Annotated in this window: 102 protein-coding genes and 2 tRNA genes (2 of these 104 only partly in view); 53 read left to right on the forward strand and 51 right to left on the reverse strand. The window is 68.2% G+C overall.

The features are described 5' to 3' along the window. Positions 1-276: the 3' end of an FtsW/RodA/SpoVE family cell cycle protein gene (locus BGP17_RS18750; RefSeq protein WP_286713134.1), read on the forward strand. 798 nt of this gene lie to the left of the window's left edge; 276 of the gene's 1,074 nt are visible here — the last part of the coding sequence; the start codon falls outside the window, past its left edge; its stop codon occupies positions 274-276. 96 nt (positions 277-372) lie between these two features. Here BGP17_RS18750 and BGP17_RS18755 read toward each other — a convergent pair whose 3' ends face one another. Further along, complete coding sequence (locus BGP17_RS18755) at positions 373-804, reverse strand: hypothetical protein (protein ID WP_167298775.1); 432 nt, start codon at positions 802-804, stop codon at positions 373-375. Between the two features lie 4 nt (positions 805-808). Next, positions 809-1,291: a hypothetical protein gene (locus BGP17_RS18760; protein WP_286713136.1), complete on the reverse strand. Its 483-nt coding sequence runs from the start codon at positions 1,289-1,291 to the stop codon at positions 809-811. Between the two features lie 310 nt (positions 1,292-1,601). Between BGP17_RS18760 and dnaE the strand changes: the two genes are divergently transcribed. Together dnaE and BGP17_RS18770 are read left to right on the forward strand one after the other, a co-directional pair. Further along, positions 1,602-5,075 (forward strand): DNA polymerase III subunit alpha, encoded by a 3,474-nt coding sequence (dnaE, locus tag BGP17_RS18765; protein ID WP_286713138.1) that lies wholly within the window; start codon positions 1,602-1,604, stop codon positions 5,073-5,075. A gap of 132 nt (positions 5,076-5,207) precedes the next feature. Beyond that, positions 5,208-6,800: a long-chain fatty acid--CoA ligase gene (locus BGP17_RS18770; protein WP_286713139.1), complete on the forward strand. Its 1,593-nt coding sequence runs from the start codon at positions 5,208-5,210 to the stop codon at positions 6,798-6,800. A gap of 43 nt (positions 6,801-6,843) precedes the next feature. Here BGP17_RS18770 and BGP17_RS18775 read toward each other — a convergent pair whose 3' ends face one another. Next, a complete protein-coding gene (locus BGP17_RS18775) occupies positions 6,844-9,453 on the reverse strand; it encodes a M1 family metallopeptidase (RefSeq protein WP_286713141.1) in 2,610 nt (869 codons plus the stop codon). Between the two features lie 342 nt (positions 9,454-9,795). On the opposite strand from BGP17_RS18775, the gene BGP17_RS23890 reads away from it, so the two are divergent. After that, positions 9,796-11,895: a GDSL-type esterase/lipase family protein gene (locus BGP17_RS23890; RefSeq protein WP_353681884.1), complete on the forward strand. Its 2,100-nt coding sequence runs from the start codon at positions 9,796-9,798 to the stop codon at positions 11,893-11,895. Positions 11,896-11,902: 7 nt separating this feature from the next. Here the strand turns inward: BGP17_RS23890 and BGP17_RS18790 are convergent, their stop codons facing one another. Next, entirely contained in the window at positions 11,903-12,973 is a 1,071-nt protein-coding gene (locus BGP17_RS18790) for a PA0069 family radical SAM protein (RefSeq protein WP_167298781.1), read from the reverse strand. Between the two features lie 52 nt (positions 12,974-13,025). On the opposite strand from BGP17_RS18790, the gene BGP17_RS18795 reads away from it, so the two are divergent. Then, positions 13,026-13,367: a VOC family protein gene (locus tag BGP17_RS18795; RefSeq protein WP_286713142.1), complete on the forward strand. Its 342-nt coding sequence runs from the start codon at positions 13,026-13,028 to the stop codon at positions 13,365-13,367. A gap of 102 nt (positions 13,368-13,469) precedes the next feature. Further along, a complete protein-coding gene (locus tag BGP17_RS18800; protein WP_167298783.1) occupies positions 13,470-13,982 on the forward strand; it encodes a YbjN domain-containing protein in 513 nt (170 codons plus the stop codon). A 126-nt stretch (positions 13,983-14,108) separates the two neighbouring features. On the opposite strand, the gene moaB is transcribed toward BGP17_RS18800, so the two are convergent. Genes moaB through BGP17_RS18815 form a run of 3 tightly spaced genes read right to left on the reverse strand, consistent with a single transcriptional unit; the run spans position 14,109 to position 17,141 of the window. Further along, the gene (moaB, locus tag BGP17_RS18805) at positions 14,109-14,636 is read right to left on the reverse strand and encodes a molybdenum cofactor biosynthesis protein B (RefSeq protein WP_167298784.1); all 528 of its coding nucleotides are present in this window, start codon (positions 14,634-14,636) and stop codon (positions 14,109-14,111) included. Next, a complete protein-coding gene (locus BGP17_RS18810; RefSeq protein ID WP_167298785.1) occupies positions 14,623-16,422 on the reverse strand; it encodes a lytic transglycosylase domain-containing protein in 1,800 nt (599 codons plus the stop codon). Before BGP17_RS18810 ends, moaB begins: the two co-directional genes overlap by 14 nt. Before the next feature lie 2 nt (positions 16,423-16,424). Beyond that, positions 16,425-17,141, reverse strand: coding sequence for a uracil-DNA glycosylase family protein (locus BGP17_RS18815; RefSeq protein WP_286713144.1), 717 nt, complete (start codon positions 17,139-17,141; stop codon positions 16,425-16,427). A gap of 127 nt (positions 17,142-17,268) precedes the next feature. Between BGP17_RS18815 and BGP17_RS18820 the strand changes: the two genes are divergently transcribed. The 9 genes from BGP17_RS18820 (at position 17,269) to BGP17_RS18860 (ending at position 27,771) form a co-directional block, all read left to right on the forward strand. Continuing rightward, complete coding sequence (locus BGP17_RS18820; RefSeq protein WP_286713145.1) at positions 17,269-18,921, forward strand: electron transfer flavoprotein-ubiquinone oxidoreductase; 1,653 nt, start codon at positions 17,269-17,271, stop codon at positions 18,919-18,921. Between the two features lie 112 nt (positions 18,922-19,033). After that, the gene (locus BGP17_RS18825) at positions 19,034-20,503 is read left to right on the forward strand and encodes a tetratricopeptide repeat protein (RefSeq protein ID WP_286713147.1); all 1,470 of its coding nucleotides are present in this window, start codon (positions 19,034-19,036) and stop codon (positions 20,501-20,503) included. Then, positions 20,500-21,300, forward strand: a complete 801-nt coding sequence (locus BGP17_RS18830; RefSeq protein WP_286713149.1) for a 4-(cytidine 5'-diphospho)-2-C-methyl-D-erythritol kinase — start codon at positions 20,500-20,502, stop codon at positions 21,298-21,300. The genes BGP17_RS18825 and BGP17_RS18830 overlap by 4 nt, the downstream gene beginning before the upstream one ends. 182 nt (positions 21,301-21,482) lie before the next feature. Further along, positions 21,483-22,205, forward strand: coding sequence for an enoyl-CoA hydratase/isomerase family protein (locus BGP17_RS18835; protein WP_286713150.1), 723 nt, complete (start codon positions 21,483-21,485; stop codon positions 22,203-22,205). Continuing rightward, the gene (locus BGP17_RS18840; protein ID WP_167298791.1) at positions 22,202-22,903 is read left to right on the forward strand and encodes an N-formylglutamate amidohydrolase; all 702 of its coding nucleotides are present in this window, start codon (positions 22,202-22,204) and stop codon (positions 22,901-22,903) included. The genes BGP17_RS18835 and BGP17_RS18840 overlap by 4 nt, the downstream gene beginning before the upstream one ends. Before the next feature lie 132 nt (positions 22,904-23,035). Further along, entirely contained in the window at positions 23,036-24,757 is a 1,722-nt protein-coding gene (gene ilvD / locus BGP17_RS18845) for a dihydroxy-acid dehydratase (RefSeq protein WP_167298792.1), read from the forward strand. Next, positions 24,738-25,193: a hypothetical protein gene (locus BGP17_RS18850; protein ID WP_286713151.1), complete on the forward strand. Its 456-nt coding sequence runs from the start codon at positions 24,738-24,740 to the stop codon at positions 25,191-25,193. Before ilvD ends, BGP17_RS18850 begins: the two co-directional genes overlap by 20 nt. Continuing rightward, a complete protein-coding gene (locus BGP17_RS18855; protein ID WP_286713152.1) occupies positions 25,190-26,584 on the forward strand; it encodes an NAD(P)H-hydrate dehydratase in 1,395 nt (464 codons plus the stop codon). Before BGP17_RS18850 ends, BGP17_RS18855 begins: the two co-directional genes overlap by 4 nt. Continuing rightward, positions 26,575-27,771 carry a class I SAM-dependent RNA methyltransferase gene (locus BGP17_RS18860; protein WP_286713154.1) on the forward strand — a complete coding sequence of 399 codons (1,197 nt, stop codon included), beginning with the start codon at positions 26,575-26,577 and terminating at the stop codon, positions 27,769-27,771. The genes BGP17_RS18855 and BGP17_RS18860 overlap by 10 nt, the downstream gene beginning before the upstream one ends. Before the next feature lie 23 nt (positions 27,772-27,794). Here BGP17_RS18860 and truA read toward each other — a convergent pair whose 3' ends face one another. Continuing rightward, positions 27,795-28,535, reverse strand: a complete 741-nt coding sequence (gene truA, locus BGP17_RS18865) for a tRNA pseudouridine(38-40) synthase TruA (protein ID WP_167298795.1) — start codon at positions 28,533-28,535, stop codon at positions 27,795-27,797. After that, positions 28,532-29,470, reverse strand: coding sequence for a methionyl-tRNA formyltransferase (fmt, locus tag BGP17_RS18870; protein WP_286713156.1), 939 nt, complete (start codon positions 29,468-29,470; stop codon positions 28,532-28,534). Before fmt ends, truA begins: the two co-directional genes overlap by 4 nt. A gap of 122 nt (positions 29,471-29,592) precedes the next feature. Here fmt and recR point away from each other — a divergent pair, with 122 nt between their 5' ends. The 3 genes from recR to BGP17_RS18885 all read left to right on the forward strand — a co-directional run bounded on the left by recR (position 29,593) and on the right by BGP17_RS18885 (position 32,182). After that, positions 29,593-30,189: a recombination mediator RecR gene (gene recR, locus BGP17_RS18875; protein WP_086129561.1), complete on the forward strand. Its 597-nt coding sequence runs from the start codon at positions 29,593-29,595 to the stop codon at positions 30,187-30,189. 58 nt (positions 30,190-30,247) lie between these two features. After that, the gene (gene def / locus BGP17_RS18880; RefSeq protein WP_137864018.1) at positions 30,248-30,775 is read left to right on the forward strand and encodes a peptide deformylase; all 528 of its coding nucleotides are present in this window, start codon (positions 30,248-30,250) and stop codon (positions 30,773-30,775) included. Positions 30,776-30,916: 141 nt separating this feature from the next. Continuing rightward, on the forward strand, positions 30,917-32,182 hold the full coding sequence (locus tag BGP17_RS18885) for a DNA recombination protein RmuC (protein WP_341786414.1): 1,266 nt from the start codon (positions 30,917-30,919) through the stop codon (positions 32,180-32,182). Between the two features lie 13 nt (positions 32,183-32,195). Here the strand turns inward: BGP17_RS18885 and BGP17_RS18890 are convergent, their stop codons facing one another. The 8 genes from BGP17_RS18890 to BGP17_RS18925 form a co-directional block, all read right to left on the reverse strand. Then, positions 32,196-32,885: an META domain-containing protein gene (locus BGP17_RS18890; protein WP_286713158.1), complete on the reverse strand. Its 690-nt coding sequence runs from the start codon at positions 32,883-32,885 to the stop codon at positions 32,196-32,198. A 75-nt stretch (positions 32,886-32,960) separates the two neighbouring features. Beyond that, positions 32,961-33,761 (reverse strand): TrmH family RNA methyltransferase, encoded by an 801-nt coding sequence (locus BGP17_RS18895; RefSeq protein ID WP_286713160.1) that lies wholly within the window; start codon positions 33,759-33,761, stop codon positions 32,961-32,963. Positions 33,762-33,794: 33 nt separating this feature from the next. Continuing rightward, complete coding sequence (locus BGP17_RS18900) at positions 33,795-34,049, reverse strand: HPr family phosphocarrier protein (protein WP_373384898.1); 255 nt, start codon at positions 34,047-34,049, stop codon at positions 33,795-33,797. Positions 34,050-34,063: 14 nt separating this feature from the next. Continuing rightward, the gene (locus tag BGP17_RS18905) at positions 34,064-34,471 is read right to left on the reverse strand and encodes a PTS sugar transporter subunit IIA (protein ID WP_086129567.1); all 408 of its coding nucleotides are present in this window, start codon (positions 34,469-34,471) and stop codon (positions 34,064-34,066) included. Position 34,472: 1 nt separating this feature from the next. Next, positions 34,473-35,402, reverse strand: a complete 930-nt coding sequence (gene rapZ, locus BGP17_RS18910) for an RNase adapter RapZ (protein WP_167298800.1) — start codon at positions 35,400-35,402, stop codon at positions 34,473-34,475. After that, the gene (locus BGP17_RS18915) at positions 35,399-35,824 is read right to left on the reverse strand and encodes an HPr kinase/phosphorylase (RefSeq protein ID WP_167298801.1); all 426 of its coding nucleotides are present in this window, start codon (positions 35,822-35,824) and stop codon (positions 35,399-35,401) included. Before BGP17_RS18915 ends, rapZ begins: the two co-directional genes overlap by 4 nt. Beyond that, entirely contained in the window at positions 35,824-37,404 is a 1,581-nt protein-coding gene (locus tag BGP17_RS18920) for a sensor histidine kinase (protein WP_167298802.1), read from the reverse strand. Before BGP17_RS18920 ends, BGP17_RS18915 begins: the two co-directional genes overlap by 1 nt. Continuing rightward, entirely contained in the window at positions 37,373-38,080 is a 708-nt protein-coding gene (locus BGP17_RS18925) for a response regulator transcription factor (RefSeq protein ID WP_086129571.1), read from the reverse strand. The genes BGP17_RS18920 and BGP17_RS18925 overlap by 32 nt, the downstream gene beginning before the upstream one ends. Before the next feature lie 175 nt (positions 38,081-38,255). Here BGP17_RS18925 and BGP17_RS18930 point away from each other — a divergent pair, with 175 nt between their 5' ends. Further along, entirely contained in the window at positions 38,256-39,863 is a 1,608-nt protein-coding gene (locus BGP17_RS18930) for a phosphoenolpyruvate carboxykinase (RefSeq protein ID WP_286713162.1), read from the forward strand. A gap of 87 nt (positions 39,864-39,950) precedes the next feature. Continuing rightward, on the forward strand, positions 39,951-40,271 hold the full coding sequence (locus tag BGP17_RS18935; protein WP_167298804.1) for a hypothetical protein: 321 nt from the start codon (positions 39,951-39,953) through the stop codon (positions 40,269-40,271). A gap of 46 nt (positions 40,272-40,317) precedes the next feature. On the opposite strand, the gene BGP17_RS18940 is transcribed toward BGP17_RS18935, so the two are convergent. From BGP17_RS18940 to BGP17_RS18965, 6 genes are read right to left on the reverse strand one after another with little or no spacing between them, the layout of a single operon-like run. After that, a complete protein-coding gene (locus BGP17_RS18940; RefSeq protein ID WP_286713164.1) occupies positions 40,318-42,060 on the reverse strand; it encodes a serine hydrolase domain-containing protein in 1,743 nt (580 codons plus the stop codon). Positions 42,061-42,082: 22 nt separating this feature from the next. After that, positions 42,083-42,916 (reverse strand): helix-turn-helix transcriptional regulator, encoded by an 834-nt coding sequence (locus BGP17_RS18945; RefSeq protein WP_286713165.1) that lies wholly within the window; start codon positions 42,914-42,916, stop codon positions 42,083-42,085. A gap of 32 nt (positions 42,917-42,948) precedes the next feature. Beyond that, positions 42,949-43,317, reverse strand: a complete 369-nt coding sequence (locus BGP17_RS18950; protein ID WP_286713166.1) for a ribosomal maturation YjgA family protein — start codon at positions 43,315-43,317, stop codon at positions 42,949-42,951. 55 nt (positions 43,318-43,372) lie between these two features. Then, positions 43,373-45,193: a DUF885 domain-containing protein gene (locus BGP17_RS18955; RefSeq protein ID WP_286713167.1), complete on the reverse strand. Its 1,821-nt coding sequence runs from the start codon at positions 45,191-45,193 to the stop codon at positions 43,373-43,375. Between the two features lie 25 nt (positions 45,194-45,218). Then, positions 45,219-45,668, reverse strand: a complete 450-nt coding sequence (locus tag BGP17_RS18960) for an NfeD family protein (RefSeq protein ID WP_167298809.1) — start codon at positions 45,666-45,668, stop codon at positions 45,219-45,221. Between the two features lies 1 nt (position 45,669). Beyond that, positions 45,670-46,662 carry an SPFH domain-containing protein gene (locus tag BGP17_RS18965; RefSeq protein WP_167298810.1) on the reverse strand — a complete coding sequence of 331 codons (993 nt, stop codon included), beginning with the start codon at positions 46,660-46,662 and terminating at the stop codon, positions 45,670-45,672. Positions 46,663-46,755: 93 nt separating this feature from the next. Between BGP17_RS18965 and BGP17_RS18970 the strand changes: the two genes are divergently transcribed. The 4 genes from BGP17_RS18970 (at position 46,756) to BGP17_RS18985 (ending at position 50,659) form a co-directional block, all read left to right on the forward strand. After that, positions 46,756-47,595: an HpcH/HpaI aldolase/citrate lyase family protein gene (locus BGP17_RS18970; RefSeq protein ID WP_380926222.1), complete on the forward strand. Its 840-nt coding sequence runs from the start codon at positions 46,756-46,758 to the stop codon at positions 47,593-47,595. Positions 47,596-47,634: 39 nt separating this feature from the next. Beyond that, entirely contained in the window at positions 47,635-48,132 is a 498-nt protein-coding gene (locus BGP17_RS18975) for a hypothetical protein (RefSeq protein ID WP_286713168.1), read from the forward strand. Then, positions 48,101-49,558, forward strand: coding sequence for an IMP dehydrogenase (guaB, locus tag BGP17_RS18980; protein WP_167298812.1), 1,458 nt, complete (start codon positions 48,101-48,103; stop codon positions 49,556-49,558). Before BGP17_RS18975 ends, guaB begins: the two co-directional genes overlap by 32 nt. An 87-nt stretch (positions 49,559-49,645) precedes the next feature. Beyond that, positions 49,646-50,659 carry a phosphatase PAP2 family protein gene (locus tag BGP17_RS18985; RefSeq protein WP_286713170.1) on the forward strand — a complete coding sequence of 338 codons (1,014 nt, stop codon included), beginning with the start codon at positions 49,646-49,648 and terminating at the stop codon, positions 50,657-50,659. 12 nt (positions 50,660-50,671) lie between these two features. On the opposite strand, the gene BGP17_RS18990 is transcribed toward BGP17_RS18985, so the two are convergent. Next, a complete protein-coding gene (locus tag BGP17_RS18990) occupies positions 50,672-51,433 on the reverse strand; it encodes a class I SAM-dependent methyltransferase (protein ID WP_286713172.1) in 762 nt (253 codons plus the stop codon). 173 nt (positions 51,434-51,606) lie between these two features. Then, positions 51,607-52,776 (reverse strand): formate-dependent phosphoribosylglycinamide formyltransferase, encoded by a 1,170-nt coding sequence (gene purT, locus BGP17_RS18995; RefSeq protein WP_286713174.1) that lies wholly within the window; start codon positions 52,774-52,776, stop codon positions 51,607-51,609. A 167-nt stretch (positions 52,777-52,943) separates the two neighbouring features. Between purT and BGP17_RS19000 the strand changes: the two genes are divergently transcribed. Both BGP17_RS19000 and BGP17_RS19005 read left to right on the forward strand, forming a co-directional pair. Continuing rightward, a complete protein-coding gene (locus BGP17_RS19000; protein WP_286713175.1) occupies positions 52,944-54,128 on the forward strand; it encodes an RsmB/NOP family class I SAM-dependent RNA methyltransferase in 1,185 nt (394 codons plus the stop codon). A gap of 29 nt (positions 54,129-54,157) precedes the next feature. Then, positions 54,158-54,673, forward strand: coding sequence for a tetratricopeptide repeat protein (locus tag BGP17_RS19005; RefSeq protein ID WP_208413430.1), 516 nt, complete (start codon positions 54,158-54,160; stop codon positions 54,671-54,673). Positions 54,674-54,771: 98 nt separating this feature from the next. Here the strand turns inward: BGP17_RS19005 and rsmA are convergent, their stop codons facing one another. From rsmA to BGP17_RS19025, 4 genes are all read right to left on the reverse strand, one after another. Next, complete coding sequence (rsmA, locus tag BGP17_RS19010) at positions 54,772-55,587, reverse strand: 16S rRNA (adenine(1518)-N(6)/adenine(1519)-N(6))-dimethyltransferase RsmA (RefSeq protein WP_286713176.1); 816 nt, start codon at positions 55,585-55,587, stop codon at positions 54,772-54,774. Beyond that, positions 55,584-56,579, reverse strand: coding sequence for a 4-hydroxythreonine-4-phosphate dehydrogenase PdxA (gene pdxA, locus BGP17_RS19015; protein WP_286713177.1), 996 nt, complete (start codon positions 56,577-56,579; stop codon positions 55,584-55,586). The genes rsmA and pdxA overlap by 4 nt, the downstream gene beginning before the upstream one ends. A 1-nt stretch (position 56,580) precedes the next feature. After that, positions 56,581-57,975: a peptidylprolyl isomerase gene (locus BGP17_RS19020; RefSeq protein ID WP_286713178.1), complete on the reverse strand. Its 1,395-nt coding sequence runs from the start codon at positions 57,973-57,975 to the stop codon at positions 56,581-56,583. A gap of 96 nt (positions 57,976-58,071) precedes the next feature. Further along, complete coding sequence (locus BGP17_RS19025) at positions 58,072-60,360, reverse strand: LPS-assembly protein LptD (RefSeq protein WP_286713179.1); 2,289 nt, start codon at positions 60,358-60,360, stop codon at positions 58,072-58,074. A 120-nt stretch (positions 60,361-60,480) separates the two neighbouring features. Here BGP17_RS19025 and BGP17_RS19030 point away from each other — a divergent pair, with 120 nt between their 5' ends. Beyond that, a complete protein-coding gene (locus BGP17_RS19030) occupies positions 60,481-60,924 on the forward strand; it encodes a DNA polymerase III subunit chi (protein ID WP_286713180.1) in 444 nt (147 codons plus the stop codon). A gap of 199 nt (positions 60,925-61,123) precedes the next feature. Next, entirely contained in the window at positions 61,124-61,546 is a 423-nt protein-coding gene (gene ndk / locus BGP17_RS19035) for a nucleoside-diphosphate kinase (protein WP_086129591.1), read from the forward strand. Between the two features lie 110 nt (positions 61,547-61,656). On the opposite strand, the gene BGP17_RS19040 is transcribed toward ndk, so the two are convergent. After that, on the reverse strand, positions 61,657-62,103 hold the full coding sequence (locus BGP17_RS19040) for a hypothetical protein (protein ID WP_286713181.1): 447 nt from the start codon (positions 62,101-62,103) through the stop codon (positions 61,657-61,659). Positions 62,104-62,260: 157 nt separating this feature from the next. Here BGP17_RS19040 and BGP17_RS19045 point away from each other — a divergent pair, with 157 nt between their 5' ends. Next, entirely contained in the window at positions 62,261-63,361 is a 1,101-nt protein-coding gene (locus tag BGP17_RS19045; protein ID WP_286713182.1) for a purine-nucleoside phosphorylase, read from the forward strand. Between the two features lie 29 nt (positions 63,362-63,390). Here the strand turns inward: BGP17_RS19045 and BGP17_RS19050 are convergent, their stop codons facing one another. From BGP17_RS19050 to BGP17_RS19075, 6 genes are all read right to left on the reverse strand, one after another. Further along, positions 63,391-64,803, reverse strand: a complete 1,413-nt coding sequence (locus BGP17_RS19050; RefSeq protein ID WP_380926224.1) for a sensor histidine kinase — start codon at positions 64,801-64,803, stop codon at positions 63,391-63,393. Then, positions 64,800-65,519: a response regulator gene (locus BGP17_RS19055; protein ID WP_167299412.1), complete on the reverse strand. Its 720-nt coding sequence runs from the start codon at positions 65,517-65,519 to the stop codon at positions 64,800-64,802. Before BGP17_RS19055 ends, BGP17_RS19050 begins: the two co-directional genes overlap by 4 nt. Positions 65,520-65,608: 89 nt before the next feature. Next, positions 65,609-66,037 carry an EF-hand domain-containing protein gene (locus BGP17_RS19060; RefSeq protein WP_286713183.1) on the reverse strand — a complete coding sequence of 143 codons (429 nt, stop codon included), beginning with the start codon at positions 66,035-66,037 and terminating at the stop codon, positions 65,609-65,611. Positions 66,038-66,148: 111 nt separating this feature from the next. Then, positions 66,149-66,922 (reverse strand): thioesterase family protein, encoded by a 774-nt coding sequence (locus BGP17_RS19065; RefSeq protein WP_286713184.1) that lies wholly within the window; start codon positions 66,920-66,922, stop codon positions 66,149-66,151. Continuing rightward, positions 66,919-68,442, reverse strand: a complete 1,524-nt coding sequence (locus BGP17_RS19070) for a class I adenylate-forming enzyme family protein (protein WP_286713185.1) — start codon at positions 68,440-68,442, stop codon at positions 66,919-66,921. The genes BGP17_RS19065 and BGP17_RS19070 overlap by 4 nt, the downstream gene beginning before the upstream one ends. A gap of 73 nt (positions 68,443-68,515) precedes the next feature. Next, positions 68,516-69,742 (reverse strand): TCR/Tet family MFS transporter, encoded by a 1,227-nt coding sequence (locus BGP17_RS19075; protein ID WP_286713186.1) that lies wholly within the window; start codon positions 69,740-69,742, stop codon positions 68,516-68,518. A 214-nt stretch (positions 69,743-69,956) separates the two neighbouring features. Here BGP17_RS19075 and BGP17_RS19080 point away from each other — a divergent pair, with 214 nt between their 5' ends. The 8 genes from BGP17_RS19080 (at position 69,957) to BGP17_RS19115 (ending at position 81,407) form a co-directional block, all read left to right on the forward strand. After that, the gene (locus BGP17_RS19080) at positions 69,957-71,177 is read left to right on the forward strand and encodes an acyl-CoA dehydrogenase family protein (protein WP_167298826.1); all 1,221 of its coding nucleotides are present in this window, start codon (positions 69,957-69,959) and stop codon (positions 71,175-71,177) included. 105 nt (positions 71,178-71,282) lie between these two features. Further along, positions 71,283-72,353 carry an acyl-CoA dehydrogenase family protein gene (locus tag BGP17_RS19085; RefSeq protein ID WP_167298827.1) on the forward strand — a complete coding sequence of 357 codons (1,071 nt, stop codon included), beginning with the start codon at positions 71,283-71,285 and terminating at the stop codon, positions 72,351-72,353. A 357-nt stretch (positions 72,354-72,710) separates the two neighbouring features. Next, a complete protein-coding gene (locus BGP17_RS19090) occupies positions 72,711-75,482 on the forward strand; it encodes a TonB-dependent receptor (protein WP_353681885.1) in 2,772 nt (923 codons plus the stop codon). A 116-nt stretch (positions 75,483-75,598) separates the two neighbouring features. After that, on the forward strand, positions 75,599-75,973 hold the full coding sequence (locus tag BGP17_RS19095; protein ID WP_286713187.1) for a hypothetical protein: 375 nt from the start codon (positions 75,599-75,601) through the stop codon (positions 75,971-75,973). 55 nt (positions 75,974-76,028) lie between these two features. After that, positions 76,029-76,802, forward strand: a complete 774-nt coding sequence (locus tag BGP17_RS19100; protein WP_286713188.1) for a DeoR/GlpR family DNA-binding transcription regulator — start codon at positions 76,029-76,031, stop codon at positions 76,800-76,802. A 17-nt stretch (positions 76,803-76,819) separates the two neighbouring features. Next, positions 76,820-77,965: an MFS transporter gene (locus BGP17_RS19105; protein WP_286713190.1), complete on the forward strand. Its 1,146-nt coding sequence runs from the start codon at positions 76,820-76,822 to the stop codon at positions 77,963-77,965. 125 nt (positions 77,966-78,090) lie between these two features. Next, a complete protein-coding gene (locus BGP17_RS19110; RefSeq protein WP_286713191.1) occupies positions 78,091-80,322 on the forward strand; it encodes a TonB-dependent receptor in 2,232 nt (743 codons plus the stop codon). Between the two features lie 14 nt (positions 80,323-80,336). Continuing rightward, positions 80,337-81,407 (forward strand): PepSY-associated TM helix domain-containing protein, encoded by a 1,071-nt coding sequence (locus BGP17_RS19115; protein ID WP_286713312.1) that lies wholly within the window; start codon positions 80,337-80,339, stop codon positions 81,405-81,407. Here BGP17_RS19115 and BGP17_RS19120 read toward each other — a convergent pair. Beyond that, positions 81,404-82,120, reverse strand: coding sequence for a hypothetical protein (locus tag BGP17_RS19120; RefSeq protein WP_286713192.1), 717 nt, complete (start codon positions 82,118-82,120; stop codon positions 81,404-81,406). The genes BGP17_RS19115 and BGP17_RS19120 overlap by 4 nt on opposite strands. Before the next feature lie 59 nt (positions 82,121-82,179). Then, positions 82,180-83,418, reverse strand: coding sequence for a TetR/AcrR family transcriptional regulator (locus BGP17_RS19125; protein WP_167298833.1), 1,239 nt, complete (start codon positions 83,416-83,418; stop codon positions 82,180-82,182). Between the two features lie 143 nt (positions 83,419-83,561). Here BGP17_RS19125 and BGP17_RS19130 point away from each other — a divergent pair, with 143 nt between their 5' ends. From BGP17_RS19130 to BGP17_RS19155, 6 genes are all read left to right on the forward strand, one after another. Continuing rightward, positions 83,562-84,845 carry an acyl-CoA dehydrogenase family protein gene (locus BGP17_RS19130; protein ID WP_286713193.1) on the forward strand — a complete coding sequence of 428 codons (1,284 nt, stop codon included), beginning with the start codon at positions 83,562-83,564 and terminating at the stop codon, positions 84,843-84,845. A 103-nt stretch (positions 84,846-84,948) separates the two neighbouring features. Beyond that, the gene (locus BGP17_RS19135) at positions 84,949-86,034 is read left to right on the forward strand and encodes a Zn-dependent alcohol dehydrogenase (RefSeq protein ID WP_167298835.1); all 1,086 of its coding nucleotides are present in this window, start codon (positions 84,949-84,951) and stop codon (positions 86,032-86,034) included. Next, a complete protein-coding gene (locus BGP17_RS19140; RefSeq protein WP_286713195.1) occupies positions 86,031-87,047 on the forward strand; it encodes a phosphotransferase family protein in 1,017 nt (338 codons plus the stop codon). Before BGP17_RS19135 ends, BGP17_RS19140 begins: the two co-directional genes overlap by 4 nt. 62 nt (positions 87,048-87,109) lie before the next feature. Continuing rightward, the gene (locus tag BGP17_RS19145; RefSeq protein ID WP_502688451.1) at positions 87,110-87,883 is read left to right on the forward strand and encodes an SDR family oxidoreductase; all 774 of its coding nucleotides are present in this window, start codon (positions 87,110-87,112) and stop codon (positions 87,881-87,883) included. 32 nt (positions 87,884-87,915) lie between these two features. Further along, positions 87,916-88,701, forward strand: coding sequence for an SDR family NAD(P)-dependent oxidoreductase (locus BGP17_RS19150; RefSeq protein WP_286713198.1), 786 nt, complete (start codon positions 87,916-87,918; stop codon positions 88,699-88,701). A 54-nt stretch (positions 88,702-88,755) separates the two neighbouring features. Further along, positions 88,756-89,475 (forward strand): TonB-dependent receptor, encoded by a 720-nt coding sequence (locus BGP17_RS19155; protein WP_167298839.1) that lies wholly within the window; start codon positions 88,756-88,758, stop codon positions 89,473-89,475. Here BGP17_RS19155 and BGP17_RS19160 read toward each other — a convergent pair. After that, entirely contained in the window at positions 89,472-90,371 is a 900-nt protein-coding gene (locus BGP17_RS19160; protein WP_286713199.1) for a PhzF family phenazine biosynthesis protein, read from the reverse strand. The two genes, BGP17_RS19155 and BGP17_RS19160, sit on opposite strands and share 4 nt — an antisense overlap. A 25-nt stretch (positions 90,372-90,396) precedes the next feature. Continuing rightward, entirely contained in the window at positions 90,397-90,798 is a 402-nt protein-coding gene (locus BGP17_RS19165; protein WP_286713201.1) for a hypothetical protein, read from the reverse strand. A 131-nt stretch (positions 90,799-90,929) separates the two neighbouring features. Here BGP17_RS19165 and BGP17_RS19170 point away from each other — a divergent pair, with 131 nt between their 5' ends. Continuing rightward, complete coding sequence (locus tag BGP17_RS19170) at positions 90,930-91,664, forward strand: pentapeptide repeat-containing protein (RefSeq protein ID WP_286713203.1); 735 nt, start codon at positions 90,930-90,932, stop codon at positions 91,662-91,664. Between the two features lie 6 nt (positions 91,665-91,670). Here the strand turns inward: BGP17_RS19170 and BGP17_RS19175 are convergent, their stop codons facing one another. The 5 genes from BGP17_RS19175 to BGP17_RS19195 all read right to left on the reverse strand — a co-directional run bounded on the left by BGP17_RS19175 (position 91,671) and on the right by BGP17_RS19195 (position 98,585). Beyond that, complete coding sequence (locus BGP17_RS19175) at positions 91,671-92,564, reverse strand: acyl-CoA thioesterase (protein WP_167298842.1); 894 nt, start codon at positions 92,562-92,564, stop codon at positions 91,671-91,673. Positions 92,565-92,681: 117 nt separating this feature from the next. Continuing rightward, positions 92,682-93,800 carry an acyl-CoA dehydrogenase family protein gene (locus tag BGP17_RS19180; protein ID WP_286713205.1) on the reverse strand — a complete coding sequence of 373 codons (1,119 nt, stop codon included), beginning with the start codon at positions 93,798-93,800 and terminating at the stop codon, positions 92,682-92,684. Between the two features lie 108 nt (positions 93,801-93,908). Then, positions 93,909-95,066 (reverse strand): acyl-CoA dehydrogenase family protein, encoded by a 1,158-nt coding sequence (locus BGP17_RS19185; RefSeq protein WP_286713206.1) that lies wholly within the window; start codon positions 95,064-95,066, stop codon positions 93,909-93,911. 135 nt (positions 95,067-95,201) lie between these two features. After that, the gene (locus BGP17_RS19190) at positions 95,202-97,229 is read right to left on the reverse strand and encodes a 3-hydroxyacyl-CoA dehydrogenase NAD-binding domain-containing protein (protein WP_286713208.1); all 2,028 of its coding nucleotides are present in this window, start codon (positions 97,227-97,229) and stop codon (positions 95,202-95,204) included. A 132-nt stretch (positions 97,230-97,361) separates the two neighbouring features. After that, positions 97,362-98,585: a serine hydrolase domain-containing protein gene (locus BGP17_RS19195; RefSeq protein WP_286713209.1), complete on the reverse strand. Its 1,224-nt coding sequence runs from the start codon at positions 98,583-98,585 to the stop codon at positions 97,362-97,364. 217 nt (positions 98,586-98,802) lie between these two features. Here BGP17_RS19195 and BGP17_RS19200 point away from each other — a divergent pair, with 217 nt between their 5' ends. Both BGP17_RS19200 and BGP17_RS19205 read left to right on the forward strand, forming a co-directional pair. Next, on the forward strand, positions 98,803-100,506 hold the full coding sequence (locus tag BGP17_RS19200; protein WP_286713313.1) for a class I adenylate-forming enzyme family protein: 1,704 nt from the start codon (positions 98,803-98,805) through the stop codon (positions 100,504-100,506). A 64-nt stretch (positions 100,507-100,570) separates the two neighbouring features. Next, the gene (locus BGP17_RS19205) at positions 100,571-101,707 is read left to right on the forward strand and encodes a threonine aldolase family protein (protein ID WP_286713211.1); all 1,137 of its coding nucleotides are present in this window, start codon (positions 100,571-100,573) and stop codon (positions 101,705-101,707) included. A gap of 25 nt (positions 101,708-101,732) precedes the next feature. Here the strand turns inward: BGP17_RS19205 and BGP17_RS19210 are convergent, their stop codons facing one another. After that, positions 101,733-103,229 carry a glycerol kinase gene (locus tag BGP17_RS19210; protein WP_286713213.1) on the reverse strand — a complete coding sequence of 499 codons (1,497 nt, stop codon included), beginning with the start codon at positions 103,227-103,229 and terminating at the stop codon, positions 101,733-101,735. 72 nt (positions 103,230-103,301) lie between these two features. On the opposite strand from BGP17_RS19210, the gene BGP17_RS19215 reads away from it, so the two are divergent. The 3 genes from BGP17_RS19215 (at position 103,302) to BGP17_RS19225 (ending at position 104,829) form a co-directional block, all read left to right on the forward strand. After that, the gene (locus BGP17_RS19215) at positions 103,302-104,540 is read left to right on the forward strand and encodes an AI-2E family transporter (RefSeq protein WP_380926226.1); all 1,239 of its coding nucleotides are present in this window, start codon (positions 103,302-103,304) and stop codon (positions 104,538-104,540) included. Positions 104,541-104,586: 46 nt separating this feature from the next. Continuing rightward, positions 104,587-104,663 (forward strand) — tRNA-Asp (locus BGP17_RS19220). Positions 104,664-104,752: 89 nt separating this feature from the next. Beyond that, positions 104,753-104,829 (forward strand) — tRNA-Asp (locus BGP17_RS19225). A 7-nt stretch (positions 104,830-104,836) separates the two neighbouring features. Here the strand turns inward: BGP17_RS19225 and BGP17_RS19230 are convergent. The 4 genes from BGP17_RS19230 to BGP17_RS19245 all read right to left on the reverse strand — a co-directional run bounded on the left by BGP17_RS19230 (position 104,837) and on the right by BGP17_RS19245 (position 106,355). Beyond that, positions 104,837-105,064 carry a DUF2842 domain-containing protein gene (locus BGP17_RS19230; protein WP_167298849.1) on the reverse strand — a complete coding sequence of 76 codons (228 nt, stop codon included), beginning with the start codon at positions 105,062-105,064 and terminating at the stop codon, positions 104,837-104,839. Beyond that, positions 105,046-105,597, reverse strand: coding sequence for a 5-formyltetrahydrofolate cyclo-ligase (locus tag BGP17_RS19235; RefSeq protein WP_167298850.1), 552 nt, complete (start codon positions 105,595-105,597; stop codon positions 105,046-105,048). The genes BGP17_RS19230 and BGP17_RS19235 overlap by 19 nt, the downstream gene beginning before the upstream one ends. A gap of 270 nt (positions 105,598-105,867) precedes the next feature. After that, positions 105,868-106,170: a cell division protein ZapA gene (locus tag BGP17_RS19240; RefSeq protein WP_167298851.1), complete on the reverse strand. Its 303-nt coding sequence runs from the start codon at positions 106,168-106,170 to the stop codon at positions 105,868-105,870. Beyond that, positions 106,170-106,355 carry a hypothetical protein gene (locus tag BGP17_RS19245; protein WP_086129626.1) on the reverse strand — a complete coding sequence of 62 codons (186 nt, stop codon included), beginning with the start codon at positions 106,353-106,355 and terminating at the stop codon, positions 106,170-106,172. The genes BGP17_RS19240 and BGP17_RS19245 overlap by 1 nt, the downstream gene beginning before the upstream one ends. 186 nt (positions 106,356-106,541) lie before the next feature. Here BGP17_RS19245 and tkt point away from each other — a divergent pair, with 186 nt between their 5' ends. The 3 genes from tkt to BGP17_RS19260 all read left to right on the forward strand — a co-directional run bounded on the left by tkt (position 106,542) and on the right by BGP17_RS19260 (position 110,861). After that, positions 106,542-108,518 carry a transketolase gene (gene tkt / locus BGP17_RS19250; protein WP_286713215.1) on the forward strand — a complete coding sequence of 659 codons (1,977 nt, stop codon included), beginning with the start codon at positions 106,542-106,544 and terminating at the stop codon, positions 108,516-108,518. Then, positions 108,515-109,525, forward strand: a complete 1,011-nt coding sequence (gene gap, locus BGP17_RS19255) for a type I glyceraldehyde-3-phosphate dehydrogenase (RefSeq protein WP_167298853.1) — start codon at positions 108,515-108,517, stop codon at positions 109,523-109,525. Before tkt ends, gap begins: the two co-directional genes overlap by 4 nt. A 118-nt stretch (positions 109,526-109,643) precedes the next feature. Continuing rightward, positions 109,644-110,861 carry a phosphoglycerate kinase gene (locus BGP17_RS19260; RefSeq protein ID WP_286713217.1) on the forward strand — a complete coding sequence of 406 codons (1,218 nt, stop codon included), beginning with the start codon at positions 109,644-109,646 and terminating at the stop codon, positions 110,859-110,861. Positions 110,862-110,984: 123 nt separating this feature from the next. Here BGP17_RS19260 and BGP17_RS19265 read toward each other — a convergent pair whose 3' ends face one another. Further along, positions 110,985-111,506, reverse strand: coding sequence for a TlpA family protein disulfide reductase (locus BGP17_RS19265; RefSeq protein WP_286713219.1), 522 nt, complete (start codon positions 111,504-111,506; stop codon positions 110,985-110,987). Between the two features lie 180 nt (positions 111,507-111,686). On the opposite strand from BGP17_RS19265, the gene BGP17_RS19270 reads away from it, so the two are divergent. After that, a protein-coding gene (locus BGP17_RS19270) for a class I fructose-bisphosphate aldolase (RefSeq protein WP_167298856.1) crosses the window boundary here: on the forward strand, positions 111,687-112,562 show its 5' portion. Its footprint extends 39 nt past the window's final position; only the first 876 of its 915 coding nucleotides appear in the window; it begins with the start codon at positions 111,687-111,689; its stop codon lies beyond the right edge, outside the window.

The raw sequence follows: 112,562 nt of genomic DNA on the forward strand, positions 1-112,562 counted from the left end.
GTGGTGGCGGGATCGCTGCTGTCGCTGGTGCCGGCGCGTGCCAGGTGGCGTCGCGATCCGGGCTACGCAGTGTTCGGGGCGCTGTGGCTGGCGATCGTGCTGGCGGCGGCGCTGGGCAATTATCCGACGCCGCTGGTCGGCTATGGCGGGAGCGCGATCGTCGGCTATCTGCTGAGCATGCTAGGCCTGCCCAAGGCGATCGGCGCTACGGACGGGGTGGCGGACCTGCCGCGGCGGGAAGCGGAGCACGGGGTGCTGCGAACGAGCATCGCTTGAGAAGCTGGCCGGCGGCGGAACGGGAGGAGGGCGCTCCGCCGCCGGCACTTGGGGGATGGGGCTGTGCCGGCCCAGTCCCCTAAGGCATCGCTTGGCTCAGTGCTTCGTCGTGCCGGTGTGCGGCAGGCGGATCACATATTGGCCATCGGCCTCGATGCCGGTGCTGTCGTCTTCCACCTCGCTGGTCACCAGCTTGCCGAGGTTCGCGAGCGCGCCGAGCATGCCGAAGTCGGCGCTGAACGGGCGGCCGCGCGGATCGCGGCGCGGCGCGGGCCGCGCGTTCCGCGGGTCGCGGCGGCGCGGTGGCGGCGCCATCCGCGCCATTCGGTCGGCGACCGAGGCGGCGTCGCTCGCCCGGCCGAATTCGCGCCACACGACCTGGAATCCTACCGGCACTTCGCTCCACTCGCCGCCTTCGGGGCGGACCAGGTCGCGGCCGCAATGGTGGCAGACCGCGAAGTCGAGCCCCTGGTTGTGATGATGGATGGTGCCGGCGGCATGGCCCATCACGCTGCAACGGATACGCATCTCACTACACTCCCTTGGATCTGCTGCCGCGCATCCGCAGGCGAAATTCGGCCAGGGCGCGGAAATGCTCGTCGCCGCTTTCGAGGGCGAGCGCCGGGTTCCATATCTCGAAACTGTCGCCGGCGCCGACGAACAGGGCGAGGTCGCCGATGCGGCCCAGATGGCGCATCGCAGCCGGGATGCGCAGCCCCTTGGCGTCGCGTCGCATCCGTTCGGAAAGGCCGAAGGTGTCGCGCATCCGGCGATAATGGTCGCGGGCCTCCGCGCCCTGTTCCTCCTCGGCCAGGCGACGGCGCTCGGCACGCTCGGCGAGCGTGGCAAGGTGCGCGCGGTCATAGCCGACCAGGCAGCTGTCCGCCTGGTGCTTGGCGACGATGATCTCGGGGCTGGCTTCGGGAGGCAGCGCGGCTGCGAGAAAGGCCGGGACGGCGACGCTGCCGTCCGCATCGACCTCGCAGAGCTCGCTACCATGGTAAAGGGCATTCATGGGCATCGACTCGTCAGAAAGGGGTGATTCTGTTCTGGTAAGTCACTGAAACCACATATGGTTTCCTTGCTTGCCTTATGTTTGCCATAATAACGCCTAATTCTGATCCGCCGATGAACCGTTCCGTTTCGTCGGCGAAATGTTTATTGCCGTTAACCATGATGTGAACGATTGGTAATGAAGCCGCCATTCAGGAGAGCACCCGTCCGAGTCCGCGCGTAGGGAAGAATCCTGAGCCCAAGGACTTGAAAATTGTGGACAACGCTCTCCGCGGGTGGCGCTGCCGAGAGCGGCTCCCTACACTTGGGTCATGCATTCCGGCTTCGTTCCGCTTCGGGTCTTCTCGTCCTTCACCATGCTGGAGGGCGCGATCGAGCCGAAGGCGATCGCCAAGCGTGCGAAGGAACTGGGTTTTCCGGCGGTCGCGGTGGCGGATCGCAACGGTCTCTACGCCTCGATGAGCTTCGGCGATGCCTGCATCAAGTCGGGTATCCAGCCGATCATCGGCACGTTGCTGGCGGTCAAGCGGCCCGACATGCCGGACGGTGTCGCGGCGCCGATCGACTGGCTCGCGCTCTATGCGCAGGACGAAGCCGGCTATCTGAACCTGTGCGACCTCGTCTCGATGGCGCATCTCGATCGCCCGGTCGAGGAGGATGCGCACATACCCTTCGACGCGCTGGAAGGGCGGACCGAGGGGTTGCTCTGCCTCACTGCCGGTCGCGAGGGGGCGCTGGCGCGGCTCTATGCCGAACAGCAGGACATGGCGGCGGATTCCTATGCGCGCCGGCTCGAGGCGCTGTTCCCCGAGCGGCTCTATGTCGAGATCGTCCGCCGGCTCGACGAAGTGGAGGGCCGGGCCGAGCCCAAGCTGCTCAACCTCGCCTATGACCGGAACCTGCCGCTGGTCGCGACCAACCCGAGCTGCTTCGCCGAACCGACCTTCCATGAGGCGCATGACGCGATGCTGTGCATCGCCAACAGCTCCTATGTGGCTTCCGACGATCGCCCGCGCTCCTCGCCCGATGCGTGGATGAAGCCCGCGAACGAGATGAAGAGCCTGTTCGCGGACCTGCCCGAGGCCGTCGCCAACACGCTCGTCGTCGCCCAGCGCTGCGCCTATGCCGCGCCGAAGCGCAAGCCGATCCTGCCCAGCCTGGCCGGCGACCGCGAAGGCGAGGCGGCGATGCTGCGCGAGCGTTCGTGGCAGGGGCTGGCGAAGCGGCTGGAAAGGGCCGGCATCACCGATCCGGCCGAGCGCGAAGTCTATGACAAGCGGCTGCAGTTCGAGCTCGACGTCATCATCCAGATGGGCTTTCCGGGCTATTTCCTGATCGTCGCCGACTTCATCCAATGGGCAAAGGCGCACGACATCCCCGTGGGGCCGGGCCGCGGCTCGGGCGCGGGCTCGGCGGTCGCCTGGGCGCTGACCATCACCGATCTCGATCCGCTGAAGCTCGGCCTGCTCTTCGAGCGCTTCCTCAATCCGGAACGCGTCTCGATGCCCGACTTCGACATCGATTTCTGCGAAACCCGGCGTGGCGAGGTGATCCGCTACGTGCAGCAGAAATACGGCGCCGATCACGTCGCGCAGATCATCACCTTCGGTACGATGAAGGCGCGCGCGGTGGTCAAGAACGTCGGCCGCGTGCTGCAGATGAGCTATGGCCAGATCGACCGCCTGGCCAAGCAGATCCCGAACCACCCGACCGATCCCTGGACGCTGGAGCGCACGCTGAACGGCGTCGGCGAGTTCCTTGCCGAGTATAACGCGCACAAGGACATCAAATATCTGGTCGACCTCTCGATGCGGCTCGAGGGGCTGCCGAGCCACTCGTCGACGCACGCCGCCGGCGTGGTGATCGGCGACCGGCCGCTGTCGCAGCTCGTGCCGCTCTATCGCGACCCCCGCTCGGACATGCCGGTCACCCAGTTCGACATGAAATATGTCGAAGGCGCGGGTCTGGTGAAGTTCGACTTTCTCGGCCTCAAGACGCTGTCGGTGCTGAAAAAGGCAGTCGAGCTGCTCTCCGACCGCGGCATCGACGTCGATCTGGATGCGCTCGCCTGGGACGACACCGAAGTATACGACCTGCTCCAGCGCGGCGACACGGTGGGCGTGTTCCAGCTGGAATCGGAGGGCATGCGGCGCACGCTGACGGCGGTGCGCCCGACGAATTTCGGCGACATCATCGCGCTCGTCTCGCTCTATCGCCCCGGCCCGATGGACAACATCCCGAGCTTCGGCCACCGCAAGGGCGGGCGCGAGGAGATCGTCTATCCGCACGACCTGCTCGAGCCGATCCTGAACGAGACCTATGGGATCTTCGTCTATCAGGAGCAGGTGATGCAGGCCGCCCAGATCCTGGCTGGCTACAGCCTGGGCGGCGCGGACATGCTCCGCCGCGCGATGGGCAAGAAGATCAAGGCGGAGATGGATGCCCAGCGCGAGACCTTCGTGAAGGGCTGTGCCGAGCATAACGGGATCAAGCCGGCCAAGGCCAACGAGCTGTTCGACCTGATCGACAAGTTCGCCGGCTATGGCTTCAACAAGTCGCACGCCGCCGCCTATGCGCTGCTCGCCTATCAGACGGCCTGGCTCAAGGCGCACCATCCGCACGAATTCTTCGCCGCCTCGATGGCGTACGACATCCACCAGACCGACAAGCTGGCGATCTTCGCCGACGACATGAAGCGGCTGGGCGTCGCCTGCCTGGGGCCGGAGATCAATTGCAGCCAGGCGGACTTCTTCGTCGAGAAGACCGAGGACGGCCTCGCGGTGCGCTATGCGCTGGGCGCGCTGAAGGGCGTGGGCGAGCGCGCGATGGAGCTGCTGGTCGAGGAGCGCGAGGAGCGCGGCGCGTTCAAGTCGCTCGACGATTTCGCCAAGCGCGTCGACCCCCGGCTGCTCAACAAGCGCCAGGTCGAGACGCTGGCGGGGGCGGGGGCATTCGATGCGCTCGACGACAATCGCGCCGGGGTGTTCGCCGCGGCGGAGACGATCCTGGCAGTCGCGCAGCGCACCTGGTCGAACAAGACCAGTGGGCAGGGCGGCCTGTTCGGCGAATCCGAGCCGAGCGGCGGCGCGATCCAGCTACCGCAGAGCGCGCACTGGTCGCTGGCCGATCGGATCGGGGCCGAGCGCGACGCCTTCGGCTATTATTTCTCCGCGCACCCGCTCGACCGTTTCCAGCATCTCGCCAAGAGCTTCGGCGCGCGCGAGATCGCGACCCTGGGCGAATTGGACATCCCCGCCGGCGCGCGTGTCGGCGCGACGATCGCGGCGCTGGTCGAGGATTGCCGGCCGCGTACCTCCGCACGCGGCAACCGCTATCTGATGGCGACGATCTCGGACAAATCGGCGCAGACGCTGGCGACCTGCTTCGAAGACAGCGCCGCCAAGGACCTGGAGGATTGCGCCCGCGCCGGCGGTTGCGCGGTGCTGACCGTCGAGCTCGACAAGCGCCCGGGCGAGGATACGCCGCGCGTCTCGATCAAGCGCGTCCAGCCCTTCGAGGGGCTGGCCAACACGGCGCGGCTGGTGCTCGACGTCGCGATCGACGACGTCCGCGCCGTGCCGGTGCTCGCCGGCATCATCGGCGACCAGCGCGGCGGACGCGGCGAGGTGCTGGTGCGCGTGTGCATTCCGGGCGGCGAGGCCGAACTGGTGCTGGGCCGCGACTTCCGGCTGGACGGCGAGCTTGCCCAGAAGATCGAGAATGTGCCGGGCGTTCGCTGGGCGACGCTCAAGAGCGCGGCGGCGAAGCTGGCCGAGGCGGCTTAGTCCGCCCTGCTCCCCTCCCTTCCAGGGAGGGGAATGCGCATGCGGTGTCCGACATCCTTCCTTACATTCCCCGCTCTCGACACCCGCGCGCTTCGCGGGTTACGCTCTCGAAAAATCGGTATGGAGAGCCGGATGCTTGGAGGAATGCAGGATTTCGAGCTGCGCGTCACGACGCTGCTCGATCACGCCGCGCGCGAGCATTGGGGGCGCGAGATCGTCACCCGCTGGGCGGATGGCAGCGAGACGCGCACCACCTGGGCCGGCATCGCCCGCGATGCCCGCAAGCTGGCCCAGGCGCTGGAGCGGCTCGGCGTGCGGAAGGGCGACCGGGTCGCCACGCTGGCGATGAACCATGGCCGCCACCTCGTTACCTGGTACGGCGCCGCCGGCATGGGCGGGTTGGTCCACACGATCAATCCGCGCCTGTTCGAGGATCAGCTGGTCTTCATCGGCAACCATGCCGAGGACAAGGTGCTGTTCTACGATCGCGCCTTCGCGCCGCTGGTCGAGCGATTGAAGCCGCACTGGAAGACGATCGAGCATTATTATTGCTTCGACAGCGACGGGCCGGACGGGTTCGAGGCGCTGCTGGCCGCCGAGGACGGCAATTACAGCTGGGTGACGGGCAGCGAGCGCGAGCCCTGCATGATCTGCTACACCAGTGGCACCACCGGCAATCCCAAGGGCGTGACCTATACCCACCGATCGAGCGTGATCCACGCCCTTGCCGAAATGCAGCCCGACGTGTTCGACCTTTCGGCCCGGGCGGTGGCGATGCCGATCGTGCCGATGTTCCATGCGGTCGGCTGGGGCCTGCCCTGGGCGGGCGCCGCGGCGGGGATCAAGTTCGTCTTCTCGGCGGTCAACGATCCGCTGGTTCTGTGCGAACTGATGAACCGCGAGAAGGTGACGCATACCGCCGGCGTGCCCACCGTCTGGTTCGCGATGTTCCAGCACATGGACGCCACCGGCGAGGAGCCGGCGTTCCTCAAGATCGTCACCATCGGCGGGTCGGCAGCGCCGCGCGCGATGATCGAGCGGCTGATGAAGATGGGCATCCGCGTGAACCATGCCTGGGGCATGACCGAGACGAGCCCGATCGGCACGATGGGCGCGCCCTCGTGGAACTGGGACGAACTCAGCTTCGAGCAGCAGGTCGATCAGGTCTGCAAGCAGGGCAAGGTTCCCTATGGCGTCGAACTGCGCGTGGTGGACGACGAGGGCCGGGTGCAGCCGCGCGACGGCAAGAGCTCGGGCCGGCTGCAGGTGCGCGGGCCGTGGATCGTCGAACGCTATTTCAAGGCGGACGAGTCCGCAGTCGATGCCGACAACTGGTTCGACACGGGCGACGTGTCGGTCCTCTATCCGGACGGCACGATGCAGATCACCGATCGCGCCAAGGACGTGATCAAGTCGGGCGGCGAGTGGATCAGCTCGGTCGATCTGGAAAATGCCGCGGTCGGCTGCGCGGGCGTGGCCGAAGCGGCGGCGATCGGCGTGCATCACCCCAAATGGGAGGAGCGGCCGATCCTGCTCGTGGTCCGCAAGCCGGGCAGCGAAGTGACGGCGGAGGCGGTGCAGGCACATCTCGCGCAGCACGTCGCCAAATGGTGGCTGCCCGACGAGGTGCTCTTCGTCGAGAGCCTGCCGCACACCGCCACGGGCAAGCTGCTCAAGACCGCGATCCGGGAACAATATAAGGATTTCAAGCTGGCCGCGGCCTGAGAATGCCGCCCCTCCCCCCGGAAAGGGGAAGCGGCCTGTCTTCTCACATTCCGGCGAACGCTGCCGTGACTTCTCCGGCCTTGGCATCCTTGAAGCGGGCGCAGTTGCGGATACCCTCCACTGCGCGATCCAGTCCAAGCGTGCTGCCGCCTTCGGCCCGCAGCTTGGCGTCGACCGTGTCGGCCGCCGCGAGCGAGCATTGCGCCTTGAACATCTCCGCCGAACGGCCCGAGAAGATGCCGCCGCCGCCGGTCAGCTTCGAGAATTCGTCGAAATGGGCGAGCATATATTCGAGCGCCGCGTCGCGGGTGTCGGCGTCCTTCAGGAATAGCGACGCCCCGAACAGCCGCTGGCGCGGCTTGTAGCGGGGATCGTTGAACTCGGTGAAATACCATTTCGCGACATCGGCATTGCCCGAAGAGGCGATGGCGCGAAACGCTGCCTCGCGCAGGTCCGGTGCCTTGCCCGCCAGTGCCATTTCGGCGAGCGTCCTGGCGAAGGGCACGCCGCGATCCTGGACGGTAATGGCCAGCGCCAGCGGCAGGAAGGCATCGTCGAGCGCATGGGCGTCGCCGGCGAGCCGCGCGTCGGCGGCGGCGGCCAGCCTGGCGCGCAACACGGGGTCATGACCATTGTCCGCCACGAAGCCGACCAGCTGCTCGCGCAGCTCGACGGTGTCGGCGTTGTCGTTCGCATGCGCGCCGGGCTTCGGATCGAAGCCGATCTTCGCCAGCATCGGGCCATAGATGTCGACGAACAGCTTGCGATAGGCGGGCAGCGCCGCGGCGCCGATCAGCCCGCGATCGCGCAGGCCGGCGAGCCGGGTGCCGTTGTCGAGCTGCATCTTGGTCTTGGGATGGCGGGCCATCGCGCGGGCGAGCGCGACGAGCTGCGCGGTGTTCGCCTTGCCGGCATAGAAGCTCGCCCACAGGCTGTCGTCCACCGCCAGCGCCTCGCCGGTCGGCAGGGTGGGGGCAGCGGCAATCAGCGAATCCCAGTCGGCGGGATCGAGGTCGAAGCGATAATAGCCCCAGCCGCCCGCATTGGGGACGAGCGTGCCCGTGCCGTTGGCGACGACCGGCGCGCTCGGCTTGTCCAGCAGCGTGCAGTTCCTGGCATCGCCCTGGCGGATGCAGAGCGGGATGATCCACTGCTCGGCGGGCGCATTGGTGCCGAAATAGGCGAAGCGCTGCTGGCTGGCGGTGAGCACGCCATTGGCGCGGTGGAAGGTCACCACCGGCACGCCCTGCTGGTCGACGAAGCTCCGCAGCGATTCGAGCACGCGCGGATCGTGCGCGGCGTCGGCCAGCGAAGCAAAGAACTGGTCGGTGGTCGCGTTGCCATATTTGTGGCGCGACATGTGCAGGCGCACGCCGTCGCGGAACTTCTCGTCGCCCATATAGCCGGCGATCATGCCGACGACCTGGCCGCCCTTGCCATAGGTGATCTGATCGAACGCCGCGTCGATATCCGCATCGTTGCTGATCTTCTGGTGGATCGGGCGGCCGGCGACCAGGGCGTCGAGGTCCATCGCCTCGAAACCCTCGGAGATGGCGTCGACGCCGATGTCGAGGTCCGGGCGCCATTCGTTGCCGATGCGATAGCCCATCCAGTTGGCGAAGCTTTCGTTCAGCCAGATATCATCCCACCAGGCCGGCGTGACCAGATCGCCGAACCATTGGTGCGAAAGCTCGTGCGCCACGACCATGCCGAAGGTCTGCTTGCTCGACGTGGCATCGTCCTCGTCGACGAACAGGATGCCGTCGCCATAGATGTCGGCCCCTGCATTCTCCATCGCGCCCGGCATCACCGGCGAGCCGATCTGGTCGAGCTTGGGGAAGGGGAAGGCCTGACCGAAATATTTCTCGAGCAGCGCGACGATCGGGCCCGAATTGTCGAGCGCGAACTGCATCCGGCCCTTGTAGGGCTGGGTGCCGACGATGCGCAGCGGCAGCGGCGTCTTGCGCTCGGGCGTGGGCGCCACCTTGGCGCCGAGGGTCGAGAAGGGGCCGACGACGAAGGCGACCAGATAGGTCGGCAGCGGCTTGGTGGCGATGAAGCGGTGCCTGACCAGTTCGCCGACCTTGGCCGGCTTGCCCGTTTCCGGTGCGTTGCTCAGCGCGACGAAGCCCGGCTTGGTGGTCAGCGACACGGTGAAGGGAGTCTTGAAGCCCGGCTCGTCGAAGCCAGGAAAGGCCGCGCGCGCATCGATTGACTCGAACTGGGTCCAGCTGTACCAGCTGCCGGCCACCTCGATGCGATAGGGCCCCGAAGCGCCGGTGCCGAAGGCCGCGTCATAGTCGAACTTCAGCGTCAGCTTCCCCGGCTGCACCGTCTTGCCGAAGTCGATCTGGGCGAGGCCATGGGGGCTCTTCTGGGTGAAGCCGAGCGGGATCTCCTTGCCCGCGACCACCGCCACCGCCTTGGTGACGTTGAGGTTGCGGCCGTGCATCCATACCGTCTGGGCAGCCCGGTTGAGCTGCACGTCGATCTCGGCGTGGCCGCCGAAGCGCGGCTTTTCGGGAACGATCGTCAGGTCGAGCCGATAGGCGAGGGGAGTCACCGTGTCCGGCAGCTTGCCGGTAGGCTGGACGTCCTGGGCATTTGCGACGGCGGGAAGCGTGAGGGCGAAAGCGAAGGCAAGCGCGCGCATGAAGGGTCCTTATGATCTGGCACTTGGCCTAGGCCCGCTGCCTGGCAGGTGCAATCGGCCACATGTTTCTGTTCGACTACTGTATGTTTCCATATTGTGTCTGCATCGTGGACGGCTATGGTGCGCGCAGGTCTCAGACCACCGGGCGGCGTTTGGATCCCTCTTTCCGCTGCCCGGTCCTAACTTAGGGGCCACCTGCCTTCGCGCGGTGGCCACCATTTTCCTCGCCGGCAGGCTGCACTAGGCCATTGCGCAGCGGCGCGGCTCCGATATGGTAGCGCTATCATAGTGCATCGACATGGCGCATCGACATGGCGCCTGGACGCAAGAGGGAGAGGGGATATGGGCCTGATCGTGCGCCTGGCGGCGCTGGTCCTGTTGCTGGGCGCCGCGGCGGCGCCGGGCGAGCGCTGGGTGACGGCCTGGGCCACGTCGCAGATGATCCCGGGCAACAATGCGCTGCCGACGGAGGATCTGAAGGACGCCACGCTGCGCCAGGTGGTGCGCATCCAGATCGCCGGCACCCGGCTGCGCGTGCGCTTCACCAACGCCTATGGCACCCAGCCGCTGCGCCTCGGCGCGGCGACGATTGCGCGGGCGGCCGACCCCGCCTCGCCGCGGATCGATGCCGCGAGCCTGGTGGCGCTGCGCTTCGGCGGGGCGAGGAGCGTCACCATTCCGGCGGGTGCGGATTACTGGTCCGATCCGGTCGCGCTGCCGGTGCAGGCGGGCGCGGACCTGGCGATCACGCTCTATCTGCCCGATGCCCCGGCACAGCAGACCGGCCATCCGGGCTCGCGCGCGACCAGCTATTATCTCCATGGCGACCATGTGCGCGATCCGGACCTGCCGAGCGCCGGCAAGGTCGATCGCTGGGTGCAGATCGGCGCGATCGAGACGGTGTCGGCCAAGGCGTCGGCGGTGGTGATCCTCGGCGATTCGATCACCGATGGCTATGGCGTGCCTGCCAACAGCAACCAGCGCTGGACCGACGCGCTCCAGCTGCGCCTGCGCGCCACGCCGGCGCTTGCCGACATGGCAGTGCTCAACGCCGGCATCGGCGGCAACCGGCTGCTCAACGACGGGCTCGGCCCCAATGCGCTCGCCCGGTTCGACCGCGAGGTGCTGAGCTATCCGGGGGTCACCCATCTCGTGATCCTGGAGGGCGTCAACGATCTCGGCACGCTCACCCGCGACGCCCCGGCCACGCCCGATGCGCACGCTGCGCTCGTGGAGGGGATGATCGGTGCCTATCGCCAGATGGTCGCCCGCGCCCGCGCGCGCGGGATCAAGGCGATCGGCGCGACGATCCTGCCCTATGGCGGCTCGGCCTATTACCATCCGGATGCGCAGAACGAGGCCGATCGCGCCGCGGTGAACGCCTGGATTCGCGCGCCCGGCAATTTCGACGGCGTGATCGACCTCGACGCCGCGCTCCGCGATCCCGCCGCGCCGACCCGGCTGCGCAAGGAATATGACAATGATGGGCTCCATCCCTCGATGGACGGCTATCGCGCGATGGCCGATGCGGTGCCGCTGTCGCTGTTCTCCGACAAGGTGAAGGATGCGGGCAGGGTGGCCGCCGCGCCGGTGGGGCCCGCGCCGATGATCGCCTTCACCTTCGACGATCTCCCCGCTCACGCGCCCCTGCCCGAAGGACAGAGCCGGGCCGGCATTGCCGAGCAGGTCATCGCCGCGCTGAAGGCCGGCGGGGCGCCGGCGATGGGCTTCGTCAACGGCGTGCAGCTCGAGCGCGAACCGGCCTCGGCGCCGGTGCTCGGCAAATGGCGCGCGGCGGGACTGACGCTGGGCAACCATGGCTGGAGCCATGCCAATCTCGACCAGCTGAGCGATGCGCAATTCCTGGCGGAGCTGGAGAAGAACGAACCGATCCTCGCGGCCAGGATGGGTGCTGCCGACTGGCGCTGGTTCCGCTATCCCTTCCTCTCCGAGGCCGCGACCGACCCCGCACGCCGCGCGCGCATCCGCAAGCTGCTGGCGGAGCGGGGCTACAAGGTCGCCACGGTGACGATGGATTTCTCCGACTGGGCCTATAACGACGCCTATGCCCGCTGCGTGGCCAGGGGCGACGACGACGCGATCCTGAAGATGGAGCACGCCTGGCTGGGCACCGCCGCGGTCCAGGCCGATCGTGCCCGCGCGATGAGCCAGGCGCTCTACGGCCGCGACATCCCCTATGTACTGCTCCTGCACCTGGGCGCGTTCGACGCACGCATGATGCCGCAACTGATCGCCCTCTATCGCGAAAAGGGCTATCGGTTCGTCTCGATCGACGAGGCGGAGCGCGACCCCTATTATGCATCCGAGGTGAACCCGGAACTCGTACCACAGCCCCAGGGACTGAACGGCGCGGTGGCGGCCAGGGGGCTGAAGGAACCGCCGGCGCCGGCGCTGCTGCCGCTGGAGACGATGTGCCGCTAGGAAGGCGCTAGAACAGCTCCCCCTGCGCCCCCCTGGGCGGCCGGAACAGGTCCGTCCGCAGTCGCAGCACTTCCCGGTCCAGCCCATGGCGTTTCGCCGCCATCCGGAACCGCGTCCGCAGCAGTTCCGCCCAGGGCCCCTGGCCCCGGAAGCGCGTGTGGAAATCGGGGTCGTTGTCCCTGCCGCCGCGGATCGACTGGATCGTCGCCATCACCTTGCCGGCGCGATCGGGGAAATGCGCATCGAGCCAGGCGCGGAACAGCGGCGCGACTTCGTGCGGCAGCCGGACCGGCAGGAAGAAGGCGGTGCGCGCGCCGGCTTCGGCGGCGCGCTCCAGTATGCGCTCGATCTCGTGATCGGTCACCTGCGGGATCACCGGCGCCAGCGAGACGAACACCGGCACCCCCGCATCGGCCAGCTGCCGCATCGCGGCCAGCCGCTTCTCGGGATGCGGGGCGCGGGGCTCCACCGTCATCGCGATCCTCGGGTCGAGCGAAGTGACCGAGATCATCACCGCCGCCAAGCCCTTTCTGGCCATCGGCGCGAGCAGGTCGAGGTCGCGCGTTACCCGGTTGGACTTGGTGGTGATCGTCAGCGGATGATCCTGTTCGGCCAGCACTTCGATGCAGCCGCGCGTGATCCGCCACTCGGCCTCGATCGGCTGATAGGGATCGGTGTTGGTCCCGAAGGCGATCGGCCGGCAGACATAGCCGCGCTTGCCCAGTTCCGCGCGCAGCAGCGCGGGCGCATCGGGCTTGGCGAACAACCTGCTCTCGAAATCGAGCCCCGGCGACAGGTCGAGATAGGCATGGGTCGGCCGGGCGAAGCAATAGATGCAGCCATGCTCGCAGCCGCGATAGGGGTTGATCGAGCGATCGAAGGCAATGTCGGGCGATTGGTTGCGGGTGATGATCGTCCGTGCCCGCTCCACCGTCACGGTGGTCCGCAGCGGCGGCGGGGCGTCGTCCAGCGCCGCGCGCGCATCCAGCCAGTCGCCGTCCGCTTCGCGCGCGGGCAGGTTGAAGCGGCTGCTTTCCTGGTTGAGGGTGGCGCCGCGCACCGGACGATTCTTCGCCATTGCCAAAGCCTAGGCGCAGGATTAGAACAGATCAAGAACATTGGAGGCGAACATGGCACGAATCAGTTATCTCGAACTGCCCGCGAAGGATGTGGCCGGCACCCGCGATTTCTACGCCAGGGCGTTTGACTGGCAATTCACCGACTTTGCCCCGCATTACGCAGCGACCACCACCGGCGACACCGATCTGGGCATCAACGGCTCCGGCGACCAGCCGATCCCGCTGCTGCTGCCGATCGTGGAGGTGAAGGACCTCGAGGCGGCATTCGAGAGCGTGACGGGCGCGGGCGGCGAGATCACCGTGCCGATCTTCGCGTTTCCGGGCGGTCGTCGCTTCCATTTCCGCGATCCGGCGGGGAGTGAACTCGGCGTGTTCGTCAACGAGCCGGAATGATTGCCGCGCCGCGGCGCCGTGATAGGATAGGGGCCCTGGGGAAGTTCCTCCCGGCAGCGGCCGTGGATTTCCCGCCTGGGAACCGAAGGAAGAGGGGGAGTGATGGGCAAGGCTTTGATCGCGGTCGCATTGGCGGCCGGCCTGTGGGCGATGCCGGCGGCGGCGCAGAAGGGCGATCCGGCGCGGATGGTCGACATCGCGCATCCCGAGGAAGTGGTGAAGCTGCTCCAGAGCGAAGGCTACAAGGCCGAACTGAAGAAGCATGAGGACAGCGGCGAGCCCTATATCAGCAGTGCGGCCAACGGATCCCCTTTCACCATCGAATTCTATGATTGCGGCACCGCCAAGGGCTGCACGTCGATGCAGTTCTTCTCCTGGTACAAGAAGAAGCCCTGGTATGATGCCGGGCTGGCCAATCGCTGGAACGCCAAGAAGCGTTTCCTGCGCATCGTGATCGACAAGGACGGCGACCTTTCCACCTGGATGGACGCCACCACCATCGGCAAGGTGAGCTATGCGAATTTCGCCGACACGATCGACTGGTGGTCGTCGATGACCGGCGACCTGTTCACCTTCCTCGACGAGGAGGAGAAGGCGGCCGGGGGGAAGAAATAGGGTGCCGTTCCCTCCCATCCGGGAGGAGCGGGGTCGCATCGGGATGCAACGCTTCGGTTCCGCGGCGGCTACCCATCCAATTGTGCCGAGACTGGGGCCCGGCCTTCGTCGGGGAATGGCGTGTGCCTATCGCTCCCCCAGCCGCGGCAGCAGCTCGACGAAGTTGCAGGGCTTGTGGCGGATGTCGAGCTGGGTTGCCAGGATGCCGTCCCAGGCATCGGTGACTGCGCCGGTCGAGCCGGGCAGGGCGAAGACATAGGTGCCGCGCGCCACGCAAGCCGTGGCGCGCGACTGGATCGTGGACGTGCCGATCGACTGATAGCTGAGCCAGCGGAACAGCTCGCCGAAACCCGGTATCTCCTTGTCCTGGACGCGGGCGAGCGCCTCGGGCGTCACGTCGCGGCCGGTCACGCCGGTGCCGCCGGTGGTGAGGATCACCTCCACCTGCGGATCGTCGATCCAGGCGTGGAGCCGGGCGACGATCGCATCCGCATCGTCGGTCACGATCATGCGGTCCGCCAGCACATGCCCGGCGGCAGTCAGCCGCTCGACCAGCCGGTCGCCCGAGCGATCGTCGGCCATGGTCCGCGTGTCGGAGACCGTGAGCACCGCGATCCGCACCGGGCGGAACGCGATGGCTTCATCGATTGGCATTGCCGTCCTGATGGAAGGCGAGCTTGCGCATGTTGAGCTTGACTGCGGCCGGACCCTGCATGCCGGGGAATTTCGGCCACATGCCCTGCGCCAGCGCCTCGCGGCTGCTCGATTTCCGGCCTTCCTGGTTCTCGTACATCCAATAGTTGCGCAGCACGGTCATCACATAGCCGCGCGTCTCCCAATAGGGGATGCTCTCGATGTAGAGCAGCGGATCGCCGCCATCCTTGATCATCGCGTTCCAGTTGGCGACCGGAGTGGGGCCGGCATTGTAGGAGGCGATCACCTTGGGCAGCAGCCCGCCGGTAAAGGGCTGGTCGCGCAGCTGCTCGAGATAGGACTGGCCGATCTCCATGTTGACCGAAGGCTTGGTCAGGTCGCTGGCGGCATAGGTCCTGCCGTTGCGCCGGCCGATATCGATCGCCGCGCCGGTCTTCACCTGCATCAGGCCCATCGCGCCGGCCGCGCTGCGGATCTCCGAGTTGAAGCGCGATTCCTGGAGCGTGTGGGCGAACACCAGCGCCTTGTCGACGCGCCAGCCGCCGGCCGGGGTCCAGTTCGGCGCCGGATAGCGCGCGGCGGTGAGCGGCTGGGTGCCCTGCGGGCAATTGTGGGTGAGCCAGAGCTGGGTGGAGGGCAGGCTCAGCCGGCCGGCCAGGCGGGTGAGGGCGAGATGTTCGGAAGGGTTGCCGATCTTGGCCTGGTAGCGCAGCACCTCGTCGGCCAGGCCGTCCTCGTCGATCTCGACCAGCGCGGCGGCGACGCGCACGTTCGGGCGGCGCTCCAGCGCGCGCCAGTCCTCGGCGACGAACTTCTCGCCCTTGCCGGGCTTGTCCTCGATGCCGAGCGCCGATTTGGCGAGCAGGCCATAGAAGGTCTCGCCATATTGCGTGGCGGCGCGCAGCTTCGTCGCCACCCTGTCCGGGCGGCCGCATGCCATTTCGGCGCGCGAGCCCCAATAAAGGCCGGCGGAGCGCAGCTCGGTATCGGCGGCGCGGGTGGCGACGCGTTCGAAGGCGGCGGTGGCGCCGCTGCAGTCCTGCTCGCGCCAGGCGGCGAGCCCGGCGACCCAATCGGCCTGGGGCGCCCAGTCGCCCGCGCCGTCCTGTGCCTTGGCGGCGACGCGGCGGGCATTGCCGTCGTCTCCGGCGACGTAATAGATCCAGGCGACCTTCTGCTGCCACTCCGTCCTGGCCTCGGGCGTCAGGTCTGCCTCGAACCTGGCGACCACGCCTTCGGCCTCGGCGCCCTGATCGGCCTTCACATAGGGCTGGATGGCGAGCGCGATCTCGGTGGCGGCGGTGTCGCTCTTGATCGAGCGGGCGCGCTGGCGGACAGGCGCGCCGTCATACCAGATCAGCCGCGCCGCCGCCGGGATGGCGGGGGTGGCCGCGGCGCCGCGCGTCCTGGCCATGCGGCTGAGCTGGTCGGCCTGGGGCAGTTCGGGCGCATCGCCGATCAACTGGAGCAGCGGGGCGAGCTCGACCTTGGGCGAGTTCTTCGCAGTGTAGAGCTCGGCGCGCGCGATCGCATGGAGCGGGCCCGGCTTCATCGAATCGAGCTGGAGCTGCGCATCCTGCCAGCGCTGGGCGTGGATCGCGGCGAACACCTTGCGATATCCGGCCTTCTGGTCCGAATCGAGCTGATCGGGAATGCCGTCGCCTTCGCGCGGGGCGGGGGCAGCGACGCCGTCGTCGGCGGTGTTGGCACCGTCCGCGCCCGGAAGGTCGGCGGCATGGGCGAGCGCCGGCGACGCAAGCAACGCGGCGGCAAACAGGATACGCATGGTCACAGGCTCCCCCGGGTCAACAGCAACAGGTGCTTCCAGGCTTCGCTTTTGGCGGCGGGGCGCTCCAGCAGGAAACGCGGGTGCAGGCTCGCCACTGCCTGTGTTTTTCCGCCGAAATGGTTAACATCGACTAAACCATTGGCCGATGCGCCGTCGTTCGCCTCGGCCACGACACGGCTCGCCGCCTGGCCCAGGATCAGCAGCCTGGCGGGCTGGAGCAGCTTCAGATGATGCTTGGCGATCTCGATCAGCCGGCCCTCCTGGTCGGGCGGGATGCGCCCGGCCAGCGGACGGGCGACGGCGAGCGACAGGAAATAGACCGAATCGCGAGCGATTCCCGCGGCAGTCAGCATGCGCGAGAACAGCTTTCCGGCCGCGCCATCGGCCAGGAGCGCGTCCTGATCGTCGCCTTCGGGCATGTCGGTGAGCACCACCAGCGCGGCATCCGCGGGGCCGCCGGGGCCGATCCGCGGAGTCAGCCAGGCGGCTTCGGGGACGGTCTCGCCGGTGCGCCAGGCCGTGAAGGCGGCAAGCGTATCGGGCAGGGTTTCGGGCTGGGGCGACGTTACGGCAGCCTGTGCCGGCTGCACCGGGGCGGGCCGCGCGAGCCAGTCGCGAGCCTCCTCTTCCTGAAGGGTTTCGACCCCCGCGTCGCGCCACCATTCGAGCGCGCTCGCCAGGGTACGCCCCCAATCCGCTGTGTACTCGCCTCCCACGCTGCCTAAGAGTCATGCCTTGACGGGCGGGTCAATCTGCCTTCATCGACCAAGGGACAGGACGTTGCCAGCATGCGACGACAAGCGATGCGGCGGGTGCCAGGCCAAGATTATGAAGGATGCGATGATGAGCGAACGGGAGTCGATGCCCTATGACGTCGTGATCGTCGGCGCAGGCCCCGCGGGCCTTTCGGCGGCGATCCGGCTGAAGCAGCTGGCCGGGGAGGCGGGCAGCGAGCTTTCGGTGTGCATCCTCGAAAAGGGCTCGGAGGTGGGCGCCCATATCCTCTCCGGCGCGGTGATCGACCCCAGGGCGCTGGACGAGCTGCTGCCGAGCTGGCGCGACGATGGCTGCCCGCTGGCGGCCACGCCGGTGACCGAGAATCACCACTGGGTGCTCAGCGAGAAGGGCAAGTCGGGCTTTCCCGAGTTCATCACGCCGCCGTTCCTGCACAACAAGGGCACCTATACCGGCTCGCTCGGCAATCTCTGCCGCTGGCTGGCCGACAAGGCGCAGGAAATGGGCGTCGAGATCTTCCCGGGCTTTGCCGCGGCCGAGATCCTCTATCACGACAATGGCAGCGTGAAGGGCGTCGCCACCGGCGACATGGGCGTGGCGCGCGACGGCGAGCACAAGCCCGACTATCAGCCGGGCCTCGAGCTGCACGCCAAATACACGTTCTTTGCCGAGGGCTGTCGCGGCCACCTGACCAAGCAGCTGATCCGCAACTTCGCGCTCGATGCGGACAGCCAGCCGCAGATCTACGGCATCGGCATCAAGGAGCTTTGGGACATCGATCCCGCCCATCACGTGCCGGGCCGCGTGATCCACACCCAGGGCTGGCCGCTGACCGACGGCGCCAATGGCGGCGGCTTCCTCTATCACCAGGCGGACGGGCAGGTCGCGCTCGGCTTCGTCACCTGGCTCAGCTACAAGAACCCCTATCTCTCGCCCTTCCAGGAGATGCAGCGCTGGAAGACCCATCCGGAGATCGCGGCGATCCTGAAGGGCGGCAAGCGCGTTTCCTATGGCGCGCGTGCCATTTCGGACGGCGGCTTCCAGTCGGTGCCCAAGCTGGTCGCGCCCGGCGCTGCCCTGATCGGCGACGCGGCGGGCTTCCTCAACGTGCCGCGCATCAAGGGCACGCACACGTCGATGAAGAGCGGCATGATGGCGGCGGAAGCGGCCTTCGCCGCGGTCGGCGCCGGGCGCGAGGCGGACGAACTGGCCGCCTATCCCGAAGCCTATGAGAAGAGCTGGGTCTACAAGGAGCTGCGCGGCGTGCGCAACGTGGCGCCGCTGGTCAAGAAGTTCGGCGACACCTGGGGCACGCTGCTCGCCGGCGCGGCGATGTGGATGGAGCTGCTCGGCCTGCGCTGGCCCTTCACCATGAAGCACAAGCCCGACAATGAGGGCCTGTGGCACGCATCGGTGGCGCCGAAGATCGACTATCCCAAGCCCGATGGCGTGCTCACCTTCGATCGCCTCACCTCGGTGTTCATCTCGAATACCAATCACGAGGAGGACCAGCCCGTCCATCTGACGCTGAAGGATCCGGAAATCCCGATCGGCTACAATCTTCCGGTGTACGCCGAGCCGGCCCAGCGCTACTGTCCGGCGGGTGTGTACGAAGTGGTCGGCGAAGGCGACGATCTGCGCTTCCAGATCAACGCGCAGAATTGCGTCCACTGCAAGACGTGCGACATCAAGGATCCCACGCAGAACATCAACTGGGTGGTCCCCGAAGGGGGGGGCGGACCCAATTATCCGAACATGTAGCCTCGCGCTCGCGCTGCTGGCGGCGCTGCCCGCCACGGCGCAGCGGGCCGCGCCGCCGAACGAGCTGCGCGACTATGCCCGTGCCCGTGCCGCCGATGCGGCGGGCGAGCCGGTGCTCGCCGCCGCCGGCTATGCCCGCACGCTCGCCGCCGTGCCCGACGATCCGGTGCTGGCGATGCGCGCCTATCGCCAGGGTCTGGCGGCCGGCGACTTCGCCCTCGCCACCCGCGCCGCCGCCGTGCTGGTCAAGGCCGGCACCGCGCCGCCCGATACCGACCTGCTCGCCTTCGCCGTCGCGCTGCACGGCAAGGACCGGCTCGGCGCCGAAAGGGCACTGGAGCGGCTCGCGCGCGCGCAGCTCGACTTCATGGTGCCCGTGCTCGGCGCCTGGCTCGCGGTCGATCGCGGCCAGGACCCGTTGCCGCTGCTCGACACCGCGCGGGGAAATCCGCTCGCATCCCGTTTTGCCGGCCGCAATCGCGCGCTGCTGCTGATCGCCTCGGGCAAGGCCGATCAGGGCCTGTTCGCGCTCGCCGCCGCGCGCGGCACCGAAGACGCGTCGGACCGGCGGATCGATGCCGGTATCGCGCTGCTCCGCACCGGCAAGGGCGACCAGGCGCGGTTCGTCCTCGGCGATCTTGCCGGCGCCTCCCCGGCCTGGCGCAAGCGCGAGGCGAAGGCCGGCAGGCCCGGTGCCGCTTTCGGTGCCGCGCACGTCTTCCTCAGCCTCGCCAGCGACCTGGGCAGCGAGGATATCGCCCCGCTCTCGATCCTGCTCGCCCGTGCGGCGCTGCTGCTCGATCCGCAGGAGGAGCGGGCGCGGCTGCGGCTTGCCGACGCCCTGTCGCGCAGCGACGCGACCGACCTGGCGCTGGCGACGCTGGCCGCGATCGCTGCCGACAGCCCGTTCGCGCGCGGCGCCGCTGCCGGCCGGATCGCCGCGCTCCGCCGCGCCGGCCGCCTGCCCGAGGCGCTCGCGGATGCCCGGGCGCTGGCCGCGCCGGCAGGGGCAAGCGCGCAGGAGATCCGCGACTATGGCGAGCTGCTGTTCCAGGTCGAGCGCTATGCCGATGCGGCCGACGCCTTCGCCCGGGCGATTGCGCGGACGGGCGGCGATGGCGGTTGGGAGCTCCACTATCTGCACGGCGCCGCGCTCGATCGCGCCGGCCGCTGGGACGCGGCGCTGCCCGAGCTCCAGCGCGCCGTCCAGCTTGCGCCCGAGGAGCCCGAAGCGCTGACCTGGCTCGGCAATGCCCAGGTCGAGCGCGGCGTCGACCTGCCCGCGGCCCAGGCGCTGCTCGAGCGTGCCAGCAAGCTGAAGCCCGACGATCCCGAAATCACCGACTCGCTCGGCCGCGCCTATTATGCCGACGGCCAGCTGGCCAAGGCAGTGCCGCTGCTCGAAGCGGCGGTGCGCGCCGATCCGGGCGGCGCCCGCGCCAACGAGCATCTGGGCGACGCCTATTGGAAGCTCGGCCGCCGGGTGGAGGCGCGCTACGCCTGGCGCGCCGCCCAAGTGACCGCCGACGAGGGCGATGTTGCCCGGCTCAAGGCCAAGCTCGCCGACGGGCTGACGCAATGATCGTCGAGACCGCGAAGGCCAAGCTCAACCTGGCGCTGCACGTGCGCGCCCGGCGGGCGGATGGCTATCACGAGCTGGAGACGCTGTTCGCCTTTGTCGAGCATGGCGACATCGTCAGCGCAACGCGCGCCGAGGCCGACAGCTTCATGCTCGCCGGCCCCTTCGCCGGGGTGCTCGCCGGGGAGGGCGGCAATCTCGTTACCCGCGCGGCCGCGGAATTCGCCCGCGAATTCGGCCATGGCGCGCACGCGATCACGCTCGACAAGCGTCTGCCCGTCGCCTCGGGCATCGGCGGCGGCTCGGCCGATGCGGCGGCGACGCTGCGGGCGCTGGGGCGGCTGCACGGCATCTCGGTGGCGGACATGTTCCCCATCGCCGCCGCGCTGGGCTCGGACGTCCCGGCCTGCCTTCATGGCGTCACTGCGATCGGGCGGGGCAGGGGCGAGCGGCTGGAGCCGGTTCCCGGCCTGCCGGGCACGCCGGTGCTGCTGGTCAATCCGGGCGTCGCCGTCTCCACTGCCGAGGTGTTTCGCCGCTGGGACGGCGTCGATCGCGGGCCGCTTCCGGCCGATCCGCGCGCGGGCCGCAACGATCTCGAGCCGCCGGCCCGGGCGATTGCGCCGGTGATCGACGATGTGCTGGACGCATTGGCGGGTGCGCCGGGGGCGGGGCTGGTGCGCATGTCCGGCTCCGGCGCAACCTGCTTCGCGCTGTTCGACGGCGAGGCGAGCCGCGATGCGGCGGCGGCGGCGCTGGCCGGCCGGGGCTGGTGGACGCTGTCGACCCGGTTGACCTGATTTCCCGGGGCTTGCCTGGCGCCCCTCGCCATTAACCATGCTCGCACACCCGGTCTTTCCCCTTTTCGGCCTATGCCATGGCCAGCGGATCGACTGCCGGGAGCAGAACGTCTGTCGGTGGCGCGGGCGAAAGCCCGCCCCATCCCCTTGACAGCGCCGCCCCATTCGGGCCGATCCGCGCCATGATCCATCTCACCCGCAACGGCCATGTCGCCACCATCGCGCTCGCCCGGCCCGAGGCGAAGAACGCGCTCCCCACCGCGGCCTGGCAGGCACTGGCCGCCGCGGCGCGCGATGTCGGCGATGCCCGCGCCGTGATCCTCAGGTCCGACGTGCCCGGCATCTTCTCCGCCGGCGCCGATATCCGCGAGTTCGAGCAGCTCCAGGCCGATCCGGCGCTGCGCACCCGTTTCCGCCAGGCCATGCGCGAGGGGATCGAGGCGATCGCCGCGCTGCCCATGCCGGTGATCGCCGCGGTCGATGGCGGCTGCTTCGGCGCGGCGGTGGCGCTGATCCTCGCCGCCGATATCCGCATCGCCGGCGCCCAGGCCGAATTCGCGATCACGCCCGCCCGGCTGGGGATCGGCTATCCGCGCGAGGACGTCGCCCGGCTGGAGGCGCAGGTGGGGCGGGGCATGGCTGCGCTGCTGCTCTTCACCGGCGACAAGCTGCGGCCCGACGAGGTCCACAAGATCGGGCTGGTCGAGCTCAAGACCCGCAAGGCGATCGAGACCGCCACCGCCATGGCGAACGCGATCGCCGGCAACGCCCCTCGGGCGGTCAGGCTGCTCAAGCGCACCCTGGGCGGCGAACAGACCGACCGCGACTTCGAGGACGCGTTCGGCGGCCCCGAATTCGCCGAGGGCCTTGCCGCCTTCCGCGCGCGCCGGAGCCCCAACTGGTGAGCGCCGCCGAGATCCTGGAAGGCAGTGCCCGGGGCGTGCTCCTGTTGTGCGACCACGCCTCCAGCGCCGTGCCGGCGGACATCGATCTCGGCATCGATCCCGCGCTGCTCGACAATCACATCGCCATCGATATCGGCGCCGCCGCCGTCACGCGCGCGCTGGCGGCCCGGCTCGGCTGCCCGGCGATCCTTGCCACGGTCTCGCGGCTGGTGATCGACCTGCATCGCGAACCCGATCATATCGGCCTCATCCCGCACCGGAGCGACGGCCATCCGATCCCCGGCAACGAAACGGTCGACCGGGCCGGGCGCATCGCCCGTTTCCATGCGCCCTATCACCGCGTGCTTCGCGACCATGTCCGCGCCCAGCGGCCCAGGCTGATCCTCTCGATCCACAGCTTCACGCCTTGCCTGGAACATGGCGGCACCGATCGGCCCTGGCAGGTGGGCGTGCTCTACAACCGCGATGTCCGCGCCGCGCATCCGACGGTCGCCTTCTTCCGGGAGCACGGCTTCGTCACCGGTGACAACGAGCCCTATTCGGGCCGGCTGCTGAACGCGACGCTAAACCGCCATGCCGAGGGGCAGGGCATCCCCTCGGTCGCGATCGAGATCCGCAACGACCTGATCCGCGATGATGCCGGGGTGGCGGAGTGGGCGGCGGTGCTGGCGGCGCTGGCGGGGCATTTGCTCCGATAGCCGTCATCCCCGCGAAAGCGGGGGCGACGGCAGATGGGAGGCCGGGCACAGGCGCGCTTCTACCCCCGCCATAAAAAGTTTGCGCAATAGTCTTGCGTAAAACCGCCTTCTCGCGACATAGGCTTGCGCATCATGACCCAGCGATTCGACAAGTCCAAGCTCCCCAGCCGCTATGTTTCCGTCGGCGTGGAGAGTGCCCCGCACCGCAGCTACTATTACGCCATGGGCCTCACCGAGGAGGAGATCGCCCGGCCGTTCGTCGGCATCGCCTCGGCGGGCAATGACAGCGCGCCGTGCAACACCACGCTCGATCAGCAGGCGGACTGGTGCCGCCAGGGCGTGAACGCGGGCGGCGGCATGCCCCGTCGCTTCAACACCATCACCGTGACCGACGGCATCGCCATGGGGCACCAGGGGATGAAGTCCTCGCTGGTGAGCCGCGAAGTCATCGCCGACTCGGTCGAGCTGTCGGTCCGCGGCCATTGCTACGACGCGCTCGTCACCTTCGCGGGGTGCGACAAGTCGCTTCCCGGCATGATGATGGCGATGCTCCGCCTCAACGTGCCGTCGATCTTCGTCTATGGCGGCTCGATCCTGCCGGGCCGCTGGCACGACCGCGACCTGACGGTGATCGACGTGTTCGAAGTCGTCGGCCGCTATGCCGCCGGCAAATGCCCGCTCTCGGAAGTCACCGAGATCGAGAAGGCTGCCTGTCCGGGGCATGGCGCCTGTGGCGGCCAATATACCGCCAACACCATGGCCTGCGTTGCCGAGGCGATCGGCTTGTCCTTGCCAAACAGCAATATGGCTCCGGCTCCTTACAAGTCGCGTGAAGAGATCGCGGTCGCGGCGGGCCGCCAGGTGATGGAACTGATCGCCCGCAACATCCGCCCGCGCGACATCTGCACGCGGGAGGCGTTCGAGAACGCCGCTCGCATCGTCGCCGCGACGGGCGGGTCCACCAACGGCGCGCTGCACTTGCCGGCGATGGCCAATGAGGCGGGCATTGCGTTCGACCTGTTCGACGTTGCCGAGATCTTCAAGACCACGCCCTATGTCGCCGACCTGAAGCCCGGCGGCCGCTATGTCGCCCGCGACATGCACGAGGCGGGTGGCATCTACATGCTGATGAAGACGCTGGCGGCGGAGGGCTTCCTCCACCTCGACTGCCTGACGGTGACGGGGAAGACGCTGGGCGAGAATATCGACGAGGTCACCTGGAACCCCGATCAGAAGGTCATCTACGACGCCAGGACGCCGATCACGCCCACCGGCGGCGTGGTCGGGCTGCGCGGCTCGCTGGCGCCGGAGGGCGCGATCGTGAAGGTCGCGGGGATGAAGCGGCTCCAGTTCACCGGCACGGCCAAGGTGTTCGAGCGCGAGGAGGATGCCTTTGCCGCGGTCGAGGCGAATGCGATCGAGGAGGGGACGGTCGTCGTCATCCGCTATGAAGGGCCCAAGGGCGGTCCCGGCATGCGCGAGATGCTGTCGACCACCGCGGCCCTCTATGGCCAGGGGCTGGGCGAGAAGGTGGCGCTGATCACCGACGGCCGTTTCTCGGGCGGCACGCGCGGTTTCTGCATCGGCCATGTCGGGCCCGAGGCGGCCGATGGCGGCCCGATCGCCCTGGTCGAGGATGGCGACGAGATCAGCATCGATGCCGAGGCCGGCACCGTGGACCTCAACGTGCCCGAGGACGTGCTCGCCGAACGCCGCGCCAGATGGCGGCCGCGCGCGAACGATTACCAGTCCGGCGCGCTCTGGCGCTTTTCCCGGAATGTCGGCCCTGCCTATAAGGGAGCGGTAACGCACCCGGGAGCCAGCGCCGAAACCCATGTCTTCGCGGATATCTAGACCAGGTCCTTCTCTCTCCCCGGGGGCCGGGGGCGGCGCGCAACGGGCATTTCCGCTGGCTGCGCTCGCCCTCCTCGCCGCCTGCAACACCCAGGTCCGCGACAAGGCGGCGGAGGCCCGCAACCAGGTCCAGGCGGAGAAGCGGGAGAAGGCGGAGGGCCGCATCGAATGCGCCCCGCCCGGTGCCGAGGCCTTTTCCTTCGCCTGCACGATCGATCGGGTCCAGTCGCAGGACGGGCTGTTCCTTACCCTGCGCCATCCCGATGGCGGGTTCCGCCGCCTGCTCGTCACTACCGACGGGCGCGGGGTGGTCGCCGCCGATGGTGCCGAGAAGGCCGTGGTGACGCCGCTTGCCCCGAACCTGATCGAAGTCGCGATCGGCGGCGCGCGCTATCGCTTGCCCGCTACGGTGCGCGGGCCGAGGGCAGGGCAATGATCCCGCCCGGCGCACCGATCGTCACCGCTGCCCGGATGCGCGCCGCCGAGGAGGCGCTGTTCCGGCGCGAACCCCAGCTGGACGTGATGGAGCGTGCCGGCGCCGCCGTGGCGGGCGCGGTGGCGCGCTTCGCCCGGGGCAGCCCGATCCTCGTCCTGGCCGGGCCCGGCAACAATGGCGGCGATGCCTATGCCGCCGCGCGCCTGCTGAAGGCAGCCGGCCATGACGTCGCGGTCGCCGCCTGTGGCGAGCCCGGCACGCCTGCCGCGCGGGCGATGCTGGAGCGCTGGGGCGGGGACGTGGGCGCGCTCTACCAGGCCCGGCCGCGCCCGGTGCTGGTCGACGGGTTGTTCGGCACCGGCCTCACCCGCCCGCTCGAGCGCGGCATCGCGCCGGTCCTGGCCGAGCTGGTCGCCGCCGCTCGCTTCTCCCTCGCGATCGACTTGCCCTCGGGCCTGGCCACCGACAGCGGCGCCGATCTGGGCGCGCCGCGCGGGATCGGCGCGACGCTGGCGCTGGGCGCGCTCAAGCCCGCGCATCTCCTCGATGCCGGGCTAGAACGCTGCGGACAGGTCCTGCTCGCCGATATCGGCATCCCGGTGGAGAGCGACTGGCGCACCGTTGCCCGGCCGAAGCTGACGGCTCCGGGGCCGCGTGCCCATAAGTACAGCCGCGGCCTGGTCGTAGTGGTCGAGGGCGACATGCCCGGCGCCGCCCGGCTCGCCGCCCATGCCGCCATGGCGGGCGGCGCCGGCTACACGATCCTCGCCTGTCGCGACGAGGGCGGCGGCGGTCCCGACGCGCTGGTGCGCCACAGGATCGCGAATGGCGACGATCTGGCCGATTTCCTTACCGAGAAGCGTATCGGGGGAATCCTGATCGGCCCCGGACTGGGCCGCGATCGCCGCGCCGAAGGGCTGCTAAAGGCCGCGCTGAACGCCGATCTTCCCTTGATCCTCGATGGTGACGCGCTGACCTTGCTGGGAAAATCCGCTGCCGCCTGGCTGCAGCGCCGCACCGCCGCGACCTGGCTCACGCCCCATGCGGGCGAGTTCGGCCGGATGTTCGAAGGCAATGGCGACAAGATCGTGCAAACTATTGCAGCAGCGTCGGAATCTCGAACGACCATAGTCCACAAGGGCGCCGATACGGTGATCGCCACGCCCCGCGGCGAGGCCCGTGTGCTCGCCCGGGCTTCGTCCTGGCTCTCCACCGCAGGCACCGGCGACGTGCTTGCCGGCACGCTTGCCGCGCAAGTTGCTGCGGGCAATAAGGACGCTGCCGAAACAGCGGTTTGGCTCCATGCCCGTGCGGCGGCTCTTGCGGGGCCGGCTTTCATCGCCGATGCGCTGCCGATGCATCTTTCCCAGGCGATCTCCGAATGTCTCTGAGCGAAGTCCTCCGCGTCGCGGGGCGCGGCGAGGGCGTCACCGCCGATGGCCGCTACGTGCCCCTTGCCGCGCCCGGCGACCGGATCGGCGCCGATGGCGCTATCCTCCCCGGTCCGCACCATCGCGAGCCGCCCTGCCGCCATTTCCCGGAATGCGGCGGCTGCCAGCTCCAGCATCTCGACGATGCGGCGTGGAGCGGTTTCATCGTCGACCGGATCGCCGGCGCGCTCGCCCAGCACAAGCTCGAGACCGAGATCCGCACGCCCCAGCTGTCGCCGCCGCGCACTCGCCGCCGCGCCACGCTCCATGCCGAACGCCGCGGCCGCCAGGTCCATATCGGCTTCACCGCGCAGGGCAGCCACGCGCTGATCGACCTGCAGGAATGCCATGTCCTCGCCCCCGAACTGTTCGCGCTGCTTGCGCCGCTTCGGGGCCTGCTCGCCGCGATGCTGCCGGCGTCGCGGCGGATCAACATCCATCTCGCCAGGGCCGACCAGGGCGTGGACCTGCTGCTCGACGGGCTGGAGGCCGAGGGGCTGGCCGCCGCCGAGGCGATCACTGCCTTCGCCCAGCGCCACCAGCTCGCCCGCTTCGCGATGGACGAGGGGCTGGGCCCCACCGCGCGCTGGGAGCCGGACCCCGTCACCATCACGCTCGGCGGCGTCGCCGTGCCATTCCCGCCGGCCAACTTCCTCCAGGCGACGGCCGAGGGCGAGACGGCGCTGGTCTCCGCGGCCCGCGAGATCGTCGGCAATGCCGGCACTGTCGCGGATCTGTTCGCCGGGCTTGGCACCTTCACCTTCGCCTTTCCCAAGGCCAAGGTCTATGCGGCCGAAGCGGCGCGCGACTCGATCCTGTCGCTCAAGGCCGCTGCGGCACAGGCCCGCCGGCTGGTCTTCGCCGACCATCGCGACCTGTTCCGCCGCCCGGTGACCGGCGCCGATCTCGACAAGTTCGAAGCGCTGGTCCTCGATCCTCCGCGCGCCGGCGCACGGGAGCAGGTGGCCGAGATTGCCAAGGCGCGAACCCCTCTTATCGCCTATGTTTCCTGTAACCCCAGTACGTTCGCGCGTGATGCGCAGACATTATGCGAGGGTGGCTACGCCCTGGACTGGATTCAGCCGGTCGGCCAGTTCCGTTGGTCGACCCATGTCGAGCTGGCAGCGCGGTTCAGCCGGCAGGGGTAATCCGCCCATGCGCGGGAGGGGCTTCAGGGATAGTCGGCCCTGAGGAAGAACAGCCCGTCCGACGGTGCGTTGAGGCCCAGCGCCGCGCGGTCGCGGGCTTCCAGCGCCGCGCGCATGTCGTCGGGGCTCCAGCGCCCCTGGCCGACCAGCACCAGGCACCCCACCATCGAGCGCACCTGATGGTGGAGGAAGGAGCGGGCCGAGGCGAACACGCTGATCCGCTCGCCATCCTGCACCACGTCGAGCCGGTCGAGCGTGCGCAAGGGGCTGTCGGCCTGGCAATGGACCGAGCGGAAGGTAGTGAAGTCGTGTCGACCCACCAGCCGGGCCGCGCCCTGTGCCATCAGCCCCGCATCGAGCGGCGGGATCACCCGCCAGGCAAGGCCCTTCTCCCAGGTGAGCGGCGCCCGCCGTGTCGAGATTCGATACTCATAATGGCGTGCAACGCACGAGAAACGCGCGTGCCAGTCATCCGCGACTTCGGCGCAATCGAGAATCGCCACCGGATTGGGCCGCACGCGGGCATTGAGCGCTTCCATCAGCCGGAAGGCCGCAATCGGCTTGTCGATATCGATGTGCGCCCGCATGGCGAGCGCATGGACGCCCGCATCGGTGCGCCCCGCCGCCTGCACCGAGGCGCGCTCGCCGGTGACGGCAAAGGCGGCCTCCTCGATCGCCTGCTGCACGCTCGGACCATGGTCCTGTCGCTGCCAGCCCATGAAGGGCCGCCCGTCGAACTCCACCGTAAGCGCGAACCGCGTCAAAGCCGGGTACCCGGAGGAACGGGAAAGCCGCGCAGCAGCTCGGTTACCGTCATGACGCCACGGCCCGCGCGTTGCACGGTATCCGGCCGGATGGCGCCGTCTCCGCAGCCGATCGCGAGTTGGGCGTCCAGGACGAGGCCCGGCGTAGTGCGGTAGTGGATATCGCCGGGATTTTCGGAGCTGCTCTGGATATGGGCAGTCAGCACCTTGATGCGTTCGCCGGCATGTTCGAACCATGCCCCCGGTGCGGGGTTGAACGCCCGGACATGGCGATCGACCTGCCGGGCGCCGACGCTCCAATCGATCCGCGCTTCGGATTTGTCGATCTTGGCGGCATAGGTCACGCCTTCCGCCGCCTGGGGTTGCGGCGGATAGCGCGCGATGTCGTCGAGTACCCGCACCATCAGCTTGGCGCCCAGCAGCGAAAGCCGGCGAGAGATCGCGCCGCTGCTATCCTGGGCGCCGATGGGAATCCGCTCCTCCAGCCGTACCGGACCGGTATCGAGCCCCGCTTCCATCTGCATGATGCCGACGCCGGTCTCGTCATCCCCGGCCAGGATCGCCCGCTGGATCGGCGCGGCGCCACGCCATCTCGGCAGCAGCGAGCCATGGATGTTGAGGCAGCCATGCCTTGGCGCATCGAGCAGTGCCTGAGGCAGGATCAGGCCATAGGCGGCGACCACCGCCACATCCGCCTCCAGCGCGGCGAAGGCCGCGATCGCCTCCGGTTCCTTCCGGAAGGAGAGCGGCGTGCGCACGTCGATCCCCAGTTCCTCGGCCCGGGCATGCACCGGCGAAGGCGTCAGCGCCTTGCCCCGCCGCCCGCCGGCGCGCGGCGGCTGGCTGTAGGCCGCCACGACGTCGTGCCCGGCCTCGACCAGCGCATCGAGCGCCGGCACCGCGAAATCCGGGGTTCCCATGAATATCACTCGCATGGGCGGGTCTCTAGCTGCCCAGCACCTTCCCGTCATCCCTGCCTTGGCGGGGACGAGGGCGGAAGTGCCGCGGGACAACGGCATGGTTTCCTTTCTGTTCCTGCATGGCTACATCTCCATCCATGGCATCTCCCGAGATCGAAGCGCTCACCCAGGCCCTGTCGCGACTTCCCGGCCTCGGCCCCCGTTCGGCGCGCCGCGCGGTGCTTCACTTGCTCAAGAAGCGCGAGACGGCGCTCGATCCGCTGCTCTCGGCGCTGGGCGCGGTGAGCCGCAACCTGGCCACCTGCGGGATCTGCGGCAATGTCGACACGTCGGACCCTTGCCAGATCTGCGCCGATCCGCGCCGCGACACGCGCGCGCTTTGCGTGGTCGAGGAAGTGGCGGACCTGTGGGCGCTCGATCGCTCGCGGCTGTTCCCGGGCCGTTTCCATGTGCTTGGCGGGCGCCTCTCGGCCCTGGAGGGAGTCCGGCCCGAGGATCTGCGCATCGACAGGCTGGTCGCCCGGATCGCCGCAGGGGGGATCGACGAAGTGGTGCTCGCGATGAACGCCACGCTCGAGGGCCAGACCACCGCCCATTACATCGCCGAGCGGATCGAGACCTATCCGGTGCGCGTCACCCAGCTCGCCCATGGCCTGCCGGTGGGCGGCGAGCTCGACTATCTCGACGAAGGCACGCTGGCCCAGGCGTTGCGAGCGCGACGGCCGGTAGCCTGAAATCCGTTCGCGCGAACCAAATCTTGCGACATGCGCCCCGTCGGCCTAAATTGGGCCAATGGCCATTCTACCCATTGTCGAAGTACCCGATCCGCGCCTGCGCCTCATCTCCGAACCCGTTGCGGAGGTGACCGACGAGTTGCGCGACCTGATCGCGGACATGTTCGACACCATGTACGACGCGCCCGGCATCGGCCTTGCCGCCATCCAGGTGGGCGTGCCCAAGCGCGTGATCGTCATGGACCTGCAGGAGCGCGAGGACGAGGAAGGCAAGCCGATCCGCGAGCCGCGCGTCTTCATCAACCCCGAGATCCTCGATCCGGCCGAGGAACAGTCCGTCTATACCGAGGGATGCCTGTCGATCCCCGAGCAGTTCGCCGATGTCGAGCGCCCCGCGCGCTGCCGGGTGAAGTGGCTGGACGAGAAGGGCGCCGCGCATGACGAGGTGTTCGAGGGCCTGCTCGCCACCTGCATCCAGCACGAGATGGACCATCTTCAGGGCATCGTCTTCATCGACCATCTGTCGCGCCTGAAGCGCGACATGATCCTCAAGAAGCTTGCCAAGGCACGCAAGGCCGCCGCCTGAGCCCGGTCGGGGGCGGCGGTGCACGCCCTCGAAATTCCCGCTGTCCTATGCGTAGCGTTCGGTATATGTTCCGCGCGCGGGCGCCCGCATGCGCGCCTGTCGTGACTTTAGTGACCTTTCGGGAGGCGAGGCTTGGATCTGTTGGCGGTTCTGATTGCGGTTGCCGCGCTCGTGACGGGGCTCGGCCTCGGCATGTTCCTGGGCGGGCGTCCGGCGGCGCAGATGCGCGCGGAGCGCGATGCCCGCGAGGCGGAGTTCAAGGCCGCCGCCGCCGATCTCGGCCGCGCCCAGATCGAGCTGGCCAGCCTCAAGGCCGAGACCAGCGGCATGGAGAGCCGCTTCGCCGAGCTGGCGCACCGCATCCTCGGCGAATCGCAGAAGAGCTTCCTCGAGCGCGCCGATCAGCGCTTCGCCCAGGCGGGGGAGAGCAACGAAGCGAAGATGAAGGCGCTGCTCGCCCCGGTGCAGGAGACGCTCACGCGCTACCAGCAGGGCCTGAGCGAAGTCGAGAAAGAGCGGGTAGGCAGCTATCAGGCGCTGCGCGAGGCGGTGCAGCAGCTCCATGCCGGCCACACCCAGGTGCGCGACGAGACCGCCAAGCTGGTCAATGCGCTGCGCGCCAGCCCCAAGGCGCGCGGCCGCTGGGGCGAGCAGAGCCTGCGCAACGTGCTCGAACAGGCCGGCCTGTCGCAGCACGCCGATTTCCAGACCGAGGTTTCGGTGAACACCGAGGACGGGCGGCTGCGCCCCGACGTGATCGTGCGCCTGCCCGGCGGCAAGAAGCTGATCATCGACGCGAAATGCTCGCTGAACGCGTTCCTCGACGCCAGCGAGGCGCATGAGGAGGGCAGCCGCGCCGCCCATCTCGCCGCGCATGCCGCCGCGATCCGCCGGCATGCCGAGCAGCTCGGCTCGAAAAACTATTGGGCGCAGTTCGGCGACGCGGCCGACTATGTGATCCTCTACATTCCCGGCGAGCATTTCCTGACCGCGGCGCTGGAGCAGGACGATGCGCTGTGGGAATGGGCGTTCGAGCGCCGCGTGCTGCTCGCCACGCCCACCAACCTCGTCGCGATCGCCCGCACCGTCGCCAGCGTCTGGCGCCAGGAGAAGCTGGCCGAGGAAGCCGCCGAGATCGCCCGGCTCGGCAAGGAGCTGCACTCGCGGCTTGCCACCATGGGCGGCCATGTCGCCCGGATGGGCCGCAACCTCGAACAGGCGACGGGTGCCTATAATGCGATGGTCGGCAGCCTGGAGAGCCAGGTGATGACTCAGGCCAAGCGTTTCGAGGCGCTGGAAGTGTCGAGCGGCACCAAGGAGATCGAGCCGCTGCCGATGGTCGAGAGCGCGCCGCGCCCGCTCACCAAGCTGGTGGCGGGCCCGGACGCGGCGGAAGCGGCCGAATAGCCCGGGCGATCGCTCAGGGCCGGGTGCGGGCCAGGGTCATGGTGCGGCCGCGGGCGCCGGTGAGCACCAGCTTGCCGGCGCGGTTGCCCGACACGCTCAGGCGCTCGCCGAGCAGGCCGAGAATGGCCTGTTCCTGCAGGTTCCGGCCGCGATCGACACAGGCCATCTTCGTGCTGGCCACGCCGCCGGTGCTGAGCCGGCCGCGCGCGAAATCATAGCTGCCGGTGAAACGGTTGCAGCTCGCATTGCCCGAGATGCGGCCCTGGTCGAACGCGACCATCGGGCTGGTGCCGCGCAGCACCGGCCGGCCGTTCAGCGCTTCGATCCGCCAGTTGCCGTCGATCACGCTGGCGCTGACCCGGGGCTCGCCGCCGCAGCCCTTGAAGGTGCGGCCGTCCACCGTGACCGTCACCGTGTCGGGATAGACGCGGTCGCTCATCCCGTCGCTGCACTGGCGGTGGTTGGTGTTCACGTCGATCCGGCGGGTCTGCCAGATCTCGCCGGCAAAGCCGTGGATCACCCTGGGCGTGGGGACGCTGACCGTGGGCCGGCCCGGCGCCTCGAAGCGCATGGTCCGCGCGCCGATGGTCAGGCTCCAGAAGGGCTCGGTGCCCGAAGCGCGATACTCGCCCTGGGCCTGGGCGGCGGCGGGCGGGGCGGTCAGCGCGATCAGGCTGGCGGCGGCGATCGTCGAAATGCGCATGGTCTCACTCCTCTTCGCCGCGGGAAATGCGCGGACCGGGCTGAACGCTCCATGGCCGTAACGATTATCGGAGGTTCAGCTTCGTTGCTGGCCGAGCACTTCATAGGCCATTACCGCGGTGGCCACGGCGGCGTTCAGGCTGTCCGCCCTGCCGAGCATGGGGATTTTGACCAGCAGGTCGCAGGCCTCGGCCATGAAGCCGGGCATGCCCTGTGCCTCGTTGCCGGTGAGCAGGAAGGTCGGCGCCTCGTAGCGGGGCGCGCGATAGTCGTGCTCGGTGTCGAGGCTGAGGCCCACCAGCTGGCCGGGGGCCTTGCGCAGCCAGACCAGGAAATCGCCCCAGCTCGCCCGTGCCACCGGCACGGTGAACAGCGCGCCCATGCTCGCGCGCACGGCCTCCACCGAGAAGGGGTCGACACAGTCGTCGATCAGGATCAGCCCGCCGGCGCCCACCGCATCGGCGGTGCGCAGGATCGTGCCCATATTGCCCGGATCGCGCAGCCGCTCGGCGACCAGCCAGATGCCCGACCGGCTCCGGTCGAGATCCGCCAGCGTCACGGCGAAGTCGGGATAGACGCCCACCACCGCGCCGGGATTGTCCTTGCCCGAGAGCTTGGAGAGGATGTCGGCATTGGTCTCGATCGCCCAGCCGCCCGCGGCCTCGGTGGCGGCGATCAGCGTTCGGACCAGTGCGTGGCCGGCCATGTCCTTCGAAAAGAACAGATATTGCGGAACGCGCCCAGCCTCGTGCGCTTCGGTGAGGATGCGCAGGCCCTCGGCGAGGAACAGGCCTTCCTCGCGGCGGTGCTTCTTGTCGCGCAGGTTGCGGACGCGCTTGATGAGGGGATTGGAAAAGGCGGTTATCTCGCGAGGCATCGGCGATGCCCTAATGCCAATTTCCGCCCGAGGCTATTCCTCGTTGAACCGCGCCTCGACCAGCGCGACCAGCGCCTGGACCGCGCCGTCGGCGCCATCCCCCTCGGCGCTGATGGAGATGGTATCGCCCTTGGCGGCGCCCAGCATCATCAGGTCGAGGATCGACGTGCCGGAAGCGGTGTTGCCGTCCTTCTCGACGGTGAGTTCGACCGGCTGGGCGGTGGCGAGCGTCACGAAGGCCATGCTGGCGCGCGCGTGCAGGCCGCGCTTGTTCTCGATCGTGACCATACGGATGCAGCGGTTCAAGCGGCGGCCTCTCCCAGCACTTCGGATGCGATCGTGATGTATTTCCGGCCTGCGTCGCGTGCCGCGGCCACCGCTTCGGTGACCTTCATGGTCTTGCGCGCGCTGCCCAGACGGATCAGCATCGGCAGGTTGATCCCGGCGATCACTTCGACCCGGCCCGCTTCCATCAGCGAAATGGCGAGGTTCGACGGGGTACCGCCGAACAGGTCGCTCAGCACGATCACGCCCCGGCCCGAATCGACGCTCTTGATCGCCGCGGCGATATCCGCGCGGCGACCTTCCATATCGTCCTCGGGCCCGATGCAGATCGAGGCGACCTGCTCCTGCTTGCCCACTACATGCTCCATCGCGACTACGAACTCCTCCGCGAGTCGTCCGTGCGTCACGAGCACCAAACCGATCATCTCAAACTCCGCCCCCTGCCGTGGTCACCGGGGCCCCCTCCAGCGAGTCCTGCGGCGCGGTCTTCGTATCACGATGCGTCACCGTGGGCGAAAAACCCGCGCCGCGCAACCGCGCGGCCATCCGTTCGGCGACATGCACCGAACGGTGACGGCCTCCGGTGCATCCGAACGCTATCGTAACATACGCCTTTCCCTCGGCCTGGTAGCGCGGGAGCAGCAGGAGCAGCAGCGACTCGATCTGCGCCATCGCCGCCGGATAGGCCGGGTCGGCCGCGATATAGGCGGCGACCTTGGGATCCTTGCCGGTGCCGGGGCGCAACGCCGGATCCCAGTGCGGATTACGCAGGAAGCGCATGTCGAACACCAGGTCGGCATCGCGCGGGAGCCCGCGGGCGAAGCCGAACGAGACGACCGAGAGGATCGTGTCGCTCAGGCCGGCGCCCGAGAAAGTGGTCCGGATCTGCTGGGCGAGTTCGTTGGCGCTGAGATCCGTCGTGTCGATCAGCCGGTTCGCCCAACTCCGGAGCGGGGTGAGCAGTTCGCGCTCGTGCGCGATGCCGTCCTGTGCAGGGCGATCCTGGGCCATGGGATGGCGGCGGCGCGTCTCCGAGTAGCGCCGCTCCAGCTCGGCGCCCGAGCATTCGAGGAACAGCGTGCCGACGTCATGGCCGTGCTCCTCGCGCAGCTTCTTGATGCGGCGGACGATGTTCTCCGGATCGAAGCCGCGCGTCTGGGTGCCGATGCCGATGGCCAGCGGCCGATCATCGTCGGCGTCGCCCGGCGCAGTATCGAGCAGGCGGTTGAGCAGCAGCAGGGGCAGGTTGTCGACGGTCTCCCAGCCGAGATCCTCGAGCGTGCGCAATACCGTCGACTTGCCGGCGCCGGACATGCCGGTGACGAGCAGGATCTGCTTCGGGCGCTTGCTCGTCACGCGAACGCCTTCAGCGCATATTCGATCTTGATCGGTGCGGCCGGCTCGCTGGGGGCAAGCGCGATCACGGGCACGTCCACGCCGGCGATGCGCTGGCTGCGCCGATCCTCGGGCAGGCGCGGCGCCGTGTCGAGCACCACCGCGATCAGCGCCACCGGCACTTCGGCGAGGCAGGGCAGCTCCACCGAGCCGATGCCGCGAATCTCCACGCGGCCGGCAGTGCCCGTCGGTGCCGTGCCGAGCAGCTCGGCGCCGCGGCGCACGCAGACGGTGCGCGTATCGGCCACCAGGGTGGCGCCGCGATCCAGCAGGCGGAGCAGCAGGTCGGTGCGCTGGGCCTCGTCGCGTGCCTCGATCAGCACGCCGCGGCCGCCGATCGCCACGCAGGCGCCCAGAATCGCTTCCGAGGACAGCTCCGCCATCAATTGCGTCCCGTCAGTGGCAGTCGCACCACGAATCGCGCCCCGCTCAATCGATCCTCCCGCGATTCGACTGAAATGCTCCCCTGATGGCCCTCGACGATCGTGCGGGCGATGGCAAGCCCCAGGCCGGAATGCTGGCCGAATGCCTCGTCCTGCGGGCGCACCGAATGAAAGCGGCGGAAGATGTTCTCGCGTGCCTCTTCGGGTACGCCGGACCCCTCGTCCTCCACCCGGATGGTGAGATAATCCTCGTCGCTCGAAGCCGAGATCGCGATCAGGCTCCTGGGCGGCGAGAAGGAGATGGCGTTCTCGATCAGGTTCTCGAACACGCGTTCCAGCCGCGCGCCTTCGCCGAGCACCGTGAGCTCGACGCCCGGCCCGCGATCGAAGGCGATGCGGATGCCGTTCGGGATGCCGCGCGCTTCGCGCTGGTCGAGCAGCGCCTGGATCATCGCGCCGATATCGACCGGCTCGAAGGTGGCGCGGCTGAGCTGGGCGTCGAGCCGGGAAGCCTCCGAGATGTCGGTGATCAGCCGGTCCAGGCGGAACACGTCGTCGCGCACGATTTCGAGCAGCTGGTCGCGATGCTCCTTCTTCTTCACCGCCGCCATGCCGTCCACCGCGGAGCGCAGCGAGGCGAGGGGGTTCTTCAGCTCGTGGGTGACGTCCGCCGCAAAGGCCTCGGTCGCGTCGATCCGCGCGCGCAGCGCCTGGGTCATGTCGGACAGTGCGCGGGCGAGCAGGCCGATCTCGTCGCTGCGATCGGGCAGGCGGGGCACCACCACTTCGCGCGCGCGCCCCAGCCGCACCCGGATCGCGGCGCGCGCGAGCAGGCGCAGCGGCCGCACGATCGTGCGCGCCAGGAACAGCGACAGCAGGATCGAGAAGACCGAGACGAACAGCAGGACCATGCCCAGGCGGAAGCGCTCGGCCCGCACCGTCTGGGTAATGTCGCGCGCGTTCACCGTGGTCATCACCACGCCCAGCTCGGTGATCGGCGCGGCGGCGGTGATCACCGGGGTGCGATCGGGCGCGCGCCAGACCGTCGCGGGAGTGCCATGCGCGGAGAGGGCCGTGCGCACGTCCGGCCAGTCGAGCCCCTGGTCCGCCGGGCGCTCGCGATAGAGCGGCGCGCGGTCGGCCCCCGCCACCGTGTCGATCACGGCATCGAGGAAGCGCGCCGCTTCCAGCCCCCAGGGATCCTTGTCCGGATCGCGCAGCACCACGTTGCGCAGGCCCAGCGCCTTGCTGTCCGAGAGCAGTTTCCCCTTCTCGTCGAACAGGCGGATGCGCGTGCCCGTGTCGCGCGCCAGGCTGAGCACCAGCAGGTCGCGGCGTTTCGCGTCCTTGGCGGAAGCGAGGGCCTGGGCGATCAGCCGCACCTCTCGGCCTGCCTGCTCCACCCGGCTGTCGACGATCCGGCTGCGATAGGAATCGAGATAGGAGAAGCCGCCGCCCAGCAGCGCCAGCGCGAAGATGTTCACCGCGAGGATGCGCGGCGTCAGGCTGACCCGATTGGACCATTTGAGCGCGAGGTCGCGCTCGTCCCTATTCGTCCGAGAACCGGTAGCCCGCGCCATATAATGTCTCGATGGCGTCGAACTGCGAATCGACCTGCCGGAACTTGCGGCGCACGCGCTTGATGTGGCTGTCGATGGTGCGGTCATCGACATAGATGTCGTCCTGATAGGCGGCATCCATCAGCTGGTTGCGGGTCTTCACGATGCCCGGGCGCTGCGCCAGCGTCTCCAGGATCAGGAACTCGGTGACGGTCAGCGTCACGTTGATGCCGTTCCAGGTCACGCGGTGGCGCGCCGGGTCCATGGTGAGCCGGCCGCGCTCCAGCGCCTCGGCGGTCACTTCCTCGCCGCCCTCGGCGCTCGGCTGCGTGGCCTCGGTACGGCGCAGGATCGCGCGGATCCGCGCGATCAGCAGGCGCTGGCTGAACGGCTTGGCGATATAGTCGTCCGCGCCCATCGCCAGGCCCAGCGCCTCGTCCAGCTCGTCATCCTTGCTCGTGAGGAAGATCACCGGGATCGTGCTCTTCTCGCGCAGCCGGCGGAGCAGCTCGAGCCCGTCCATCTTCGGCATCTTGATGTCGAGCACCGCCAGGTCGGGCGGATTGTCGATCAGTGCCTTCAGCGCACTCTCGCCGTCCGAATAGACGCGCGTGAGGAAACCCTCGGTCTGCAACGCGATCGAGACGGAGGTGAGGATGTTGCGGTCGTCGTCGACCAACGCGATCGTTGCGGTCATGCTTGTGTGGCACTCGGGTCCATTGAATCCGTGGCGTAACCGAAAGTTCTTTGCCGCTCAATCGGCTGACAACGTTTACTCGGGTTGACCCCCGTCCGGCTGAGGTTCAAGGCCGCGCAATATTATTGCACCGGAGGGCAACAATCCGGGCAAGCACTTGGAGACGGAGGCCAATTTGACCGAGCGCACCCCGCGCCATGGTCTCGATGCGATGGGCATCGGGACGGACGCCGATATCATCTGGAACCTGGAGACCGCGCAGCTCGTCGAGCACGCCGTGCGCCGCGGCGAGGGCAAGCTGGCCAAGGACGGTCCGCTGGTCGTCACCACGGGCAAGCACACCGGCCGTTCGGCCAAGGACAAGTTCATCGTCCGCGACGCCGCCACCGAGGACAGTGTCTGGTGGGGCAAGGTCAACAAGGAGATGAGCCCGGCGCATTTCGCTGCGCTCAAGGCCGATTTCCTTGCCGCGCTGGCGGATCGCGACACGCTGTTCGTGCAGGATCTCCATGGCGGCTCGCAGGCCGAGCACCGCGTCAACGTGCGCGTGATCAACGAGCTGGCCTGGCACAATCTGTTCATCCGCACGATGCTGGTCCGTCCGCCGGCCGGAGACCTTGCCGGCTTCGTGCCCGAGTATACGATCGTCGACCTGCCCAGCTTCCGCGCCGATCCGGAGCGCCATGGCTGTCGCAGCGAGACGGTGATCGCGGTGAGCTTCACCGAGAAGCTGATCCTGATCGGCGGCACCGCCTATGCCGGCGAGATGAAGAAGAGCGTCTTCGGGCTCCTCAACTATCTGCTGCCCCAGGACGGCATCATGCCGATGCACTGTTCGGCGAACATCGGCGCGGACGGCGATACCGCGGTGTTCTTCGGCCTGTCCGGCACCGGCAAGACCACGCTTTCGGCCGATGCCTCGCGCACGCTGATCGGCGACGACGAGCATGGCTGGTCGGACACCGCCGTGTTCAATTTCGAGGGCGGCTGCTACGCCAAGATGATCAACCTCTCGGCCGAGGCCGAGCCCGAGATCTTCGCGACGACCAGGCGCTTCGGCACGGTGCTCGAGAATGTGGTGATGGACGAGGAGAGCCGCGCCCTCGATCTCGCGGACAACAGCCTCGCCGAGAACAGCCGCGGTGCCTATCCGATCGACTTCATTCCCAACACCTCCGAGCGGAATCTCGGCCCGGTGCCGCGCAACATCATCTTCCTGACCGCGGATGCCTTCGGCGTGATGCCGCCGATCGCCAAACTGACGCCCGATCAGGCGATGTATCACTTCCTCTCGGGCTACACCGCCAAGGTGGCTGGCACCGAGATCGGCGTGACCGAGCCCGAGGCGACCTTCTCCACCTGCTTCGGCGCCGCCTTCATGCCGCGCCATCCGGCGGTCTATGGCAATCTGCTCAAGGAGCGGATCGCGAAGGGCGGCGTGGATTGCTGGCTGGTCAACACCGGCTGGAGCGGCGGCCGCGCCACCGATCCGGGCATCAAGCGCATGCCGATCCGCGTGACGCGGGCATTGCTCAACGCCGCGCTCGACGGCAGCCTGGCCCAGGCCGAGTTCCGCAGGGATCCCAATTTCGGCTTCATGGTGCCGGTCACGGTGCCGGGGGTGGACGGCGCGATCCTCGATCCGCGTGCCGCCTGGGCGAACAAGGCGGATTATGATGCGACCGCCGGCAGGCTGGTCGACCAGTTCGTCGAGAATTTCGCCCAGTTCGCCGACCATGTCGATGCGGGCGTGCGCGAGGCGGCGCCCAAGGTTACCGCCTGAGCGCGATCCGTTCCGGCGGCTGTGGGCGGGCGCTTCAACCTGTGCTAAATTGCTCCCGTTCCGATCACTCGTAACGGGAGCAACAGCATGAGCATTCTCGACGGCATTCTCGGCCAGGTTTCGCAGAACGTGGACGTGGCCAATCTCGCCTCCAAGGTCGGGCTTTCGCCCGAGCATGTCGAGCAGGCGGTGCAGGCGCTCGCCAAGTTCCACCCGATGGACACCGATACCGCCGAGGGCGCCGCCTCGGAGACCGGCCTGCCGGTGGAGAAGCTCCAGGAGATCATCGGCCATATCGGTGGCGAGGGTTCGCTCGGCCGCTTCTCGCAGCTGATGCAGGAAGGTGGCGAGGGCGTGCTCGGCCAGCTCGGCGGCCTGGCCTCCGGCCTGTTCGGCACCAAGAGCTGATATCCGCGCGGGCTCGCCCGGCGGGTGGCCGGGCGAGCCTCGCGTTTCAGCGTATCGCCGGCAGGATATGGTCCGGCACGTATTTCTCCTGGGGCACGTACGTTACCTTGTCCCCGTAATTGCCGCCGAAGATCGCCACCACGAGGTCGAGCTTCGGCACGACCATCACCACCTGGCCGCCATTGCCAGCCGCGAAGAAGGCCGGCAGCTTCCCGCCCTGCCAGGGAAAGTCGATCCCCCACCAGAGATAGCCATAGTGCAGCCCGCGCAGCTCGCCGCTCGGCGCGGTGGAGCGTCGCGCCCAGTCGGCGCTCAGGATGCGCTTGCCCTGCCAGGTGCCGCCGTCGAGCATCAGCTGACCCAGCTTCATGAAATCGCGCGGTCGGAACTGCGCGCCGCCGCCCATATAGGGCTCGCCGGTCGGCTGCAGGTTGAGGGCATAGGGCCCGAACTGCATCGGCCGGGCGATCAGCCGATCGAAACTCTGCTCCAGCGGCTCGCCGGTAACCCGTGCCAGCACGCCGCCGGCAAGGTTGGGATTGGTGCTGCAATAGACGCGGCTCGCACCCGGTGGCGCGACCATCGGCAGATCGAGAGCATAGCGATACCAGTCGGGCTGGGCCTCCTGATCCTGCATCACGTCCTCGTTGCCCGGCGCCTTGGGGTCGCGATCGTCGCAGTGGAAGCCCGATGCCATGCCGAGCAGGTCGCCCAGCGTCATCGCCCGCTTGCGCGGATCGAGATCGGCGGGGAGCGTCTTCTCCATCGTCGCATAGACCGGCGTTTCCGGCCCGATCCGCGTGCCCTGCTGCATTGCCGCGCCGACCAGCACGGAGGTGAGGCTCTTCGCCGCCGAGCGCGTGTCGTGCAGGGCGTCGCCGTCCGTGCCGTGGAGATACTCCTCCAGCACCAGCTTCCCGTGCCGGGCGATCAGCACGGCATGGATATCCTGGGCGTGAACCGAGTCGATCGGCTGGTCGATCAGCATCTGGACGAAGCGCTCGATCGCCGCGCGGTCGATCCCTTCCGCCGCCAGCGTGGAGACCGGCCAGCCGTCCTGCTTCGGCAGTGGCGGGCGATAGGCATAGGGTGCCGTGAGTCCGGGGCGGGGATAGAAATCGCTCAGCGCCCCCGCCGGCTCGAAATCATAGCTGTTGCCGCGCCCGGGAATGGCGATCGAGAGCAGTCGGTTGCCGGCATCGAAGTTGCCGGTGGCGATCTCCACTTCCTCGGTTGCGCCGCCGGGCTTGCCGAGCAGCCGCACATGGCCGTCCTTCAGCTCGATATGCCTGAGGTCGACATTGCGCCCGATGTTGCGGTCCGGATTGCGCAGGAACACGCCGAGCCGCCCGTCCGCCTCGCGGTCGATCTTCAGGTAGAGCGTGAAGCTCTCGTCGAGCGGCCGCACCTCGCCGCGCCACAGCGACGGGCCGGCGGCGGCGAGCACCACCGGAGTCGCATAGCGCATCCCGCCGGTGACGCTCCGGGGCTGGATCCAATGGCCGCGGATGCGGTTGCCTTCGATTCGCCCGCGAAAGCCGCCCAGTTCGCCCGCCAGCGCGAAGCGCAGCGTGTCGCCCGCCTGCGTCACCGTCGCCTCGCGTCCGGCGATCTCGGCGCGCCAGCCCGACGCTTCCTGGACCAGGGTGAGCGTGCCGCGCACATCCGGGCCGAAGCGCTTCTTCGCCGCCCAGAGCCCGGTGATATCCTGTTTCGCATCCTGCGCGGCGAGAGGAGCGGGGAGGGTCATTGCCGAGGCCAACAGGACGGAGAGGAGGACGGAACGCATCGAAACCCTTTCATCGGTTGCGTCAGCCGCTTTGCGCCGACGGCACGCCACCGTCTTGTATCCGCGCAACTTCCCGCCGCCAGCGCGCCGGCGTTGCGCGAAAGGCTTCGCGAAAGGCGTGGCTCAGATGCGCCTGGTCGACAAAGCCGGCGGCACAGGCCACTTCGGCCAGCGAGGCGGTGCCGCCCCCCAGCATCGCTGCCGCCCGTTCCAGCCGCCGCCCGCGCAGCAATTCGCCCGGCGTGCAATGGAGATAGCGGCGAAAGACGCGGGCGAGGTGCACCGGGTGGACCCCCGCCTCGCGGGCAAGGTCGGCGACGCATAGTTCCGGGTCGTCCGCGGTGAAGCTCATCTCGAACACCCGGCGCAGCCAGGAAGGCGGCCTGGCGGCACGTCGCGCCTCGTCGGACGCGAGCGGCTGCACGCTGGCGACCAGCTGGTGCGCCCGCCCGTCAAAGGCGAGGGGAGTGGGGGCCGCCCGGTCGAACTGGGCCGCGACGGCATGCGCCGTCCAGATCGCATAGGGATCGAGCACCCGCACCGCCGGACCTTCGCCGCGTTCATATCCGCCCGAGATGGCGAGGAAGCTGCCCTGGCCTTCGTGGAACCGGTCGCGGTGCGTCGTGCCGGGCGGGTTGAACACCAGCAGCGGCGTGCGCGATACCGGCGGCGCATCCCTGGCCGAGGACTTGTACCCGCCGGAGAGGACGAGCACGAAATGCGCCTCGTCATGCGTGTGCGTCTCGACCTCGTGCTCGGGTGCCGTGGCGGCAAGGCGATGATAGGTGAAGCCGCCGATCGCGCGATAGGCGGGACCGTCGCCCCAGAATTCATGCCGCGCCCGCCGCAACGCCACCGTTCCCGACCTCTTGTGGTTCGCCGGCTGTACTAGTTGTGTAATACTCTTCGATCAACTGCCAGCGCGATTCCTGCGCCGGCGGCATAGGCGAGGAAGTCGAGCCATTCGAAGCTCCCGCCGAGCACCACCGCGACGACCCGGATGGCGCGTATTCCGAGCAGGTCGAGGATATGGATCGCTTGGCCGAGTTCGATCAGCGCGCCGATCCCGAACGCCGTGGCCGCGGCGGGCAGGGGCCGGATCGGCAGCACCGCGCGCAGCCCGCAATGGACCAGGATCACCGCCAGCACGTCGCCCAGATACGGCCGGATGAAGCGATCGCGGGCGTAGAGCGCGATCGCCACCTCGATCGCGAGCAGCAGCGCCGCGACGGCCGCGTGGCCTGGGCGCCAGACCATCAGCTGCCGCGATACATGCGGATCAGCGCGGCACGGGCGCGAACGATGGCGCGCATCAGCCCTTCCGCTCGGCGACGTGCCGATCGATCACATGCCCCAGCACGGTCATCGGCACATTGCCGCCCAGCACCACCGCATCGTTGAACGCGCGGAAGTCGTAGCGCTCGCCCAGCGCCGCCCTGGCATGGTCGCGCAGGCGATTGATCTCGCTATGCCCCACCTTGTAGCCGCATGCCTGGCCCGGCCAGGAGCAATAGCGATCGACCTCGCCCGAGACTTCCTCCACCGAGGAGCCGTTGGCGGTGACGAACCAGTCGATCGCCTGTTGCCGCGTCCAGCGCTTGGCGTGGAGGCCGGTATCGACGACCAGCCGGCAGGCCCGGAAGCCGAGCGACTGGAGGTAGCCGAGCTTCTCCGCCGGATTCTCGGCATAGACACCCAGCTCGTCGGCCAGCTGCTCGGCATAGAGCGCCCAGCCTTCCGAATAGGCGTTGAAGGCCAGGATCGAGCGGATCAGCGGCATCCTGTTGGCATATTCGCCTTGCCAGACATGGCCCGGGATGGCCTCGTGATAGGCGAGATCGGGCAGGCTGAAGCGCGTGTGCAGGCTGGTGGTGCGCAGGTTGATCCAGAATTTGCCCGGGATCGTCCCGTCGATCGAGCCCGCACCGCCATAGGCGCCGGGCGCGCCGGGCTCCTCCTCGGGCGGCAGCCGCTTCACTTCGACATTGCCCTTCACCAGCGTGTGGAAGGCCTGGGGCATGCGGCTGCGGATATCCGCGACGCGCTCGTTGAGGAATTTGAGGATCTCGGCGCGACCCGGATCGCCCTCGGGGAAGGCGAAGCGCGGATCCCTGGCCAGCGCCTCCATCCGTGCGCCGACCGAACCCTGCGAATAGCCCTGCTTCTTCAGGATGGCGTCCATCTCGGACTGGATCTTCGCCAATTGCTCGATGCCCATCCGGTGGACTTCGTCCGGCGTCATCGTCGTCGTGGTGCCCGCGCTCAGTGCCCAGGCATAATAGGCGTCCCCGTCCTTGAACTTCCACACGCCGGCATCGCCGGTCGCGCGGGCGCGGTGCTTCTGCAGCTCGGCGATCTGCCGGTCGAGCGCGGGCGCGAGCTTGTCCCTGGCGAGCAGCCAGGCCCGCTCGCCGAAATCGCCATCCATGCCAGCGGTGCGATTGGCAACCGAGGTGACTACGCCCCAGCCGGCGGGATCGCCGCTACGGGCCAGCCTGATCTGCTTCAGGCACTTGTCGAGCAGGAAGTCGGGCGCGATCACGCCTCTGGCCGCGGCGCGCTTCAGCCGTTCGGTTTCGCCGTCCACCTGCTCGGCATAGCTTTCCAGCCGGTCGAGATAGGCTTCGCCGTCTTCGGGCGTCGCAATCTGGTGATCGCTGTCGAGCATGCGTGGCAAGTCGAGGAACGCGCCGACATTCTGCACCACCACATAGGGGGTGTTGCGCCAGCTGCCCGTGGCCACGTCGCCATAGCCGAAGGCGAAGCCCTTGAGTGCGTTGGAGAAACTCGCCTGGATCACGTCGACATGGGTCCGCATCGCCGGGCTCAGCGCGTTCATGTCGAGCCTGGCCAGGTCGGCCAGCCCCTTTCTCAGGTTCGCCGCGATCTTCGCCTGGCCCTTGACCGAGCGGTCCGTCAACTGGTGCTTCAGGTTCGCCCGCTTGTCCTTGTCGACGCCCAGCGTGGTTGCCGTCTCGGGATAATCGCGCAGCATCTGCTCGGCGATCCGGTCGATCAGCGCCTGGGCCGGCGCGTCATTGTCGGCCAGCAGGGCGCGGGCCCCGGCGGGCGCGCCGGCGAACGCGAGCGTCGAGCCTGCGCCAAGCAGCAATTGGCGGCGAGTGGTGTTCATTCGGAATTCCTCGAAGCGAAAATCTTCAGGCCGGTTCGACGTCGAGCGAACCGCTCCGCGCGCCGGTGATGCGGACATGCGCGCCGGCCGGGGTATCCGGGCCGTTGGCGAGCCATTCGCCGTCGCCCACCTTCACTCGGCCCTGGCCGGCGACGATGGGCTCGACCACGGTGACCACCTGGCCGATCAGCCGGGCGACGCGGTCGTTGAGCAGCGGATCCTCGCTCGGCACCGGATTGGTGCGATACCAGCGCCGCCCGACCGCCACGGCCGCTGCCGAGGCTCCCGCGAACAGGAACACCTCGAACACCAGGTCGAACGCCGGTACGAGCAGGGTGACGATGCCGGTCACCGCAGCTCCCGCAGCGATGAAGACCAGGAAGACGCCCGGCACGAGCAGCTCGGCGATGGCGAGCAGCGCGGCGAGGATCAGCCAGGCCAAGCCCGGCACGGCGAGCAGTTGGTCGAAGTTCATCTCAACTCTCCTGGGGTCCGAACGGCCGCGGGCGCGACGGTGCCGGCGGCGCGGGCGGACGCGGCGCGCCGCCATTGCCGCTGCCGCCCAGCGCGTCGCGCGCCAGCTCGCCGATGCCGCCCAGCGTGCCGATCAGCTGCGTCGCTTCGACCGGGAACAGGATGGTCTTGGCATTGGGCGAAGTGGCGAACTTGCCCACGGCTTCCACATATTTCTGCGCGATGAAGTAGTTGAGCGACTGGCTCGAGCCCGCCTCGATCGCGTCCGAGACGAGCTGGGTCGCCTTGGCCTCGGCCTCGGCCGAGCGCTCGCGCGCCTCGGCGTCGCGGAAGGCCGCTTCGCGCCGGCCCTCGGCCTCGAGGATCTTGGACTGTTTCTGGCCCTCGGCGCGCAGGATTTCCGAGGCGCGGGTGCCCTCGGCCTCCAGGATGTTGGCGCGCTTCTCGCGCTCGGCCTTCATCTGGCGGCCCATCGCGTTGACGATGTCGGCGGGCGGGCGGATGTCCTTGATCTCGACGCGCGTGATCTTGACGCCCCAGGGCGTCGTCGCATGATCCACCACCGAGAGCAGCCGCGCGTTGATCTCGTCGCGCTTCGACAGCGTTTCGTCCAGGTCCATCGAGCCCATCACGGTGCGCAGGTTGGTCGTGGTGAGCTGGAGGAGGGCGATATAGAGGTCCGACACCTCATAGGCCGCCTTGGCCGCGTCGAGGACCTGGAAGAACACCACGCCGTCGGTGGAGATCATCGCATTGTCCTTGGTGATGATCTCCTGGCCGGGAATGTCGATCACCTGCTCCATCATGTTCACGCGCCGGCCGACCCGGTAGAAAAAGGCCGGATAGAAGTTGAAGCCCGGCGTCGCGACCGTGGTGAAGCGGCCGAAATGCTCGATCGTGTACTGATAGCCCTGGCGGACGATCGTGACGCTGGAGAAGAGATAGAGCACGACCACCGCCGCCACCGCGCCCAGAAAGACATTGAGTACGAGCATTCCGACTCCCCCAAAAGAACCTGGCCCGAAAGAACGCGGTCCAGAAGAATGTGGCCCTCGCCAATCCGTTCCTTGCTAGCATAGAGAAGGGGTATGATCACAGCCCGTCTCGCACCGCGCACCGCCCTGTTCCTTCCGGCATCGAACCCGCGCGCGATCGAGAAGGCACGGGAGCTTCCCGCCGACCTCGTGATCCTCGATCTGGAAGACGCGGTGAAGGACGCGGACAAGGCACAGGCCCGCCTCGCCGCGGTGGCGGCGGTGGCCGAAGGGTTCGGCTCGCGGCTCGCCGCGATCCGCCTGAACGGAATCGGATCGGGCGAGTATCCGGAAGATGTCGCCGCCGTGGCGTCGTCCGCCGCCGATTTCGCAGTGCTGCCCAAGGCCGAGGGGGCCGCCGAGGTCGCCCAGGTGGCGCGTGCGCTCGGCAAGCCGCTGCTGGCGATGATCGAGACTCCGCTCGGTGTGCTCGCCGCCGCCGCGATCGCCGCGGTACCGGGCGTGGCCGGCCTGATCGCCGGCACCAACGACCTTGCCGCCACGCTCCGCCTGCCGCCGTCGAGCGGCCGCGCGCAGATGTCGGTCGCGTTGCAGACGATCGTCCTCGCTGCCCGCGCCGGCGGGGTCTGGACGCTGGACGGCGTGTTCAATCGGCTCGACGATGCCGAGGGCCTGGCGGCGGAGTGCCGCGAGGGGAGGGCGCTGGGCTTCGACGGCAAGTCGCTGATCCATCCCGGCCAGCTTGCCATCGCCGCCCGCGCCTTCGGTCCGAGCGAGGCCGAGATCGCCGATGCCCGCGCGCTGATCGCGGCGGCGACGGGAGGGGCCGAGCGGTATGAGGGGCGGATGATCGAGGCGATGCATGTCGACCAGGCACGGGCCCTGCTCGAGCGCGCCGCCGATCGGACCACTACGGAACATTTCGGAGCCTGAAGCCGGCCGGGTTGGGCGGAGAGCCTCTATGATGACCTTATGCCCGGCCTGCCCATATTGCATCGTGACCTGCTCGCCGCGCTCGACGAGATCGAGTCGCTCCTCGCCCAGCCTGAGCTCGATCAGCTGCGGCTGTCGCGCGTCCGCCTCTATATCTCCAGGGTCAACGGCGAGCGCCGCAACACGGTCGACGCGCTTTGCCTGGCACGCGAGCGCCAGGCCGGCGGCGTCATCGCCCAGCAATTCGCGGCGCTGCGCCAGTCGAACATCGACACGAGCATCGAATATACGATGCATGTCGGCGCCTGGGGCCTGCGCGAGATCGCGGAGGACTGGCCGGCCTATTGCCGCGCCTCCACGGCGCTTGTCCGCAGCCTCCGCCAGCAGATCGCGATCGAGCAGGCCCTGTTGTGCATGACGCCGGATGATGCCGACCCCCTAGCGCTTTCCGACCCTCGCGGTTACATGGGCCGCCAACTTCCGAATCAGGACATTGGCGCACCCCATGGACATCCCCCTCGGCCTCACCTTCGATGACGTTCTCCTCTATCCGGGAGAATCCGAAGTCCTGCCGAGCATGGCCGATACCCGCACACGGGTGACCCGCGGCCTTTCGCTCAACATTCCGATCCTCTCCTCGGCGATGGATACCGTCACCGAAGCCGATATGGCGATCGTGATGGCCCAGCTGGGCGGGATCGGCGTGCTCCATCGCAATCTCGACATCGAAGAGCAGGTGGAGGCGGTCCGCGCGGTGAAGCGTTTCGAGAGCGGCATGGTCGTCAATCCGATCACCATCGCCCCCAACGGCACGCTGGCCGAGGCCCGCGCGCTGATGGCGCAGCACAAGATCAGCGGCGTGCCGGTGGTCGAGGCGAGCGGCAGGCTCGCCGGCATCCTCACCAATCGGGACGTCCGCTTCGCCGAGCGCCCCGACCAGCTCGTTTCCGAACTGATGACGCATGAGAACCTCGTCACCGTTCGTGCCGGGGTTGCCCAGGAAGAGGCGCGCCGCCTGCTCCATTCCCGCCGGATCGAGAAGCTGCTGGTGGTGGACGACGCCTATCGCTGCGTCGGCCTGATCACGGTGAAGGACATCGAGAAGGCGGTGAACTATCCCGCCGCCACCAAGGATGCCGCCGGCCGCCTGTGCGTCGCCGCGGCCTCGACCGTGGGCGACAAGGGCTTCGCACGCACCGAGGCGCTGGTCGATGCCGAGGTCGACCTGATCGTGATCGACACCGCGCACGGCCACAACAAGGACGTATCGCGCGCCGTCGAGCGCGTGAAGAAGCTGTCCAACCGGGTCCAGGTGATCGCAGGCAACATCGCCACCGCCGAAGCGGCCAAGGCGTTGATCCACGCCGGCGCGGACGGCGTGAAGGTCGGCATCGGGCCGGGCTCGATCTGCACGACCCGCGTGGTCGCCGGTGTCGGCGTGCCGCAGCTCACGGCGGTGATGGATGCCGCCAACGAAGCTGCGAAGCACGACGTGCCGGTGGTCGCCGATGGCGGCATCCGCACCTCGGGCGACGTCGCCAAGGCGATTGCCGCCGGCGCCTCGAGCGCGATGATCGGCTCGCTGCTGGCGGGCACCGAGGAAGCGCCCGGCGAGACGTTCCTGTATCAGGGCCGTGCCTATAAATCCTATCGCGGCATGGGCTCGGTCGGCGCGATGGCGCGGGGCTCGGCCGATCGCTATTTCCAGCAGGACGTGAAGGACCAGCTCAAGCTCGTTCCCGAAGGCATCGAGGGCCAGGTGCCGTACAAGGGCCCGGCGCGCGACGTGATCCACCAGCTGGTCGGCGGCGTGAAGGCCTCGATGGGCTATGTCGGCGCGGGCACGATCCCCGAATTCCAGCGGAAGGCGCGCTTCGTGCGGATCACCAATGCGGGCCTGCGCGAGAGCCATGTCCATGACGTGACGATCACGCGGGAAGCGCCGAACTACCCGACCCGCTGAGCGACGGTTCCCGATCTAAGACGGGTGGGTAGGTCGGCTCGGCCGAAGTGATTGCGTGCGCTTGGTAATTCGCTATCCATCGGGATAGTGCCAAGTTTCGATCGCGCCCGGCTGCTGCCGGGCTACGCCCCTTTTCGCCCGCTCAGTGCAGCGTCCGAGATACCCGCCAACCCCGTTTCGGAGCATCGTCTACCCCCATCGGCCGGCTTCTCCACGATGCAGTTGTGGGGTGCGCTCGGGCTGAGCGTGGCGATCTGTGCCGTGCTGCTGTGGAAGGCGGAACTCCGGGTGGACCTGCTGCGGCCAGGCAATGCGCCCTATCTCGTCGGGCTCGCGCTCACCTTCGCGGTTCGACCCGCGCTTGCCAGAACCGGCTTCCGCTGGGCGAAGCCGGCATCCGATAGCGCGGACTATTTCGGCCTGTTCACGGCGATGGCGCTGACCGGAGCGGTGAGCTCCTATCCCCTGGCCGCGTTGTCGCAGGGCTTTGCCGATGCCCCGCTCCAGCGGATCGACGAGGCGCTGCACTTCCACTGGCTTGCCTGGTACGAGACGGTGGCCGCCCGCCCCAGCCTCCAGCGGCTCGGCGTGGCTGCCTATCAGTGCATCTATTTGATTCCGGCCGTGCTCCTCGTGGCCTTCGCGATTCGAGGCGAGCGGCGCGAGGCGCACCGCTTCCTTGCCGGCTTCTGGCTGGCCGCGCTGATCACGCTGAGCCTCTACCTGCTGATGCCCGCCGTCGGCCCTTTGACATATCTCTGGAAGGGTCCGATCCCCTATATGCCGACCAGCGCGATCTGGCAGGAGCAGCTGATTCCGGCGTTGCGCGCCCACCAGGTCGGGCTGGTCAACCTTGACGAGCTGCGCGGCCTGGTCTCGGCGCCGAGCTTCCATACCGCCTCCGGCGTTCTCTACATCGCCGCTGCCTGGCGCTGCGGTCGCCTGCGCTGGCCGCTGATCCTTCTCACCCTCGCGATGCTGCTGGCGACTCCGATCGAGGGGACGCACTATCTGTCGGATATGATCATCGGGGCCGCGGTGGCGCTGGCGGCGCTGGCGGCGGCGGCGAGGCTGGTGGAGCGGTTCGGAGCGGCGCACTGAACGGGCATGGCGTCAGCGCCTGCGATAGGCGTACATGCTTGTCTCGTAGGGAAAGGCGATCTCGCCCCCGCCGGCCAGTTCGGGCGTTCGGGCGATGAACGCCCGGATGTCGCGCTCGACCTCGTCGCGTTGTTCCGCGGGAAGCCCGGCGATGAAACTCACCGAAAGCGTGCGCCTGAGCACCACCTGCTCGGCGGTGCCGATATGGGCGTTGCGGACATGGCGCTCGTCGACCGGTTCGAAACCGGGCGCGGGGAAGACGCTGCGCCATGCGCCGGTGCGATAGCGCGGGGTGTCGCCTTCATGGCGGTTGGTGATTTCGGAAAGCGCCGCGACCCAGGGCACCCCCTCGTCGCGGCCGTTCCAGATCAGGCCGAGCATCCCGCCCGACACCAGCACCCGGTGCATTTCCGCCAGTGCCGCGGGCGTGGCAAACCAGTGGAAGGCCTGCGCGCAGACCATGGCATCGACCGAGGCATCGGGAAGCGGGATCGCCTCGGCGGTTCCGGCCAGCGCCTCCACGTCGGGATGGGCGCGGACCAACTGCTCCCGCATCTCGGCGATCGGCTCGACGGCAACGATGTCTCCGCCGGCTTCCCGCAGCACCGGGATGAACTTTCCGGTGCCGGCACCAACCTCGAGCACCCGGCTGCCCGGGCCGATGTGCAGAACCTCGCGCAGCCAGGCGAGCGCTTCGGGCGGATAGCCCGGCCGGCCGGCGGCATAGTCCCGCGCACCCCGGTGATATCCCCTTGACTGTTCGTGGACCCGCATCGCGCCAGCTCCTTGTCCCGCATCGTCACCGTCAACGCGCCGGCCGACCCGCCGGGCCCGCGCCGATCAGGAAAGCCAGGCATTCGGCACCGCCCTTCGCAAGCGGCCCGGTTGTCCGCCGCGCAGGTTCGCGGGCGGCGATAGGAGCGGGAGGCAGGAGCGGGCGGCCCCGCTCAGCCCCCATAGCCGATCCGCACCGCGCCCGCAGCCTCGGCCGCCACTCGTCGCGCCGTATCGGTATCGCTTGCCAGGGCGAGCGCCACGCCCATTCGCCGATAGGGTCGCGAATTCGGCTTGCCGAAGATGCGCACGTCCACCTCGCCGCCCGGCACGGCCAGCGCCTCGGCCAGCCCCGCATAGGACAGCGCCTCCGAAGCCCGGTCCGCCAGGATCACGGCGCTCGCCGAAGGTCCGCGCAGCGCGATCGACGGGATCGGCAGGCCCATCACCGCCCGTGCGTGCAGGTCGAACTCGCTTAGGTTCTGCGAGATCGAGGTCACCATGCCGGTGTCATGGGGGCGGGGCGACAGTTCGGAGAAGATCACCTCTTCGCCCTTCACGAAGAACTCCACGCCGAAGATGCCATAGCCGCCCAGATCGTCGACGACCTTGCGGGCCATGTCCTGCGCATCTGCGATGGCGGAGGCCGACATGGCGGCGGGTTGCCAGCTCTCCTGATAGTCGCCGCGCTCCTGGCGGTGGCCGATCGGCGGGCAGAAGAGCACGCCGGCACGCGTGCGGATCGTCAGCAGCGTGATCTCATAGTCGAAGTCGACGAACTCCTCGACTATCACGCGCTTGCGGTCGCCGCGCATATTGGCCACGGCATAGTCCCAGGCCGCTTCCAGCGCACCCGCCTCGCGCACCGTGCTCTGGCCCTTGCCCGAAGAGGACATGACCGGCTTGATCACGCAGGGCAGTCCGGTGTGCCCGGCCCCGGCCAGCACTTCCTCCAGGCTTTCGGCGTACCGGTATCGGGACGTGCGCAGGCCCAGCTCGACGGCGGCGACCTCGCGGATGCCGTCGCGGTTCATCGTCATCATTGTCGCGCGAGCGGAGGGGACGATGGCGAAGCCCTCCGCCTCCAGCTCGGCGAGCACTTCGGTGCGGATCGCCTCCACTTCGGGCACGACATAGTCCGGCCGGTGCTTCTCCACCGCCGCGCGCAGCAGCGCGCCGTCGAGCATCGGGAACACTTCGAAATCGTCCGCCACCTGCATCGCGGGTGCACCCGCATAGGCATCGCACGCGATCACCTGGGCGCCCAGCCGCTTGGCGGAGATCGCGAATTCGCGGCCAAGCTCGCCCGAACCGAGGAGCAGGATCTTCGCCGTGAATGCCATATGCTTGCCCTTGCGATCGGAGGATGCCCGCGTCCCTGGCCGGATAGGGGCGGATTGTCGAGATTTCGCTGTCAAAACAGGAAATGTTCTGCTTGTGCGGGAAGGATGCGTGGCACGATCTTCCCCATTTCCGTTCGCTCGTGCACCCGTTCGGCGAGTTTGATGGCGTGAACCCCGCGGCACGGCTCCAGGCTGCCATCGACCTGCTCGACAAGATCATCGCCGCCGCCCGCGACCAGGGTGGATCGGCCGATACGATCATCGCCCGCTGGTTCGGCGAACGCCGCTATGCCGGCTCCAAGGATCGTCGGGCCATTCGCGCGCTGGTCTATGACGCGATCCGCATGCTCGGCGAGCGCCCGGAGAGCGGCCGCGCCGCCATGCTGGCGCTGGTCCGGCGCCAGCCCGAACTGGCCGCACTGTTCGACGGATCGCCCTATGGTCCCGCGTCGATCGCGCCCGATGAACCCGTCGCCGCGGCGGGCGTGCTGCCGGCCTGGCTGGCCGAGGCTTTCGCCCTGTCCGGCCTGGATGCCGATGAGCAGGCGGCGCTGCTCGAGCGCGCGCCGCTCGATATCCGGGTCAACACGCTCAAGGCCGACCCGGCGGCGATCCAGGCCGAGATCCCCGGCGCCGTGCCGCTGCCGTGCCTGTCCGCCGGCCTGCGGGTGCCGTCGGATGCGGCTGTCGAGCAGCTGCCCGCCTATAAGGAGGGCCGGCTCGAAGTGCAGGACGCCGGCAGCCAGTTCGTCAGCCTGGCGGCGGGGGTGGAGCGCGGGCAGCACGTCATCGACCTGTGTGCCGGCGGCGGCGGCAAGACCCTCGCACTGGCCGCAGCGATGGCGAACCATGGTTCGATCCTCGCCTGCGATATCGATCGCCCGCGGCTTTCGCGGCTGATGCCCCGTGCCGAGCGGGCGGGGGTGTCTATCGCCGAGACACGCCTCCTCAACCCGAACCAGGAGGCGGCGATGCTCGCCGACCAGACCGGCCGTGCGGATGCGGTGCTGATCGATGCGCCTTGCTCCGGCACCGGCACTTGGCGTCGCAATCCCGAGGCGCGCTGGCGGCTTACGCCGCAGCGCCTGGATCGTTATGTCGCGACTCAGGCCGCATTGCTCGATATCGGCGCCGATCTTGTGCGCCCCGGCGGCGTGCTCGTGCACGTCGTCTGCTCGCTGCTCGATGCGGAAGGTGCGGGTCAGGCCCAGGCGTTCCTCGACCGGCATCCGGGCTGGAGCGCCCAGCCGCCGTCGCTGGGCGCCGGCACGCCGCATGGCCCGGGACTGCGCTTCACCCCGCTTGCGGACTCGACCGATGGCTTTTTTGTCGCGAGTATGCGCCGGCCATGATAGCGACGGGGCAGATTTCGGAGAATGTGATGCGTTTCACTGCGATTGGGGCGGCCGGTGCGTTGCTGCTGCTGTCGGTTTCCACCTCGCTGATGGCGCAGCGTGCAGACAACCAGATCGATCCGCGTTCGATGGAACTCGTCAGGCAGGGCCGCGCGGCGCTGGCAGCCGGCAATGTCGACGGCGCGGGCGATGCGCTGGAGAGCGCCCTGGCGGTGGATCCACGCAATCGCGAAGCCTATCTCGTCCTCGCCGAGATCGCCCGCAAGAACAGCCTGCCGGGCAAGGCGATCCGGCTCTATCGCGAGGCGCTGAGCCTCGAGCCGAACGATACCGCGGCGCTGCGCGGCCAGGGCGAGGCGATGGTCGCCAAGGGTGCGATGGAGCGCGCCAAGGAGAATCTGGCCAAGATCGAGAAGCTTTGCGCCAAGGCATGTGCCGACGCGACTCAGCTCTCGGCGGCGATCGCCAAGGGGCCGCCGGTCACCACCGCCCAGGCCGAGCCCGTGCCGGCGCCGAGCGCCACGCCGACGGCCAAGCCCTGATCCCGCTTGCCCAGGCCCCGATCCGGCCTGCAATATGGGATTTCGCCTGTCGGGTTGCCCCGGCGGGCCGTGCCGGCGCCGCCCGCTCCTTGAGGGGTTCAACCCAGGATACGGGCCAGCGCGACGAATTCCGCGACGGTCACCGTCTCGGCGCGACGGCTTGAATCGATACCCAGCGACTCCATCGCCGCCAGCGCGCCGGGCACGCCCTTCAGGCTCTGGCGCAGCATCTTGCGGCGCTGGCCGAAGGCGGCGGCGGTGAGCGTCTCCAGCGTCTTCAGCCGCACGCCCTCCGGCGACGCGCCGGGGGTGATGTGGACGACGGCCGACATCACCTTGGGCGGCGGGGTGAAGGCCGAGCGGTGGACGTTCATCGCGATCTTCGGAGTGGAGCGCCACTGGGCGAGTACCGCCAGCCGGCCATAATGTTCGGTGCCGGGGCCGGCGACGATCCGCTCGGCGACTTCCTTCTGGAACATCAGCGTCAGGCTGGCCCACCAGGGCGCCCATTCGGCCGAGAGCCAGCCCACAAGCAGCGCCGTGCCGACATTATAGGGCAGGTTGGCGACGACATGGGGCTTGCCCTGGAACAGCGCAGGCGCGTCCACTTCCAGCGCATCGCCTTCGATGACGCGGAGCTTGCCCGGAAAATAGGTGTCGAGTTCCTCCAGCGCGGGAATGCAACGCCGGTCCCGTTCCACCGCGGTGACGCTGGCCCCGCCCTGGAGCAGCGCGCGCGTGAGGCCGCCGGGGCCGGGGCCGACCTCGAACACTTCGGCGCCTTCGAGCCTGCCCGGCACCTTGGCGATGCGGGCAAGGAGCTGGTGGTCGAACAGGAAATTCTGGCCCAGCGCCTTGCTCGCGCTGAGACCATATTTGCCGATGACTTCCCGGAGAGGCGGAAGCTCGGTCACGCCGCGGCTTCGGCCCGGCGCTGCGTGGCGCTGGCGGCCATCTTGATCGCGGCGATCATCGCCCCGGGATTGGCAGCGTCGGTGCCGGCGATGCCGAAGGCCGTGCCATGGTCGGGCGAGGTGCGGACGATGGGCAGGCCGAGGGTGATGTTCACCCCTTCGTCGAAGTGCAGCGTCTTGATCGGGATCAGCGCCTGGTCGTGCGTCGGGCAGAGCGCGGCATCATAGCCGGCCCGGGCACGCGCATGGAACATCGCATCGGCGGCGAAGGGTCCGATCGCGTCGATGCCTTCCTCGCGCAGCCGGGCGATGGCGGGCTGGAGCACGTCGATCTCCTCGCGCCCGATCTCCCCGCTTTCGCCGGCATGGGGGTTGAGGCCGGCAAAGGCGAGCCGGGGGCGCTCGATGCCGAAATTGCGCAGCAGCCCGCGTGCGGTGACGCGCGCCTTGGTGAGCACCAGGTCGATGGTGAGCAGTTCGGGCACCCGGGCCAGCGGCTCGTGCACCGTGATCGGCACCACTCGCAGCGTGGGGCCGGCGAGCATCATCACGGCGTTCTCGGGCGCGATGCCGCAACGTTCGGCGACGAATTCGGTCTGGCCGGGATGCGTGAAGCCGATCTTGTAGAGCTGGACCTTCGATACCGGGCCGGTCACCACGCCGCCGGCCGCGCCGGCATTGGCGAGGCCCACCGCCAGTTCGAGCGACTGGAGCGCCGCCTTCGCGCTGGCCTCGTCGGGGCTGCCCGGGGTGACTTCGCAGGTGTCGCTTACCGCAAGCACCGGAAGCGCGTCCCCGAAGGCGCCCGCTGCTTCGTCCGGATTGTTGATGCGGGCGACCGGACCGTCCCACACGCGTTCGACGGCGGCGGGACAGCCGATGGCAAAGAAGGGCGCGAGCGAGTGGAGCTCCCGCGCCTTCCATGCCTTGGCTGTGATCTCGGGGCCGATTCCGGCCGAATCGCCCATCGATATGGCGAGCGGCCGGGTCACTTCAGCGATATTCGATGAGCGCGTCGCGCCGCAGATCGCGGAGCATGCGCTGCGCACGCAGATTGGTCCGCTTGTCGGATTCGCCGTCCTGGATCTGCTCGATCGAGGGAAGGCCCGGGGGCGGCGGATCGTCGCGGCCGCACACGACGAGGACGCGCACGCCATCCTCGATCGTGCCGAAGGGCTGGGTTACCTGGCCCACCTGCAGCGGCAGGATGATCTGCTGGAGCGCGGGCGGCAGGTCGCCGATCACCACGCCGTCCTTCTCCACCACTTCGGCGTTCTGCGCGGCAGCGACGTTGGACGCATCGCCGCAGCCCTTGATCGCCTGGGTCGCCGCGGCGAACTGGCCGGCACGCGCCGTGGCCTGCGCCTCGTTCGTGCCCTTGGGGAAGTTGATGGTGATCTGGCGCAGCGAGAGCTTGGCACCGCGCGGGTCGGCCATGCCCACCTTGCGCTTGTCGGCGAGATAGACGACCGAGAAACCCGTGGTGAGCGGGATGGGGCCGGCGACCTGGCCGGGCTGCATTTCTTCGACGGCCTTGGCCATCTCGTCCGGCAGGATGCCCGGGGCGAGGCGGACCCAGCCGAGATCGCCGCCCTGGCCCTTGGTCGAGCTCTCCGAATAGGTCTTGGCGAGATAGTCGAACGGCGCGCCTTCCTTCATCTGCTGGATGATGCGCTGCATGCCCGCATAGACTTCCTGCTTACGGTCGTCGGTCGCGTTCATGTAGATTTCGTAGACGTGATATTCCTCGCTGCCCTGCGCGGCCTTGAGGCGGTCGAGAATGGCCTTGGCCTCCTCGTCGCTCACGTTGATGTCCACCTTGCGGCGCAGCAGGCGGCTCCAGGCGACTTCGCCCTCGACCTGCTTGCGCATCGTGCGCTCCGAAGCGCCGGCCTGGCGCAGGAAGGCGCGCATCTGCTCCGGCGTCTTCTGGAGACGGCGGGCAACCGAAGCGAAGCTTTGGTCGATCTCCTTGGAGTCGACGGTGATCTCATTGGCCTTGGCTTCCTGGATCTGCAGCGTCTCGTCGATCAGCTGGCGCAGGATCATCATGCGATACTGATCGCGCTCTTCCGGCTTCAGGTTGAGCTTGTTGAGCGCGATGATCAGGTTGAGCCGCTGATCGACGTCGGTGCCGGTCAGCACCGTGTCGTTCACGATCGCCGTGGGTTTGCGGACGTTCGGATCGGCCTTGCCGAACAGCTTGAGATCGCGGGGAAGATCGAGCTGGGCGGCGAGCGCCGCTTCCTGATCTTCCTGCGTCGGCGGCGGCGGTGCCGGCGCGTGCGGGGCGGTCTGCGCCATGGCGGCGGATGCCAGGCTGGAGATCGCGAGCGCCAGAACGGACGAGCGACCTGCGCGGATCGCCTTGGTAACACCAATGTTCACGTGAATCCGTACCCTCAAATCTGCCGGAAGCGTGGCGCTTACTGGCCAATTGTGCCTGAACTTAGGCTTACCGGCGGTTCCCCTCTGTCGCCGAGCCTAGCGCCCGAGATTCTTGAACGCCAGCGTGAACAGATAGGAATTGCCGCGCGACGCATCGCCGGTGGTGGCATAGTCGCGCTTCCAGGTGAAGCCCAGCCTGAGGCAATCATCCTCATAGGTGATGCCGACGCGGTGGCGCACCGGCTCGAACCCGTCGGCGAGCGAAGTCGGGTCTTCCTTGCGATCCGTGAGATCGACCAGCGTCGAGCCCGAGATCGACCAGAAGCGCGCGATCTGGACGCGGGCGCCGAGCCGCAGTTCCTCGCGGTCCTGCAGGTCCTCCAGCGACGCGTTGATGTTGCGGTTGAGGCGTAGATAGCCGAGCTGGACATAAGTCGCCCGCGAGCCGAGCGTCATGTCGACTTCGTTGCGGCGGAAGGCGAGGTTGTCCTTGTCGAGCCGGTAGCGGTGCGTGAAGCTGACGAAGTCGCGGAAGCGGATCACCGTGCGGCCGACGATGTCGGACACCCGGTCGGTCAGTCCCGTCCCGTCGGGGAACAGCGTGGGGCGCGACGAGATGCGGTAGCTCTGGCCGATATTCGCGTCGATCGAGAAGCCTGGCAGGTAGAGCGCGTAGTCCATGCCCCAGGTGAAGCGGGTCGAATCCTCGAACCGGTCATAGCCGGGGAAACGGTTGAGCGCGAAGAGGTTCGAATCCTCCAGGTCCACCGCGCGGGCGTCTTCGTTGGGGACTTCCAGATTGGCGATCTTGGGCGAGGCGACGACCTGGAAGCGGGGCGTGATCCGCTGGGTACCGCCGAACAGGCTGCCGATCAGCGGCCATTTCACGTCCACCGCCGCGGCGGCGATGCCGCGGGTGTGGAAGCCATCCTCGCCGCGATAGCTGACCACGCTGGTCAGGTTCGTGTGCGACGCGTTGTAGAGATCGCCCCGGGCATAGGCGGTCAGGGTCACTTCCTGGCCCCAGTTGGTCAGGCGGCGCAGGTCCCAGCGGGCGCTGGCGAAGGCGCGTTGCGAATCCTGCCCGTCCGACCGGCCGATCGCCAGGGTGTTGAGCTGGAATTCGAAACGTCCGCCCACCAGCCCGTCGTCCATGCGGCGGCGATAGTCGATCTCGGGCAGGGCATAGGGCTGCAGGCCCTGGCGGTCGCCGACCCGAAGCGTCTGCACCACCCAGGCGTTGATCGAGAAATAGCTATCTGCATCAATGCGTTCTACGCGAATATTGTTACGCAACCTGTCGTCGCGCGAAATATCGTAGCGACGCAGGAAGGTGCGGTCGGTGGTCAGGCGCAGCGAGGCGCTGGCGCTCCAGGCCGGATCGAGCTGGAAATTGCCGACCGCGTCGAGATAGCCGCGGAAATCGTTCTTCGAGGTGGCCGGAGTGACGGGAACCGTCAGATCGTCCGCCCGGCGGCTATAGGTGCCATAGGCGCTGAGGCGGAAGGCGCCGAGCGAATTCAGCTCGCGATAATCGGCCTGCAGCACCGGCAGCACGTTGGTGTAGATACGCGGCGTGATCGTCAGGTCGCGATTGGGCGCGAAGCTGAGATAATAGGGCAGCGCGAACTGGAAGCCGTTGGTGCGGTTGTAGCGCAGGTCGGGCGACAGGATGCCGCTGGCGCTCTGGCCGCCCACCGGGTGCGAGAAGACCGGCAGCGGGATCGTCGCGAAGCCGAACACCGAGACACGGGCGCCTGTGTAGCGCAGCCGCTTCTTGTCGGGTTCGTAGACCACGCGGTCGGCAGTGACCTTCCAGGTCGGCTCCTTGGGGCATCCTTCCGAATCGCTCACCGCGCAGGGCGTGTAGGCGGCATTGTGAACGGTGAAGCTGCCGTCCTCGTGGCGCTCGCCACGCTGGGCGGCGACACGGCCGCCCGCGTCGAGCACCACCAGCATGTTCTGGACGACGCCGTCCTTCAGGGTATCGGTCAGCTCGATCCTGTCGCCATAGGCGCTGTCGCCCTGCGGATTGACCAGGACGACATTGCCCTCGGCCACCACCTGGCCGGACTTGCGGTTCCACACCACCTTGTCGGCGCGCAGCCGCTCGCTGCGGCGATAGAGGCGCACGTCGCCGGTGGCGGTCACCACGTCCTGCTCATTGTCGTATTCGAGCTGGTCGGCGGTGAACTGGATCTGGTCCTCGCCCTCGGGAAGCGCCGTCGGCGAAGGGGGCGGCGGCTCGACCGCGGGAGTCTGCAGGTCGGGGGCCGCAGCCGGGGTGGGGGCGCCCCGAGTCGGCTCGGTCTGCGTCTGCGCGCGCGCCTCGGCCGCCAGGCACAGGCCAAGCGCGGCCGACAGCAGCAAGGCCTTGCGCGTCACTTCGATTCCCACCTTTGCTTCAACTCCCGTGCACGCGGCTTCCACCGCCCTATCGCAGCGGTTGCGCCACCGCAACGTCACGTGCGTTGGCCCGAACGCACGGAAGCGCTAACAGGAGCCATGCAGGTCGACTTCTACCATCTGACGCAGCTTCCCCTGGAACGCGCGCTGCCCCGCATCGCCGAACGGGTGATCGAGAGCGGCGGGCGGCTGCTGATCGTGGCGGCCGAGGCGAGCCAGCGCGCCCGGCTCGACCAGCTGCTCTGGACCTATGCGCCCGAAAGCTTCCTGCCCCATGGCCAGGCCGGCGGGCCCGACGACGACCGCCAGCCGGTGCTGATCGCGGCCGAGGCCGGCGCCCCGGCCAACGGCGCGCGCAACGTTGCGCTGGCCGACGGCATATGGCGCGAGGAGGCGCTGGGTTTCGACCGGGTCTTCCACTTCTTCGACGAGGAGCGGATCGCCGAGGCGCGCATCGCCTGGAAGGCGCTGGCCGACCGCGAGGGCGTGGAGCGCAACTATTGGAAGCAGAACGCAGAGGGGCGCTGGGAAAGGGCGGCCTGAGTTCCGGATATTCCGGACACCTGGGACCGCCCGCGGGCAATCGCGCAATCTTCACGGTTCAAGGGGCTCCGGAAGGAACAATTGCGGAACATCGCGCCGCAGGACCGGCCCGGCGCGGCAGGAGCGCTTGCATCGCGCGCCGCCGGGGACTAGGGAGCCGCGACTTTTCCACAACTTCAAAAGCAGGAGCCGCACGGCCATGGCCGCGAACCGGACCTTTTCGATCATCAAGCCCGATGCCACCCGCCGCAACCTCACCGGTGCGGTCACCAAGATGCTGGAGGAGGCCGGCCTGCGCGTCGTCGCTTCCAAGCGCATCCAGATGAGCCGCGAGCAGGCCGAGGGCTTCTACGGCGTCCATCGCGAGCGCCCCTTCTTCAACGACCTGGTCGAGTTCATGATCTCGGGCCCGGTCGTCGTGCAGGTGCTCGAGGGCGAGAACGCCGTGCAGCGCAACCGCGACATCATGGGCGCCACCAACCCGGCCAATGCCGATGCCGGCACCATTCGCAAGGAACTGGCCGAATCGATCGAGGCGAACTCGGTGCACGGTTCGGACTCGGACGAGAATGCCGCGATCGAGATCGATTTCTTCTTCAAGCCGGAAGAGATCGTCGGCTGATCGCCGGGTTTCTACACCGATCTGGATGCGAAAGGCCGGGGTGGAAGCCCCGGCCTTTTTCGTTTCGGGACGCGTATGGACTGGCGTGACGGAAGCGGCCGATGCTCCCCCTAGCGCATGGCGAGGTGGCCGCAGCCGCGCATCTGGCTGGTGCCCGGCACCACCCCCTCGGCCGTCACCGATACGCTGTGCAGGAAGCTGGCGCCCGCATCGTCCTTGCAGGGCTCGCGCTTGATCTCGACGATCACCGGCCGGAGCGCGCCGCCCGCCCGCATCTCGCCGCTCAGGACGATCAGCGTGCTCGGCGCGTCCGCCGGCTGGCCGCGATAGAACAGCTTGAAATCGCTGCGCTGCGAACCGCTGGCCCAGACAAGGCTGGCGTCATGGGCGCCCCCGCCCGTGGAGGTGATGTCGATGCTCCAGCCTTCGCCGCCGCCGTTGAAGGCCGGGACCGGGCTCAGCCCGCCGCCGCGGACCTCCGGCGCCGGTCCGGATGTCGAAGTCGATTGGGTGCAGCCGGCCAGGGCCAGCATCGTCATGGCGATCATCGCGCGCATTTTCGCAAATCCTCCCTTGGTTGTTTCCCGAAGCTGCAAACGCGAAACGGGGGCCGCGGTTGCCGCAGGGCCATCGATTGCAACGCCGGCCCTCGCTATCATGATCGGGCGACGAGCAGGCAAGAAGGGGGGTGCTACCGGGATGAGGAAGCTTGGAATGGCGGCGGCGCTGATATCGGCCGTCCTGTCTTCGAATGCCGGGGCCGCGGTGCTGCACCCCAAGGTGGTGATCCTGGGATATTTCGAGACGAGCAAGGCCTATGGCGAGAAGGGCTATTGGGGCGATGCCGACAAGCCGGGCGAGCTGCATCACTGGATCGAGGGCCTGAACCTCAAGCGGCGGCTGCCGGTGAAGGGCGCGTTCAACCCCGTTTGGGCCAATGCCGACGGATCGATCATCGCAATGAAGATCGGGCCCAACAGCCTGCACCCCGCCGTGAACCTGATGGCGCTGGGCCTGGATGCGAATTTCGACCTTTCGCGCTCCTACTGGCTGATCAACGGCATTGCGGGCACTTCGCCGGAGACGGGAACCATCGGCGACCTGATCTGGACGGATTTCGTCGTCAACGGCGACGTCGCCCATGAGATCGATGCCCGCGAGATCCCCGCCGACTGGCCGGAAGGATATTTCCCCGCCGGCAGGACCGGGCCCTATCCCGAGCCGCGGGTGGCGGCCGGCTCGCCGGAGGACGTCCGCGGCTGGACCGGCCCGTTCCGCACGAACCGCGCGCGGACGGTCACCATGCTCAACGCGTCGCTTGCCCGCTGGGCGTATCGGCTGACCGTTCGCGTCGCGCTTCCGGACAATGCCGGGATGCGGGCCGTTCGGGAGGAATATGACCAGGCCCGGGCCCGGTCGGCGCCGGAAGTCGCGATCGGATCGACGCTTTCGTCCGAGACCTTCTGGCTGGGCGGCCGGCTGGACGCATGGGCGCGCCGCTGGGTCGCCTACATGACCGACGGCCGCGGAACGTTCCGCACCACCGAGACCAACGATGCCGGGGCGATGGTGGCGCTGTCGGCGCTGGGCCGGGCAGGGCGGGTCGACCCCGACCGGGTGTTGCTGCTCCGCGCGGCGAGCAATTTCGACATGCCGCCCAGGGGCGTGCCCGCGTCGGAGCAACTCGTGCGGGAGGGGCCGCAATCCTTTGCCGGCTATCTGCCGGCGCTGGACGGCCTGTATCGCGTCGGCGCGCCGGTGGTGCACGAGATCGTCCGCGGCTGGCCGACCTATTCCAAGACGCCTCCGAAATGAGCGCGCGAGGGCGGTGAGGCCGCCGGGGATCAGCTGCGCGGCAGGGTGATCGTCGCCACCAGGCCGCCGCCCTCGCGATTGGCGAGGCTGATCTCGCCGCTCGCGTCGCGAACGATGGCGCGGGCCAGCGCGAGGCCGAGGCCGGCGCCGCCGGTCTCGCGGTTGCGCGATTCCTCGAGGCGGGTGAAGGGATCGAAGACCTTCTCCAGCTTCTCCGGCGGGATGCCCGGGCCGCGGTCGCAGACTTCGATCGCGACGCGCTGATCGCCCGGGCGCAGATGGACCTCGGCGCCACCGCCATATTTGACGGCGTTCTCGATCAGGTTGCGCACCGCGCGGCGCATCAGCGCGGGGCGCAGGTGCATGCGCAGCCGCGGAGCTTCCTCGAAGGTCACGTCCCGGCCGAGATCGCGGAAATCCTCGACCACTGCGTCGATCAGCGCGGACAGGTCGACATCGGTCGGCGGCTCGCTCGGGCGGCCGAGCCTGGCGAGGCTGAGGATGTCGTCGAGCGTGCGGTTCATCTCGTCGATCGTGTCGGCCATGCGGGCGCGGTCGTCCTCGTCTTCCACCGATTCGATGCGGACGCGCAGCGCGGCGAGCGGCGTGCGCAGGTCATGCCCGATCGCCCCGAGCATGCGGTCCTTCTCGTCGAGCATGCCCGTCACGCGGGTGCTGAGCGCGTTATAGGCGGCGATCACCGCCCGCACGTCGCTGGGGCCGCTCTCCTCGACCGGGCGGGCGCCGTCGCCGGGATGGAAATCGCGCGCGGCAGTGGCGAGCTTGCGCAGCGGACGGGCGATGCGGTGGCCGGCCCAGAGCACGGGCAGGAGCACGACGATATAGAGGATGAGCGTCTGCGCCAGCAGCTGCCAGATCAGGGCACGCTCCGAGCGTGGCCAGGCCGAACTGAGCGAGAGCCAGCCCCTGCCGGGAAGCTCGACCGCGACCATCAGCTCGGCGCCCATGCGGCGAAGGCGTTCGGCGCGGGCGGGGTCCATGCGCTTCAGGAGCGGGCGGCTGCCGTCGATCGGGCGGACCACGGCGATGACCTGGCCGACGGCGACGCCGCCATCGGTAAGCCCGCGGCGAAAGTCGCGCTCGATGTCGCTGCGGCGGGTGAGCTCGGCGGGGATCGGGTTGGCCGGGCCGAAATCGACGCGCCCGCGCAGCTGGCGGCGTCCCTCGTGCCCGTCATGCCCGCTGCGGCGATCGGCCATGCCCGGCGCGTCCGGGCGCGGGTTCACCGGCGCGCCGAGCCGCTCGGCGGCGTCGATCAGCCGGGTGACGGTGGGGACGATCACCTGGGCGAAGCGCGCGTTCTGGCGCTCGCGGACGAGGAAACCGAAATTGATCGCCTGGGCGACGAACAGCGCGACCGCGACGAGCAGCGCGATCTGGCCGGGAAGCGAGCGGGGAAAGAGGCGAATGCGCCCGATCAAAGCCGGGTCACTTCGGCCGCCAGCGTATAGCCGCCGCCCCAGACGGTCTTGATGATCGCCGGGTTGCGGGGGTCGGGTTCGATCTTCTTGCGCAGCCGGCTGACCTGGTTGTCGATCGCGCGGTCGAAGGCGGCTGCCTCGCGGCCCTGGGTCAGGTCGAGCAGCTGGTCGCGGGTCAGCACCGCGCGGGGACGGGTGACCAGCGCGTGGAGCAGGCTGTATTCGCCGGTGGAAAGCGGAACCGAGACGCCCTCGCGGTCGACCAGGGCGCGCTCGCCGGTCTTGAGCACCCAGCCGGCAAAGGCGAAGCTGCCCGCGTCGGGCGCGTGCTGGCGGATGCCGCCGGCCTGGAGCCGGCGCAGGACCACCTTGATGCGGGCCGCGAGCTCGCGCGGGGAAAAGGGCTTCACGACATAATCGTCGGCGCCCATTTCGAGGCCGACGATCCGGTCGGTCTCCTCGCCCCGGGCCGTGAGCAGGATCACCGGCGTGTCGCTGCTCTCGCGGATGTGGCGGCAGAGCGACAGGCCGTCCTCGCCGGGCATCATGATGTCGAGCACCACCAGATCGATGGCATAGGCGGCCATGCGGGCGCGGGCGCCCTCGGCATCGCCGGCCTGCGTGATCCGGAACCCCTGTTTGGTGAGATACTGGGCGAGCGGCTCGCGGATCGAGCGTTCGTCCTCGACGAGCAGGAGGTGCGGCGTGTCCGGCATGTCGGGTTCGTAAGTCATGGGCATGCCGCAAGACAAGGGGTGCCCGGGCGGGTGAGGAGGCGAACCCGCCCGGGCCAGATCGGGCGGGCTCAGTTGCTCTCCGAGCCGCCCGGCGGGGGACCGCGACGTTCCATCCGCGCGCGCATCGCCGCGAACTCGGCCTGATCGATCTTGCCGTCGTGATTGGTGTCGAGCCGGTCGAAGCGGCGCTCGGCCTGGGCCTGCATGTCGGCAAGCGTCATGTCGCCGGCCATGCCGCGGCCGCCGCCGCCGCCGGGGCGCGCGGCGGCGCGCTCTTCCGCGCTGACCTTGCCGTCATGGTTGGCGTCGAGCCGCGCGAAGCGGGCGGCGACATCGGCCTGGAACTCTTCCTTGGTGATCACGCCGTCGTGATTGGCGTCGAGCCGGTCGAACATGCCGCCGCCGGGCGGGGGCGGGGCCGGCGGGGCGTCCTGCGCGAAGGCGGGGGCGGCCAGCAGCGTCGCGCCGAAGGCGGCGGCGAGGGCGAACTTCTTCATCGGGGATCGAACTCCTGTGCATCCGGGGGGTGTGGCCCCGACAGGATCCGGTTCTGGACAGCAGCTGTCGCACGGGTTTGTCATGCGCCCGGGAAACTGTCGCAAATTGTCTCAGCCGAAGATGGCGACTCCCTGCATCGCCTCGGCGACGGGCTCGCCCGCCGCGTTCCAGATCGCCATGCGCTGGGTGGAATAGCCGTGATGCGCGGTGTCGGCGGCGGCGTGGAGCAACCACCAGCCATCGGTGGTGCGGGGCTCGGCGGTCTGGAAATTGATCTGCCAGTTCAGCGAACTGAGCGGCGTGCGGCGTTCCTCGATCAGCTTGAAGGCCGCGGGCGGCAGCGCATCGCCGATCGCCATCAGCTCGACAAACGGGTGGAGGCCGTCGAACGCGCGCAGCCGGGCCCAGCGCAGCCATTCGGCCGGGCGGGTGCCCTCGCGATGGTCCTGGAAGTTGAAGTTGCCGGTGAAGAAATCCTCGGGGCCCGTATAGAGTTCGGCGTCCGCCGCCGGCGGCGGCACGGGCGCGCGTGCCGCCGTGTCATGGGCGAGCGCCGAGGCAAGCGGTGCCATGAACACGAAGGTGGCGCGCAGGCCCAGCCCCGCTTCCGAGGCGACGTCGGACTGGAGGAAGGCGGCGTTGCGGCCGCGCCGCAGCCGGGTGGCGGTAACGCGGACTTCCCCGGCGAGCGGGCCGATAAAGGCGATCTGGGCCGAGCGGAGCGGCGGCAGGTCGGCCTCGGCTTCGAGCGCGGCCTGGAGCGCGAGCGCGGCGGAAAGGCCGCCATAGGCGGTGCGCCCCTGCATCCAGTCGGCGGGCACGGCCGTGGTGAAGCCGCCGTCGGTGCGCACGGCGCCGGCCAATATGTCCGCGAGCGGCGTCATGCCGCGGCGTACCGGTCGCGCAGCTCGCGCTTGAGGACCTTGCCGATCGCATTGCGCGGCAGTTCGTCGAGCTTGACCAGGTCGGCCAGGCGCTGGGTCTTGCCGACCCGGGCGTTGAACCAGGCGAGGACCTCCGCCGGGTCGCCGGGGCCGGTGAAGAAGCCGACCGGCGTCTCGCCCCATTGCTCGGAAGGGATGCCGACCACTGCGCAATCCGCCACGCCGGGGTGTGCGCCCAGCTCCGCCTCGAGGTCCGAGGGATAGATGTTGAACCCGCCCGAGATGATCAGGTCCTTCTTGCGGTCCATCAGGATCAGGAAGCCGTCCTCGTCGAAGCGGCCGACATCGCCGTGGCGGATGTAGCGATTGCCCTCGGCGTCGTGCCAGGTGGCGTCGCGCGTCGCCTCGGCGCGGCCGTGATAGCCGCTCATCATCGCGCCCGAGCGGCCGACCACTTCGCCCATCTCGCCCTGGGGCACTTCGTTGCCCGCCTCGTCGATCAGCCGGATGTCCTGCCCCGGCAGCGGGGTGCCGACGGTGTGGAGCTTGGTGGGGTGCATGTTGCAGAGCAGCGCAGTGGTGCCGCCGCCCTCGGTCATGCCGTAATATTCGACGAGCAGGCCCGGCCAGCGGGCGAGCACATCGGCCTTGAGCGCGGCCGAGAAGGGCGCGCTGGTGCAGGTCTTGAGGACGAAGGCGGAGAGGTCGAAGCTGTCGAAATCGGGCAGCGCCATGATCCGCTGATACTGGACGGGCACGAGCATCGCATGGGTGGCGCGGTGCTTCGCCGCCTGCGACACGAAGGTGCGCGCGTCGAACTTGCCGAGCAGCACCGCCGTGCCGCCCCAGGCGATCGTCGGGATGAAGCTGACCAGCGTGGTGTTCGAATAGAGCGGGGTGGCAATCATCGTCACCGCATTGGCGAAACCGCCGGGCGCGCGGGCGATGTGGATCCAGCGCATCGCCTGGGGCTGGACGATGCCCTTGGGCACGCCGGTGGTGCCGGAGCTGTAGATGATGTTGAACGGATCGTCCGGCCCGACCTCGACCGGTACGGGCCTGCTGCCCTCGGGCGCTAGGAAGGCGTGGAAGGCGATGCCGGCATCGCCGTCGTCCAGCGCCACGCGCTGCGCCGCGACCGTCGCGTCGCCCAGCGCCCTTGCCCCGGTGGCATCGAGGAACAGGACCTTCGCGCCGCAATCGGCGATCATCGCGGCGAGTTGCGCCGGCGTGGCCGAAGGCTGGAGCGGCGTGGGGACGCAGCCGACCCGCAGCGCGCCGAAAAAGGCGCAGGCATATTCGATCGAGGGCGCCCCCAGGATCGCGACCGCTTCGTTCCTGGCCAGCCCCTCGCGCTGGAGCGCCGCGGCGACGCGGTCGAGCATCGCATCGAGCGCGGCATAGCCGATCGACCGATCCTCGCAGATCATCGCCGGCTTGTCCGGCCGCTCCTCCGCATGGCCGCGGATCAGATCGGACAATGTGGCGAATTCGCCGGCGAGCATCGCTTCGGTACGCATAGCTTCTCCCCCGTTCCCGGCACGCCTAGAAGAGCGCCGGGACGAAGGCCATACGCATTCTTCGAAAAAATGCCTATTCGCTCGGTTGCGGCTCCCCGGCGGGGGCGGGGCGCATGTGCACGAACAGCGCGATGATCAGCGCGGCGCAGGCCATCAGCGTACCGGCGACGAGGAAGGCGGCGCCGTCGAAGCCGCGATGCGAGCCGGCCGCCAGCGCCTGGGTGGCGATCAGCGGGCCGAGGATCGCCGCGACATTGTTCATGCTCGAGATGCCGCCTTGCAGCGCCCCCTGATGCGAGGCGCCGACCATGCCCGACAAGGTGCCGTTGAGCGCCGGATAGGCGAAGGCCCCGAAGGCGCCGACCAGGAAGAAGGCATAGACCTGCCAGCCCTGCTGGATGAAGGCATAGGAGAAGAGCGTGAACGAGGCGGCGCAGAGCGCGATCAGCGCCGCCCCGCGCTCGCCGAACCGCTTGATCACTCGCCCGGTGAGCAGCGCCTGCACCAGCACGGTGAGGAACCCGACATAGGCGAGCGACCAGCCGATCGCCGTCGCATCCCAGCCGAAGCGGATCGCGGCCCAGAACGACCAGGTGGAGGGATAGACGGTGCCGGCGAGCTGCCAGAAGAACCAGGCGAGCAGCAGCGGCCCGGCATTGCCGGCATGGAAGAGCGGGCGGAAGGCGCCGATGATGTGCGCGTCGGACCAGCGGAAGGGCCGGCGATTCTCCTTCGCCAGCGTCTCCGGCAGGAAGAAGAACATCACCACCGCGTTCAGCGCGGCGCAGATCGCGGCGATCAGGAAGGGCGCGCGCAGGCCGAGCACCGAGCTGATCCCGCCCAGCGCCGGGCCGAGGATGAAGCCGACGCCGAACGCCGCGCCGACCAGCCCGAACACCGCGCTGCGCTTCTCGGGCGGCGTCACGTCGGCGATCACCGCGCTCGCCGGCCCGAAAGTGGCGCCCGCGATGCCGGCGATGACTCGGCCGACGAACAGCCAGGCGAGGCTGGGCGCGGCGGCCATCAGCGCATAGTCGATCGCGAAGGCGACCATCGACAGGATCAGCACCGGGCGGCGGCCATAGCGATCGCCCAGATTGCCGAGCACCGGGCCGGCGAAGAAGCCGGCGATGGCGAAGGCGGCGAGCATCCAGCCGGCGATGCGGGTGGCGGCGTCGAGCTCGACATGCCCCAGCTCGGTGACGAGTGCGGGCAGCACCGGCATGACGATGCCGAAGCCGATCACGTCGATGAGCACGGCGATCAGCACGATCGGCACCGCGCGATGTTCGAACTTCATGATTATCCCCTTTTCCGGCCCCTTAGCAGAGGCGGGCATTCCCGCCACGCGCAATATCTTTGGAACATAATGGGAACAATGCCGCCGTGGCAAGTGGCGGTCATGAAGGATGGCCGGGAATGGCGGAGGGGCGGCGCGCGCGACGATGGAATGGCTTGACGCCCGCGTAGCCGTACCGCAAATTCGAAACGACAAGAACATCCGGAGTAGAGTGATGGCCACGGCCCCCGATATCGACGCCCCGGCGAATCCCCTGGATGCGTTCCGCGCCGAGGCCCGCGCATGGATCGCGGCCAATTTCCCGCCCGCCCTGAAGGGCAAGGACAATGCGATGTCCGCGATCGAGGGGCCACACGAGAATTCGCCCGAGGAAGCCGCCTGGCAGCAGGCGATGGGCGACAAGGGCTGGGGCGTGCCGACCTGGCCCAGGGAATATGGCGGCGGCGGCCTGAGCCGGGCCGAGGCGCGGATCCTCCAGGAAGAGATGCAGCGCGCGGGCGCCTGGAACCCGATCGGCGGCATGGGCGTGATGATGTTCGGCCCGACCCTGCTCGAATATGGCTCGGAGGAGCAGAAGCGCGCGCATATCCCGGCGATCGCCAAGGGGCTGGTGCGCTGGTGCCAGGGCTATTCGGAGCCGGGCGCGGGATCGGACCTCGCCTCGCTCCAGACCTTTGCCGAGGACCATGGCGACCATTATGTCGTCAACGGCCAGAAGACCTGGACCAGCGGCGGGCAATGGGCGGACAAATGCTTCATGCTGGTCCGCACGGACAAGACGAAGAAGCATGAGGGCATCACCTTCCTGCTGGTCGACATGGACACGCCGGGCGTGGAAGTGAAGCCGATCCGGCTGATCTCGGGCAGCTCGCCCTTTTGCGAGACGTTCTTCACCGATGTGAAGGTGCCCAAGGCCAACCGGGTGGGCCAGGAAGGCGAGGGCTGGACGATCGGCAAGCGGCTGCTCCAGCACGAGCGCTCCAGCCTGTCGGGCGGCGGATCGGCGGCAGGGCGGATGTTTGCCGGCGCCTCGCTGGGGCAGATCGCGAAGAAACATGTCGGCGTGGATGCCGAGGGGCGGATCGCGGACGCCGATTTGCGCGGCCGGATCGCCCGGCACGAGATGGACCTGCGCAGCTTCATGCTGACGCTGCGGCGCACCGCGCTGGAGGCCAAGTCCAACCAGGGGCCGAGCGCCGCCACTTCGATCATGAAGAATGTCGGCGCGCGGATCATGCAGGAACGCTCGGAGCTGCTGATCGAGATCCGCGGGCTGGCCGGCCTCGGCTGGGACGGCGACGGGTTCGAGGAAGACGCGATCAAGGACGTGCGCAGCTGGCTCTTCGGCAAGGCGGTGTCGATCTATGGCGGCTCGACCGAGATCCAGAACAACGTGATCGCCAAGCGCATCCTGGGGATGCTGGACCATCAATAGTTGCTCCCTCTCCCCTTCGGGGGAGAGGGCCGGGGAGAGGGGGAGAGCGCGGGTGGCATGCCCCTCTCCCCGACCCTCTCCCCGCAAGCGGAGAGAGGGAGTTTCATGGCAATCCTGACCGAAGAACAGACGATGCTGCGCGACATGGCGCGCGAATGGGCGGACAACGAGGCCCCCGTCACTGCGTTTCGCAAGATGCGCGATGCCGCCCCGGCCGCCGGCTATGACGCGGAGATGTGGCGGGCCCAGGCCGAGATGGGCTGGGCCGGCATCCTGGTGCCCGAGGCGCAGGGCGGGGCGGGGATGGGCTATGTCTCGCTGGGCCTGGTGCTCGAGCAGCTCGGCCGCAACCTGGTCGCGACGCCGCTCGCCGCCACTGCGGCGGCGACCAGCGCGATCCTGATGGGCGGATCGGAAGCGCAGAAGGCCGAATGGCTGCCGAGGATCGCGGCGGGCGCGCTGGTTGCCACGCTGGCGATCGACGAGGGCCCGCGTTTCGATCCATCGAAGATCGCGACGAAAGTGGAAGGCGGCAAGCTCAGCGGCGTGAAGGCCTTCGTGCCCGAGGGCGACAGCGCGCAGCTGTTCGTGGTGGCGGCGACGGACGGGCTGTATCTCGTCTCGGGCGATGCCGGCGTGACGCGGTCGCCGCGTCACCTGACCGACGCGCGCAGCCATGCGCAGGTGACGTTCGACCGCGCGCCGGCCGAGGCGCTGGGCGGCGGCGCGGAGCTGATCGCGCAGGTGGCGGACCGAGCGGCGGCGGCGAGTGCGGCGGAGATGCTCGGCATGGCCGAGAGCGCCTTTGCCCAGACCAACGACTATCTGAAGACGCGGGTGCAGTTCGGGCAGGTGCTGGCGAGCTTCCAGGCGCTGCAGCATCGCATGGCGAAGATGTTCACCGAGCTCGAGCTGTGCCGCTCGGCGGTGGAGGGCGCGCTGGAGGCGATCGACAGCGGGCGCGCGAACGTGGCGCAGGAAGCGAGCCTGGCCAAGGCGGTGGCGAACGAGACGCTGCACCTGGTCAGCCGCGAGATGATCCAGCTGCACGGCGGCATCGGCATGACCGACGAGCATGACGCGGGCTTCTACCTGAAGCGCGCGCGGGTGCTGGAGGCGCAATGGGGCAATGCCGCCTGGCACCGCGACCGGTTCGCCCGGCTGAACGGATATTGAGGCGCGCCGGCGACATTTCCGATCGTCGCTATTCTCATGGGTCCCGCGCCGTCATTCCCGCGGAAGTGGGGATCCAGAGGCATGAAGGGCATCGCTCTGCCACTCCGGATCCCCGCCTTCGCGGGATGACGGCTTGGAGCTGACGAACCGCGTAGAAATGACGGGCCGGCATTCGAAGATCGATTCGGCCAAGCGGTGGAGACATAAGCCAGCAATATATGACATTTGCGCAACACTGCTGAGTTAGTCCCCTTTTGCAACCTTTGTTCTGCTTGACGTCCCTCCGGGACCTGTCAGTATTCGAGGATAGGGTATGGAGCCGGCAAAGTGCTCTGGCCCGTGGTGGGAGAGATGATGATGATGCGGTTACGCCTTTTGTCGTGCGTTGCTGTTCCTGCGCTCAGCTTTGCTCTGGCGGCCCCTGCCTTCGCGCAGGACGCCCAGACGCCGGCCGACGCGACTGCCCAGAACCAGGCCGAGCAGAACACGGGAACACGCGATCCCAACGAGATCGTCGTCACCGCCCAGGGCCGCGCCCAGGTGCTCGCCGACGTGCCGCTCGCCGTCTCGGCAGTGACCGCCACCCAGCTCGAGCGCACCGGCGCCAACGACATTCGCGCGCTCAACCAGGTCGCCCCCTCGCTGCTCGTCTCCTCGACCGGCAGCGATGCCAACACTTCCGCCCGCATCCGCGGCGTCGGCACGGTGGGCGACAATCCCGGCCTGGAAAGCTCGGTCGCGACCTTCATCGACGGCGTCTACCGCTCGCGCACCGGCCTGGGCCTGAACGATCTGGGCGAGATCGAGCGCATCGAAGTGCTGCGCGGGCCGCAGGGCACGCTGGGCGGGCGCAACGCCTCGGCCGGCATGCTCAGCGTCACCACCAAGGGGCCGGAGTTCACCTTTGGCGGCATGGCCGAGGCGACCTATGGCAATTACGACGCGTGGCGCCTGCAGGGCGCGGTGACGGGGCCGCTCTCCGAGCAGGTCGCGTTCCGCCTCGACGGGCTCTATTCGAAGCGCGACGGCTTCTATCACGATGTGAATACCGGGCGGGACATCAACAATCGCGACCGCTATCTCGTCCGCGGCCAGCTGCTGTTCCAGCCGAGCTCCGATCTCTCCGTCCGGCTGATCGGCGACTATAGCTATCGCAAGGAGGATTGCTGCGCCGCCGTCTATGCGACCGCCGACGTGTCGCAGGCCAATGCCTATGTCTCGCCGACCAATCCCGGGCTGATCGCACCGGGCACGCCGGTGGCGACGGTGCTGACCGGGATCACGGGCACGACCTTCGCGCAGTATTTCCCGGGCTACAACAACGCCTATTCGCGCCGCATCGCGACCAGCGCCAACCGCTCCTATACCGGCAAGACCAAGGACTGGGGTTTTTCGGGCGAGGTCAACTGGAACCTGGGCGGCGTCGAGCTGACGTCGATCACCGCCTATCGCAACTATGACAACACCCAGGCGGCCGATGCCGATTACGGCCTGGCCGACATCCTCTATTTCGGCCCGAAGAGCGGCCGCCAGTTCAAGACCTTCACGCAGGAGCTGCGCTTCCACGGCGAGGCGTTCGGCGGCAAGCTCGACTGGCTGGTGGGCGGCTATTACGCACACGAGGACCTGGACACGAAGAGCGAGCTGAAGTTCGGCAACGATTATGGCCGGTTCGCCGCCTGCCGCATCGTCTATGGCTCGTTCAGCGCCTTCTACAATCCGAACAATGTCGGCTGCCTGACGCCCACCGGCGTCGCGGTGCTGAGCAACACGCTCGGGCCGCTCGGCGCGGCAGGCGCGGCGATGGTCGGCGGGCTGCAGCGGCTCGACACCGTGCGCAACGTCGGCGACGACACGGCGAATTTCGACCAGACCAGCTCGAACTTCGCCTTCTTCACGCACAATATCTTTCACGTCACCAGCAACGTGGATCTGACGGTGGGCCTGCGCTACACCAACGAGACCAAGAAGCTGAACGCGAACTTCAACAATACCAACACGATATGCCCGGTGCAGCAGGCGAATCTGCTGCCCTTCATGGGCGTGCCCGCCCTGGCGCCGCTCGCGGGCGGCATCATCACGCTGAGCTGCCAGGGCGGCTCGTCCTCGGCGCTCAACGGGCTGACGCTGAACGACCAGCGCAAGGAGAACAAGTTCACCGGCACCGCGATCCTTTCGTGGAAGCCGGTCGACAACATCCTGCTCTATGCAAGCTATTCGCGCGGCTACAAGGCCGGCGGCTTCAACCTCGATCGCTCGGCCTTCAAGAACCCGAACCCGGCCCAGCCGCTGCCGATCTTCCCGATCAGCCTGGCCAATGCCGGCTATTATGCCGATGTGCTCCAGTTCGAGGAGGAGACGGTCACCGCCTATGAAGCGGGCATGAAGCTCTCGACCCGGGGCTTCAACCTGAACGTCGCCGGCTTCCGCCAGGAATTCAGCAACTTCCAGCTGAACACGTTCAACGGCACGGTGTACCTGGTCCAGAACATCAATGGCTGCAAGGTCGACCTGGGCGGTGGCGATCGCGACCTGAGCGCCACGACCGGCGCCTGCCCGTCGAACCAGATCAAGCCGGGCGTGGTCTCGACCGGTTTCGAAGTCGAAATGGGCATGTCGCCGGTGCGCGACCTGAACTTCAACTTCGGCGTGACCTATGCCAAGACCAAATATGCCAACAACCTGGTCGGCTCCGGGAGCGGCGCGCCGCTCGATCCGGCGCTGCGCCTGCTGCCGGGCCAGCTCCTCTCGAACGCACCCGAATGGGTGGTGACGAGCTCGGCGGGCTGGACGCCGTCGCTGGGCGGATCGCTGCGCGGCCTGCTCTATGTCGATGCCCGCCTGGCGGATCGCTACAACACCGGCTCGGACCTGTTCCCGCAGAAGGAGCAGCAGAGCTTCGTGGTGGTCAATGGCCGTATCGGCATCAGCGGCAACGACCAGCTCTGGGCGCTGGAGTTCTGGGTCCAGAACGCGACCAAGGCCAATTACATGCAGGTTGGCTTCAGCTCGCCCTTCCAGGCGGTGAGCACCACGCCGACGCCGGGCTATCCGGGCGGGTCGCAGATCTTCTCGGCCTATCTCGCCGAGCCGCGGACCTATGGCATCACGCTGCGTTCGCGCTTCTGACGCCTGAGGGAGGGATCGGGACGGGCCCGCGGAGCGATCCGCGGGCCCGTTTCGCTGTTTCAGACGCGGTTCAGCCGGCAGGCCGGAGAACGGCATCGATTCTGGAGAAATGGCCCATGCGCTCGTTCCTGCTGCCCATCCTTGCCTTCCTCGCGTCGGCGGCGCCGGCATCGGCCCTTGCCCAGGCGGCGCCAGCGGGCGAATGCGCCGTCAGCGTCCGGTTCGGCAGCTATGCGATGGGAATCGACGGGCCCGCCTTCGAACGGGTGCGGGCGCTGCTCGCGCGCGATCGCGGCGTGCGCGCGGTGGACGAGCAGCATTGGGGGCGGGAAGGGGAGACGACGCTCTGCGTGCGGACGCGCCGGGCGGGCGACGCGCGGCGGCTGTTCGGGCGCGTGAAGGCGGCGCTGCCCGCCAAGCCGCGCGGACCGATCACGGTGGAGACGCGCGGCGGGCTGCGCTTCGAGGCGCCGCGACAGCGAAACGGCTAGATCGTGCACAATCGTGCGCGTTGACTCGCATAATTATGCACGATATTGCCGATTCATGCTTGTTGATCTCCCCAATGCGCGGCGCGATGCGATTGCCGCGCGCCTTGCCGATGGGCAGCCGGTTTCGGCTGGCGCCCTGGCCGCCGAGTTCGAGGTTTCGGAAGATGCGATCCGGCGTGATCTGCGTGCCCTGGCTGCCGAGGGAAAGTGCCGGCGCGTCTATGGCGGCGCGCTGCCCATTTCACCGATCTCGGCCCCGATGGCGGCGCGGATCGAGGGCGACCAGGGGCATAAGCGTGCGCTGGCCCGCGCTGCCGCGACGACGATCCGGCCGGGCGAGTTCCTGTTCCTCGACAGCGGCAGCACCAACCTTGCCCTGGTCGAATTCCTGCCCGAAGACAATGACCTGACCATCGCGACCAATTCGATCGACATCGCCGCGGCGGCGCTGCGGCGGCAGGACCTGAAGCTGATCGTCCTGGGTGGCGAGGCCGATCCGATCATCGGCGGCTGCGTCGATGCCGTGGCGCTGCAGGCGCTGGTGCAGATGCGCTTCGACCGCGCATTCATCGGCGCCTGCTCGGTGTCGGAGGAGGGGGTGGGAGCAGCGCAGCTCGCCGATGCGACCTTCAAGCGTAGCGTCATTGCCCGGGCCGAGCGCACGGTGGTGCTGATCGCCAACGACAAGCTTGACCGCGCCGCGCCGCACCAGGTCGCAGCGCTTGGCCAGATCGACATGCTGGTAGTCGAGGCGAGCGCCTCCGCCGCGCAACGCGCTTCGCTCGATGCGGCGGGGTGCCGCGCCATCCTCGTCGCCGATCCCGCCTGAACCTGCCGGAGCATCCCATGATTTCCGCCGATCGCCCGGCCACGCGGCTGGCCACTCGTCTATCCTTCCTGGTCGCCGGGTTCGGGATCTCCTGCTGGGCGCCGCTGGTGCCCTTTGCCAAGCAGCGCCTTCACATCGATGCTGCGATGCTTGGCATGCTGCTGCTCTGCATCGGCATCGGCTCCATCGCAGCGATGCTGGCAACCGGGCCGCTCAGCGCGCGCTATGGCGGCAAGCCGGTGATCGTGACGAGCGGCATTGCGCTTGCGCTGATCCTGCCGCTGCTGACGATCGCCGCTACGCCCGTCGCGCTTGGCGGCGCGCTGCTGCTGTTCGGTGCCGCGCTCGGCTCGCTCGATGTGGCAATGAACGTGCATGCGGTGGAAGTGGAACGCGCGGCGAAACAGCCGCTGATGTCCGGATTTCATGCGTTGTTCAGTATCGGGGGCTTTGCCGGTGCCGGGCTGATGACGATCTTCCTGTCGTTCAAGATGAGCGCGCTCGCCGGCAGCCTGGTGTGCGCGGGGATCATGCTGGCGGCGATGCTGGTCGCCTGGCCGCGATTGCTGCCGGCAATGACAGGCGAGGACGGGCCGCTGTTCGTGTGGCCGCACGGCGTGGTGGTGCTGCTGGCGGTGCTCGCCATGGCAACCTTTCTTGCCGAAGGTGCGATGCTCGATTGGAGCGCGCTGCTGATCACCCAGATGGGACTGGTCGGCGCGACGCAAGGCGGCCTGGGCTATATCCTGTTCGCGATTGCGATGACGAGCGGGCGATTGCTGGGGGACAGGCTCACGGCACGCCTGGGCGATTATCGCACCTTGCTCGGCGGCGGCGTGATTGCAGTTGCAGGATTCCTGGTGCTGCTGAGCGTGCCGGTCGCACCGATCGCGTTGGCGGGGTTCCTGCTGATCGGGCTGGGCGCGTCAAACATCGTGCCGGTGCTGTTCCGCATTGCGGGGGCGCAGGCCCATATGCCGCCGGCATTGGCGATCGGAGCGATCACCACGCTTGGCTATGCCGGAATCCTTGCCGGGCCCGCGGCGATCGGCGTGGTGGCGGAGGCGATCGGGCTGCGGGCCGCTTTCTGGATGCTGGCGGTGCTGTTGCTGCTGGTCCCCTTTACCGCCCGGCGGACGGCGCGGGCGGCCAGTTCGGGCTGAAGCGATGGCGGTGCCTCGCAAAGGAGCTATTGCGACTAGCTTGCAATAGCATCTCCTCGCTGCTAGCGGCTCCCGCGAACAGGCCGGCCCGTGGCGGCACGGCGAAACTCCTGGGGGTCTCCTACATGGCCGTGCGCGCGCGCCCTTCGCTGCTTTCCTTGCCGTTGCTGACGCTCGCCGCGACCCTGCCGCAGGTCGCCCATGCCCAGCAGGCGGAACCGCGAAAGGATGCGGACGCTTCCGAGGAGATCGTCGTCACGGCGGCGCGCACGGTGCTCCCGCCCAACGCGCTGCCGCTCACCATCGACGTGATCGACAAGCAGCGGCTCGACCAGCAGATCGCGATCTCGGGATCGGTGACCGATGCGGTGGCGAACCTCACCCCGTCCTTCTCGCCGACGCGCCAGAAGCTGTCCGGTGCGGGCGAGACGCTGCGCGGGCGCTCGCCGCTCTATGCGATCAACGGCATCCCGCAATCGACGCCGATGCGCGACGGCAGCCGCGACGGCTTCACCATCGACGGCTTCTTCGTCGACCGGGTCGAGCTGATCTATGGCTCCAACGCGCTGCAGGGGATCGGCGGCACCGGCGGCATCGTCAACCAGGTGACGGTGGGTGCGCCGAAGACCGAGGGGATCAGCGGGCGCGTGCTGCTGCAGGGGACCGCGGACAACGACTTCCGAAGCGACGGCATCGGCGGCAAGGCCGCGGGGCTGGTGCAATGGAAGTCCGGCCGCTTCGACGCGAGCTTCGGCGCCGCCTATGAGAAGCGGGGCGTCTTCTACGACGGCGACGGGCGCCGCGTCGGGCTGAACCTCACCCAGGGCGAGACGCAGGATTCGACCACGGTCTCGCTGTTCTCGCGCATCGGCTACCAGCTGGGCGATACCGGCCGGATCGACCTGATCGCCAGCCGTTTCGAGCTGAAGGGCGGTGGCAACTATGTCGCGGTGCCGGGCAACCGCGCCACCGGCCTGCCGACCAGCGCGATCCGCGGCGACGCCCCGGGCAAGCCGGCGGCGAGCCGCACCGAGAGCGTGGCGCTGACCTATACCGATACGGCGCTGGGCGGCGGCAACTTCGTCGGCCAGATCTTCTTCAACCGCACGCACGACCGGTTCGGCGGCGAGATCGCGCCGATCGCGACCTTCCAGGACCCAAGGCTCGACCCGGCCGAGAAGCTGTTCGACCAGTCCGAGAACCGCTCGCGCAAGCTGGGCGCCAAGCTGAGCTATGAGCGCGCGGTGCCCGGCTTCGAGGCGCTGACCGCGACCTTGGGCTTCGACGCGCTGATCGACAAGACGGAGCAGCGGCTGATCGCCACCGGCCGCGTGTGGGTGCCGCCCAGCGACTTCCGCAGCCTGGCGCCCTTCGCCCAGGCGAACCTCAAGCTGTTCGGCGGCAAGCTGCGCCTGGCCGGCGGCGCGCGCTACGAGAATGTCGCGATCAGGATCGACGATTACTACACGCTCGCCTCGACCACCTATGTCGCGCCCAACAAGGCGACCTATGGCGGCGTCGCGGTGGCCGGCGGCAAGCCGAAGTTCGAGGACCTGCTGTTCAACGGCGGCGTGATCGTGGAGCCGGTCGCCGGCATCCGCGCCTATGCGAGCTATGCCGAGGGCTTCACCGTGCCCGACATCGGCCGCATCACCCGGGCGATCAAGGTGCCCGGCGTCGACCTGGACCATTATCTCGACATCTCGCCGATCGTCTCGAACAACCGCGAGATCGGCGTGGAAGTGAAGCGCGGCCCGCTCGACGGCTCGGTCACCTATTTCTGGTCGTCGAGCGACAAGGGGCAGCTGCTGATCGCGCGCGCGAGCGGGATATTCGACGTGCAGCGCCAGCGCGTGGAGATCCAGGGGCTCGAGGTCAATCTGGGCGTGAAGCTGCCGGTGCCGGGGCTGAAGGCGAGCATCGGCTATGCGCATCTGAGCGGCCGCTACGACGCGGACGCGGTGCCCGACGGCAAGGTCGACACTGACCTCGACGGGACCAACATCTCGCCCGATCGCATCAACCTGGCCGCGGACTATGCCAGCGGGCCGTTCAGCGCGCGCGTGCAGACGCAATTCTACCTGTCGCGCCGCTTCGACGGCAAGGCGCGGGCGATCGACGATGCCAATCCGCTGCACCCGCAGAAGCTGTTCATGAACGATTTCGGCGGCTATGTGCTGACCGACGCCTATGTCCGCTACCAGACCAGGCTGGGCGGGCTGAGCCTCAGCGTCACCAATCTGTTCGACAAGATGTACATCGACTATAGCTCCGACACGCGCCTGCCCAACGACAACACGGTGTTCTATGCCGGGCGCGGGCGCACCTTCACGCTGGGCTGGGACTATCGCTTCTGATGCGGCGCGGCGCGATGCACTGGCTGGACCTGGTCCATCGCTGGACGGGCGGAGTGCTCGGCCTGGTGCTGGCGATCATGGGGCTGACCGGCGCGATCCTGGTCCATGAGGAGAGCTGGCTGGCGCTCACCCTGCCGCATGCGGTGGACGTGCGCGTGGCGGACGAAGGCGCGATCGCGGAGACCACGGCGAGGCTGATGGCGGCCGAACCGGCCGCGCAGAGCATCGTCTATGCCGACGATCGCTTCGGGCTGCACCAGCTGCGCCTGGCCAAGGGCGCGGGCGCCTATGCCGACCAGGCCGGCAATGTGGTGACGCGCTGGGACAGCCAATGGAGCCGCCCGGAACTGTGGCTGTTCGACCTGCACCACCATCTCTTCACCGGCGATGTCGGCGAGACGGTGATCGGCATTGCTGGGCTCGCGGCGATATTGTTCGTGATCACCGGCACGATCCTGTGGTGGCGGACGCGCAGGACCTTCAGGTTCCGGCTCTGGCCCAAGCGGCTGAGCCGGCCGATGATCGTGATGCAGCACCGCGACCTGGGGATCGTGGTGGCGCCGCTGCTGCTGCTGTCGGCGGTGACCGGCACGATGATGATCTTCAAGCCCTTCGCCGCGATAATCACTGCGCCCTTCTCCTCGCCTGCGGCCGATGCGGCGGCGATGAAGCCGCCTCGCACGAAGAGCGGTCCGCTCGCGGCGCATCCCGACTGGCGGGCGATCGTGGCGGCGGCGCATGCGCGCTTCCCCGATGCGCAGATCCGCATCCTCTCGCTGCCGCGCAAGGCCGGTGACCCGATCCTGGTGCGGATGCGGCGGGCGGGCGAGTGGCTGCCCAATGGCCGCTCGAACATCTGGTTCGATGCTGCCGACGGGCACGTGCTGGGATCGATCGACGCGCTGGCGCTGCCCAGGGGTGCGCAGATCTTCAACGGCGCCTATCCGGTGCACGCCGCCAAGGTGGGCGGGTTGTTCTACCGGCTGCTGCTCACCGTATCGGGGCTGGCGATGCTGCTGCTCGGCAGCCTGGCGGTGTGGAGCTTCTGGTTCAAGCGGCCCGGGATGAAGGGGCGGCGGCCCTAGCGGCAGTCTTCTTCAACGACCCTTGCGAGGTCGGTGATCGTATTCGGGGACTTTTGGAGCAGCGCCTCGAAAAAACCCTGCTTGTCGGGGATGATGGCGTGATCTGCCTCGGCCAGGGCCGAAAGGGCGAGATCGGACATTTCCGCGTTCCTGCCCTGATCGGTGCTGACCCCGATCAGCGAAGCGCGCATCGCCGCCACGCCGACGAGGATTGCACCGTGCTTCTCCATATCGGTAGCACAATAATAGGATAGAACGGATCTCATCAGTTCGCGGAAGGAAAGATCCTGAACGGATTTGGGGAAGGAGTCCGCTGCGAGCAGATCGGTGATCTCCGCCTTGATGGCCATGGCGGCCTTCGCCGCTTCCGGAAAGGGCGAGTCATCGGTCAGTTCGAACCGAGCGAGCTGCCAGCCAAGATTCAGCCCGAATCGCAGTTTCTCGCGCGCGACATAGGCCAAGGGTACGCTGTTCGATTTGGTCGCCACCTTGCGTGGCCAGATCTTCGCATAGCCGAGCAAGACCATGGCCAGCAGGGCAGGGCCAATGATCTTCAAGTTGATGGCGTGCGATTTGATCTCCGGAACCTTGGCGATGCCGAAATCGGCGCCGGCCAGATAGGGGGACAGAAATAGGAGCACGGAAATCGCAAATATCGTGTGTCGTGCACCGTCGGGGAGCCCCAAATTCTCATAGGTGCTTATCTTCGGCATGATGGCTCCCCCGCTGCGCTACTTCCCAGTGCTTGCCATGACTGGGCTGGTTCGCATGCTTATGCCATCAGCACCCGATCGTCGAACAGGCCGAATGCGATCGTCGAGGCATAGAAGGCCACTGCGCGCTCGCGCGGCATGGTGCTGGCCCATTTGCGCATGTCGAACGCGGCGTTCTGGAGCGCCATCAGCGTCTGCGAGGCGACCAGCGGGTCGATCGCGCGGATCGAACCCTGGGCGATGCCATCCGACAGCATGCCGGCGAAGCGGCGCGCGATGCGGTTGGAGCGGTCGATCATCGTCGAGCGGACCTGGGGCGGCAGGCCCGAGAGCGCGGTGGTGCGCAGCAGCGGGCCACGCTCGCTGAACTGATAGTCGAGCAGCGTGGCGATCGTGCTCTCCAGCTGCTCCCAATGCGTGCCGCCCGCATTCTCGGCCAGGCGCTGGGCGTCGGCGATGATGTCGAAGCTGCGCTTGTAGCAGGCGATGACCAGCTCGTCCTTGGCGTCGAGATGGTGGTAGAAGCTGCCCTTGGTGACGTTGAGCTCGCTGGCGATCTTCTGGACCGAGGCGCCGCGATAGCCGAGCTCGTTGATCAGCCGCGTGGCGGCGAGCAGGAAGGCCTCGCGGCCCGGCTCGGGCTCGTCATGCTCGATGTCGAGCATTGCGGGCGTCCAGGCTTCGCCCGGGGCGGCGATGCCGGTGCGGAACACGTCCATCAGGCGCGCCTCGACACGCGGATATTCGTCCACCTCGTAGCGCGGCAGCCAGGCGGTGAGCCAGAAGGTGTTCTCGAGCAGCACGTGCGCACGGGCGCCGTGGAGGTCGGTCTCGGCCCGGCTGGCGGCGGGGCCCCAGAGCGCGCGCGTCTTGCGGAACACGTCGCGCCAGCGGTCGAGCAGCTCGCGCTTGATCGGGTCTTCCATGGCGCGCAGGTCGGACAGGATGGCGAAGTCGCGCTCGGCGCCGCGGCGGATGCGCGCGAGCCGTTCCATGTTGATGTTGAGGTAGCGCGCCACCCGGGCCTCGGGCGTGGGCTCGCGCGCGGCATCTTCGAGCATCGCCTCCAGCCGGTCGAGCGTCTGCTCGAAGGCGGCGGCGGCAAGGTCTTCCTTGCGCTTGAAATAATAGGTTACGGACGTGGTATTGAGGCCGACGCGGCGGGCCACGTCGGCGAAGGTCATGCCCTTGGCGCTCTGCTCGTTGATCGCGTCCGCGGCCGCGGCGAGGATCGCATCCCGCTTGGCCTGGAAGCGTTTCGTCGCGCTTGCGATTTCGACTTTCCCCGGTGCATTCATTGCAACCAGTCTAACGGATTTGGTGTGAAGCCAAAGCGTTTTTTCGAATCGCCGTTGTGCCGATTTTCGCGCCGGCCCGACTTTACCGAATATCCGGTATGCTCTACTCCGGTCTTTGAAACTGAAATCGGAGAGGATGCGCCATGGATTTCACGCTGAGCGAGCGCGAGACCTATTTCCGCGACCGGGTGAAGGCGTTCATCGACGCGCGCATCCGGCCCCGCGACGGCGAGTATCGCGCCCAGCAGAAGGAGGGCGATCGCTGGAAGGTGCTGCCGGTGATCGAGGAAGTGAAGGCCGAGGCCAAGGCTGCGGGTCTGTGGAACTTCTTCATGCCGCCGCATTCGGGCCAGGCCCATGTCGACGACAGCTTCGAGTTTCGCGGCACGCAGCTGACCAACCTGGAATATGCGCTTTGTGCCGAGGAGATGGGGCGGCTCGGCTGGGCGTCCGAGTGCTTCAACTGCTCGGCCCCGGACACCGGCAATATGGAAGTCCTCCACCGCTACGGCACGCGGGCGCAGAAGGATCGGTGGCTCGCGCCGCTGATGGAGGGCGATATCCGCTCGGCCTTTCTGATGACCGAGCCGGCGGTGGCGAGCTCGGATGCGACCAACATCCAGACCAGCATGGCGCGCGACGGCGATCATTATGTGATCAACGGGCGGAAATGGTGGAGCTCGGGCGTGGGCGACCCGCGGTGCGCCGTCTCGATCGTGATGGGCAAGACCGATACCGGCGCCGCCAAGCACGCCCAGCAGAGCATGATCCTGGTACCGATGGATGCCCCGGGCGTGAAGATCGAACGGATGCTTTCGGTTTTCGGGTATGATCATGCGCCGCATGGGCATGGCGAAGTGGTGCTCGAGAATGTCCGCGTGCCGGCCGAGAACGTGCTGCTCGGCGAAGGGCGCGGCTTCGAGATCGCGCAGGGGCGGCTCGGGCCGGGGCGGATCCACCATTGCATGCGGACGATCGGCGTGGCGGAAGAGGCGATCGAGGCGATGGCCAGGCGGCTCGTCAGCCGCGTGGCCTTTGGCAAGCGCATCTCGGACCATTCGATCTGGGAGCAGCGCATCGCCCGCGCCCGCATCGACATCGAGATGACGCGGCTGCTCTGCCTGAAGGCGGCGGATATGATGGACAAGGCGGGCAACAAGGCAGCCCAGCTCGAGATCGCGATGATCAAGGTGCAGGCGCCGCAAATGGCGCTGCAGATCATCGACGACGCGATCCAGGCGCATGGCGGGGCCGGCGTCTCGGGCGATTTCGCGCTGGCGCACGACTGGGCGGGCATCCGCACGCTGCGCCTGGCGGACGGGCCGGACGAAGTGCATTGCCGGGCGATCGCGCGCAACGAGTTCGGGAAGTATGCGGACTTCAAGGCGGACCGGGCTTCGTCGGGTGAGATTGGGGTGAGCCGATAATTCGTCGTCATCCCCGCGCAGGCGGGGATCCTGAGTCGCTGGCGAGACGGAAGAGAAACCCTGGATCCTCGCCTGCGCGGGGATGACGGTTGAGGGGAGTAGGATGAAGGCTGCAGTCCTCTACGAAGCGGGCAAGCCGCTCGAGATCACCGATGTCAACGTGTCCAAGCCGGGCCCGCGCGAAGTGCTGATCCGCACCGCGGCGGTGGGCGTGTGCCGATCGGACCTGCACTTCGTCGACGGCGCCTTCCCGCATCCGGTGCCGACGGTGCCGGGGCATGAGGCGGCGGGGGTGATCGAGGCGGTCGGCAGCGACGTCGCGCACCTGAAGGTGGGCGATCACGTCATCACCTTCTTCACTGCGTTCTGCGGCAGCTGCGAGATGTGCGTGACCGGGCGGCCCTCGCTCTGCGTGGATCCCTCCACCCGGCGCCCGGCCGATGCCGAGCCGCGGCTGTCGCTCGGCGACGGGACCGCGCTGGCGCCGTTCCTCAACCTTTCCGCCTTTGCCGAGCAGATGCTGGTGCACGAAAATGCCTGTGTGGCGATCTCGAAGGAGATGCCGCTGGACCGCGCGGCCTTGCTCGGCTGCGCGGTGATCACCGGCGCGGGCTCGGTGTTCAACGACAGCCGGGTGCGCCCCGGCGAGAGCGTCGCCGTGATCGGTGCGGGCGGCATCGGGCTGGCGGCGATCAACGCAGCGAAGATTGCGGGCGCCGGAATGATCCTGGCGATCGACCCGGTGGCGGAGAAGCGCGAACTGGCGCTGAAGCTGGGCGCGACGCATGCGCTGGACGCGATGGCCGACGGGCTGGCCAAGGACGTGCTCAAGCGGACCGGCGGCGGCGTCCATTATGCGATCGAGGCGGTCGGCCGGCCGAACACCGCCGAGCTGGCCTGGAACATCCTGCGCCGCGGCGGCACCGCGACGATCCTGGGGATGATCGCGCCGGGACAGAGCGTGAGCCTGTCCGGGCCGACCTTCCTGACCGGCAAGAAGATCCAGGGTTCGCTGCTGGGCAGCACGCGCTTCCCGATCGACATGCCGCGGCTGGTGCAGATGTATCTCGACGGGCTGCTCGACCTGGACACCATGGTCGCCGAGCGGATCGGGCTGGGCGAGGTGAACGAAGCGCTCGACAAGCTGCGCAAGGGCGACAGCGTGCGCTCGGTGATCGAATTCGCATGAGCGACCTGGACGAAGCCCGGCTGGCGGATTGGCTGGCCGCGAATGTCGCCGGGTTCGCCGGGCCGATCGCGGTGACCAAGTTCCCGGGTGGGCAGAGCAACCCGACCTATCGGATCGATGCCGGCGCGAGCGCCTATGTGCTGCGGCGCAAGCCGTTCGGGCCGATCCTCCCCTCCGCGCATGCGGTGGAGCGCGAATATGCGCTGATCGCGGCGCTGCACCCGACCGGATTCCCGGTCGCCCGGCCCTATGGGCTCTGCGAGGATCCCGGGGTGCTCGGCGCCCCCTTCTACATCATGGAGATGGTGGAGGGGCGGACCTTGTGGGACGGCGCGCTGCCCGGCATGGCGCCGGCGGAGCGGACCGCCCATTACGAAGCGATCGTCGACACGCTCGCGGCGCTGCATGCGGTGGAGTATGAGGCGGTAGGCCTGGGCGGCTATGGCAGGCCCGGCAATTATTTCGCGCGGCAGGTCGAGCGCTGGTCGAAACAATATCGGATGAGCCAGACCGACGACCTGCCGGAGGTGGAGCGGCTGATCGAATGGTTGCCGCGCACCGTGCCGGAGCAGACGCGCACCAGCATCGTCCATGGCGACTTCCGCATCGACAACATGATCTTCGCGCCCGAGGGGCCAAGGATATCGGCGGTGCTCGACTGGGAATTGTCGACGCTGGGCGATCCGCTGGCGGACTTCTCCTATTTCCTGATGAGCTGGGTTACCGAACCGGAGGGCCGATCCGGGGTAAAGGGGCTGACGGGCCCCGGGACGGGCATCCCGACGATCGAGCAGGTGGTCGCGCGCTACTGCGCCGCAACGGGGCGCGACGGAGTGCCCGACCTCAACTGGTATTTCGCCTATAACCTCTTCCGGCTGACCGGCATCGTGCAGGGAATCAAGAAGCGGATGATCGACGGCAACGCCTCCAGCGCCCAGGCGGCGGCGACGGTGGAGCGGCTTCCCGGCCTGGTGGCGGCTGCATGGCATTTCGCACGGGAGGCGGGGGCTTAGCACCGTCGTCGCGCCAAGACGCCGTCATCCCCGTCTTCGCAGGGACGACGAAACACCGGGGAATGGATATGCGCGGATTGTTCGACCTGACCGGCAAGGTGGCGATCGTCACCGGATCCTCGCGCGGGATCGGCAGGGCATCGGCGGAGGCGCTGGCCGGGCACGGCGCGAAGGTGGTGATCTCCAGCCGCAGGCAGGATGCGTGCGACGAGGTGGCGGCCGCGCTCAACGCAACGCACGGCGAGGGAACCGCGCTGGCGGTGGCGGCGAGCATCTCCGACAAGGCGGCGCTCCGGCATCTCGTCGACGAGACCCGGCGGGTATTCGGCCGGATCGACGTGCTGGTCTGCAACGCGGCGTCCAACCCCTATTACGGGCCGCTCGAGGGGATCGCGGACGACCAGTTCCGCAAGATCCTCGACAACAACATCCTCTCCAACCACTGGCTGATCCAGCTCGTGGCGCCGGAGATGCGGGCGCGGCGCGAGGGATCGATCGTCATCGTCTCGTCGATCGGCGGCCTGCGCGGATCGCCGGTGATCGGGGCGTACAACGTCTCCAAGGCGGCGGACCTGCAGCTGGCGCGCAACTACGCAGTGGAGTTCGGGCCGGACAATGTGCGGGTGAACTGCATCGCGCCGGGCCTGATCCGGACCGATTTCGCCCGGGCGCTGTGGGAAGATCCCGAGCGGGCCAGCGCGACCAACGCGACCACGCCGCTGCGCCGCATCGGCGAGCCGGAGGAGATTGCCGGTGCGGTGGTGTATCTGGCGAGCCGGGCCAGCGCGTTCATGACCGGGCAGGTGATGGTGATCGACGGGGGCGTGACGATCTGATGCGCGCGACGTCTGATGGTGGAGAGTTTAAGATGCAGTTCGAAGGCAAGGTTGCGATCGTCACCGGCGCCGGCTCGGGGATCGGGCGGGCGACGGCGCGGGCATTTGCCGAGGCGGGCGCCCGGGTGGTCGCGGCGGATCTGAGCGCCTCGGTCGACGAGACGGTGGCCGGCCGCGAGGGGATGATCGCGGTGCGCATGGATGCAGGCGACGAGGCCGATGTCGAGCACCTGGTTGCCACTGCGATCGACAGGTTCGGCGGGCTCGACATCTTCTATGCCAATGCCGGCATCTCGGGCGGTGCCACGGGCATCTTCGACACGTCGGTGGAGCTGTGGAGCGAAGTGCTGCGCGTGAACCTGATCGGCCCGGCGCTGGCGATCAAGCATGCGGGCCCGCGGATCGTGGAGCGCGGCGGCGGGGCCATCATCTGCACGGCCAGCGTGGCCGGGCTGCGATCGGGCGCCGGCGGCCCGGCCTATTCGGCGAGCAAGGCCGGCGTGATCAACCTGGTCCAGACCGCCGCGCAGCAATTCGCGGGATCGGGCGTGCGGGTGAACGCGATCTGCCCGGGGCTGATCGAGACGGGGATGACGCAGCGCGCGTTCGATTATGCGCGCGAGAACGGCAAGGAAGACAAGCTCGGGCGCTTGAACCCGCTGCGCCGCGCCGGCGTGCCGGAAGAGATCGCCCGCGTGGCGCTGTTCCTGGCGAGCGACGCGGCAAGCTATGTCAACGGCCAAGCCTGGGTAGTGGATGGCGGGCTTTCGTCGAGCCACCCGGTGACGCGGCAGGAATTCGGCAAGCCGGCCTTCTGATTGACTTGGGGCGGGCCGCTTCGCAATCTCCCGAGCAACAGAGGGAGAGCGGGCATGAACATGAAATGGCTGTTGGCGGCATTCTCACTGATATCGGTCGGGCCGGCCTTCGCGCAGCAGGCGGTCGAGGCCACGAGTGCGCAGGAGATCGTGGTGACCGGCTCGCGGCGCGAGGCGGACGATTATTCGGATACCATGCCGATCATCACTCTGCGCCGCACGGCCGACTTCGCGGTGCAGGAAGTGCGGGTCGCCGGCGACACGCGCGAGGCGGGCAAGCGCCGCGACGAGATCTATGCGATGATCCGGGGCGCGATCGACCTGGCCGGCAGATATGACGTGGAACTGGCGACGGGCGAATATGTCGTCGAGCCGCTGACCGTGGCCAACTACCGGAACCTCCCCTTGTCGAACGACGGGCGGCCGGACACCGACAAGACGGTGTTCCTGGTCAAGACGCGCCTCGCGCCCGGTGTCGACGCCAAGACCGCGCTCGACCGGATTACGCGCTTTCTCAAGGCGGTGCCGAGCGTCGGCCGGGCGGAGATGACCGAAAAGGGGGATCTCACCCTCTCGGTGGTCAATCCCGACCAGTATCGCCCGCAGATCATCGGGCTGATCGCAGCGGATGCCGAGGCGACGGCGGCGAAGTTCGGCACGGGCTATGGCGTGGAAGTGCGTGGCCTGGACCGGCCGGTCGAATGGGCGCGGGCCAGCCTGACCGAGGTGTTCCTGTATCTGCCCAGCGCCTATGTGGTGCGGCCGAAGAACTAGAGCGCGACGCTGCCGCTGAACACCGGCACGCAGCGGCCGGCGACGCTGGCGCGGATGCCCCCGGGCGCACGCCAGGCGCGGACGGCAAGGTTGCTCGGACGGCCCATCTCCACGCCCTGGCGGATTTCGAAACGGGCTGTCTCCGCGTCGCCGAGCGACAGCAGCAGGGCGCCGAGCGTGGCGTTGGCGCTGCCGGTCGCGGGGTCCTCCCAGGTGCCGCTGAGCGGGGAGAACATGCGGGCACGGACGCGATTGCCCTCGCGGGCATAGAGGAAGATCGAGAGGCGCGCGGCGCTGTCGCGCTCCGCATCGGCGAGACGCTGATAGGCAGCGATGTCGGGCCGGGCGAGGCCGAGCGCCTCTTCGGTCACTTCGACGAAGACGAAATCCACGCCCAGGCTGGCGCGCGTGGGAACATGCGTGGTGGTGACCAGGTCCGCTGTGTCGAGGCCGAGACAGGCAGCGACATCCGCCACCGGAAGCGTGCCGAGCAGCTGGAGCGGCTGGGGCGCATCGATCTCGGCACCGAGCGCACGGCCCGCATCGTCGCGCGCGATGCGGACTTCGACCAGCCCGGCGATCTCCTCGAAGCGGAGCGTGTCGCCGGCGTCGGGGCGCAGGCCCGCAAGGACGAAACCGGTGCCGACATTGGGGTGGCCGGCAAAGGGCATCTCGGCGGTGCGATGGAAGATGCGGACGCGGGCGGTGTGGGCCGGATCGGCAGGGGGCAGGACGAAGGTCGTCTCGCTATAGTTCATTTCGGCGGCCAGCGCCTGCATCTCGGCATCGGTCATGCCCCGAGCATCGGTGAACACGGCGAGCGGATTGCCGCCGAAGCGCGTATCGGTGAACACGTCGAGCGTGACATAGGCGAAGTGGCGCGGGGCGGTTTCCATGCTCCGCGATCTAATGCTTCCTGGCTCAGGCGCAATTGGGATCGGCGACGGAATTGCCGGTGGCGCGGAACAGGCCGTCCTTGCCCTGGGCCACTTCGATCGGTTTCACGCTGAAATAGCTGCCGCCGTTCAGCGCGCGATCGAGGATGCAGAGCTTCATCGCCTTGTCGCTGCGATCGAGGATGCTGACGCGGAAGGTCCAGCTCTTGTCGGCGGCGTCGAGCACCGCGGCATTGCCGTCACGCACCACGCTGGTGAAGCCATAATCGGCGAAGGTGCGCAGGCCGTCCCTGCGGCGCGGGGCGGTGGAATTGGGGAAGGAAGTGAGGTCGAGCCGGGCGGCGATCGCCACAGGATCGGCCGCATCGGCGGTCACCAGCGCCAGGTCCTGCGCGACCAGTGCCGCCAGCAGCATGCCGATTGCCATTTCCGAAACTCCCGCCATGGCGCCTCCGCTCCCAACGCCTGGGCGGAAGGAGGCGTTCCGGAGGCGGGCGATCCATATGTTCTTGATACGTTCGCGTCGGGGCGTTATCCCGGCCGGACGGGAGAAGGGGCATGGCATTGGAGGTAGGCGGCGTGGCGTGTGGCGAAGACCTGTCCGCGCGCGAGTTCGGCGACGCCGACTTGGCGGGAATGCGGTTCGAGAACTGCGTGCTGCGCGATGTCCGGCTGACTGGGACCTGCCTGCAGGACGCGCGGTTCCGCGATTGCCGGATCATCCGGTGCCGCTTCGCCAATGTCGATCTGCGCGATGCCGATTTCGAGAATTGCAGCTTCGCCGACGATGCCGGGCATGTCGGGGTTCAGTTCGCCTTCTCGCAGCTCGACCAGGCGCGGTTCGAGCGTTGCGACCTGTCCTTCGCCCGGATCGAGCGATCGAGCCTCCATGCCGGCCAGCTCCGGGGCTGCAACCTGCGGGGTGCGGTCTTCCAGAAAGTGGATTTCGGCCATGCGCTGGGGCGCCGGCTGGTGAAATGGGCCGGCACGATCGCCGATTGCAATCTGGAGCTCGCCGATCTGAGCGAGCTGCGCATGCCCGATTGCACGCTGACCGGCTCGCGGCTCCGCGAAGCGCTGCTGTTCGATGCCGAGCTGGAGGGCGCGGACCTGCGTGGCTGCGATTTCACCAATGCCCAGCTCGCCGGCGCGAAGCTTGCGCGGGCCGATCTGCGCGGGGGAGACCTGGCCGGGATGGTGCTGCGGGAGCTCGGCAGCGTCGAAGGAATGATGGTCTCCGCCGACCAGCAATTCGCCCTGCTCACGGCGCTGGGCGTCGACGTGCACCCCTAAGGGGGGTCAGTCCTTGACGCGGACGAGCCCCTCCTGCGCCACGCTGGCGACGAGGCGGCCGTCGCGCGCATAGATGCGCCCGCGGTTGAAGCCGCGCGCATGGCCGGCCCAGGGGCTGTCGGTAGTGTAGAGCAGCCATTCGTCGAAGCGGAACGGCTCGTGCAGCCAGACGGCATGATCGAGGCTGGCGGTCTGCACCCCGCCGTTCATCCAGCTGACGCCGTGTGGCAGCATGCAGGTGCCGAGCAGCGTCATGTCGGTGGCGTAGGTCAGCATCGCGCGGTGGAGCGCGGGATCGTCGGGCAGGGGCGCCACGACGCGGAACCAGCTGTGCTGGACGGGCGCGCTCTTCACCGGCTTGAACCAGTTGCGCGGGTTGACCGGGCGAATCTCGATCGGCCGTGCGCGCAGGAAGAAGCGGCGGAACTTCTCCGGAACCTCGTCGCGGATCGCCTCGCGCAGGTCGCGCTCGGAAACGAGGCTGTCCGGATCGGGTACGTCGGGCATGTCGAACTGATGGTGCAGGCCGTCGGCGGGCAGCTGGAAGCTCGCGGTCATGTTGAGGATCGGCTGGCCGCCCTGCATCGCGATGATCCGCCGATTGGCGAAGCTGCGCCCGTCGAAATCGCGCACGACGCGGTAGATGATCGGGTGGTTCTCGTCGCCCGGGCGCATGAAATAGGCGTGGAGCGAATGGGCGAGCTTGTCGTCCTCGACCGAGCGCTGCGCGGCCTGGAGCGCCTGGGCGACCACCTGGCCGCCGAACACCCGGCCGACGCCGCCGGGCTGGCGGGGCCCGCGATACAGATCGGTGTCGATGCGCTCGACGTCGAGCAGCCGGGTAAGCTGGTCGACCAGCGCCTGAGGTTCGGTGGCGCGTTCGGAGATGTCGTCAGCCATTCTTCCCTCCGTCATCCCCGCAAGGGCGGGGGTGCAGAGTCACGCAGGGCGTCGCTCTGTCGTCCTGGATCCCCGCCTTTGCGGGGGTGACGGGGAGGGAGGGGGCGTGGGGGGCCATCAATACCCCGCGCTTTCCGCCAGCGCATTGGCGTGGAAATTACTGTCGCCGAACATCTCGGCGAGGATGCGGGCGCGCTTCATGAAGAAGCCGATGTCGAATTCGTCGGTCATGCCGATGCCCCCGTGCATCTGGACACCCTCCTGCACGGCGAGCGTGGTGGCAAGCCCCGTCATCGCCTTGGCGACCGCGACGGCCTCCGCGGCGGCGGCGGCGTATTCCGGGCCGGCATCGAGCAACTGCTGCGCCTTGAGCACGGCGGCGCGGGCGACTTCCATTTCGCTGTAGAGATGCGCGGCGCGATGCTGGAGCGCCTGGAAGCTGCCGATGGCGACGCCGAACTGCTTGCGCTCGCGCAGGTACGACACGGTCATGTCCATGGCACCGCCGCCGACGCCGATCATCTCGGCCGAGGCACCGGTGCGGCCGGCGGCGAGCAGGCGGGCAAGCGGGCCGTCGCCCTGGTCGACTTCGCCGATCACCGCGTCGGCATCGACTTCGACGCCATCGAACTGAAGGCGGGCGGCGATGCTGGAGTCCGCCAGGCGCTGGGGGGTGGCGGTGAGGCCCTGGGCATCGCCGGCAACGGTGAACAAAGTGGTGCCGTTGCCGGTGCGGGCGGCGACGAGCAGCAGGTCGGCGACATGGCCGTTCGTCACGAACTGCTTGGCGCCGGTGAGGCGGAAGCCATTGCCTGCGCGCTCGGCCTGCATTGCGATCCTGCCGTCATGCTTGGCGCCTTCGTCGATCGCCAGCGCGGCGACGGTCTCGCCGGCGAGGATGCCTGGATACCAGGCCCGAGCGGCGGCGCTGCCCTTCAGCGCCTCGACCGCCGCCACTGCGGTAGCAAGGAAGGGAGAGGGCGAGAGGTTGCGGCCGATCTCCTCGAGCACCACGCCCGCCTCGACATGGCCGAGGCCGAGGCCGCCATCCGCTTCGGGGATCAGGATGCCGGCGAAGCCCATCTCGGCGAACTGCTTCCACAGCGTGCGCGAGAAGCCGGCGGTGTCATCGGCATCGCGCAGCGCGCGCATATGGGCGATCGGGGCCTCCGAGGCGATGAAATCCTTCGCAGTGTCGCGGAGCATCGTCTGGTCGTCGTTGAGGTAGAGGGGCATTTGAGTTCCTTTCTCCCTCTCTCCGCTCGCGGGGAGAGGGGCGGGGAGAGGGGGAAGGTGGCGTTCATGCCCCTATCCCCGGCTCTCTCCCCTGAAGGGGGGAGAGAGCTAGGACGGCAGGTCCAGGATCCGCTTGGCGATGATGTTGAGCTGGATCTCGCTGGTGCCGCCTTCGATCGAATTGGCCTTGGTGCGCAGCCAGGTCCGGGCGGCGGCGCCCTGGTGGCTGGCGTCGCTTTCCCATTCCAGCGCATCCGATCCCCCGGCGGCCATCTGCAACTCGTGCCGGGCCTTGTTCAGCTCGGTGCCGTAATATTTCATCATCGAAGGCTGGGCTGGATGCGCCTTGCCGGCCTTCAGCTCGTCGATGAACTTCTCCGACATCGCGGTGAACGCCTTGGAGCGCACCTGGAACAGCGCGATCTGGGCGCGCAGGATCGGGTCCGCGCCCTTGCGCGCAGCCTCGACCAGCGGGTCCTTGCCCGTACCGCCCAGGCCGAAGCCCGAGATCATCTCGCGCTCATGGCCGAGCAGATATTTGGCGACGTCCCAGCCCTTGTTCAGCTCGCCAAGCAGATTGGCCTTGGGCACTTCGACATTGTCGAAGAAGGTCTCGCAAAAGGGCGAATTGCCGCTGATCAGCAGGATCGGCTTGGTGCTGACGCCGGGCGAGGCCATGTCGAACAGCAGGAAGCTGATGCCGGCCTGCTTGACGCGCTTGTCGGTGCGGACGAGGCAGAAGATCCAGTCGGCCTTGTCGGCATAGCTGGTCCACACCTTCTGGCCATTGACCAGGAAGCGATCTCCCTTGTCCTCCGCCGAAGTTTGCAGGCCGGCGAGGTCCGAGCCGGCATTGGGTTCGCTATAGCCCTGGCACCAGCGGATTTCGCCGCGCGCGATCTTCGGGAGATGTTCGAGCTTCTGCGCCTCGGTGCCGTATTTCAGCAGCGCCGGGCCGAGCATCGAGATGCCGAAGGAGTTGAGCGGATTGCGCGCCTTGATCCGCTTCAGCTCCTCGCGAAGGATCTTGGTCTCGGCCGCGCTCAGGCCGCCGCCGCCATATTCGCTGGGCCAGTCGGGCACGGTCCAGCCGCGTGCCGCCATGCGATCGAGCCAGACCTTCTGGTCGGGATGCGCATATTCGGGATTGCGGCCGCCCCAGGTGGTCTCCCTGTCCGACGTGGGCGGGGTGCGCATCTCGGCCGGGCAATTGGCTTCGAGCCAGGCGCGGGTTTCGGCGCGGAATTGGTCGAGGTCTTCGCTCATTTTCTTCTCCAAAGCCCTCTCCCGCCTGCGGGAGAGGGTTGGGTGAGGGTGAATGGGTGCCTCAGGCGGTTCGCTCGCCGCTCTCTCGCACCCTCACCCCGGCCCTCTCCCGCAAGCGGGAGAGGGAGATCTTGCTCACTTGTTGAACTTCTCGCCCTTCTCCGCCTTCTCGCGGAGCAGCGGGGCGACTTCGAAGCCGTATTTCTCAAGGCCCTCGACGATCTTCTTGAGGCCCTCGGTATCGGCCCAGAACATCGGGCCGCCGCGATACGGGGGCCAGCCATAGCCATAGACCCAGACCACATCGATGTCGCTTGCGCGCTGGGCCATCTTCTCGGCGAGGATCAGCGCGCCTTCGTTGACCATGGTGTAGAGCGTGCGGACGACGATCTCCTCCTCGGTGATCTCGTGCTGCGGCACGCCCAGCTTCTCGCGCCATTCGGCGATCAGCTCGGCGACGCGCGGCGAGTTCGAGGGGTTCCGCTTCTCGTCATAATCGTAGAAGCCGGCGTTCTTCTTCTGGCCCCAGCGGCCCTCGGCGGCGAGCGCGTCGCGGATGTTCTCGATCCGGTTCGGGTCGCGGTGCCAGCCAATGTCGACACCGGCGAGATCGGCCATCTGGAACGGGCCCATCGGCATGCCGAAGGCGACATGGACCTTGTCGATCTGCTCGGGCGTGGCGCCTTCGAGCAGCATCTTGTTCGCCTCGATCTGGCGCGGCATCAGCATGCGGTTGCCGATGAAGCCGTAGCAGACACCGGCGATGACGGCGACCTTCCTGATCTTCTTCGACACGGCCATCGCAGTGGCGAGCACGTCGTCGGCGGTCTTGGCGCCGCGGACGATCTCGAGCAGCTTCATCACATTGGCCGGCGAGAAGAAGTGCAGGCCGAGCACGTCCTGCGGGCGGCTGGTCGCGGCGGCGATCTCGTCGATGTTCAGATAGCTGGTGTTCGAGGCGAGGATGGCGCCCGGCTTGGCTACTTGATCGAGCTTGCCGAAGATCTCCTTCTTGACGTCCATATTCTCATAGACGGCCTCGATGATCAGGTCGCATTCGCCGAGCGCGCCGAAATCGAGCGTCGGGTTGAGCAGGCCCATCGCGCCTTCCACCTGCTCGGCGGTCATCCGGCCCTTGGCGGCGGTCGCCTCGTAATTCTTGCGCATCACGCCGGTGCCGCGGTCGAGCGCATCCTGCGCCATCTCGACGATGGTGACCGGAATGCCCGCCGACAGGAAGTTCATCGAGATGCCGCCGCCCATCGTGCCGGCGCCGATCACGCCGACGCGCTTGATGTCGCGCAGCGCGATGTCCTCGGCGATGCCGTCGATCTTCGCCGCCTTGCGCTCGGCGAAGAAGATGTGGCGCAGCGCCGCCGACTGGGTGCCCATGATCAGCTTCATGAAGCCCATGCGCTCGGCCTGGACGCCCTCGGCATAGGGCTTGCCCGCGGTCTGCTCGATCAGGTCCATGATCGTGTTCGGTGCGTCCATGCCGCGGAAGCGCTTGGCGTTCTTGGCGCGGAAGCCCTCGAACACTGCCGGATCGACGGTGACCGGGCGCTCGGACGAGCGCGACACGGGCTTGCCGATCACTTCCTGGGCGAAGGCGACGGCATCGGCGAGGAGATTGCCCTCGGTCGCGAGGCGATCGACCAGGCCGGCGGCCTTGGCCTGCTCGGCCGAGATCGGATCGCCCTTGGTCGCCATTTCGAGCGCGACCTCGACGCCCGCGACGCGCGGCATGCGCTGGGTGCCGCCGGCGCCGGGCAGGATGCCGAGCTTGACTTCGGGCAGGCCGAACTTCGCCGAGGGGACGGCGATGCGATAGTGCGAGGCAAGGGCGACTTCGCAGCCGCCGCCAAGCGCGGTGCCATGGACGGCGGCGATCACCGGCTTGTCGAGCGCTTCGATCTCGTCGACCAGCACGGGGAGCGAGGGCTCCTGCATCGGCTTGCCGAACTCGGTGATGTCGGCGCCGGCGAAGAAGGTCTTGCCGGCGCAGGTGATGACGACGGCCTTGATGCCGTCATCGCCCTTGGCTTCCTGGATGCCCGCCTGGATGCCCTGGCGGACCGCCGCGCCCAGCGCGTTCACCGGCGGATTGTCCGAAGTGATGATCAGGACGTCGCCCTGGCGAGTGGTGGTGATGGGGGAGGTCATTGCTTGCTTCTCCGATTTATCTCTTGTCCGTCATCCCCGCGAAGGCGGGGATCCGGGGTCACAAACTTTGTCGGCCTTGGCTCTGGATCCCCGCCTTCGCGGGGATGACGAGGAAAGGGCGGGCAGGGCACTTCAATCCGCCAGTGCCGAATAGATCAGCGTCTTCAGCTCGCGCCGGATCGGGTAGAGCATGGACGGGGAAAGCTGCGTCATGAAGACCATCGAGAGCCGCTCGACGGGATCGATGAAGAAGGCGGTCGAGAACATCCCGCCCCAATAATATTCGCCGGGCGAGCCGGGCATCATCGCCTTGGCCGGATCCATGGTGATCGCGAAACCCAGGCCGAAGCCGGTGCCGGCATTGGTGGTCTCGCTGAACAGCGACTTGGACATGGCGTGCAGGTCCGAGCCGCCGGGCAGATGGTTGACCGTCATCAGCTCGATCGTCTTGCGGCTGACCAGCCGGACGCCGTCCAGCTCGCCCCTGTTCAGGAAGAAGGTGCAGAAGCGGTGATAGTCGAGCGCCGTGGAGACGAGCCCGCCGCCGCCCGAGACCAGGCGCGGCTCCCTCGACCAGGCGCTTTCGGCCCCGCGATCGTACATCACCCGGCCCTTGCCCTGGACCATCGCCCAGCAATCGGCGAGGCGATCGATCTTGTCCGCCGGGACGGTGAAGCCGGTGTCGTGCATGCCGAGCGGCACGAAGATGCGTTGCGCGAAGAAGTCGCCCAGCTTCGTGCCCGAGACGCGCTCGACCACGGCGCCGAGCACGTCGGTGGAGACCGAATAATTCCATTCGGCGCCCGGCGAGAATTCGAGCGGAATGCCGCCCAGCGCCGCGACGAATTCGTCGAGCGTCAGGTTGCCGTGCCAGTTCTCGATCTTGCCCTCGCGATAGGCTGCGTCGACATTGGTGCGGTTCTGGAAGCTGTAGGTGAGGCCCGAAGTGTGGCGGAGCAGGTCCACCATGCGCATCGGCTCGTCGGTGGGCAGGGTCTGGAACGGCACGCCGCCACCCCCCGCCTTGAACACGCCCAGCCCCTTCAGCTCGGGCAGGACGTGGTGGACGGGCGTGTCGAGCGCGACCAGCCCTTCCTCGACCAGCATCATGAAGGCGAGGCTGGTGACCGGCTTGGTCATCGAGGCGATGCGGAAGATCGTGGTTTCGTCCACCGGCGCGCCGCCCTCGCGGGCCGCGCCCTGATGCGAGAAATGCACGATCTCGCCGCCGCGCGCGATCAGCAGCTGCGCGTGCGGGAGCTTGCCCGAGTCGAGATAGCGAGTCTTCAGGTACGGATCGATCCGGGCCAGCCGGGCCGCGTCGAAACCCTGGTTTTCGGGCTTGGCAATCGTCATGCGGCTGGCATACCTCTCATTCGAAACCAGTGACTCGCATCTTGGCGCGGATGCGGTTCCCCTATTGCCTTGAGCGCGCGATGAATCAACACTAACGTTGTTTACGGTACGGCATCCGGTGCCAAACCCAACATTCTAGAAACATAACGCACATAGATTGGAGAGAATCGCCTTGGCCCCCGAACCGATCGTCCCGCTCGACCCCAATTGGCCGGCGATGTCGCTGGCGCAGGTGAAGGCCGCGCTTACCGCGCCGGGCGCGCGCTTCGAGATGGACGAGGTGGACATTCGCGGCGTGCCGACGCGGATCTGGAAGAACGCGCCGCCCACGCTCGGCGTGCTCCAGCAGCTGGTGCGGCTCTATGGCGACCGCGTCTTCACCATCTATGAGGACGAGCGGGTCACCTATGACGCGAACTACCGCGCGGTCTGCCACCTCGCGCAATGGTTGACCGAGATGGGGGTGGGGAAGGGAGACCGCGTCGCGCTGGCGATGCGCAACCTGCCCGAATGGCCGACGATCTTCTTCGCGGCGACCAGCCTGGGCGCGATCATCGTGCCGCTCAATGCATGGTGGACGGGCGGCGAGCTCGAATATGGGCTGAAGGACTCGGGCGCGAAGATCCTCTTCGTCGATGCCGAGCGGCATGCGCGGCTGAAGGATTGCTACGCGCAGCTGCCCGCGCTGGAGCGCGTGGTGGTGAGCCGCTGCGACGAGGAGCTGGGGGGCAACGCCAGCCGCCTGGAGGTGCTGATCGGCACGCGGAAGGACTGGGCCGGCCTGCCCGACATTCCCTTCCCGCAGGTGGCGGTCTCGCCCGAGGACGATGCGACGATCTTCTACACCAGCGGCACGACGGGAAACCCCAAGGGCGCGCTGGGCACGCACCGCAACATCTGCACCAACATCCTGTCGAGCGGATACAGCGCGGCGCGCGCGATGCTGCGCCGGGGCGAGGTGCCGCCGGCGGTGATCCCGCACAAGGTGGGCCTGCTGGTGATCCCGCTGTTCCACGTCACGGCGTGCAGCGCCGCCCTGATGACCGGCATCGCGACGGGGCAGACCATATTGTTCATGCGCCGCTGGGACGCCGAGCAGGCGATGGGGCTGATCGAGCGCGAGAAGGTGACCTTCACCGGTGGCGTGCCGACGATCGCCTGGCAGCTGCTCGAGCATCCGGCGCGCGAAAAATACGATCTCTCCAGCCTGGAGGCGATCTCCTATGGCGGCGCGCCCTCGGCCCCGGAGCTGGTGAAGCGCATCTATGAGGAATTCGGGGCGCTGCCCGGCAATGGCTGGGGCATGACCGAGACGATGGCGACGGTAACCCAGCATAGCGGCGAGGACTATCTCACTCGGCCGACCAGCGCGGGCCAGCCGGTGGCGACCGCAGACCTCAAGATCATGACCGTCGAGGGCGATCGCGAGCTTCCCGTCGGGGAAGTGGGCGAGCTCTGGGCCAGGGGGCCGATGATCGTGAAGGGCTATTGGGGCAAGCCCGAGGCGACCGCGGAGACCTTTGTCGACGGCTGGGTGCGCACCGGCGACCTGGCCAGGCTCGACGAGGAAGGTTTCCTCTATATCGTCGATCGGGCCAAGGACATCGTGATCCGCGGCGGCGAGAACATCTATTCGAGCGAAGTGGAGGACGTGCTCTACGCCTTTCCCGGGGTGATGGACGCGGCGCTGATCGGCGTGCCGCACAAGATCCTGGGCGAGGAGCCGGTGGCGGTGGTCCATATGGCGCCGGGCGCCAGCGCGAGCGAGGCGGAACTCCAGGGCTTCGTCCGCGAGCGGCTGGCCGCGTTCAAGGTGCCGGTGCAGGTGCGCTTCGCGGCCGATACGCTGCCCCGCAACGCCAATGGCAAGATCCTGAAGAAGGACCTGCGGGCGTTGTTCGTCGGAGAGACCACCGCCTGAGGCGCAATGGCGCTGGCGGAAGGAGCGGCGCTTGCTAGGATCGGCATCCGAAGGGAGACACCCGATGCATTCCGATCGCCGCGCGTTCCTGGGGCTCGCCGCCGCCGCCATGGCCATGCCGCCGCTGGCCCGGGCGGCAAGGTGGCAGTCGGCCCCGGTCTTTCCTCCGGCCGATGCGCGCAGCGTCTGGCTGGTCGGCGATTCCGCGCCTCCGGACCCGGTCGCCATGTCGGCGCGACTGGCGGCGCTGGCCGGCAGCGGATCGGTGCGCGACGGCTATCTCAACGGCGGCGCGGTCGAGGCGCTGGAAAGGGCCTTTGCGGCCTATCTCGGCAAGGAGGCCTGCGCCTTCTTCCCGACGGGCACGCTCGCCAACAATGTCGCACTGCGGGTGCTGTGCGGCGAGGCGCCGCATGCGCTCTGCCAGTATGACAGCCATCTCTATCGCGACGAGAGCAACATGGCGCAGCGGCTGGCGGGCATCAACCTGGTGCCCCTGGGCGCAGGGCGCGTGGCGCCGACGCAGGAGGAACTGGTCGCGGCGTTCGATGCCGCCGAGAAGGGCCCCTATGCGCTCAAGGTCGGCGCGATCTCGCTGGAGAGTCCCGTGCGGCGGCTCGACGGGCAGCTGATCCCGCCGAAGCGCATCGCCGAGATCGCGGCGCTGGCGGCGGCGCATGGCACGCGCATGCACCTCGACGCGGCGCGGCTGCTGCTTGCGCCGCCTTCGCTCGACCGCAAGGCGTATGTGGCGCCGTTCGAGACGGTCTATGTCTCGCTCTACAAATATCTGGGTGCGCCGTTTGGCGCGGTGCTGGCCGGGCCGGCGGCGACGATCGCCAAGGCGCGCGAATGGCGGCACCTCTATGGCGGGCTGATCTATCAGGGCTGGGCACCGGCCCTGCTTGCGCTCGACGGGCTGCAACGCTTTCCCGAGAGCATCGCCACGGCGCATGGCGCCGCCGAAACGCTGTTCGCGGCGCTGGAGCATGGCGGCAAGGTGAAGCGCGTGCCGAATCCGGATGCCTCGAACATCTACCGGCTGGAGATGCCGCAGGCACTTGCCGAAGCGGCGTTCGAGCGCGGCCGTGCCGCCGGCGTGCGGATCGGGCGATGGGAGAAGGGGTCGATCCCGTTCTTCGTCAACGAGACGCTGCTGCGCCGCCCGGTGGAGGAATATGTGCGGGTGTTCCTGGGGTAGGTTGCCGCCTCGCCGCCCCCCGTCGCTATCCCGGCTGGGCCACCGTCATCCCCGCCTTCGCGGGCGCGACGACCGAAGTGACTGCGCTTCTCCACCCGGCGAGGCGGGCCTCGCGCCTGTCCGGCTCCAGCCTCGGCTCGAAGGTCAGCCCCGCGCCGCGCATCCGGGCCGCTTCCTCGAGGTCCGCGAACATCCCGCAGCCCACGCCCGCCAGCATCGCGGCGCCCAGCGCGGTGGTCTCGGCGAAATCGGGGCGGTCCACCGGGATGGCGAGGATGTCGGCCAGATCCTGGGCGATCCAGTCGTTGGTGACCATGCCGCCGTCGATCCGCAGGCGCGACCAGTCGGCGCCGTCGGCAGCGAAGGCGGCCTTCAGGTCGTGGCTCTGGTGCGCCATCGCCTCCAGCGCAGCGCGGACGATATGGGCACGGGTAGCGGCAAAGCTGAGACCCGAGATCGCGGCGCGGGCTTCCGGTTCCCACCAGGGCGCGCCAAGGCCGCTAAGGGCGGGGACGAGGTATACGCCGCCATTGTCCTTGACCGAGCGGGCCAGCGCCTCGGTCTCCTGCGCGGTTTCGATCAGCTTCACCGAATCGCGCAGCCACTGGACCAGGCTGCCCGCGACGAATACCGAACCCTCGATCGCATAGGTGCGCCGCCCGCCAAGCTGCCAGAGCACGGTGGCGAGCAGGCGGTTCCTGGAGGAGGGCGGGGTGCCGCCGGCGTTGGTCAGCACGAAGGCGCCGGTGCCATAGGTCGCCTTGGTGTCGCCGCGCTCGAGACAGGCCTGGCCGATCGTCGCGGCCTGCTGATCGCCGGCCAGGCCGCAGATCGGGATTTCGCCGCCGAACAATCTGGTGGTGCCGAACCTGCCGGCGCAATCGACGATCTCCGGCAGCGCGTCGCGCGGCGCGGAGAACATGTCGAGCAGCCCGTCGCTCCATCCGCCGGAGCCCAGCCCCATCAGGAGGGTGCGCGAAGCGTTGGTGGCATCGGTGACGTGCAGGCCGCCGGTGAGCTTCCACACCAGCCAGCTCTCGATCGTGCCGATGGCGAGGCGATTGCCGACGCCCTTCAATTGCGGCCAGTTGCGCATCGCCCAGGCGATCTTGGTGCCGGAGAAATAGGGATCGAGCAGCAGCCCGGTGCGCGCCTGGACGCCGGCTTCCTCGCCCGCTTCGCGCCAGGCCCGGCACATCGCGGCCGAGCGGCGGTCCTGCCAGACGATCGCCGGCGCCAGCGGCTCGCCGGTGGTCTTGTCCCAGAAGACGATGGTCTCGCGCTGGTTGGTGATGCCGATCGCGGCGATCGCCTGGGCGCCGCCGGCCTGCTGGACCATGGCCATCGCGCATTCGAGGGAGCGGCGCCAGATCTCGCCCGCATCATGCTCGACCAGGCCCGGGCCGGGATAATGCTGGGCAAGGTCGGCGCTGTGGCTGCCCAGGCACTTGCCCGACGGCGCGAACAACATCGCGCGCGTGGAGGTGGTGCCCTCGTCGATGACCAGTATGTGTTCGCCCATCCCGATCAGACTAGCCGGGATTACATCCGTTGCAATCCGCGCTAGGGTCGGCCGCGAAAGGGAAGGGCAGAAGTGAGCGATCGACCCGGCAGCATCGGCGGCGAACCCCTGGATGACGGCGCGTCGTCCGGATCGGCAAGGGTGCCCCTGCTGGGGCCATCGAGCCAGGAAAGCATGGGCGACGGCCAGAAGCGGGACCGGCTGATGGCGGCGCTGGCGCTCATGGCGGGCATCGGCCTGTTGCTGGCGCTGCCGTTCGCGCTGCAGGCGGGTGCGGTGTTCTTCCTGCCGCTCACCACCGCGCTGGTGATCGCGATCGCGCTGGTGCCCCTGCTCGAATGGCTGGAGCGCCACCGCGTGCCCGCGCCGATCGCGGCGTTCATCTGTGTGCTGCTGTTCCTGATCGCGGCGAATGTCGCGCTGGCCTCGATCGTGGTGCCGGCCTGGCAGTGGATCCGCGATCTTCCCGCCAAGATCCCGCAGATCCAGGAGAATCTGAAGCCGCTGATCGAGTTCTACGCCAACCTCGACAGTTTCGTGAACAAGACGGTGATGAACTTCGCCTCGGCGCCGATGAAGCAGCCCGAAGTGATGGCCGCCACGCCGCCGCGCTCGCTGATCGACCTGTTCGCCACCTCGGCTCCCTCGGCGCTGGTGGAGATGTTCTTCGCCATCCTCGTCATCTATTTCTTCCTGTCGGGCTGGACCCGGCTGCGGCGCAACGCGATCACCAGCCGCGCGAGCTTCGGCGGCGCGATGGCGACGGCGCGCGTGATCCAGGACGTGGTGGACGATACTTCGGCCTATCTGGGCACGATCACGCTGATCAACCTGACGCTGGGGCTGATCGTGGCGGGCGTGCTCTGGGCGATCGGCATGCCGACGCCGCTGATGTGGGGCGGCATCGTCGCGCTGCTCAACTATATCCCCTATTTCGGCCCGGTCTTCGCCGCGCTGCTGCTGGCCATGGGCGGACTGATGACCTTTCCGGACCTGGGCTGGGCATTCGTGCCGCCGATCGTGATGATCGCCTGCCACCTGATCGAGGCGAATGTGGTGACGCCGCTGATCGTGGGGCACCGGCTGACGATCAGCCCGATCATGATCCTGATCTCGCTGAGCTTCTGGGGCTGGGTGTGGGGCACCACCGGGGCGCTGCTCGCGGTGCCGCTGCTGATCATCATCCAGACGGTGGTGAACGCGGCGGGCAAGCCGGACATCGCCGGTTTTCTCTTCGAGCACGGGACCTTGGTGAACGATCCTGTGGATAATCGTCCGCTCCGGCGAAAAAGTCGCGACCAATCCGGTTGACACCCCCGAATCTCGCGTCTAGTGCCCGCCTCCTCGCTTCGAGAGAGCGGGTGTAGCTCAGTTGGTTAGAGCGCCGGCCTGTCACGCCGGAGGTCGCGGGTTCGAGCCCCGTCACTCGCGCCATTCCCCATTGCCGGACCGGAAAGGCGCCGCTCGTGCGGAGCCCGGGGGACCGATGCCGTGGCGACCATGGTCCATTCTCGTGCGCGGATGCGGGTGTAGCTCAGTTGGTTAGAGCGCCGGCCTGTCACGCCGGAGGTCGCGGGTTCGAGCCCCGTCACTCGCGCCATGCGCCTTCAGGCGCGGCGCCAGCGCCCGGTCTCCATCCAGCGCAGCACCCCGCCGAGCGGCAGGATCCAGACGATGCCCGTCACCACGTAGATCGGCAGCTGGGCGAGCACGTGCAGCTGCCCGATCCAGTGCGAGAAGCTCGCCACCAGGACGATCCACGCCAGAATCCAGGCGACGATGCCCAGTGCGCCCGCCGGCTTGCGCCAGCTCGGCGCTACGCCCCCGCGTGCCATGTCATGCCTTTCTCGGTTATCACGGCCTGGAGCGGCACGTCCCAGATGTCGGAGGGGACGGCCGGCACTTCCTGCATCGCCCAGGCGACGCCGACGCGCCAGGCATCGGGATAGCGGGCAAAGGCGCGGTCGTAATGCGCGGCGCCCTGGCCGAGGCGATTGAGGCGCGCGTCGAAACCGACAAGGGGCGTCAGGATCACGTCGGGCGCCACTTCCGGGCTGTCGGCGCGTGGCTGGCGCAGGCCGAACGGGCCGTCGGCCAGGGGCTCGCCCATCCGCCATGCCAGGAACCGGATCGGCGCGGCGCGATCGACGACGAAGGGGAGGGCGAGCGCGCAACCCTTCTCCGCGGCGGCGGCGGCGAGCTGGGTGGGGTCGGCTTCGCTGCCGATGGCGACATAGGTGGCGACGGTGGCCCCGGCGGCCAGGCGATCGACGAACGCCTCGGGCGCGAGGATCGCTTCGCTGGCTTCGATGGCGAAGGCGTCGCGCTCGGCGCGGAGCTGTGCCCGCAGGGCTAGCTTGTCGATCATGCCACGCTTCTAGGGGAGCGGTGGCGGGACCGCCATGGCCGTTTGCCAGAATATCCACTGACGCCCGTTACGTCAGGTGGGGACCATATGCCGCGGACCAGGATCCGCACAGGGACAGCCCCCATGGATGATGAATAGCCTCAGGGATAATTGCTATGGCTCGTACCGGGCAGTGCCCGCCATGGACGGATGTAGGGGCTTGAAGGCGCTCCCGCAACTACCCTCCTTGCGCCAGCGCCGCGAAAGCCGGGGGCGACGGAGGCACGAGGCCTATGCCTCGCTTGCATCCTCTTCGAGCGCCGCGGCAACGGCTTCCAGCCGATCGGCGATGCGCTCCAGCAGGACCGGCGAGACGCCCTCCGGCGGATTGCGTTCGGTCTCGTCGAGCAGGTCGGCGAGGATCAGCGCGAGATAGACGAGCGTGCGCTCGGCGTTCAGGCCGCCCGACGCGCGCAGGGCGGTGTCGGCATGGCGTTGCAGGATCGCTTCGAGGTGGCGAATATGCCCTTCGTCGCCTTCGCGGGTGGCGACCGAATAGCTGCGGCCCGCGACGGAGATGTCGATATCCGCCATCAGTCCTGCTCCGCCCCGGCTTCGCGCGCGATCAGCGCGTCGAGCGAACTCACCGCATCCTCGATGCGGGCGCGCAGCTTGGCGTGGCGCTGGGTGATCCGTTCGCAGGCATAGGCCCGCGCTGCGGCGGCTTTCTCGATGCGGACGAGGGCCTGTTCGATACGATCGGCGGGCGTACTTGCCATGCCGCAAGCGTTACGCACCCCATCCGAACCTAGCAACCCCTGAATGGCAACGCCTGCCGGGCGGGTTCGACGAGGCGGACCGGAGCCGCGCCGGCCCGAGTCCGCCCGCCCTTCGGGATGTCGAGGCGGTTGACGTGGCGGTCCAAGGTGACCAAAGGCGTCCGCGCCAGCATCAGGGGACTCCAAGTGACCGCAAGCTTCGCCGATTGCGCCAATGCCATCCGGGCATTGTCGATGGACGCCGTGGAGGCGGCCAATTCGGGGCATCCCGGCATGCCGATGGGCATGGCCGACGTGGCCACGGTGCTGTTCCAGGAGTATCTGAAGTTCGATCCGGCCGACCCGAAATGGGCGGACCGCGATCGTTTCGTGCTTTCGGCCGGGCACGGCTCGATGCTGCTCTATTCGACGCTCTATCTCGCCGGCTATGCGCAGCCGACGCTGCAGGACATTCGCGACTTCCGCCAGATCGGCAGCCCCTGCGCCGGCCATCCCGAGAATTTCGAGCTGCCGGGCGTGGAATGCACTACCGGCCCGCTCGGCCAGGGCTTTGCGATGGCGGTCGGCATGGCCGCTGCCGAGCGGCATTTGAACGCCATCTATGGCGACGGCCTGGTCGATCACCGCACCTGGGTGATCGCCGGCGACGGCTGCCTGATGGAAGGCATCAACCACGAGGCGGTCGGTCTTGCCGGGCATCTGAAGCTCGGCAAGCTGATCGTGCTGTGGGACGACAACAAGATCACGATCGACGGCGCGGTCTCGCTCTCGTCGAGCGAGGACATTCCCGCGCGCTACCGTGCCTCGGGCTGGCAGGTCGTCGAATGCGACGGCCATGACCGGGCGGACATTGCCCGCGCGATCGACGAAGCGCTTGCCAGCGCGCTGCCCTCGCTCGTCCAGTGTCGCACGGTGATCGGCAAGGGCGCGCCCAACAAGCAGGGCTCGTCCAAGGTGCACGGATCGCCGCTGGGCGCGGACGAAGTCGCCGCTGCCCGGCAGGCGCTGGGCTGGAACCACCCGGCCTTCGAGATTCCGGGCGATATCCGCGAGACTTGGCTGGCGGCGGGCAAGCGCGGCGCCGTGCCGCACGCCGCGTGGAAGCAGCGCCTCGCGGCGCATGAGGATCGCGCCGAGTTCGAGCGCCGGATGCGCGGCGAACTGCCGGCCTGGTTCTCGATGGCCGACCATATCCAGGGCCTGTTGGCCGCGCCGCAGAAGGTCGCGACCCGCAAGGCGAGCGAAATGGCGCTCGAGGCGATCAACGCGCAGATCCCCGACACCGTCGGCGGCTCGGCCGACCTGACCGGTTCGAACAACACGCTGACCAAGGGCCTGGGCACGTTCGGCGCGGACAACTACGCCAGCCGCTACGTCTATTACGGCATCCGCGAGTTCGGCATGTCGGCGGCGATGAACGGCATGGCGCTGCACGGCGGCGTGATCCCCTATGGCGGTACCTTCCTGGTCTTTGCCGACTATGCCCGCGCGGCGATCCGCCTCTCGGCCCTCCAGCAGGCGCGCGTCGTCTATGTGATGACGCACGATTCGATCGGCCTGGGCGAGGACGGCCCGACGCACCAGCCGGTGGAGCACCTGACCAGCCTGCGCCTGATCCCCAATCTCGACGTCTATCGCCCGTGCGACGTGGTCGAGACCGCCGAATGCTGGGAACTCGCGCTCCAGCGCCAGGACGGCCCGGGCCTGCTCGCGCTCAGCCGCCAGAACCTGCCGCAGCTGCGCACCGAGGCCGCCGAGAACCGCTCGGCGCGCGGCGGCTACGCCATTCGCGAGGCCGAGGCGCCGCGCCAGGTGGTGCTGATCGCCAGCGGCTCCGAAGTCGAGATCGCCGTCGCCGTGCGCGACGAACTGGAAGCCCAGGGCATCGGCGCCGATGTCGTCTCGATGCCGTGCTGGGAGCGCTTCGACGCGCAGGATGCGCAGTACAAGCGCGACCTGTTGCCGGCGCATGCGCTCAAGGTCTCGATCGAGGCCGGCGCGACGCTGGGCTGGGAGCGATATACCGGCTTGGACGGGCTGAATTTCGGCGTGGATGGATTCGGCGCCTCGGGCCCTTATCTGAAGCTCTACGAGCATTTCGGGCTCACCGCGGGAGCCATCGTGCCGCGGATCGTCGACAAGTTGAACGGAGAACAGGCATGACGAAGGTTGCGATCAACGGGTTCGGGCGCATCGGTCGACTGGTGGCGCGCGCGATCCTCGAGCGTCCCGACAGCGGGCTCGAGCTGGTCACGATCAACGACCTGGCCGATGCCAAGTCGAATGCGTGGCTGTTCTCGCGCGACAGCGTGCACGGCAAGTATCCGGGCACCGTCACCGCCGAGGGCGACGATCTGGTCATCGACGGCAAGCATATCAAGGTGACCAAGGAGCGCGACCCCGCCAACCTGCCGCACGCCGAGAATGGCGTGGAGCTGGTGCTGGAGTGCACGGGCTTCTTCACCGACCGCGCCTCGGCCCAGAAGCATATCGATGCCGGCGCCAGGAAGGTGCTGATCTCGGCTCCGGGCAAGAATGTCGACCTCACCGTCGTGTTCGGCGTGAACCACGACAAGCTCGAGGCCGGCCATGCGATCGTCTCGAACGCGTCGTGCACCACCAACTGCCTGGCGCCGGTCGCCAAGGTGCTGAACGACACGATCGGCATCGAGCGCGGCCTGATGACCACGGTCCACGCCTATACCAACGACCAGAAGATCCTCGACCAGATCCACCCGGACCTGCGCCGCGCCCGTGCCGCCGCGATGAGCATCATCCCGACCACCACCGGCGCCGCTCGCGCCGTGGCCGAGGTGCTGCCCGAGCTCAAGGGCAAGCTCGACGGCTCGGCGATCCGCGTTCCGGTTCCGGACGGCTCGCTGGTGGACCTGACCTTCACGCCGAAGCGCGACACCACCGTCGAGGAAGTGAACGCGGTGCTGAAGGCGGCGTCGGAGAGCGGCCCGCTCAAGGGCATCCTGTGGTATACGGACGAGCCGCTGGTCTCGATCGACATCGTCCACACTTCGGCCTCGTCGACCGTCGACAGCCTCGAGACCGCAGTGATCGACGGCAAGCTGGTGCGCGTCGTCAGCTGGTACGACAATGAATGGGGCTTCTCGAACCGCATGGTGGACACCGCCAGCGCGATGGCGAAGCTGACGGCCTGAGCCGTCATCCCGGCGAAAGTCGGGATCTCGTGAGGCACTCTGCTCGCTCCATCTCCTGAGGTCCCGGCTTTCGCCGGGATGACGGAGTTGGGGCGAGCGCTCGATTTGTGAGGACGATATGACCCGCCCCTTCAAGACGCTCGACGACATCTCCGAAGTCATGGGCGGCGACATCGCCGGCAAGCGCGTGCTGGTCCGCGAGGACCTGAACGTGCCGATGGCCGATGGCCAGGTGACCGACGACACCCGGCTGCGCGCCGCGGTGCAGACCGTCGCCGAGCTGGCGGACAAGGGCGCCAAGGTCGTGGTCCTCGCGCATTTCGGGCGCCCCAAGGGCCAGCGTAACCCGGAGATGAGCCTGTCGCTCGTCACCCGGCCGTTCAGCCATGTCCTCGGCCGCGAAGTGCGCTTCATCGACACCGACGGCGCGGCGGAGGCGATCGACGCGATGGGCGAGGGCGACATCGCCCTGCTGGAAAATACCCGCTTCGACGCCGGCGAAGAGAAGAACGCGCCCGAGATCGTCGAGGCGCTCGCCGCGCTGGGCGACCTCTATGTCAACGACGCCTTCTCGGCGGCGCACCGCGCCCATGCCTCGACCGAGGGGCTGGCGCACAAGCTGCCCGCATTCGCCGGCCGCCAGATGGAAGCCGAGCTCGACGCGCTCGACAAGGCGCTGGGCAATCCCGAGCATCCGGTGGCGGCGGTGGTCGGTGGCGCCAAGGTCTCGACCAAGCTCGACGTGCTCAAGCACCTGGTCGACAAGGTCGATCACCTGATCATCGGCGGCGGCATGGCCAACACCTTCCTCGCCGCGCGCGGCGTCGATGTGGGCAAGAGCCTGTGCGAGCACGACCTGACCGGCACCGCCGAGGAGATCCTCGACGCGGCCGATCGCGCGAACTGCACCGTGCATCTGCCCTATGACGTGGTGGTGGCGAAGGAATTCGCGGCCAACCCGCCGAGCCTGCGCACCGTCAACGTCCATGAAGTCGCGGCCGACGAGATGATCCTTGACATCGGCCCGGCGGCGACCGAGGCGCTGGCGGACGTGCTCAAGACCTGCCGCACCCTGGTGTGGAACGGCCCGCTCGGCGCCTTCGAGACGCCGCCGTTCGACGCGGCGACCATCAGCCTCGCCAAGACCGCGGCGGCGCTCACCAAGGAAGGCCAGCTCGTCTCGGTCGCCGGCGGCGGCGACACGGTGGCAGCGCTCAACCAGGCCGGCGTGGCGAGCGACTTCACCTTCGTGTCCACGGCGGGCGGCGCTTTCCTCGAATGGATGGAAGGCAAGGAGCTGCCGGGCGTCGCCGCGCTGCATCGTACGCGCGACTGAACGGGAAAGGGCGCCTGCCGGTGCCCCTATTCCATGTATTTTACGGGACTTCCGAAGGGATAGCACCAGAACGGCTATTATGCCCGGCAAGTACCGAGCCTGGTGACGATGCGCTGAGCGGCGCTATTTCGCCTTCTCGTTGAGCAGCGGCACCAGCAAGGTGTTGAGGCTCTCCAGCGTGAAGGCACCGGCCTTGGCATAGCGGACCACGCCGTTGCGATCGATCACGATATTGGTGGGCACCGCGCCTCCGAGCACGTCATAGGGGCCCTTGATCGAGCGGACCGGCTCGATGTGCATCACGTCGAACAGCTTCTTGAGCTGATAGGGCTTGAGCGAATCCTCGGTCGTGACCGCATAGACGCGGAGGCCGGCGTCCTTGCGCAGCTCGTAATAGCGATCGAGCGTCGGCAGTTCCGTGCGGCAGGGGACGCACCAAGTCGCCCAGAAATTGAGCACGACCACATTGCCGCGCAGTTCGTCGAACGAGATCTTGCCGCCATTGATCAGCCGCAAGGTGAATGGCGGTGCCGGCTGACCCTCCTTGACTGTCGCGAACATCGGCTGCGGGGCCGGTGCGGCACCGAGCAGTGCCAGCGGCAGCGCGGCGAGCGCCAGCCGCCTGGAAAGCGAAGAGATCCCCATGTTTCGTCCCCTGTTGCCCGGCTTCATGCTGTCGCGGGCAGGAGGAGGCGTCAAGCATGGCCCAGGGGCCCGTTCGTAGCCTTGCTGGAAAAGCCCGTGCGTGGCAGCGTTGTCAGGCTTTTCGCTTGCGAAACCGGGCGATAGGGGCTCGTTCAGCACTACACGAACAAGGGAAAATCCATGTCGATCACGCCCGCTGTCAAAGCCATCCTCGCCAATTACGAGTCCGACAATCCCGGCGTGAAGGCCAATCTCGCCCGCATCCTGATGCAGGGGAAGCTGGGCGGCACCGGCAAGCTGATCATCCTGCCGGTGGACCAGGGCTTCGAGCATGGCCCGGCGCGCAGCTTCGCGGTGAACCCCGCGGCCTATGATCCGCACTACCATTATCAGCTGGCGATCGACGCGGGCCTCAGCGCCTATGCCGCGCCGCTCGGCATGATCGAGGCCGGTGCGGACAGCTTCGCCGGCCAGATCCCGACCATCCTCAAGGTCAACAGCTCGAACAGCTGGGCGACCGCGATCGACCAGGCCGTCACCGGCGGCGTCGACGATGCGCTGCGGCTCGGCTGCTCGGCGATCGGCTTCACCATCTATCCGGGCGCCGACGACGTCTTCGGCATGATGGAGGAGATCAAGGAGCTGCGGGCGGAGGCTGCCTCGGTCGGTATCGCCACGGTGATCTGGTCCTACCCGCGCGGCGGCAAGCTCTCGAAGGACGGCGAGCTGGCGCTCGATGTCGGCGCCTATGCCGCGCACATGGCGGCGCTGCTCGGCGCGCACATCATCAAGGTGAAGCTGCCGAGCGCGCATATCGAGCAGAAGGAAGCGCAGAAGGTCTATGAGGGCACCGATTGGTCGGCGCAGTCGGACCGTGTGAAGCATGTGGCGCAGAGCTGCTTCGCCGGCCGCCGCATCGTCGTCTTCTCGGGCGGCGCGGCCAAGGGCGCCGACGCGGTCTACCAGGACGCGCGCGACATTCGCGACGGCGGCGGCAACGGCTCGATCATCGGCCGCAACACCTTCCAGCGCCCCCGCGACGAGGCGCTGGCGATG

The organism is Sphingomonas sp. 67-41 (assembly GCF_001899725.1).
GTDB lineage: Bacteria > Pseudomonadota > Alphaproteobacteria > Sphingomonadales > Sphingomonadaceae > Sphingomonas > Sphingomonas leidyi.

Bases quoted from the DNA above. Each gene is read 5' to 3' on its own strand.
- ndk (WP_086129591.1), top strand. From the start codon at position 61,124: ATGGCCGCGAACCGGACCTTTTCGATCATCAAGCCCGATGCCACCCGC.
- BGP17_RS19190 (WP_286713208.1), bottom strand. From the start codon at position 97,229: ATGACCTCCCCCATCACCACCACTCGCCAGGGCGACGTCCTGATCATC.
- BGP17_RS18965 (WP_167298810.1), bottom strand. From the start codon at position 46,662: ATGCTCGTACTCAATGTCTTTCTGGGCGCGGTGGCGGCGGTGGTCGTG.
- guaB (WP_167298812.1), top strand. From the start codon at position 48,101: ATGGACATCCCCCTCGGCCTCACCTTCGATGACGTTCTCCTCTATCCG.
- BGP17_RS18970 (WP_380926222.1), top strand. From the start codon at position 46,756: ATGATCACAGCCCGTCTCGCACCGCGCACCGCCCTGTTCCTTCCGGCA.
- BGP17_RS18935 (WP_167298804.1), top strand. From the start codon at position 39,951: ATGAGCATTCTCGACGGCATTCTCGGCCAGGTTTCGCAGAACGTGGAC.
- BGP17_RS19085 (WP_167298827.1), top strand. From the start codon at position 71,283: ATGGCAATCCTGACCGAAGAACAGACGATGCTGCGCGACATGGCGCGC.
- BGP17_RS19265 (WP_286713219.1), bottom strand. From the start codon at position 111,506: ATGGGGATCTCTTCGCTTTCCAGGCGGCTGGCGCTCGCCGCGCTGCCG.
- BGP17_RS19245 (WP_086129626.1), bottom strand. From the start codon at position 106,355: ATGGCAAGTACGCCCGCCGATCGTATCGAACAGGCCCTCGTCCGCATC.
- BGP17_RS18830 (WP_286713149.1), top strand. From the start codon at position 20,500: ATGATCGTCGAGACCGCGAAGGCCAAGCTCAACCTGGCGCTGCACGTG.
- BGP17_RS18795 (WP_286713142.1), top strand. From the start codon at position 13,026: ATGGCACGAATCAGTTATCTCGAACTGCCCGCGAAGGATGTGGCCGGC.
- BGP17_RS19210 (WP_286713213.1), bottom strand. From the start codon at position 103,229: ATGGGCGAACACATACTGGTCATCGACGAGGGCACCACCTCCACGCGC.
- BGP17_RS19150 (WP_286713198.1), top strand. From the start codon at position 87,916: ATGCAGTTCGAAGGCAAGGTTGCGATCGTCACCGGCGCCGGCTCGGGG.
- BGP17_RS19140 (WP_286713195.1), top strand. From the start codon at position 86,031: ATGAGCGACCTGGACGAAGCCCGGCTGGCGGATTGGCTGGCCGCGAAT.
- BGP17_RS18940 (WP_286713164.1), bottom strand. From the start codon at position 42,060: ATGCGTTCCGTCCTCCTCTCCGTCCTGTTGGCCTCGGCAATGACCCTC.
- BGP17_RS19090 (WP_353681885.1), top strand. From the start codon at position 72,711: ATGATGCGGTTACGCCTTTTGTCGTGCGTTGCTGTTCCTGCGCTCAGC.
- BGP17_RS19075 (WP_286713186.1), bottom strand. From the start codon at position 69,742: ATGAAGTTCGAACATCGCGCGGTGCCGATCGTGCTGATCGCCGTGCTC.
- dnaE (WP_286713138.1), top strand. From the start codon at position 1,602: ATGCATTCCGGCTTCGTTCCGCTTCGGGTCTTCTCGTCCTTCACCATG.
- BGP17_RS19180 (WP_286713205.1), bottom strand. From the start codon at position 93,800: ATGCCCCTCTACCTCAACGACGACCAGACGATGCTCCGCGACACTGCG.
- BGP17_RS19120 (WP_286713192.1), bottom strand. From the start codon at position 82,120: ATGCCGAAGATAAGCACCTATGAGAATTTGGGGCTCCCCGACGGTGCA.
- BGP17_RS18925 (WP_086129571.1), bottom strand. From the start codon at position 38,080: ATGACCGCAACGATCGCGTTGGTCGACGACGACCGCAACATCCTCACC.
- ilvD (WP_167298792.1), top strand. From the start codon at position 23,036: ATGACCCAGCGATTCGACAAGTCCAAGCTCCCCAGCCGCTATGTTTCC.
- BGP17_RS19125 (WP_167298833.1), bottom strand. From the start codon at position 83,418: ATGAATGCACCGGGGAAAGTCGAAATCGCAAGCGCGACGAAACGCTTC.
- BGP17_RS19005 (WP_208413430.1), top strand. From the start codon at position 54,158: ATGCGTTTCACTGCGATTGGGGCGGCCGGTGCGTTGCTGCTGCTGTCG.
- BGP17_RS19155 (WP_167298839.1), top strand. From the start codon at position 88,756: ATGAACATGAAATGGCTGTTGGCGGCATTCTCACTGATATCGGTCGGG.
- BGP17_RS19060 (WP_286713183.1), bottom strand. From the start codon at position 66,037: ATGAAGAAGTTCGCCCTCGCCGCCGCCTTCGGCGCGACGCTGCTGGCC.
- BGP17_RS19185 (WP_286713206.1), bottom strand. From the start codon at position 95,066: ATGAGCGAAGACCTCGACCAATTCCGCGCCGAAACCCGCGCCTGGCTC.
- BGP17_RS18955 (WP_286713167.1), bottom strand. From the start codon at position 45,193: ATGAACACCACTCGCCGCCAATTGCTGCTTGGCGCAGGCTCGACGCTC.
- BGP17_RS19115 (WP_286713312.1), top strand. From the start codon at position 80,337: ATGCACTGGCTGGACCTGGTCCATCGCTGGACGGGCGGAGTGCTCGGC.
- BGP17_RS18850 (WP_286713151.1), top strand. From the start codon at position 24,738: ATGTCTTCGCGGATATCTAGACCAGGTCCTTCTCTCTCCCCGGGGGCC.
- BGP17_RS18755 (WP_167298775.1), bottom strand. From the start codon at position 804: ATGCGTATCCGTTGCAGCGTGATGGGCCATGCCGCCGGCACCATCCAT.
- BGP17_RS19260 (WP_286713217.1), top strand. From the start codon at position 109,644: ATGACCCGCCCCTTCAAGACGCTCGACGACATCTCCGAAGTCATGGGC.
- moaB (WP_167298784.1), bottom strand. From the start codon at position 14,636: ATGCCAATCGATGAAGCCATCGCGTTCCGCCCGGTGCGGATCGCGGTG.
- BGP17_RS18920 (WP_167298802.1), bottom strand. From the start codon at position 37,404: ATGGCGCGGGCTACCGGTTCTCGGACGAATAGGGACGAGCGCGACCTC.
- def (WP_137864018.1), top strand. From the start codon at position 30,248: ATGGCCATTCTACCCATTGTCGAAGTACCCGATCCGCGCCTGCGCCTC.
- fmt (WP_286713156.1), bottom strand. From the start codon at position 29,470: ATGCGAGTGATATTCATGGGAACCCCGGATTTCGCGGTGCCGGCGCTC.
- BGP17_RS18960 (WP_167298809.1), bottom strand. From the start codon at position 45,668: ATGAACTTCGACCAACTGCTCGCCGTGCCGGGCTTGGCCTGGCTGATC.
- BGP17_RS19195 (WP_286713209.1), bottom strand. From the start codon at position 98,585: ATGACGATTGCCAAGCCCGAAAACCAGGGTTTCGACGCGGCCCGGCTG.
- BGP17_RS19175 (WP_167298842.1), bottom strand. From the start codon at position 92,564: ATGGCTGACGACATCTCCGAACGCGCCACCGAACCTCAGGCGCTGGTC.
- BGP17_RS19130 (WP_286713193.1), top strand. From the start codon at position 83,562: ATGGATTTCACGCTGAGCGAGCGCGAGACCTATTTCCGCGACCGGGTG.
- BGP17_RS18855 (WP_286713152.1), top strand. From the start codon at position 25,190: ATGATCCCGCCCGGCGCACCGATCGTCACCGCTGCCCGGATGCGCGCC.
- BGP17_RS19030 (WP_286713180.1), top strand. From the start codon at position 60,481: ATGCAGGTCGACTTCTACCATCTGACGCAGCTTCCCCTGGAACGCGCG.
- BGP17_RS19040 (WP_286713181.1), bottom strand. From the start codon at position 62,103: ATGCGCGCGATGATCGCCATGACGATGCTGGCCCTGGCCGGCTGCACC.
- BGP17_RS19105 (WP_286713190.1), top strand. From the start codon at position 76,820: ATGATTTCCGCCGATCGCCCGGCCACGCGGCTGGCCACTCGTCTATCC.
- BGP17_RS18950 (WP_286713166.1), bottom strand. From the start codon at position 43,317: ATGGTCTGGCGCCCAGGCCACGCGGCCGTCGCGGCGCTGCTGCTCGCG.
- BGP17_RS19055 (WP_167299412.1), bottom strand. From the start codon at position 65,519: ATGCCGGACACGCCGCACCTCCTGCTCGTCGAGGACGAACGCTCGATC.
- BGP17_RS18890 (WP_286713158.1), bottom strand. From the start codon at position 32,885: ATGCGCATTTCGACGATCGCCGCCGCCAGCCTGATCGCGCTGACCGCC.
- BGP17_RS19205 (WP_286713211.1), top strand. From the start codon at position 100,571: ATGCATTCCGATCGCCGCGCGTTCCTGGGGCTCGCCGCCGCCGCCATG.
- BGP17_RS18900 (WP_373384898.1), bottom strand. From the start codon at position 34,049: ATGGTCACGATCGAGAACAAGCGCGGCCTGCACGCGCGCGCCAGCATG.
- BGP17_RS18760 (WP_286713136.1), bottom strand. From the start codon at position 1,291: ATGAATGCCCTTTACCATGGTAGCGAGCTCTGCGAGGTCGATGCGGAC.
- BGP17_RS19170 (WP_286713203.1), top strand. From the start codon at position 90,930: ATGGCATTGGAGGTAGGCGGCGTGGCGTGTGGCGAAGACCTGTCCGCG.
- BGP17_RS19135 (WP_167298835.1), top strand. From the start codon at position 84,949: ATGAAGGCTGCAGTCCTCTACGAAGCGGGCAAGCCGCTCGAGATCACC.
- BGP17_RS18810 (WP_167298785.1), bottom strand. From the start codon at position 16,422: ATGCGTATCCTGTTTGCCGCCGCGTTGCTTGCGTCGCCGGCGCTCGCC.
- BGP17_RS18835 (WP_286713150.1), top strand. From the start codon at position 21,483: ATGATCCATCTCACCCGCAACGGCCATGTCGCCACCATCGCGCTCGCC.
- BGP17_RS19200 (WP_286713313.1), top strand. From the start codon at position 98,803: ATGTCGCTGGCGCAGGTGAAGGCCGCGCTTACCGCGCCGGGCGCGCGC.
- BGP17_RS19080 (WP_167298826.1), top strand. From the start codon at position 69,957: ATGGCCACGGCCCCCGATATCGACGCCCCGGCGAATCCCCTGGATGCG.
- BGP17_RS18790 (WP_167298781.1), bottom strand. From the start codon at position 12,973: ATGGCGAAGAATCGTCCGGTGCGCGGCGCCACCCTCAACCAGGAAAGC.
- BGP17_RS18975 (WP_286713168.1), top strand. From the start codon at position 47,635: ATGCCCGGCCTGCCCATATTGCATCGTGACCTGCTCGCCGCGCTCGAC.
- BGP17_RS18990 (WP_286713172.1), bottom strand. From the start codon at position 51,433: ATGCGGGTCCACGAACAGTCAAGGGGATATCACCGGGGTGCGCGGGAC.
- BGP17_RS18860 (WP_286713154.1), top strand. From the start codon at position 26,575: ATGTCTCTGAGCGAAGTCCTCCGCGTCGCGGGGCGCGGCGAGGGCGTC.
- BGP17_RS18775 (WP_286713141.1), bottom strand. From the start codon at position 9,453: ATGCGCGCGCTTGCCTTCGCTTTCGCCCTCACGCTTCCCGCCGTCGCA.
- BGP17_RS19070 (WP_286713185.1), bottom strand. From the start codon at position 68,442: ATGCGTACCGAAGCGATGCTCGCCGGCGAATTCGCCACATTGTCCGAT.
- BGP17_RS19235 (WP_167298850.1), bottom strand. From the start codon at position 105,597: ATGATCGACAAGCTAGCCCTGCGGGCACAGCTCCGCGCCGAGCGCGAC.
- BGP17_RS19165 (WP_286713201.1), bottom strand. From the start codon at position 90,798: ATGGCAATCGGCATGCTGCTGGCGGCACTGGTCGCGCAGGACCTGGCG.
- BGP17_RS19110 (WP_286713191.1), top strand. From the start codon at position 78,091: ATGGCCGTGCGCGCGCGCCCTTCGCTGCTTTCCTTGCCGTTGCTGACG.
- BGP17_RS19100 (WP_286713188.1), top strand. From the start codon at position 76,029: ATGCTTGTTGATCTCCCCAATGCGCGGCGCGATGCGATTGCCGCGCGC.
- purT (WP_286713174.1), bottom strand. From the start codon at position 52,776: ATGGCATTCACGGCGAAGATCCTGCTCCTCGGTTCGGGCGAGCTTGGC.
- BGP17_RS19230 (WP_167298849.1), bottom strand. From the start codon at position 105,064: ATGGCACGCGGGGGCGTAGCGCCGAGCTGGCGCAAGCCGGCGGGCGCA.
- BGP17_RS18915 (WP_167298801.1), bottom strand. From the start codon at position 35,824: ATGGCGGAGCTGTCCTCGGAAGCGATTCTGGGCGCCTGCGTGGCGATC.
- BGP17_RS18770 (WP_286713139.1), top strand. From the start codon at position 5,208: ATGCTTGGAGGAATGCAGGATTTCGAGCTGCGCGTCACGACGCTGCTC.
- BGP17_RS19065 (WP_286713184.1), bottom strand. From the start codon at position 66,922: ATGACGCCGCTCGCGGACATATTGGCCGGCGCCGTGCGCACCGACGGC.
- recR (WP_086129561.1), top strand. From the start codon at position 29,593: ATGGCATCTCCCGAGATCGAAGCGCTCACCCAGGCCCTGTCGCGACTT.
- BGP17_RS18895 (WP_286713160.1), bottom strand. From the start codon at position 33,761: ATGCCTCGCGAGATAACCGCCTTTTCCAATCCCCTCATCAAGCGCGTC.
- BGP17_RS19045 (WP_286713182.1), top strand. From the start codon at position 62,261: ATGGCGGCGGCGCTGATATCGGCCGTCCTGTCTTCGAATGCCGGGGCC.
- BGP17_RS23890 (WP_353681884.1), top strand. From the start codon at position 9,796: ATGGGCCTGATCGTGCGCCTGGCGGCGCTGGTCCTGTTGCTGGGCGCC.
- BGP17_RS19160 (WP_286713199.1), bottom strand. From the start codon at position 90,371: ATGGAAACCGCCCCGCGCCACTTCGCCTATGTCACGCTCGACGTGTTC.
- BGP17_RS19095 (WP_286713187.1), top strand. From the start codon at position 75,599: ATGCGCTCGTTCCTGCTGCCCATCCTTGCCTTCCTCGCGTCGGCGGCG.
- BGP17_RS18820 (WP_286713145.1), top strand. From the start codon at position 17,269: ATGAGCGAACGGGAGTCGATGCCCTATGACGTCGTGATCGTCGGCGCA.
- BGP17_RS19240 (WP_167298851.1), bottom strand. From the start codon at position 106,170: ATGGCGGATATCGACATCTCCGTCGCGGGCCGCAGCTATTCGGTCGCC.
- BGP17_RS19145 (WP_502688451.1), top strand. From the start codon at position 87,110: ATGGATATGCGCGGATTGTTCGACCTGACCGGCAAGGTGGCGATCGTC.
- gap (WP_167298853.1), top strand. From the start codon at position 108,515: ATGACGAAGGTTGCGATCAACGGGTTCGGGCGCATCGGTCGACTGGTG.
- BGP17_RS18905 (WP_086129567.1), bottom strand. From the start codon at position 34,471: ATGATCGGTTTGGTGCTCGTGACGCACGGACGACTCGCGGAGGAGTTC.
- BGP17_RS18800 (WP_167298783.1), top strand. From the start codon at position 13,470: ATGGGCAAGGCTTTGATCGCGGTCGCATTGGCGGCCGGCCTGTGGGCG.